General features: G+C 45.3%; 112 protein-coding genes and 1 pseudogene (2 of these 113 running past the window's edge). 39 read left to right on the forward strand and 74 right to left on the reverse strand.

Translation table 11 applies throughout. From position 1 onward, the window contains the following. Positions 1–1,830: the 3' portion of a DNA mismatch repair protein MutS gene (gene mutS, locus FJQ87_RS15085; RefSeq protein WP_140933312.1), read on the forward strand. 753 nt of this gene lie to the left of the window's left edge; only the last 1,830 of its 2,583 coding nucleotides appear in the window; its start codon lies beyond the left edge, outside the window; it ends in the stop codon at positions 1,828–1,830. 243 nt (positions 1,831–2,073) lie between these two features. On the opposite strand, the gene rpoS is transcribed toward mutS, so the two are convergent. The 13 genes from rpoS to rlmD all read right to left on the reverse strand — a co-directional run bounded on the left by rpoS (position 2,074) and on the right by rlmD (position 16,095). Continuing rightward, positions 2,074–3,051: an RNA polymerase sigma factor RpoS gene (gene rpoS, locus FJQ87_RS15090; protein WP_140933313.1), complete on the reverse strand. Its 978-nt coding sequence runs from the start codon at positions 3,049–3,051 to the stop codon at positions 2,074–2,076. A gap of 83 nt (positions 3,052–3,134) precedes the next feature. Beyond that, entirely contained in the window at positions 3,135–4,061 is a 927-nt protein-coding gene (locus FJQ87_RS15095) for a peptidoglycan DD-metalloendopeptidase family protein (RefSeq protein WP_206194403.1), read from the reverse strand. Between the two features lie 101 nt (positions 4,062–4,162). Next, positions 4,163–4,798, reverse strand: a complete 636-nt coding sequence (locus FJQ87_RS15100; protein WP_140933315.1) for a protein-L-isoaspartate(D-aspartate) O-methyltransferase — start codon at positions 4,796–4,798, stop codon at positions 4,163–4,165. Next, entirely contained in the window at positions 4,795–5,541 is a 747-nt protein-coding gene (gene surE / locus FJQ87_RS15105) for a 5'/3'-nucleotidase SurE (protein WP_140933316.1), read from the reverse strand. The genes FJQ87_RS15100 and surE overlap by 4 nt, the downstream gene beginning before the upstream one ends. Then, a complete protein-coding gene (locus FJQ87_RS15110) occupies positions 5,525–6,616 on the reverse strand; it encodes a tRNA pseudouridine(13) synthase TruD (RefSeq protein WP_140934149.1) in 1,092 nt (363 codons plus the stop codon). Before FJQ87_RS15110 ends, surE begins: the two co-directional genes overlap by 17 nt. A 21-nt stretch (positions 6,617–6,637) precedes the next feature. Next, on the reverse strand, positions 6,638–7,129 hold the full coding sequence (gene ispF, locus FJQ87_RS15115; protein WP_140934150.1) for a 2-C-methyl-D-erythritol 2,4-cyclodiphosphate synthase: 492 nt from the start codon (positions 7,127–7,129) through the stop codon (positions 6,638–6,640). A gap of 16 nt (positions 7,130–7,145) precedes the next feature. Further along, a complete protein-coding gene (ispD, locus tag FJQ87_RS15120; protein ID WP_140933317.1) occupies positions 7,146–7,868 on the reverse strand; it encodes a 2-C-methyl-D-erythritol 4-phosphate cytidylyltransferase in 723 nt (240 codons plus the stop codon). A 27-nt stretch (positions 7,869–7,895) separates the two neighbouring features. Next, entirely contained in the window at positions 7,896–8,180 is a 285-nt protein-coding gene (gene ftsB, locus FJQ87_RS15125) for a cell division protein FtsB (RefSeq protein WP_140933318.1), read from the reverse strand. Between the two features lie 96 nt (positions 8,181–8,276). Then, positions 8,277–9,572: a phosphopyruvate hydratase gene (gene eno, locus FJQ87_RS15130; RefSeq protein WP_140933319.1), complete on the reverse strand. Its 1,296-nt coding sequence runs from the start codon at positions 9,570–9,572 to the stop codon at positions 8,277–8,279. Between the two features lie 211 nt (positions 9,573–9,783). Further along, positions 9,784–11,424: a CTP synthase gene (locus tag FJQ87_RS15135; RefSeq protein ID WP_140933320.1), complete on the reverse strand. Its 1,641-nt coding sequence runs from the start codon at positions 11,422–11,424 to the stop codon at positions 9,784–9,786. Between the two features lie 116 nt (positions 11,425–11,540). Next, positions 11,541–12,353: a nucleoside triphosphate pyrophosphohydrolase gene (gene mazG, locus FJQ87_RS15140; RefSeq protein ID WP_140933321.1), complete on the reverse strand. Its 813-nt coding sequence runs from the start codon at positions 12,351–12,353 to the stop codon at positions 11,541–11,543. A 37-nt stretch (positions 12,354–12,390) separates the two neighbouring features. Next, positions 12,391–14,598 carry a GTP diphosphokinase gene (relA, locus tag FJQ87_RS15145; RefSeq protein ID WP_140933322.1) on the reverse strand — a complete coding sequence of 736 codons (2,208 nt, stop codon included), beginning with the start codon at positions 14,596–14,598 and terminating at the stop codon, positions 12,391–12,393. 162 nt (positions 14,599–14,760) lie between these two features. Then, positions 14,761–16,095: a 23S rRNA (uracil(1939)-C(5))-methyltransferase RlmD gene (gene rlmD / locus FJQ87_RS15150; RefSeq protein ID WP_140933323.1), complete on the reverse strand. Its 1,335-nt coding sequence runs from the start codon at positions 16,093–16,095 to the stop codon at positions 14,761–14,763. Positions 16,096–16,191: 96 nt separating this feature from the next. Here rlmD and barA point away from each other — a divergent pair, with 96 nt between their 5' ends. Both barA and FJQ87_RS15160 read left to right on the forward strand, forming a co-directional pair. Next, the gene (barA, locus tag FJQ87_RS15155) at positions 16,192–19,158 is read left to right on the forward strand and encodes a two-component sensor histidine kinase BarA (RefSeq protein ID WP_140933324.1); all 2,967 of its coding nucleotides are present in this window, start codon (positions 16,192–16,194) and stop codon (positions 19,156–19,158) included. Next, entirely contained in the window at positions 19,148–19,768 is a 621-nt protein-coding gene (locus tag FJQ87_RS15160) for a YjaG family protein (protein ID WP_140933325.1), read from the forward strand. The genes barA and FJQ87_RS15160 overlap by 11 nt, the downstream gene beginning before the upstream one ends. Before the next feature lie 302 nt (positions 19,769–20,070). Here the strand turns inward: FJQ87_RS15160 and FJQ87_RS15165 are convergent, their stop codons facing one another. Further along, on the reverse strand, positions 20,071–20,973 hold the full coding sequence (locus FJQ87_RS15165) for a LysR family transcriptional regulator (RefSeq protein ID WP_140933326.1): 903 nt from the start codon (positions 20,971–20,973) through the stop codon (positions 20,071–20,073). Positions 20,974–21,184: 211 nt separating this feature from the next. Between FJQ87_RS15165 and recN the strand changes: the two genes are divergently transcribed. After that, positions 21,185–22,843, forward strand: a complete 1,659-nt coding sequence (recN, locus tag FJQ87_RS15170; protein ID WP_140933327.1) for a DNA repair protein RecN — start codon at positions 21,185–21,187, stop codon at positions 22,841–22,843. Between the two features lie 9 nt (positions 22,844–22,852). On the opposite strand, the gene FJQ87_RS15175 is transcribed toward recN, so the two are convergent. Together FJQ87_RS15175 and ltaE are read right to left on the reverse strand one after the other, a co-directional pair. Beyond that, positions 22,853–24,613 (reverse strand): SulP family inorganic anion transporter, encoded by a 1,761-nt coding sequence (locus FJQ87_RS15175; RefSeq protein WP_140933328.1) that lies wholly within the window; start codon positions 24,611–24,613, stop codon positions 22,853–22,855. A 387-nt stretch (positions 24,614–25,000) separates the two neighbouring features. After that, a complete protein-coding gene (gene ltaE, locus FJQ87_RS15180; RefSeq protein WP_140933329.1) occupies positions 25,001–26,026 on the reverse strand; it encodes a low-specificity L-threonine aldolase in 1,026 nt (341 codons plus the stop codon). 211 nt (positions 26,027–26,237) lie between these two features. Between ltaE and FJQ87_RS15185 the strand changes: the two genes are divergently transcribed. Next, positions 26,238–26,879 carry a trimeric intracellular cation channel family protein gene (locus FJQ87_RS15185; RefSeq protein ID WP_140933330.1) on the forward strand — a complete coding sequence of 214 codons (642 nt, stop codon included), beginning with the start codon at positions 26,238–26,240 and terminating at the stop codon, positions 26,877–26,879. 63 nt (positions 26,880–26,942) lie between these two features. Here FJQ87_RS15185 and FJQ87_RS15190 read toward each other — a convergent pair whose 3' ends face one another. Together FJQ87_RS15190 and FJQ87_RS15195 are read right to left on the reverse strand one after the other, a co-directional pair. Then, positions 26,943–27,767: a mechanosensitive ion channel domain-containing protein gene (locus FJQ87_RS15190; RefSeq protein WP_140933331.1), complete on the reverse strand. Its 825-nt coding sequence runs from the start codon at positions 27,765–27,767 to the stop codon at positions 26,943–26,945. Between the two features lie 396 nt (positions 27,768–28,163). Continuing rightward, the gene (locus tag FJQ87_RS15195) at positions 28,164–28,745 is read right to left on the reverse strand and encodes a DUF4136 domain-containing protein (protein WP_140933332.1); all 582 of its coding nucleotides are present in this window, start codon (positions 28,743–28,745) and stop codon (positions 28,164–28,166) included. Between the two features lie 291 nt (positions 28,746–29,036). On the opposite strand from FJQ87_RS15195, the gene yciH reads away from it, so the two are divergent. Genes yciH through ruvX form a run of 3 tightly spaced genes read left to right on the forward strand, consistent with a single transcriptional unit; the run spans position 29,037 to position 30,433 of the window. After that, positions 29,037–29,366, forward strand: coding sequence for a stress response translation initiation inhibitor YciH (gene yciH / locus FJQ87_RS15200; RefSeq protein ID WP_140934151.1), 330 nt, complete (start codon positions 29,037–29,039; stop codon positions 29,364–29,366). A gap of 30 nt (positions 29,367–29,396) precedes the next feature. Continuing rightward, positions 29,397–29,960: a YqgE/AlgH family protein gene (locus tag FJQ87_RS15205; protein WP_140933333.1), complete on the forward strand. Its 564-nt coding sequence runs from the start codon at positions 29,397–29,399 to the stop codon at positions 29,958–29,960. 56 nt (positions 29,961–30,016) lie between these two features. After that, positions 30,017–30,433 (forward strand): Holliday junction resolvase RuvX, encoded by a 417-nt coding sequence (ruvX, locus tag FJQ87_RS15210; protein ID WP_140933334.1) that lies wholly within the window; start codon positions 30,017–30,019, stop codon positions 30,431–30,433. A 93-nt stretch (positions 30,434–30,526) separates the two neighbouring features. Here ruvX and hemH read toward each other — a convergent pair whose 3' ends face one another. From hemH to FJQ87_RS15230, 4 genes are all read right to left on the reverse strand, one after another. Then, positions 30,527–31,540, reverse strand: coding sequence for a ferrochelatase (hemH, locus tag FJQ87_RS15215; protein WP_168195206.1), 1,014 nt, complete (start codon positions 31,538–31,540; stop codon positions 30,527–30,529). 36 nt (positions 31,541–31,576) lie between these two features. Next, positions 31,577–32,128, reverse strand: a complete 552-nt coding sequence (locus FJQ87_RS15220) for a glutathione peroxidase (RefSeq protein ID WP_140933335.1) — start codon at positions 32,126–32,128, stop codon at positions 31,577–31,579. Positions 32,129–32,268: 140 nt separating this feature from the next. Further along, positions 32,269–33,387 carry a PilT/PilU family type 4a pilus ATPase gene (locus FJQ87_RS15225; protein ID WP_140933336.1) on the reverse strand — a complete coding sequence of 373 codons (1,119 nt, stop codon included), beginning with the start codon at positions 33,385–33,387 and terminating at the stop codon, positions 32,269–32,271. A 12-nt stretch (positions 33,388–33,399) separates the two neighbouring features. Beyond that, positions 33,400–34,437 carry a type IV pilus twitching motility protein PilT gene (locus FJQ87_RS15230; protein WP_140933337.1) on the reverse strand — a complete coding sequence of 346 codons (1,038 nt, stop codon included), beginning with the start codon at positions 34,435–34,437 and terminating at the stop codon, positions 33,400–33,402. Between the two features lie 35 nt (positions 34,438–34,472). Between FJQ87_RS15230 and FJQ87_RS15235 the strand changes: the two genes are divergently transcribed. The 7 genes from FJQ87_RS15235 (at position 34,473) to hemW (ending at position 39,368) form a co-directional block, all read left to right on the forward strand. Continuing rightward, positions 34,473–35,177 (forward strand): YggS family pyridoxal phosphate-dependent enzyme, encoded by a 705-nt coding sequence (locus FJQ87_RS15235; protein WP_140933338.1) that lies wholly within the window; start codon positions 34,473–34,475, stop codon positions 35,175–35,177. A gap of 108 nt (positions 35,178–35,285) precedes the next feature. After that, positions 35,286–36,104, forward strand: coding sequence for a pyrroline-5-carboxylate reductase (proC, locus tag FJQ87_RS15240; RefSeq protein WP_140933339.1), 819 nt, complete (start codon positions 35,286–35,288; stop codon positions 36,102–36,104). 46 nt (positions 36,105–36,150) lie between these two features. Beyond that, positions 36,151–36,699, forward strand: a complete 549-nt coding sequence (locus FJQ87_RS15245; RefSeq protein WP_140933340.1) for a YggT family protein — start codon at positions 36,151–36,153, stop codon at positions 36,697–36,699. 4 nt (positions 36,700–36,703) lie between these two features. Continuing rightward, entirely contained in the window at positions 36,704–37,003 is a 300-nt protein-coding gene (gene yggU / locus FJQ87_RS15250) for a DUF167 family protein YggU (protein ID WP_140933341.1), read from the forward strand. Positions 37,004–37,100: 97 nt separating this feature from the next. Beyond that, on the forward strand, positions 37,101–37,541 hold the full coding sequence (locus FJQ87_RS15255; protein ID WP_140933342.1) for a DUF4426 domain-containing protein: 441 nt from the start codon (positions 37,101–37,103) through the stop codon (positions 37,539–37,541). A gap of 88 nt (positions 37,542–37,629) precedes the next feature. Next, positions 37,630–38,229, forward strand: a complete 600-nt coding sequence (gene rdgB, locus FJQ87_RS15260; RefSeq protein WP_140933343.1) for an RdgB/HAM1 family non-canonical purine NTP pyrophosphatase — start codon at positions 37,630–37,632, stop codon at positions 38,227–38,229. Continuing rightward, positions 38,229–39,368, forward strand: a complete 1,140-nt coding sequence (hemW, locus tag FJQ87_RS15265; protein ID WP_140933344.1) for a radical SAM family heme chaperone HemW — start codon at positions 38,229–38,231, stop codon at positions 39,366–39,368. Before rdgB ends, hemW begins: the two co-directional genes overlap by 1 nt. Positions 39,369–39,827: 459 nt before the next feature. Here the strand turns inward: hemW and FJQ87_RS15270 are convergent, their stop codons facing one another. From FJQ87_RS15270 to trmB, 5 genes are all read right to left on the reverse strand, one after another. Beyond that, positions 39,828–40,769: a LysR family transcriptional regulator gene (locus FJQ87_RS15270; RefSeq protein WP_140933345.1), complete on the reverse strand. Its 942-nt coding sequence runs from the start codon at positions 40,767–40,769 to the stop codon at positions 39,828–39,830. Between the two features lie 241 nt (positions 40,770–41,010). Beyond that, on the reverse strand, positions 41,011–41,802 hold the full coding sequence (locus FJQ87_RS15275) for a DUF2884 family protein (protein WP_168195207.1): 792 nt from the start codon (positions 41,800–41,802) through the stop codon (positions 41,011–41,013). Positions 41,803–41,883: 81 nt separating this feature from the next. Then, positions 41,884–42,798, reverse strand: coding sequence for a glutaminase B (gene glsB, locus FJQ87_RS15280; RefSeq protein ID WP_140933347.1), 915 nt, complete (start codon positions 42,796–42,798; stop codon positions 41,884–41,886). Beyond that, positions 42,798–43,124, reverse strand: coding sequence for a 50S ribosome-binding protein YggL (locus FJQ87_RS15285; protein WP_140933348.1), 327 nt, complete (start codon positions 43,122–43,124; stop codon positions 42,798–42,800). The genes glsB and FJQ87_RS15285 overlap by 1 nt, the downstream gene beginning before the upstream one ends. Positions 43,125–43,225: 101 nt before the next feature. Next, positions 43,226–43,942, reverse strand: coding sequence for a tRNA (guanosine(46)-N7)-methyltransferase TrmB (trmB, locus tag FJQ87_RS15290; protein WP_140933349.1), 717 nt, complete (start codon positions 43,940–43,942; stop codon positions 43,226–43,228). A gap of 262 nt (positions 43,943–44,204) precedes the next feature. Between trmB and mutY the strand changes: the two genes are divergently transcribed. Further along, positions 44,205–45,269, forward strand: coding sequence for an A/G-specific adenine glycosylase (gene mutY, locus FJQ87_RS15295; protein ID WP_140933350.1), 1,065 nt, complete (start codon positions 44,205–44,207; stop codon positions 45,267–45,269). A 3-nt stretch (positions 45,270–45,272) separates the two neighbouring features. Further along, entirely contained in the window at positions 45,273–45,545 is a 273-nt protein-coding gene (locus FJQ87_RS15300; protein WP_140933351.1) for an oxidative damage protection protein, read from the forward strand. Positions 45,546–45,633: 88 nt separating this feature from the next. Here the strand turns inward: FJQ87_RS15300 and FJQ87_RS15305 are convergent, their stop codons facing one another. Continuing rightward, positions 45,634–46,461 (reverse strand): LysR family transcriptional regulator, encoded by an 828-nt coding sequence (locus FJQ87_RS15305; protein WP_140933352.1) that lies wholly within the window; start codon positions 46,459–46,461, stop codon positions 45,634–45,636. Positions 46,462–46,598: 137 nt separating this feature from the next. On the opposite strand from FJQ87_RS15305, the gene FJQ87_RS15310 reads away from it, so the two are divergent. The 5 genes from FJQ87_RS15310 to FJQ87_RS15330 all read left to right on the forward strand — a co-directional run bounded on the left by FJQ87_RS15310 (position 46,599) and on the right by FJQ87_RS15330 (position 53,198). Beyond that, positions 46,599–47,321, forward strand: coding sequence for an SDR family oxidoreductase (locus FJQ87_RS15310; protein WP_140933353.1), 723 nt, complete (start codon positions 46,599–46,601; stop codon positions 47,319–47,321). Between the two features lie 205 nt (positions 47,322–47,526). After that, positions 47,527–48,189 carry a TrkA family potassium uptake protein gene (locus FJQ87_RS15315; protein WP_140933354.1) on the forward strand — a complete coding sequence of 221 codons (663 nt, stop codon included), beginning with the start codon at positions 47,527–47,529 and terminating at the stop codon, positions 48,187–48,189. After that, positions 48,186–49,553, forward strand: a complete 1,368-nt coding sequence (locus FJQ87_RS15320; RefSeq protein ID WP_140933355.1) for a TrkH family potassium uptake protein — start codon at positions 48,186–48,188, stop codon at positions 49,551–49,553. The genes FJQ87_RS15315 and FJQ87_RS15320 overlap by 4 nt, the downstream gene beginning before the upstream one ends. 204 nt (positions 49,554–49,757) lie before the next feature. Beyond that, positions 49,758–50,375, forward strand: a complete 618-nt coding sequence (locus tag FJQ87_RS15325) for a MarC family protein (RefSeq protein ID WP_140933356.1) — start codon at positions 49,758–49,760, stop codon at positions 50,373–50,375. A 456-nt stretch (positions 50,376–50,831) separates the two neighbouring features. Beyond that, positions 50,832–53,198, forward strand: coding sequence for a phosphoketolase family protein (locus tag FJQ87_RS15330; RefSeq protein ID WP_140933357.1), 2,367 nt, complete (start codon positions 50,832–50,834; stop codon positions 53,196–53,198). Positions 53,199–53,321: 123 nt separating this feature from the next. On the opposite strand, the gene FJQ87_RS15335 is transcribed toward FJQ87_RS15330, so the two are convergent. Beyond that, complete coding sequence (locus FJQ87_RS15335; RefSeq protein ID WP_140934153.1) at positions 53,322–54,092, reverse strand: MBL fold metallo-hydrolase; 771 nt, start codon at positions 54,090–54,092, stop codon at positions 53,322–53,324. Positions 54,093–54,204: 112 nt separating this feature from the next. After that, a complete protein-coding gene (locus FJQ87_RS15340; protein WP_140933358.1) occupies positions 54,205–54,618 on the reverse strand; it encodes a globin in 414 nt (137 codons plus the stop codon). A gap of 193 nt (positions 54,619–54,811) precedes the next feature. On the opposite strand from FJQ87_RS15340, the gene FJQ87_RS15345 reads away from it, so the two are divergent. Continuing rightward, complete coding sequence (locus FJQ87_RS15345; RefSeq protein WP_140933359.1) at positions 54,812–55,822, forward strand: nucleoside hydrolase; 1,011 nt, start codon at positions 54,812–54,814, stop codon at positions 55,820–55,822. Between the two features lie 115 nt (positions 55,823–55,937). Here the strand turns inward: FJQ87_RS15345 and FJQ87_RS15350 are convergent, their stop codons facing one another. From FJQ87_RS15350 to FJQ87_RS15390, 9 genes are all read right to left on the reverse strand, one after another. Continuing rightward, a complete protein-coding gene (locus FJQ87_RS15350; protein ID WP_168195208.1) occupies positions 55,938–56,579 on the reverse strand; it encodes a LysE family translocator in 642 nt (213 codons plus the stop codon). Positions 56,580–56,657: 78 nt separating this feature from the next. Next, a complete protein-coding gene (locus FJQ87_RS15355) occupies positions 56,658–57,227 on the reverse strand; it encodes a mechanosensitive ion channel domain-containing protein (RefSeq protein ID WP_140934154.1) in 570 nt (189 codons plus the stop codon). Positions 57,228–57,378: 151 nt separating this feature from the next. Beyond that, entirely contained in the window at positions 57,379–60,597 is a 3,219-nt protein-coding gene (carB, locus tag FJQ87_RS15360) for a carbamoyl-phosphate synthase large subunit (RefSeq protein ID WP_140933361.1), read from the reverse strand. Between the two features lie 24 nt (positions 60,598–60,621). After that, the gene (gene carA / locus FJQ87_RS15365; protein WP_140933362.1) at positions 60,622–61,770 is read right to left on the reverse strand and encodes a glutamine-hydrolyzing carbamoyl-phosphate synthase small subunit; all 1,149 of its coding nucleotides are present in this window, start codon (positions 61,768–61,770) and stop codon (positions 60,622–60,624) included. A gap of 178 nt (positions 61,771–61,948) precedes the next feature. Further along, positions 61,949–62,764: a 4-hydroxy-tetrahydrodipicolinate reductase gene (gene dapB, locus FJQ87_RS15370; RefSeq protein ID WP_140933363.1), complete on the reverse strand. Its 816-nt coding sequence runs from the start codon at positions 62,762–62,764 to the stop codon at positions 61,949–61,951. Positions 62,765–62,813: 49 nt separating this feature from the next. After that, positions 62,814–63,431, reverse strand: a complete 618-nt coding sequence (locus FJQ87_RS15375; protein WP_140933364.1) for an FKBP-type peptidyl-prolyl cis-trans isomerase — start codon at positions 63,429–63,431, stop codon at positions 62,814–62,816. 91 nt (positions 63,432–63,522) lie between these two features. Further along, the gene (locus FJQ87_RS15380) at positions 63,523–64,332 is read right to left on the reverse strand and encodes a M48 family metallopeptidase (protein ID WP_240778747.1); all 810 of its coding nucleotides are present in this window, start codon (positions 64,330–64,332) and stop codon (positions 63,523–63,525) included. A gap of 206 nt (positions 64,333–64,538) precedes the next feature. Beyond that, complete coding sequence (locus FJQ87_RS15385) at positions 64,539–65,111, reverse strand: hypothetical protein (RefSeq protein ID WP_140933366.1); 573 nt, start codon at positions 65,109–65,111, stop codon at positions 64,539–64,541. Next, positions 65,108–66,457, reverse strand: a complete 1,350-nt coding sequence (locus tag FJQ87_RS15390; RefSeq protein WP_140933367.1) for a DEAD/DEAH box helicase — start codon at positions 66,455–66,457, stop codon at positions 65,108–65,110. The genes FJQ87_RS15385 and FJQ87_RS15390 overlap by 4 nt, the downstream gene beginning before the upstream one ends. Positions 66,458–66,764: 307 nt before the next feature. Here FJQ87_RS15390 and FJQ87_RS15395 point away from each other — a divergent pair, with 307 nt between their 5' ends. Then, positions 66,765–67,856 carry a permease gene (locus FJQ87_RS15395; protein WP_140933368.1) on the forward strand — a complete coding sequence of 364 codons (1,092 nt, stop codon included), beginning with the start codon at positions 66,765–66,767 and terminating at the stop codon, positions 67,854–67,856. An 85-nt stretch (positions 67,857–67,941) separates the two neighbouring features. Further along, positions 67,942–68,172, forward strand: a pseudogene (locus FJQ87_RS15400) (transposase family protein); the annotation flags it as partial. Between the two features lie 213 nt (positions 68,173–68,385). Here the strand turns inward: FJQ87_RS15400 and FJQ87_RS15405 are convergent. From FJQ87_RS15405 to dnaK, 3 genes are all read right to left on the reverse strand, one after another. After that, positions 68,386–68,742 carry a hypothetical protein gene (locus FJQ87_RS15405; protein ID WP_240778749.1) on the reverse strand — a complete coding sequence of 119 codons (357 nt, stop codon included), beginning with the start codon at positions 68,740–68,742 and terminating at the stop codon, positions 68,386–68,388. 168 nt (positions 68,743–68,910) lie between these two features. Continuing rightward, positions 68,911–70,047 carry a molecular chaperone DnaJ gene (dnaJ, locus tag FJQ87_RS15410; protein WP_140933369.1) on the reverse strand — a complete coding sequence of 379 codons (1,137 nt, stop codon included), beginning with the start codon at positions 70,045–70,047 and terminating at the stop codon, positions 68,911–68,913. Between the two features lie 101 nt (positions 70,048–70,148). Next, the gene (gene dnaK / locus FJQ87_RS15415) at positions 70,149–72,062 is read right to left on the reverse strand and encodes a molecular chaperone DnaK (RefSeq protein ID WP_140933370.1); all 1,914 of its coding nucleotides are present in this window, start codon (positions 72,060–72,062) and stop codon (positions 70,149–70,151) included. 242 nt (positions 72,063–72,304) lie between these two features. Here dnaK and FJQ87_RS15420 point away from each other — a divergent pair, with 242 nt between their 5' ends. Next, on the forward strand, positions 72,305–73,225 hold the full coding sequence (locus tag FJQ87_RS15420) for a DMT family transporter (RefSeq protein ID WP_140933371.1): 921 nt from the start codon (positions 72,305–72,307) through the stop codon (positions 73,223–73,225). Positions 73,226–73,310: 85 nt separating this feature from the next. Further along, entirely contained in the window at positions 73,311–73,790 is a 480-nt protein-coding gene (ybaK, locus tag FJQ87_RS15425; protein ID WP_140933372.1) for a Cys-tRNA(Pro) deacylase, read from the forward strand. Between the two features lie 139 nt (positions 73,791–73,929). Here the strand turns inward: ybaK and FJQ87_RS15430 are convergent, their stop codons facing one another. The 3 genes from FJQ87_RS15430 to FJQ87_RS15440 all read right to left on the reverse strand — a co-directional run bounded on the left by FJQ87_RS15430 (position 73,930) and on the right by FJQ87_RS15440 (position 77,775). After that, entirely contained in the window at positions 73,930–75,204 is a 1,275-nt protein-coding gene (locus FJQ87_RS15430) for a glutamate-5-semialdehyde dehydrogenase (protein ID WP_140933373.1), read from the reverse strand. After that, on the reverse strand, positions 75,201–76,319 hold the full coding sequence (gene proB, locus FJQ87_RS15435; RefSeq protein ID WP_140933374.1) for a glutamate 5-kinase: 1,119 nt from the start codon (positions 76,317–76,319) through the stop codon (positions 75,201–75,203). Before proB ends, FJQ87_RS15430 begins: the two co-directional genes overlap by 4 nt. Positions 76,320–76,485: 166 nt before the next feature. Continuing rightward, positions 76,486–77,775, reverse strand: a complete 1,290-nt coding sequence (locus FJQ87_RS15440; protein ID WP_140933375.1) for an NCS2 family permease — start codon at positions 77,773–77,775, stop codon at positions 76,486–76,488. Positions 77,776–78,827: 1,052 nt separating this feature from the next. On the opposite strand from FJQ87_RS15440, the gene FJQ87_RS15445 reads away from it, so the two are divergent. Both FJQ87_RS15445 and FJQ87_RS15450 read left to right on the forward strand, forming a co-directional pair. Then, on the forward strand, positions 78,828–80,279 hold the full coding sequence (locus tag FJQ87_RS15445) for an aminoacyl-histidine dipeptidase (protein WP_140933376.1): 1,452 nt from the start codon (positions 78,828–78,830) through the stop codon (positions 80,277–80,279). A gap of 193 nt (positions 80,280–80,472) precedes the next feature. After that, positions 80,473–80,991 carry an ACT domain-containing protein gene (locus FJQ87_RS15450; RefSeq protein WP_140933377.1) on the forward strand — a complete coding sequence of 173 codons (519 nt, stop codon included), beginning with the start codon at positions 80,473–80,475 and terminating at the stop codon, positions 80,989–80,991. Between the two features lie 87 nt (positions 80,992–81,078). Here the strand turns inward: FJQ87_RS15450 and dinB are convergent, their stop codons facing one another. The 15 genes from dinB to FJQ87_RS15525 all read right to left on the reverse strand — a co-directional run bounded on the left by dinB (position 81,079) and on the right by FJQ87_RS15525 (position 93,776). Further along, the gene (gene dinB / locus FJQ87_RS15455; protein WP_140933378.1) at positions 81,079–82,152 is read right to left on the reverse strand and encodes a DNA polymerase IV; all 1,074 of its coding nucleotides are present in this window, start codon (positions 82,150–82,152) and stop codon (positions 81,079–81,081) included. A gap of 54 nt (positions 82,153–82,206) precedes the next feature. Next, positions 82,207–82,686 carry a bacterioferritin gene (gene bfr / locus FJQ87_RS15460; protein ID WP_140933379.1) on the reverse strand — a complete coding sequence of 160 codons (480 nt, stop codon included), beginning with the start codon at positions 82,684–82,686 and terminating at the stop codon, positions 82,207–82,209. Then, positions 82,686–83,159, reverse strand: coding sequence for a bacterioferritin (gene bfr, locus FJQ87_RS15465; RefSeq protein WP_140933380.1), 474 nt, complete (start codon positions 83,157–83,159; stop codon positions 82,686–82,688). The genes bfr (FJQ87_RS15460) and bfr (FJQ87_RS15465) overlap by 1 nt, the downstream gene beginning before the upstream one ends. Positions 83,160–83,234: 75 nt before the next feature. Further along, positions 83,235–84,185 (reverse strand): GGDEF domain-containing protein, encoded by a 951-nt coding sequence (locus FJQ87_RS15470; protein ID WP_140933381.1) that lies wholly within the window; start codon positions 84,183–84,185, stop codon positions 83,235–83,237. A 74-nt stretch (positions 84,186–84,259) separates the two neighbouring features. Continuing rightward, positions 84,260–84,493, reverse strand: a complete 234-nt coding sequence (gene nqrM, locus FJQ87_RS15475) for a (Na+)-NQR maturation NqrM (RefSeq protein ID WP_140933382.1) — start codon at positions 84,491–84,493, stop codon at positions 84,260–84,262. 26 nt (positions 84,494–84,519) lie between these two features. Beyond that, positions 84,520–85,539 (reverse strand): FAD:protein FMN transferase, encoded by a 1,020-nt coding sequence (locus FJQ87_RS15480; RefSeq protein WP_140933383.1) that lies wholly within the window; start codon positions 85,537–85,539, stop codon positions 84,520–84,522. A gap of 22 nt (positions 85,540–85,561) precedes the next feature. Further along, positions 85,562–86,818, reverse strand: a complete 1,257-nt coding sequence (gene nqrF / locus FJQ87_RS15485) for an NADH:ubiquinone reductase (Na(+)-transporting) subunit F (protein ID WP_140933384.1) — start codon at positions 86,816–86,818, stop codon at positions 85,562–85,564. 43 nt (positions 86,819–86,861) lie between these two features. Beyond that, on the reverse strand, positions 86,862–87,470 hold the full coding sequence (nqrE, locus tag FJQ87_RS15490) for an NADH:ubiquinone reductase (Na(+)-transporting) subunit E (protein ID WP_140933385.1): 609 nt from the start codon (positions 87,468–87,470) through the stop codon (positions 86,862–86,864). A gap of 4 nt (positions 87,471–87,474) precedes the next feature. After that, positions 87,475–88,107 (reverse strand): NADH:ubiquinone reductase (Na(+)-transporting) subunit D, encoded by a 633-nt coding sequence (locus tag FJQ87_RS15495; RefSeq protein ID WP_140933386.1) that lies wholly within the window; start codon positions 88,105–88,107, stop codon positions 87,475–87,477. After that, entirely contained in the window at positions 88,107–88,904 is a 798-nt protein-coding gene (locus FJQ87_RS15500) for a Na(+)-translocating NADH-quinone reductase subunit C (protein WP_140933387.1), read from the reverse strand. The genes FJQ87_RS15495 and FJQ87_RS15500 overlap by 1 nt, the downstream gene beginning before the upstream one ends. After that, positions 88,897–90,096, reverse strand: a complete 1,200-nt coding sequence (locus FJQ87_RS15505; RefSeq protein ID WP_140933388.1) for an NADH:ubiquinone reductase (Na(+)-transporting) subunit B — start codon at positions 90,094–90,096, stop codon at positions 88,897–88,899. The genes FJQ87_RS15500 and FJQ87_RS15505 overlap by 8 nt, the downstream gene beginning before the upstream one ends. Continuing rightward, complete coding sequence (locus tag FJQ87_RS15510) at positions 90,093–91,430, reverse strand: Na(+)-translocating NADH-quinone reductase subunit A (protein ID WP_140933389.1); 1,338 nt, start codon at positions 91,428–91,430, stop codon at positions 90,093–90,095. Before FJQ87_RS15510 ends, FJQ87_RS15505 begins: the two co-directional genes overlap by 4 nt. Positions 91,431–91,971: 541 nt before the next feature. Further along, positions 91,972–92,481 (reverse strand): S-ribosylhomocysteine lyase, encoded by a 510-nt coding sequence (gene luxS / locus FJQ87_RS15515; RefSeq protein WP_140933390.1) that lies wholly within the window; start codon positions 92,479–92,481, stop codon positions 91,972–91,974. 325 nt (positions 92,482–92,806) lie between these two features. Then, a complete protein-coding gene (locus FJQ87_RS15520) occupies positions 92,807–93,112 on the reverse strand; it encodes a BolA/IbaG family iron-sulfur metabolism protein (protein ID WP_140933391.1) in 306 nt (101 codons plus the stop codon). Positions 93,113–93,194: 82 nt separating this feature from the next. After that, positions 93,195–93,776: an alpha-ketoglutarate-dependent dioxygenase AlkB gene (locus FJQ87_RS15525; RefSeq protein ID WP_140933392.1), complete on the reverse strand. Its 582-nt coding sequence runs from the start codon at positions 93,774–93,776 to the stop codon at positions 93,195–93,197. A gap of 173 nt (positions 93,777–93,949) precedes the next feature. On the opposite strand from FJQ87_RS15525, the gene FJQ87_RS15530 reads away from it, so the two are divergent. Further along, complete coding sequence (locus FJQ87_RS15530; protein ID WP_240778933.1) at positions 93,950–95,071, forward strand: methyltransferase; 1,122 nt, start codon at positions 93,950–93,952, stop codon at positions 95,069–95,071. 84 nt (positions 95,072–95,155) lie between these two features. On the opposite strand, the gene FJQ87_RS15535 is transcribed toward FJQ87_RS15530, so the two are convergent. Both FJQ87_RS15535 and FJQ87_RS15540 read right to left on the reverse strand, forming a co-directional pair. Continuing rightward, a complete protein-coding gene (locus FJQ87_RS15535) occupies positions 95,156–96,667 on the reverse strand; it encodes an EAL domain-containing protein (RefSeq protein WP_168195209.1) in 1,512 nt (503 codons plus the stop codon). After that, on the reverse strand, positions 96,654–97,394 hold the full coding sequence (locus FJQ87_RS15540) for a hypothetical protein (RefSeq protein WP_140933394.1): 741 nt from the start codon (positions 97,392–97,394) through the stop codon (positions 96,654–96,656). Before FJQ87_RS15540 ends, FJQ87_RS15535 begins: the two co-directional genes overlap by 14 nt. Before the next feature lie 551 nt (positions 97,395–97,945). Between FJQ87_RS15540 and FJQ87_RS15545 the strand changes: the two genes are divergently transcribed. Continuing rightward, complete coding sequence (locus FJQ87_RS15545) at positions 97,946–99,190, forward strand: DEAD/DEAH box helicase (RefSeq protein WP_140933395.1); 1,245 nt, start codon at positions 97,946–97,948, stop codon at positions 99,188–99,190. Positions 99,191–99,573: 383 nt separating this feature from the next. Then, a complete protein-coding gene (locus FJQ87_RS15550; protein ID WP_140933396.1) occupies positions 99,574–99,828 on the forward strand; it encodes a hypothetical protein in 255 nt (84 codons plus the stop codon). A gap of 28 nt (positions 99,829–99,856) precedes the next feature. On the opposite strand, the gene FJQ87_RS15555 is transcribed toward FJQ87_RS15550, so the two are convergent. Further along, positions 99,857–100,726: a sterol desaturase family protein gene (locus tag FJQ87_RS15555; RefSeq protein WP_140933397.1), complete on the reverse strand. Its 870-nt coding sequence runs from the start codon at positions 100,724–100,726 to the stop codon at positions 99,857–99,859. Between the two features lie 70 nt (positions 100,727–100,796). Next, complete coding sequence (locus tag FJQ87_RS15560; RefSeq protein ID WP_140934156.1) at positions 100,797–101,837, reverse strand: DUF2804 domain-containing protein; 1,041 nt, start codon at positions 101,835–101,837, stop codon at positions 100,797–100,799. A 318-nt stretch (positions 101,838–102,155) separates the two neighbouring features. On the opposite strand from FJQ87_RS15560, the gene FJQ87_RS15565 reads away from it, so the two are divergent. From FJQ87_RS15565 to FJQ87_RS15580, 4 genes are all read left to right on the forward strand, one after another. Beyond that, on the forward strand, positions 102,156–102,710 hold the full coding sequence (locus FJQ87_RS15565) for a YajG family lipoprotein (protein WP_168195210.1): 555 nt from the start codon (positions 102,156–102,158) through the stop codon (positions 102,708–102,710). Continuing rightward, positions 102,707–103,297: a peptidylprolyl isomerase gene (locus FJQ87_RS15570; protein ID WP_140933399.1), complete on the forward strand. Its 591-nt coding sequence runs from the start codon at positions 102,707–102,709 to the stop codon at positions 103,295–103,297. Before FJQ87_RS15565 ends, FJQ87_RS15570 begins: the two co-directional genes overlap by 4 nt. Before the next feature lie 167 nt (positions 103,298–103,464). Further along, a complete protein-coding gene (locus tag FJQ87_RS15575; protein WP_140933400.1) occupies positions 103,465–103,785 on the forward strand; it encodes a hypothetical protein in 321 nt (106 codons plus the stop codon). A gap of 178 nt (positions 103,786–103,963) precedes the next feature. After that, positions 103,964–105,367, forward strand: a complete 1,404-nt coding sequence (locus FJQ87_RS15580; protein ID WP_140933401.1) for an MFS transporter — start codon at positions 103,964–103,966, stop codon at positions 105,365–105,367. Positions 105,368–105,466: 99 nt separating this feature from the next. Here FJQ87_RS15580 and FJQ87_RS15585 read toward each other — a convergent pair whose 3' ends face one another. After that, positions 105,467–105,952, reverse strand: coding sequence for a YajQ family cyclic di-GMP-binding protein (locus FJQ87_RS15585; protein ID WP_140933402.1), 486 nt, complete (start codon positions 105,950–105,952; stop codon positions 105,467–105,469). A 162-nt stretch (positions 105,953–106,114) separates the two neighbouring features. Here FJQ87_RS15585 and FJQ87_RS15590 point away from each other — a divergent pair, with 162 nt between their 5' ends. Together FJQ87_RS15590 and FJQ87_RS15595 are read left to right on the forward strand one after the other, a co-directional pair. Continuing rightward, a complete protein-coding gene (locus tag FJQ87_RS15590) occupies positions 106,115–106,477 on the forward strand; it encodes a VanZ family protein (protein ID WP_140933403.1) in 363 nt (120 codons plus the stop codon). Beyond that, positions 106,477–107,460: a 2-dehydropantoate 2-reductase gene (locus tag FJQ87_RS15595; protein WP_140933404.1), complete on the forward strand. Its 984-nt coding sequence runs from the start codon at positions 106,477–106,479 to the stop codon at positions 107,458–107,460. The genes FJQ87_RS15590 and FJQ87_RS15595 overlap by 1 nt, the downstream gene beginning before the upstream one ends. A 10-nt stretch (positions 107,461–107,470) precedes the next feature. On the opposite strand, the gene FJQ87_RS15600 is transcribed toward FJQ87_RS15595, so the two are convergent. The 9 genes from FJQ87_RS15600 to hemA form a co-directional block, all read right to left on the reverse strand. Next, complete coding sequence (locus tag FJQ87_RS15600; protein ID WP_140933405.1) at positions 107,471–107,710, reverse strand: GNAT family N-acetyltransferase; 240 nt, start codon at positions 107,708–107,710, stop codon at positions 107,471–107,473. Positions 107,711–107,794: 84 nt separating this feature from the next. Continuing rightward, positions 107,795–108,052: a DUF2164 domain-containing protein gene (locus FJQ87_RS15605; RefSeq protein ID WP_168195211.1), complete on the reverse strand. Its 258-nt coding sequence runs from the start codon at positions 108,050–108,052 to the stop codon at positions 107,795–107,797. 65 nt (positions 108,053–108,117) lie between these two features. Continuing rightward, the gene (gene kdsA, locus FJQ87_RS15610; protein WP_140933407.1) at positions 108,118–108,966 is read right to left on the reverse strand and encodes a 3-deoxy-8-phosphooctulonate synthase; all 849 of its coding nucleotides are present in this window, start codon (positions 108,964–108,966) and stop codon (positions 108,118–108,120) included. Between the two features lie 190 nt (positions 108,967–109,156). Continuing rightward, positions 109,157–110,413: a DUF819 family protein gene (locus FJQ87_RS15615; RefSeq protein WP_140933408.1), complete on the reverse strand. Its 1,257-nt coding sequence runs from the start codon at positions 110,411–110,413 to the stop codon at positions 109,157–109,159. Positions 110,414–110,468: 55 nt separating this feature from the next. Beyond that, positions 110,469–111,281 carry a tetratricopeptide repeat protein gene (locus FJQ87_RS15620; protein WP_140933409.1) on the reverse strand — a complete coding sequence of 271 codons (813 nt, stop codon included), beginning with the start codon at positions 111,279–111,281 and terminating at the stop codon, positions 110,469–110,471. Between the two features lie 11 nt (positions 111,282–111,292). Then, positions 111,293–111,685, reverse strand: a complete 393-nt coding sequence (locus tag FJQ87_RS15625; RefSeq protein ID WP_140933410.1) for a SirB2 family protein — start codon at positions 111,683–111,685, stop codon at positions 111,293–111,295. Positions 111,686–111,775: 90 nt separating this feature from the next. Continuing rightward, positions 111,776–112,630: a peptide chain release factor N(5)-glutamine methyltransferase gene (prmC, locus tag FJQ87_RS15630; RefSeq protein WP_140934157.1), complete on the reverse strand. Its 855-nt coding sequence runs from the start codon at positions 112,628–112,630 to the stop codon at positions 111,776–111,778. Position 112,631: 1 nt separating this feature from the next. Continuing rightward, entirely contained in the window at positions 112,632–113,723 is a 1,092-nt protein-coding gene (gene prfA, locus FJQ87_RS15635; RefSeq protein WP_140933411.1) for a peptide chain release factor 1, read from the reverse strand. A gap of 15 nt (positions 113,724–113,738) precedes the next feature. Beyond that, positions 113,739–114,989: a glutamyl-tRNA reductase gene (gene hemA, locus FJQ87_RS15640; protein WP_140933412.1), complete on the reverse strand. Its 1,251-nt coding sequence runs from the start codon at positions 114,987–114,989 to the stop codon at positions 113,739–113,741. A 260-nt stretch (positions 114,990–115,249) separates the two neighbouring features. Here hemA and lolB point away from each other — a divergent pair, with 260 nt between their 5' ends. Then, on the forward strand, positions 115,250–115,343 hold the beginning of the coding sequence (gene lolB / locus FJQ87_RS15645) for a lipoprotein insertase outer membrane protein LolB (RefSeq protein ID WP_168195212.1). It continues 536 nt past the right edge of the window; only the first 94 of its 630 coding nucleotides appear in the window; it begins with the start codon at positions 115,250–115,252; its stop codon lies beyond the right edge, outside the window.

Consider the following 115,343-nt stretch of genomic DNA (forward strand, 5'->3'; position numbering starts at 1 on the left):
GCCCTGCCCCATATTAATGCTATTACTAAGATGAATCCTAACGACAGCATTATTCTTGATGCTGCCACCCGTCGTAATCTTGAACTGACCATTAGCCTTGCCGGTCACAGAGAGCATACGCTGGCATGGATTTTAGATAATACCGCTACTCCTATGGGCAGTCGGATGTTACAGCGCTGGATCCATCAACCGCTTACCCATCAAGACAATATTCGCTCACGCCATCAAGCTGTTGGTGAGCTGCTAGATACCGGCTTAAGCCATGACCTGCGCAGCCCATTACAAGTCCTTGGTGATATTGAACGTATTTTGGCTCGAGTAGCACTGCGCACTGCTCGCCCGCGCGATCTTGCTCGTCTCAGACAAGCTTTAGCTATTTTGCCAGAATTGCAGCAATTACTGAGTTGCGCTAAGGCTCCGCACTTACAGCGTTTACGTTCACTATTAGGGGAATTCCCTGCTGAGCTTGAATTACTGTCGCGCGCAATTGTTGATAATCCACCTGTACTTATTCGCGATGGCGGCGTTATTCGTGACGGTTATCATGCAGAGCTTGATGAATGGCGTCAATTAAGCACTGGGGCTACCGATTATTTAGAGCAACTTGAAATTCGCGAGAAAGCCAATACCGGTATTTCGACCTTAAAAGTCGGCTACAACCGCGTTCATGGTTATTATATTGAGGTGAGCCGCTTACAATCTGGGCAAGTGCCATTAAGCTACCAGCGCCGTCAAACCCTTAAGAATACCGAGCGCTATATCACCCCAGAGCTTAAAGAATATGAAGAGAAAGTGCTTTCAAGCCAAGGCCGCGCCTTAACCCTTGAAAAGCAATTATGGGAAGCCTTATTTGACCAATTGCTACCGCAATTACACTTATTGCAAGATTCGGCGTTAGCATCAGCACAATTAGACGTGTTGGCAAACTTTGCCGAGCGCGCTGAAACCCTGAACTATTGCTGCCCAGTATTAAGCGATGAGTTAGGCATACATATTGAGGCAGGTCGACACCCTGTAGTTGAGCGCGTCAGTAAAGATCCTTTCATTGCCAACCCAGTGCAATTAAACGAGCAGCGGCGCATGCTGATTGTCACAGGCCCCAATATGGGCGGTAAGTCCACTTACATGCGCCAAACAGCCCTCATTACCTTGATGGCTCACATAGGTAGCTTTGTACCAGCGCAAAGTGCCACTATTGGCCCAATTGATCGCATTTTTACCCGCATCGGCGCGCAGGACGACCTAGCCTCAGGCCGCTCAACCTTTATGGTGGAGATGACAGAAACTGCCAATATTTTACATAATGCCACTAAAAATTCTTTGGTATTAATGGATGAAATTGGCCGCGGAACCTCAACTTACGACGGCCTATCCCTCGCCTGGTCAGCAGCTGATTATTTGGCGAAAAAGCTTGGTTCAATGACGTTATTTGCCACTCACTACTTTGAATTAACTGCGCTGCCAGAGCAACTTGCGCAGGTGAAAAATGTGCATTTAGATGCCATAGAACATGGCGACACCATAGCTTTTATGCACGCAGTACAAGAAGGCGCGGCCAGCAAAAGTTATGGCTTACAAGTCGCTGCCTTAGCTGGTGTGCCGCAAAGCGTTATTCGCGCTGCAAGCCTTAAATTAAAAGAGTTGGAGCAGCAGGATCATCATAAGGAGCCTAACTCATTAAGCCCTGCAACTAATTTAAGCCTAGAGCAGTTACAAAAAATCAATGATATCGAGCAAATTGAAAACTATTTAGCCGCACTTGATCCTGATAGTTTATCGCCGCGCCAAGCGCTAGCAAAACTCTACGAGCTTAAAGCGCTAATGGCTTAATGCTTTGGCATTGACGATACTATCGACATAATCGCTGTGTTATTAATCGTCACGAATAAAAAAACCAGTCAACATTATGACTGGTTTTTTATTAGCTACAGGCTAGGTTTTACACACTACTTTTACTTCGCAATAGTTTTTAATTTTCGTAGAACAGATAACTTAGTCTAAAAACAATTTCTTGCATGTCAGGTTGTTATTCAAGCATTTTTATAAGAGTTAATTCCAATTTCCTATCCGTGTTTAAAAGCTTTCTCTAAAGATGGTCTCAACCGACAATCCTTGACTACTCAACAGTTCTTTTAAACGCTTTAAGGCTTCAACTTGAATTTGACGGACCCGCTCACGGGTTAAACCAATTTCAGCACCCACATCTTCAAGAGTGGAAGGTTCATAGCCAAGTAAACCAAAGCGGCGCGCAAGTACTTCTCTTTGCTTACTATTAAGTTCATTCAGCCAATCGACCACAGAATGACGCATATCTTCATCTTGCACTTGGTAATCTGGGCCGACGCGATCATCATCGGCTAACACATCAAGCAGAGCTTTTTCGTTATCACCGCCTAAGGGCGTATCGACTGAAGTAATTTTTTCATTGAGCTTGAGCATGCGACTAACATCACCACTATCAAGATTAAGCTTAGCGGCAATATCTTCAGCGGTCGGTTCATGGTCAAGTTTATGAGCTAATTCACGCGCTGTACGTAAGTAGACGTTTAATTCTTTAACCACATGAATAGGTAAGCGAATTGCACGCGTTTGATTCATGATGGCACGCTCAATCGTCTGCCTAATCCACCAAGTGGCATAGGTTGAGAATCTAAAACCGCGTTCTGGATCAAATTTTTCAACAGCGCGAATTAAGCCTAAGTTACCTTCTTCGATTAAATCGAGTAACGCTAAACCACGATTATTATAACGACGGGCGATTTTAACCACTAAGCGTAGATTGCTTTCAATCATACGATTACGCGATTTTTGACAACCTTTAAGAGATTTGCGTGAAAAGTACACTTCTTCTTCCGCAGTTAATAACGGCGAGAAACCTATTTCACTAAGATAGAGTTGTGTTGCATCTAGATTTTTTTGCAGGTCTTCCTGCACTTGATTATCAATTTCTTCCGTATGTTCTCTAGATGTAGCCTCAAATGCTTCTTCGGCCATCTCTAGAGTCACATCTACAAGCTCGTCTGCGCTAACAGTATTATTAATACGGCTCATATTATAGCTCCCTAACCTGACATGTAATTACATAACTACTGCACTTGTTTTTCCTCCGCTGCCAAATTGGCGTCTAAACTAAATTAGTGTTTAGGTAAAAATTTCAGTGGGTCTACTGAGGCACCATGGTAACGAATTTCAAAATGTAACATTACCGAATTAGTGTCTGTACTGCCCATTTTTGCGACCGCTTGCCCAGCCTGCACCGGCTGTTTTTCTTTCACTAGGATACTGTCTGCGTGAGCATAAGCACTCAAGTAGTCATCGCTATGTTTGATAATCACTAAGTTGCCATAGCCTCTCAATGCATTACCCGCATAAACCACTCTTCCAGCTGCTGCTGCGCCAATCACATCGCCTCTATTTCCAGCGATTTTAATCCCTTTATTTCCCTGCTCGGTAGCAGAAAACCGACCAATTAAGCGACCTTTCACAGGCCAATTCCAACGACTCACTGCTGACGGCACAGTCAGATCGGGTCTGTTGACATCTCGGTTAACACTTTGTTGAGCAGTTGTAACAGAATAAGTGGGCGAGGCACTTGACGCAAGCACTTTCTTTGTGGTTGGAGCAGAATTATTAACTGAAGCTGAATTGGCAGCAAGCTTATGATTTTTATCATTACTCAGGTTATTTTGCGCAGCTTTGCTATCAGTCTTTTGACTGACGACTGATTTATTAACCGTTGAATTAGTCGCAAGTTTATTGTTTGAAGTGCTTGATTTTTTGACACTTGTTCTTAATCTAAGCTGCTGACCAGGATAAATTATATAAGGGCTATGTAATTTATTTAATTTTGCTAGGTCAGCAAAATCAGTCCCGGCTCCCCAAGCAATAGAATACAAGGTATCGCCTTTTTTAACTGTGTAGTTCTTACCAGCAATTGAACCCTTTTGATGCAATCGATTTTTATCATGTGACAAGCTAACCACAGGTGCAGGCTTGTGTGACTGTAAGCTACAGCCAGAAATCAATATGCTCAATAGTAAGCCAATGCCATAAGCCCTCACATTTAACAAAACAATATTATCCTTTTAATCGTTATCGCTATGATTGTCATAGCGCGTAGTGCAAGTCGTTGTTCTAGTTATAACCGTGGCACTAGAAGCACTTATGCCAACGAACCTGCAACTAAGGGCACAAACTTAACAGCTTCGATACGTTGCTGCACAAAACCTTCAGCAGTGCGCCGAATTAACAATAAATGTTGCTCATCCTTGCCTATTGGCAGCAATAAACGGCCATTGAGTGCAAGTTGCGCCAATAATGCCTCAGGAATAACTGCCGCTGCCGCGGTAACCATAATGGCATCAAAGGGACCACGATTAGCCCAACCTTGCCAACCGTCACCATATTTAAAAGCAACATTATGTAGATTTAAGCGTTTAAGCCTTTGTCTTGCTTGGATTTGTAAGCTTTTTATCCGCTCAACAGTAAAGAGCTTCGGCACTAAAGAGGCTAAGATCGCGGCTTGATAACCTGAACCTGTACCAATTTCTAACACGGTTTGCGGATTTTCATGCAGCAAAATCTCAGTCATTCGCGCCACAGTATAAGGCTGAGATATGGTTTGCCCCTGACCAATCGGCAAGGCGGTATTATCAAAGGCGCGACTCACCAGGGCGGGGTCGACAAACCAATCTCTTGGCGTGCTCGCAACGGCTTTTAACACCTGAGGATTTTGGATCCCTGCCTGCTTGAGTTTTGTGGCTAAATGCTGAGCCGCCGCAAGCGACACTGGCTTCATAATGCTTGCACCCAATCGTTAAGTGATGACAGTTGCTGATACGCAGTTAAATCCACTGTGAGTGGTGTAATAGATACATAGCCTTGATTAATCGCATCAAAATCAGTGCCTTCACCAGCATCTTGCACTGCACCAGGTGGGCCTAGCCAAAAAATTGGCCGCCCAGCGGGATCTGTGGTTGCCACTATCCCCTCTGCTTTATGGCGAGCGCCTAATCTGGTGACTTTAATGCCTTTAATTTGATCTAATGGCAAATCCGGCACATTAACATTCAGAATTTGATTACCACGCAATGGCTGAGACAGCAGCCCTTGCACTATGCGGTGGGCGTACCACGCCGCACTATCATAATGAACAAGATCGCGGCCAACTAGGGAAATGGCTATGGCTGGGTAGCCTAAAAATCGCCCTTCCATTGCGGCGGCTATGGTACCTGAATATAAAGTATCATCGCCCATATTGGCGCCAGCATTAATACCAGAAACCACAATATCAGGTTCACTTAGGCATAATTCACGAATAGCTAAATGGACACAATCAGTTGGGGTACCATTCACTTGGATGTAGCCGTTATCTAACCTATGGATCCGTAAAGGATTGGTCAAGGTTAATGAATTACTCGCGGCCGAGCAATTACGATCAGGTGCTACTGTGAGCACCTGACCTAATAACGACAAGGCATTGGTTAATGCGGCAATGCCTGGCGCTTGCACGCCATCATCATTACTAACTAGGATCTGCATCCTGCTGCGCTTCCTGTTTTAACTTGTCTTTTTCAGCCATCAAGGCTTGAAACTGCATTTCTTGTACGTCTTGATATTCACATAATTCCCGCAGTACCGCAGTGGCAAAACAGCCAGCAGGTAACATGAACTCAAGTTGTACTGTGTCATTGTCTAACGCTTTAGCTTTTAAGCCTTCTGGGCGCAGTAATAAAGTACGGCGCTCTTGATCTAAGCCAGCTTGCTCTAAACCATTACAGTGAGCGGCATAATCAACTAAGGCGGCTTGCTCTAACGCTAAAGCATCAGCTTGTGATGGTAAAGCGCCGCGTCCCCATAAAGGTGCTGATAACTGAATATCTTTCTCTGCTAAACGCTCAGTTAAGGTGTCATCCCACAGCTCAACGGTGAAGAAACTGCGACTACCACTTAACATCACGCAATCACCGGTTAATGGCTGAGTACCGTGCTGCGCTAAACGGCTTGATACCACCTGATTAAACAAATCAGAACGGCTGGCCGATAAATACATGCTGCGCTTGTTTCTATCTTTAACTTTACGGCCACCAAACATGGCTAAGGCGCCGCGTAAATTACTGCCGTTATGACCAAAGCGCTGTTCACCAAAATAGTTAGGTACGCCAGTTTCAGCCAATACAGCCACTCGTTCAAGTAAGGCATCAACATCACTTACTTGACGCAGTACCAGTTGAAAACGGTTGCCGCTTAAGGCGCCAATACGCAATTTTTTGCCGTGACGGCTGCTGGCTAAAATGGTGATTTCATCAGAATTTAACTGCGCCCACTCAGGCGTGTCTTTTCCCGGAATACGCACACCAAACCACTGTTCAGTAATCGCATTTTTATCTTTTTGACCGGCATAGGTCACTTCTTTCGGGTGAACCTTAGCAAATTCAGCCAATAACTTAGCAACCATCACTGTGGTTAAGCCATTCTTACGAATGTGCAATAAATGATGCTCACCTTCACCGCTTGGCAGGAAAGGTAAAATTTCTTGCACCTGGAAATCAGCGTTTTCAGTGCGAATATCAACAGTAATGGCAGGCTTGCCATGTAAATAAGTTAAGCTGTTTATGCTCATTGGGATTCCTGGCACTTAGGCCATGTTCGAAATAGAATTCACTAGCACCACAGCCTCAACTGCAATACCTTCTTTACGACCGGTAAAACCTAACTTTTCAGTGGTCGTAGCTTTGACATTGATATTCTCAATATCCGTCAGCAAATCCTTTGCTAATACGTGACGCATGGCTTCAATATGGGGTGCCATCTTAGGCGCCTGCGCAATAACTGTGACATCAAGATTACCGAGCTCAAACCCTTTGGCTAATACTAGCTGGTAGCAATGTCTTAAGAGTACGCGACTATCGGCGCCTGCAAATTGCGCGTCGGTATCAGGAAAATGCTTACCGATATCACCTAAGGCTAAGGCACCTAACAAGGCATCACTAATGGCATGCAAGACCACATCGCCATCAGAATGGGCAATTAAGCCACTGTCATAGGGCACAGTCACGCCGCACAAGATTAATGGCCGCTCGGCGCCAAATTTATGGACATCAAAGCCATGACCAATACGAATTTTCATCATTACTCCTTAAGGATTAGCGCCCTTGGCTATTAAGCAACAAGCCTGCTAATGCTAAATCATCTGGGTGCGTGACCTTGATATTATCGCTATGACCTGACACTAAACCTGGGGCTATGCCCGCCCACTCCATGGCTGAAGCTTCATCTGTAACCGCCACCTTGGCCGCTAACGCAGCCGCTAAATTACTGGCTAATTCATCAGCCTTAAATAACTGCGGAGTTAAGGCATGCCACAGGGCTTCACGACACTCAGTGGTATTAATAGTGCCATCGCTATTAGCGCGTTTCATAGTATCGCGCACGGGCGCGGCTAAAATCGCGCCTTGCGGGAACGTAATGCGACTATCTAACAGATTATCGATATCCACGCGCCGCACGCAAGGTCTGGCCGCATCATGCACTAATGCCCAAATATTATTGTCTTGCGGGTAATGCTGCGTTATCCATTGCAACGCAGCTAAAACTGAGTCAGCGCGCTCGCCGCCGCCAATAACAGTCACAACTTTAGGGTCACGACTTTGGCTTAAGTCTTGAAAGTGATCATCTTGAGGATGCAGTGCCACGACTATTTTTTCTATGGCAGGATGAGCTAACAAGGCATCTAAGGTATGAGCCAATATGGTTTGCTGACCCAAAGCTAAATACTGTTTAGCCATAGCAGCTCCCATACGACTTCCAATCCCGGCCGCAGGTACTACCGCAACAACCCCACCCAGCCTAGACTCGATTTGACTCATGGATTATCTCCAAATAGCGCTTGATAATTATTTAGCCGCCGTTGAGCCGACAATACGGTAGAAGGTTTCGCCATCTTTAACCATACCAAGCTCATTGCGAGCTCGCTCTTCAATCGCACCAGTACCACGGCGTAAATCATTGATTTCTTCGCGCAAGATGTCGTTACGCTCAACCAGCTTGGCATTGCTGTTTTGTTGAGTCTTAATTTGTTGTTCTAATTGAAAATACTGCGGCACGTTATTATCACCGAACCATAATCGGTATTGTAAAATGGCTAGCAGTACCACTAATAGCAACACAAAACGTTTCATCTTGGCTCAAGATTTTAAGGTATAAGTGGCGCTGATTTTACAACAAAAAGGCCGCATAGTTGCGGCCTTTTTTATATTAACGAAAAAATTTAACGATTATGCTTTGCCTTTGATCTCGGCGCGGCCTAAATAAGGAGCTTTCTCGCCCAGTTGCTCTTCAATGCGCAGTAACTGGTTGTACTTAGCTACACGATCAGAGCGGCACAGTGAACCAGTCTTGATTTGGCCAGCAGCAGTACCTACGGCTAAATCAGCAATAGTGGCATCTTCAGTTTCACCGCTGCGATGAGAAATAACTACTGTGTAACCTGCTTCTTTCGCCATACGGATAGCAGCTAAGGTTTCAGTCAGTGAACCAATCTGGTTAAACTTAATCAGAATTGAGTTAGCAATGTTGTTCTTAATGCCGCGATCTAAAATCTTAGTGTTGGTAACAAATAAATCATCACCCACTAATTGGATCTTATCGCCCATGATCTTGGTCTGGTACGCCCAGCCATCCCAATCAGACTCATCTAAGCCATCTTCAATTGAAGCGATTGGGTATTGCTCAGTTAAGCTTTTCAGGAATTCCGAGAACTCATTGGCGCTGAAAATTTTACCTTCACCGGCTAAGTTATACTCGCCTTCTTTGTAAAATTCAGACGCAGCGCAATCCAGTGCTAAAGTCACGTCAGTACCCAATTGGTAACCGGCCGCTTCTACAGCTTCTTTAATAATGGCTAATGCATCAGCGTTAGAGGCTAAGTTAGGTGCAAAACCACCTTCGTCACCTACAGAAGTGCTCATGCCTTTGGCAGACAATACTTTCTTGAGGTTATGAAAAATTTCAGCGCCCATGCGTAAGGCTTCGCGGAAATTCTTAGCGCCAACTGGCTGCACCATGAACTCTTGAATATCAACGTTGTTATCAGCGTGTTCGCCACCGTTTAAGATGTTCATCATAGGCACAGGCATGCTGTACTGGCCTGGAGTACCATTCAGTTCAGCGATGTGGGCGTATAATGGAATGCCTTTGCTCATAGCCGCCGCTTTAGCAGCCGCTAACGATACGGCCAAAATAGCATTGGCACCTAACTTGTCTTTATTCTCAGTACCATCTAAATCGATCATTATCTGATCTAAGTTGGCTTGAGCCGTCGCATCTTGACCAACTAAGACAGCGCGAATAGGACCATTGATGTTAGCAACTGCTTGCAATACACCTTTGCCTAAATAACGGGCTTTATCACCATCGCGTAATTCTAACGCTTCACGGCTACCAGTAGAGGCGCCAGACGGTGCTGCAGCCATACCTATAAAGCCACCTTCAAGATGAACTTCTGCTTCAACTGTAGGGTTACCACGTGAGTCCATGATTTCACGACCCAACACATTGATAATCTTCGCCATATAATCCTCAACATAAATTAAAAATAAAAAGTAAAAGTAAAAACATAAATCCATAAAGCGCTCATGGATTTATATTTTCGCTACCTAGTGTAATCAATATTAGGGCGATGTTCTGCTTTTCAAGTCATATAAACAGATAATTAGCATCGAATGCCGAAAAATACAGCAAAAAAAACCGGCCATTTAATAGGCCGGTTTGTTATGAGTTAACTTAGTCGTTTTGGCGCTTCTGATAAGCGGCTGACGCGGCTACGAAACCTTCAAATAATGGATGACCATCACGCGGTGTCGAAGTAAATTCTGGATGGAATTGACCCGCCACAAACCAAGGATGATTTGGCAGCTCAATCATTTCAACCAGTTTACGGTCAGAAGACAAACCACTAAATACTAAGCCGGCTTTTTCAAGCTCAGCGACATACTTGTTGTTAACTTCATAGCGATGTCTATGACGCTCGATACAGGTATCACTGCCATAAGCTTCAGCGGCTTTAGTGCCAGGTAACAAGTGACATAACTGTGCACCTAAACGCATGGTGCCACCTAAATCAGAAGCTTCATGGCGCTGCTCAATATTACCGTCTTCATCAATCCATTCTGTGATTAAGCCAACCACAGGGAATGGAGAGTTACGGTTAAATTCGCTTGAATGCGCTTTTTCCATACCAGCAACGTTACGGGCAAATTCAATCAAGGCAACTTGCATACCTAAACAGATACCAAAATATGGCAGGTTATTCTCACGGGCATATTTCGCCGCCATGATTTTACCTTCAATGCCACGCTCGCCGAAACCGCCTGGTACTAAGATACCGTCTAAACCAGCCAGCATCTCATCTGCGCCTTTGGCTTCAACAGTTTGTGAATCTATGTACTTAATGTTTACTGTCACGCGGTTCTTAAGACCCGCATGCTTTAATGCTTCATTGACAGACTTATAAGCGTCTGGCAATTCAATATATTTACCTACCATACCAATAGTTACTTCGGCATTTGGATTGGCTTCTTGATAAATAACGTTTTCCCACTCAGACAAATCCGCTTCTGGGCAATCTAAATGGAAGCGACGCACCACAATTTCATCTAAGCCTTGCGAGCGTAGCAGGGCTGGAATTTTGTAAATGCTATCAACATCGCGCAGAGAAATAACCGCTTTCTCTTCAACGTTACAGAACAGCGAAATCTTAGCACGCTCAGTAGCAGGCACAGCGCGATCGCCGCGACATACTAAAATATCCGGAGCAATACCGATTGAACGCAGTTCTTTTACTGAGTGTTGAGTCGGCTTAGTTTTCACTTCTTGCGCTGGGCCAATAAATGGCACCAGAGTCAAATGCATAAATAAGCTACGCTCACGACCCAGCTCAACCGCTAACTGACGGATTGATTCTAAGAATGGCAGTGACTCGATATCACCAACCGTGCCGCCAATCTCAACGATAGCAACATCATGCCCTTCACCACCGGCTAATACTTTTTCTTTAATGGCATTAGTGATGTGAGGAATAATCTGAATGGTGGCACCCAGGTAATCACCACGACGCTCTTTACGAAGTACTTCTTCATAAATACGACCAGTAGTGAAGTTGTTGCGACGGTTCATCTTAGTACGGATGAAACGCTCATAGTGACCCAAGTCCAGATCTGTTTCTGCACCATCTTCAGTCACGAATACTTCGCCGTGCTGAGTTGGGCTCATAGTACCTGGATCGACGTTGATGTAAGGATCCAGCTTCATTATGGTTACGTTTAGGCCCCGTGCCTCTAATATCGCTGCCAAAGAAGCGGCTGCAATGCCTTTACCTAATGATGAAACTACACCACCTGTAACGAAGATATACCTTGTAGTCATGCTGAACCTGAGAAATAAGAATAGGAAAAAGGCGCTTGAAAGGGAGCACCAGGACGGGGCAGTAGTCTATCAAAGTTTGGCTAAAACGCCAAACTTCTAGCGTAAAAAAATCGCTTTTATTGCGAGCTTTGTGATGCCAAATATCTTTTCGCCTGCTGCCAGTAATTTTCAAGCTCTTCTAAGCTATGGTGCTCAATTTTGCGTTCTGATTGCTGCACTTGTTGCTCAACTAAACGAAATCTTTGCTCAAATTTGGCATTAGCGCCTTGCAGCGCTTGCTCAGGATCAACCTTTAAGTGGCGCGCTAAATTAACCACAGCAAACAATAAGTCTCCCACTTCATCCATGACTTTGGCTTGCTCAATTTTTTCGGCATGCACTTCGGCCAGCACTTCAGCAATTTCTTCATGAATTTTATCCACCACAGGTTCAAGATCTGGCCAATCAAAACCGACTTGAGCCACACGCTGCTGAATTTTTAAAGCGCGTTTCAATTGCGGGAGCGCTTTAGGAATATCATCCAGCTGTGACAACAATTGTTGTTGCTGACGTTCAGCGATTTTAATTTGTTCCCAATCGTGTTTGGCCGCCGCTGCGCTGGTTGCACCTATGGCATCGGCGAACACATGGGGGTGGCGGCGAATCAACTTGCGGCAAATTCGCTCAGTCACAGTATCAAAATCAAATAAGCCCTGCTCTTTACCTAATTGACAATAAAACACCACTTGATAGAGCAAATCACCTAATTCATCAGGTAATTGGGTTAACTCCATCCGCTCTATGGTGTCAGCCACTTCATAGGCTTCGTCTAGGGTAAAAGGCAGTAAACTTTGATAGGTTTGCGCCAAATCCCAAGCACAACCTGTGCTTGGGTTTCTTAACTTAGCCATAATGGCGAGGAGTTGCTGCATATCATGGCTAGTTGGCATGGGGACTTCCTTAACGACTAATATTGCTTACTACTAATTAACAGCGACGAGCTTCAATCACGCCCGCCACTTGGCCGAGCTTGGCTAACACTTTAGAAAGCGCCTCAAGGTTATACATTTCCATTTGCATTTCTATGGTGGCTGTCTGGTTTTTAGTGTCTGAATTGGAATTCATGGCCAAGACATTGGATTTTTCACTGGCGAGCACTGAGGTTAAATCTCGCAGCAAACCAGTTCTATCATGGGCAACCACTCGAATTCTGGCTTGATAACCGCCCGAATAATTTTCGCCCCACACCACTTCGACAGTGCGCTGTGGGTGCTGGCGCATCAGCTCTTTGACTTGTTCACAATCTTCACGGTGAACCGATATGCCGCGCCCTTTAGTAATAAAACCTAAAATGTCATCGCCCGGTACTGGCTGGCAGCACTGAGCAATATGGCTCAGTAAGTTACCAACGCCATTAACTTCAACCTGATCGCGATTACTGCGCACAGGTTTGTTTTGATTTTTCTTCAGCAGTTCATTAAGCGCATCAGTATCGGTTTTCTCATCCAAGCGCTTACGGCTTTGAATATGATTAACCACTTGGTTGAGGCGAATATCACCGCCGCCTATGGCAGCCAACAGATCATCCATAGTACTCATATTAAAGCGCTCAAAGGCGCAATTACCGTCTTTGAGGCTGAGACCTATGCGCGATAATTCATGCTCAAGCATTTCGCGCCCTGCCGCGAGATTTTTATCTCTATCTTGCTGCTTAAACCAGTGCTGAATTTTAGAGCGCGCGCGCGACGTTCTAATATAGCCAAGGTTAGGGTTAAGCCAATCGCGCTTAGGATTGGGATGCTTTGAGGTAATAATTTCAATGCGCTCACCAGTTTCGACCTGATGAGTAAAGGGCACTATGCGGCCATCTACCTTAGCGCCAATACACTTATGCCCCACATGAGAGTGGATGTAATAGGCAAAATCTAACACGGTTGAGCCTTGTGGCAGGTCGACAACTTCACCGCTGGGCGTAAAGACGTACACTCTGTCTTCAAACACTTGGCTGCGAATTTCATCCACTAGATTGCCGCTTTCGGCCACATCTTCTTGCCACTGCAAAATTTTACGCAGCCAGTTAATCTTCTCTTCATAGCCGCTTTGCTTGCCGCTGGCGCCACCTTCTTTATATTTCCAATGGGCAGCCACCCCAAGCTCAGCATCTTCATGCATTTGTTGGGTACGAATTTGAATTTCAACGGTTTTGCCTTCAGGCCCCACCACCACCGTATGAATCGACTGATAACCATTTGGCTTAGGGTTTGCCACATAGTCATCAAACTCACGGGGAATGTGGTGCCATAAGGTATGGACAACGCCTAAGGCGCCGTAGCAATCTTGCAGGCGCTCTGTCACTATGCGCACGGCTCTGACGTCAAACAATTCATCAAATTTCAAATCTTTGCCGCGCATTTTGCGCCAAATACTATAGATGTGTTTTGGCCGGCCATAGACTTTGGCGCGAATATCATCGTTATCGAGGCGTAGCTGCAAAGTTTCAACGAAATTGTCGATAAAGACTTCTCTATCAAGACGTTTCCCATCGAGCTGTTTGGCAATTTCTTTGTAGGTTTCAGGATGCAGGTAGCGAAATGAAATGTCTTCCAGTTCCCATTTAAGCTGACCAATTCCAAGGCGATTAGCTAGCGGCGCGTAAATATCGGCAATTTCACGGGCCAGCAATACACGCGTTTCTTCATCTTCATTTTTAACTGCCCGCAGCAAACAAATGCGCTCAGCTAATTTAATCACCACAGCGCGCACATCTTCGACCATGGCCAATAACATCCGGCGGATATTATCAATTTGGCTTTCATTGGTGCGATTATCGCGCCCACCTTGCAAGCTACCTATGGCATCCATAGTGATAACGCTCGCCACCAAATTAGCCAATGAATTGCCGAACTGCTCGCGAATCGCATCAAGGCTTAACATCTGCGCTTGATTGACTTCAAACAAAATGGCGGCTTGTAAGGTTTCTATGTCCATATTGAGCGGCGCGAGAATTTCAACTAATTCGCGCGCCCGCTGCCACAGCGGTTTTACTTTTTCAGCATTCGGCACTGGTAACTTGTCTATGGATTGAATAAGCGTCAGTAACGTCTGCGCATCATCACTATCAGTCACGTAGCGACTTACCCACTCATCCAATTGAAAGTCAGGATCATAAAAGTGTGCTTCACGTACAGAGACCATAGTGTATTCCTTAATCCATAAAACGGCGCGCGAACCTGCGCCCACAGCATTTAGGCCACTATATTGAAGAATGTGGCCAAGTTGTCAAACCCTGAAGCAATAGTCAGCGACTTTTTATCGCAAACCGCCTCAAAACCAACAAAAAACCAACAACAGCGCTGATTATTTGGACTGTTTCAGTTCAAATAATGCCATAGCTTCTATGTGATGAGTTTGCGGGAACATATCTAGCATCCCAAACTTGACTAACGCATAACCACTATCCAGTAACAACTGGCTATCACGGGCTAAGCTTGCGGGATCGCACGACACATACACGACTTTTTGCGGCTGCATGAGCTTAAGCCACTGCAAACTCTCATAAGCTCCAGCGCGAGCTGGGTCGAGTAACAATTTATCTATCTTGCCTAACCAAGGCTCATGGGACAGATCTGCGCTCAAATCACCATGGAAGAAGGATAAATTGGTTAACCCCGCCGCTTTGGCATTGGCGCTCGCTTGCGCCACCATAGCGGGCACACCTTCGACGCCAATCACTTCAGCGCCCGTTTTCGCAAGAGCAAGACTGAAATTACCGACACCACAGAATAAATCTAAAATACGCTCTTGCGCTTTAGGCTCTAACCATTGCAGCGCTTGCGCTACCATAGCTTGGTTAACCTTGGCATTCACTTGAATGAAATTACCCGGCATAAAAGCAAGTTCAGTGCCATCACCCAAGCAGTAATGCGGCTGACTCGCCTGCCCTTGTAAATCAAGGCTCTGGCCTTCATTGTCTTGCAGCAATATTTGCACATTTCGCTCAGTGGCAAATTGCGCTAACGCAAGCTTGTCTTTATCGCTCACGGCTTTAGTGACCCTAAGCACCACGAATTGACCTTGCTCGACATCAATAAGTTCCACATGCCCTAAGCCAGATTTGAGTTTTGAGCGATTTAGCAGCTTAGCTAAAGGCGTAATCAATACACTTAACGGCAACGCCAACACTTGGCAGTCACTAATGGCGACCACTTGATTGCTGGCTTTGGCACGAAACCCTAAAGTTAAATGGCCTGATTGCTTATCAAAGCTAGTGGCTAAACGAGCGCGGCGGCGATAATGCCACGCTTGTGATTCAATGGCATCGACCGCGCTGACGTTAGGCGCAAGGCGCTGCAAGCGATTGGCTAAGGCATCGTTTTTAAATTGGCGCTGACTTTCAATGCCCACATGTTGCAAATCACAGCCACCACACTGCTGATAAAACGGACATTCAGGCTCGACTCGTAATGGTGATGGGCTACCAATGCTAATGAGTTTGGCCTTGGCATAGGATTTTTTCTGCTCGACCAATTGCGCTGTGATAGTTTCACCCGCAAGTGCTCCAGGAATAAACACTATCTTACCTTGGTGCGATGCCATGCCCGCACCTAAGTGATCCATATCGGTAACATTAAGCACCAATTTAGGAGATAATCGCTTTTGTTGATTTGCTTTTGGTTTAAAAAATTGCGCCATTTTGCTCTCAAAATCATAAAATTACTGGTGAGTAGGGCGACTATCTGGCAGTCTATTTGGACTGTGTCGTCTACTCTTTAAAATATCTAATTACCCATGAACAACAGCAACAATATGACCAAATACAGCTTACGCTCCTGGGTATTGGTGCTCGCATTAGCCCCGACCGTCTTGGTGGGCATTTTATTGGGAAGCTACTTTACCATAAATCGCTTCTACGAGCTTGAATCTAGCCTTATCGCTCAAAGTCGTAATGTGATTGAGCCACTCGCTATTGCCAGCGAACTCGGATTACTGTCCAGTAATCGTGAAAGTAGTAAACGTTTATTGGCCGCCACCCAGCTAAGCCAAGCGGGACTAATTAAATCCATTGCGATTTTTGATCAGCAAAATAATTTATTTATTACCTCCAATTACACCAAAGATTTTGAAGTGCTGCGCACCAGTCAGCCATTAGAGCAATTGCTCGCGACTCAAAGTGAAAGTCTGGGCGATACCCTTATCTTGCGCACGCCCATTTTTACCTCGGACATCGCCTTTAAAGAAGCCAGCCAATACCACCATCTCAAGCCATTTCCTTTAAAAAATAACTATTTACGTGGTCAGCACCATTTAGGCTATGTGGCCATGGTGGTGAATAAAGAGCAAGCCTTACTAGAGCAACACAGAGCCGCCGTAGCAGCCTTCATCATAGTGCTGCTTGGGGTGCAATTTAATTTATTGTTTACCTTTAGATTGGTCAAAAACGTGACTCAGCCCATTACTGAAATGGTACGGGTGGTAGCTAAAATCCGTGAAGGTAAACTTGATACCCGCTTGCAAGGCAACCTCATTGGCGAGCTTGATTTATTGAAACGCGGTATTAATGCCATGGCCAGTTCTTTGCAGGAATATCACAATGAAATGCAGCAGAATATTGACCAAGCGACCTCTGATTTACGCGAAACCTTAGAGCAGATTGAAATCCAGAACGTTGAGCTCGATTTAGCCAAAAAGCGCGCGCTCGAAGCCAGCCGGATTAAGTCTGAATTCTTAACTAACATGTCCCATGAATTACGCACGCCCCTTAATGGTGTGATAGGTTTTTCGCGGCAACTCATGAAAACGCCGCTACAAAGTGGCCAGCAAGATTATGTGCGTACCATAGAGCGCAGCGCCCTGACATTACTTAATATCATCAACGATATTCTTGATTTATCTAAACTTGAAGCTGGCAAAATGGTACTGGAAAACATGCCATTTGGCTTTAGGGACATGCTCAACGATACCCTTAATTTGTTGGCTGGCAACGCTCGAGAAAAAGGTTTAGAGCTAGTGGTCGATGTCGCGGCCGATGTTCCAGATAACATTACCGGTGATGGCATACGTGTCGGTCAAATCATCACCAATCTAGTGGGCAATGCCATCAAGTTTACTGATAATGGCCATGTGATTTTAAAAGTGCGTCAAATCAGTCAAAACCAAGACAAACTGAGTTTACGCTGCGAAGTTATCGATACTGGTATAGGCATTAACAAGAGCCAGCAAGAAATCCTGTTTCAGGCCTTCGCTCAGGCGGACTCATCCATTTCACGCCGCTTTGGTGGCACCGGCCTTGGATTAATCATTACTAAGCGCCTAATTAAGCAAATGGGCGGACAAATTGGCTTTAGCTCAGAGCCCAGTCAAGGCTCAAGCTTCTGGTTTGTCTTGCCATTAATGCGCAGCGATATTTCCTATAACGACCATCAACCATTAACTCAATTAGTTGATAAGTTAGTATTACTTTATGAACCACGAGAACTCACTGCCGATGTCATCATAGGCCATTGCCAACACTGGCAAGTAGCCGTTAAACGTGTCATGAGCCTGTATGAACTCACAGAGCAGATTAACACTGCCCGCGCAGGCGATGCGCTGCTGCTCAGTTGCCGTGATATTAGTTACGATGAGTTATCAAAGCTTATTGATCATGCTAATCAACAAGGTTTACAAGTTTTACTTATCAATGATGCCAAAGACCCTAATTTAATTAATGATGATATCGCTCACCGCGTGCATGCCGTTTTAGTGGTACCCATTCATGAGAATTTATTAGCGCGCTTACTCACGGCCCCAATTAGCCCGAGTTTAGAGCAAAAAGCGAACCTGTTACCGCAAAATGACGTAGCCAAAGCTGTTAATGCAGCGCCATTGACTCACATGTCAGCCAAGGCCGCGCCACTCACAACTGAGCCTGATTCCGCCAAAGAGTTGCGCCCAATTAAAGTGTTAGCGGTTGATGATAATCTTGCCAACCTTAAGCTCATTCGCAGTTTGCTCGATGAGTTGGTCAGCGATGTCACCACCACTCATAGAGGTGATAGTGCCATTACCCTTGCTCGAAAAAATAAATATGACCTGATATTTATGGATATTCAAATGCCAGATATTGATGGCATTAAAGCGACACAAGAAATTCGTGACCATTCGCTAAATCAACACACGCCTATTATTGCAGTTACCGCCCACGCCATTGCCGAAGAAAGGCAGCGCATTATTGGCTGCGGTATGGACGCTTACTTATCAAAACCTCTGGATGAACAGGCGCTCAAGCACACCATTAATGAATGGGCGCCAAACATAAGTGAACCTGATGTGAGTGACATTGGCATGAATAAGGTTGGTGCTAATGAAGAGAGTGAATTAACTGCCAATAACTTGAGCACGCCTAATCCTAAGGTGCTCGATTGGCACTTGTGCCTAAGCCAAGCCAATCATAAGCCAGCATTAGCGCAAGAAATGCTGAGCATGATGCTTGATAGCTTGCCGGCCACGGCCGCGCAAATAAATCACGCGCTCGAGAGTGACGATCACCCAATACTTTTATCTGTGATTCATAAATTGCATGGTGCCTGTTGCTATTGCGGCGTCACCCACACCAAAGCTTTGTGCTATCAAATAGAGTCAGGGCTTAAGCACAATACGCCAATATATGAATTGGAACCTGAAATACTTGAGTTACTTGACGAGCTAACTAAGGTAGAATCTGCCATAAAATATCTATTATCTCAGTTATCGGCGGATTCACTAGATGACCAATAAAGTGGGCTTCTTCAAACGCTTAAAAGCTCTTAATACAGCACAAAAGCAGTTATTTGCGTTGGCACTTTGCCAACGCATGTATCCAAATTATCAATTATTTTCTGAAGTGACTGAGTTTGGCGATGCCAAAGTATTAGACACCACACTCAATTTATTGTGGCAAGGTCAGTACGACAAGAAATTAAAACTCAACATAGAGATGTATATCGATCGTCTGGAAAACATAGTTCCTGATGCCAGTGACTTTGATATGTATGGTGTTTATCCAGCGCAAGATGCGGTATCAGCGGTAATTTCTTTGCTTAGCGGTATTCAATCGCAAGATGAAGAAGATATGGTCAATATTTCAAAATTATCTTCAAGCACTGTGGCTAACTATATCGAAGCCTGCATTGCTGACACTGTCAGTGACAGCATTAAAGAATCAGAACTTGATGACTTAATTTTCAATCATGAAGTGATGGTTGAAGAGCGTGAGCTGCAATCAAACTTGCTCGATATCATAGAAAAAGAGCCTTACGCAAAAGCTGAATTTATTAAATCGCTGCGTAAAGAGTTAGTCGAATCTGGCGTGTCTAACATCGGCATTTCAGCTGAACCAGACGCATAACGCTAACGTTCAAAGCACAAAGCATCAGCTATGTGACCTATTCCCAAGCAGGCATTGCACTTGGGAATAGGATATCAATTTAACACCACAGACTATCAGCTAGTTAACTAAGTGCTGACAACACAGTAGCCCCCTAGACTTCTCTTCACACCAAAGCTATCACGAAGCCATCTGAAGCCATCACTAGCAAGTTCGATACCGCGCTAAATTAAGTCGTCATCACTAAAACACCAATAATGACCAATAAAACCAATACTAAATAGGCACGAAAACAAATGGTTTTTATACTATTTGGCTTACGCTTAACTTGCCATATCAAACAGTTCCGGCGCGCGCGCCTGCATAAAGGCGAGAAACAATTTCACTTTTAATGGCTGCTGACTACGCTGATGATAGAGCATGGCAATACGCCGTTGCTCCCCTGCCCACTTAGGCAAGACTTTAACTAAAGCGCCACTGGCAAACTCATCTTTAGCAAATAACTCTGGGCCGTATAACACGCCGCCACCTGCAGCCGCCGCTTTAATGGCGCCATGTAAGTCCATCAAGGTTAAGCGCGCCGGGCCATCATAATAAAAGCGCTCGCCACTGCCATGACTTAATGACCAATTAAATAGCGGCCACACCTTAATTAATCTGTGCTGGCGCAGCTGCGCAGGATGCTCGATTAACTCATTGTGTTCTAGGTAGCGCGGCGATGCCATTAAACAATAATCGAGCACCCCAAGAGTCGTCGCAACCCAAGAGGAATCGGGCTGCGCGCCGCCAACAATGGCAATATCAACCGCCTTATCAATCAAATCCACTTCTTGATTTGACTGAGCTATGTGCAAGCGAATATCAGGGTAAAGGTCACAAAAATCATTTAAGGCATTAAGCAGCACCATAGAGATAATCGAAATCGGCGCTGCTATGCGCAAGGTGCCCTCAGGTTTATCTATGCCGCCGTCACTTAATTCATCAAACTGATTTATCACAGCTTGATAGCGCTGAAATACTGCCAAGCCCTCCTCGGTTAACCTAAATTTTCGGGTGCTGCGCATTAATAGCTGCTGATCTAAAATGGCCTCAAGCTTGGCCAATTGGCGACTCACAGTGGCTATCGGCATAGACAATTCTTTCGCCACTTGCGAGAAACTGCCAGCATTCACTAGGTGAACAAATAAATACACTAGATGTAAATCAGCACCACCGAGTTCGCGCATGACATTTAACCTTAGAGGAAAGTGGTAAAATTCTACCAGCCTACCTGAGATAAATATATGATGCTGTTAGCATTAGTCTTTTACATGCAGCCTAATTAATCACGCTTGCCATGCTAATTAAATGTAAATTATTCGGGATGGTATTTACTGTATATAAAATCAGTATATACTGTGTATCAATACAGTGTTTAGTCAGTGACAGGAATTCACTATGCTCAGCCAAATTAGCATTCACAATTTTGCCATTGTCCGTTTTTTGGAATTAGACTTCAGCGCCGGTATGACCAGTATCACTGGTGAAACAGGAGCAGGTAAGTCCATCGCTATTGATGCGCTAGGTTTATGCTTAGGTAATCGCGCCGACGCCTCAAGCGTTCGACCTGGGTGCGACAAAGCCGAGGTGAGTGCACGCTTTAGTTTAAGCGACGTTCCTGCGGCGCAGCGCTGGCTGGAAGACAACGATCTCGAACTCGACACTGAATGTATTTTACGCCGCATTATTACCACTGAAGGCCGCAGTCGTGCCTACATCAATGGCAATCCTGTTCCTTTAGCCCAGCTTAAGGCGCTTGGACAATTGCTGGTGGGTATTCATGGTCAACATGCCCATCACGCCATGCTTAAGTCCGATCAGCAACTAGCCTTGCTTGATAGCTACGCGAACCACAAGTTCTTACAAGAAGCTGTCATCAATGCTTATCAGCAAGTGCGTCAAAGTGAGGCTGAGCTAAAGCGCTTAACCTTAAGTAGCAACGAACGACTGGCGCGCCGCCAATTACTGCAATACCAAGTGCAAGAGCTGGATGAATTTAACCTGCAAGCCGGTGAATTTCAGGAAATTGAATCTGAGCATAAGCGCTTAGCTAATGGCTCGGCGTTAATTGATAATTGTCAGCATAGTTTGCAACTCATCCAAGACAGTGACGATGCCACTATTGAGCAATTGCTTAATAAGGTGATTAATTTAACCGATGAGATCAGTGAGTTTGACCCTGTGCTTGCTAATGTCTGCACTATGTTGAACGAAGCGCTAATTACCATTCAAGAAAGCGCTAATGAGCTCAATCATTTTCAATCAAAGCTTGAGCTCGACCCTGAACATTTCGCCGAATTAGAAGCACGATTAACCTTGTGTATGCAATTGGCGAGAAAGCATTTAGTCATGCCTGAGTTATTGTTTGAGCGCCACCAAGAGTTAGTGACTGAACTTGCGACTATTGATTCTGACGATCAAGCCTTAACTGAGTTAGAACAAGTATTGGCCGCTAAACGCAGCCATTATCTTGAGCAAGCAAAAAAACTAAATCAAAGCCGCACTCGCCACGCCAAAGAACTAGAAAAGCTGGTGTGCCAATCGATTCAACAATTGAATATGCCAAAAGCCAAGTTTGTGATTGAAGTTAACTTCAACGAGCAAACCATATCAACCTTAGGCTGTGACAATGTTGAGTTTCAAGTGACGACTAACCCAGGCCAACCTTTGCAAGCACTGGCAAAAGTGGCGTCTGGCGGCGAATTATCGCGGATTGGTCTAGGTATTCAGGTAATTACCGCGCGCAAAGTAGCCACTCCGACCTTGATATTTGATGAAGTGGATGTCGGGATTTCAGGCTCAACCGCTGCTGTGGTGGGTAGAATGCTGCGCCAATTAGGGCAATCGACTCAAGTATTGTGCGTCACTCACTTGCCACAAGTTGCCGGTAATGGTCATCAACATATGTTTGTTGATAAAACCAATAAAGGCGGCCAAACAGAAACTACGATGAAACCGCTCAATCAAGAGCAACGAATTTCTGAACTGGCGCGCCTACTGGGCGGTGATACCATCACAGCAAACACCTTAGCTAATGCTAAGGAATTACTGCAATAATCCCTACACTTACAACATACTGTGCACCAGCACAGTATGTTGGTCTTGCGCTTTACTGATTTGCGGCGCTTCGCCTTCTGCCAAGGCCTCTTTGTAAGCTTGATTCATACGAATCGCTAAGTAGAGATCTGAGCGCACTAAGATAGAGCCATCGCCGGTTGGAATGCCAGAAGTATCAAACCAAGACAAAAGTTGACGTTTACGCCCAGCTAATACTAAGCGGCAACCTTTATTTTTTAGCTCAAGATGCAACTGCTGCAGCATGGCCATGACGCTTAAATCTAAATGACTAAAGCAAGCGACAGCATCAACTATTACGCACTCCACTTGCTCATCTTGCTCTTTAATTCTTAATAATATCCGGCGTTTAAAATACACAGAATTAAAATAGGTCAAAGGCGAATTAAAGCGAAAAATAAGCACTGATGGAATTTTCTTAGCTTTATCGGACGTATCTATGCTGCGTAATACCCCCTTACTATCTAGCCCTAATACCTGATCGGTCGGGCGCATCACCACCATAATAAATTGAAATAATCCGAGTAATACCGCAAGGGTAATCCCAGGAATTACCCCAATAATCAGTACTGAACTTAACGTTACGACAGATAAGATAAAGGCAGTTTTATCCCTTTGTTTTAACAACCAAATGGCTTTGAGGTCGATAAGCGAAATTGAGGCAATAACTAACACCACAGACAAGGCACCAAGCGGGATAAATTGCAAAGGTGCGGTAAGAAACAAGGCAACTATGGCAATTATGATGGCTGCAATAACTGACACTAATTGGGTGCGGCCGCCATTGGCATCATTAACCGCAGTGCGGGAATCCGCGCCACTAATAGCAAAACCTTGGGATAAGGCCGAGGCAATATTGGCCACCCCAAGCGCCTTAAATTCTTGGTCGGCGTCCACTTCATAATTATTTTTGGCAGCAAAGCTTCTTGCTGTCAGCATCATACTCACGAAACTCACTAAGGCTAAGTTTAAGGCGGGTAACACTAACTCCCTTAGCATGCCGAGCTCAAAGCTTGGGGTCTGCATTTGTGGGATGCCGCCAGTTAATGGCCCGACGACTGCTACCCCGACCTTATCTAAGTTAAACAGCCATACCACAAGTGCTGCTACTGACATAGCAAACATGGCCGCAGGCCAGTCTGGGCGTAAGCGTTTGACCAAAATAAAACTTAAAAAACACAGCATACTAATACTGATGGTGGCCCAGTGAATTTGATGCAAGATATTAGGAATAGAGGCTAAGCGCTCGAGTAAATAAATATGCTTAAATTTAATGCCAAATATTTTAGAGAATTGGCCAACGATAATAGTTAAGGCCACGCCATTAAGCAGCCCAAGTAAAATTGGGCGCGATAAAAAGTCAGCAAATAATCCTAAACGCACTTTACTGGCAATCAAGCACCATATCCCTGTCATTAGTGACATGGTCATGGCCAACTGCCAGTATTTAACTGGGTCACCAGAAGCTAATGGGGCAATAACTGCGGCAATCACGGCGCATGTGGCTGCATCTGGGCCTATGATGAGCTGCCTTGATGATCCCATCAGGGCATAAACCAGCATAGGTAAAATACAGGAATACAAACCCGCCATAGGGTTAACACCGGTAAGCTGCGCATAAGCGACGGCCACAGGTAAAGCCACGGCCGCCACAGAAATTCCAGCGCGCAGATCATCTTTGAACCATTGCCTTTGATACTCACGTATCAAGGACAAACCTGGAAACCACGCCAAAATTCCTTTTGAAAACATTTCCACTCCACGGCTGAAATTTACAAATAAGCATACGCCAAATAAAAAACTTAACCTGAAACTGGCTTAACTTTTGTTAGCTATTGATAAAATCTAAGGAAGTTTAAATATGGTGAATTAGTCGCAATCAATCAAGAGGTTAATTGATATTTAATCTTTACATTGGCGATTTCGTGTAACAGGCGTAAAGCGAACTTTCATCACTAAACGCTAAGTTAATAACAAGCTCGCCATAACGACATTGAACAGGAAAAACATAAGATCAGTGCCGCTAAAAAAGCAGCGGCACATTACAGCTGATTGGCCCTGTTGCAGCCATAATCTTTACGCTGCATAGGGCCAATAGAATTGAACTTATCGGCTGCAATAACCTTTAGGCATAGAATGCTAGCAGCTTAAAAAGGATTTAATGCCACTGACTAACTTATCAACCCCAAGGCGACTGATATCTTTATGTAAAACAAAGCGCAGCGAATTGCCGCCAGAAATAATCACGCCTTGCTCACGTAAATGAGTCACTAACATCTGACTATTGAGCGCGCCATTAATGCCAGCAAACACCATATTGGTTTCCACTTTGGCCATATCGATAGTGAGCTCGTCAATAGATAGCAACTGCTCAGCTAAATACTTGGCGTTGTCGTGATCTTGAGCTAGACGGCTGACTTGAGTGGTAAGTGCAAGCTCACCTGCTGCCGCTAATATGCCAGCTTGGCGCATGCCGCCTCCTAGCACTTTACGCCAGCGCCGCGCTTTAGCGATTAGGGCTTCATCCCCCAGCAACAAGGAGCCGACAGGTGCCGCTAAGCCTTTGGATAAACACACAGAAACAGAATCAAAATACTGAGCAATGTCTGCCATATCACAATTATTGGCAACCGCAGCATTGGCAAGGCGCGCACCATCAAGATGAATTTTAAGGCGGTTATTGAAAGCTAATTGCTGCGCATCGGCCAAATACTGTTGCGGCAGTACTTGGCCACCTATGGTATTTTCTAAGCTGATTAAGCGAGTACGCGCAAAATGATGATCATCAGGTTTAATCGCGTTAATGATAGATTGCAAATCTAGGGTGCCATCGCTTAAGTTTTCTAATGGTTGCGGCTGAATACTACCGAGCACCGCAGCGCCGCCCCCTTCGTATTTATAGTTATGGGAATGCTGGCCACAAATATACTCATCGCCACGCTCACAATGCCCCATTAACGCCAATAAGTTAGCTTGGGTACCGCTTGAGGTAAATAACGCCGCATCAAAGCCCAACATCTCGGCGGCTAAGGCTTCTAGGCGATTAACGCTCGGGTCATCACCATAAACATCATCACCCACTGGAGCGTTAGCCATGGCAGCACGCATAGCTGCTGTCGGCTGAGTGACAGTGTCACTTCTAAAATCAAAAACCTCAGTTGTCATTGTTTGTCCTTATTTATAAAAATTATTATGAGACCCAAGTCAAATTAACGCCGAACAATTAACGAACTTGCATAATTATCAAGCATTGCAGCCACTCACCCACCAAATACATTCATTAGATAATCTAATCCAAAACTTTAGTTATTGTCATTTGGAAATCCACTCAAAATCAGGCAAAATTGCCGCCTTTTCCTAATAACGACAATCCCCAATGCACGAAGCACAAATTATTTCAGCACTCTGGCTGATTGGTATCTTAGCCGAAGCCATGACAGGGGCGCTGGCAGCGGGTCGCAAACAGATGGATCTCGTGGGCGTAGTCATCATAGGATGCGCAACAGCCATTGGTGGCGGCACCTTACGCGATATGCTACTTGGCAACTACCCGCTAGTATGGGTTGATAATGTCCATTATCTACTAGCTATCGCCTGCGCCTCATTACTGACGGTTATGATAGCGCCAATTATGCGCTACCTCTCCAGTTTCTTTTTAGCACTGGATGCGCTGGGACTTGCCGTATTTTCCATTGTCGGCGCTCAAAAAACCTTAATGTTAGGTTATAGCCCGTTGGTTGCTATTGTCATGGGGCTAGTCACAGGTGTATTTGGCGGTGTTATTCGCGATATTTTATGTAATCAAATGCCGCTGATTTTCAGAAAAGAATTATATGCCGTGATATCGCTACTTACCGCAGGGCTTTATGTCGGGCTTAAATTAGTGGCAGTACCCGAATGGATAAACTTAATTATCTGTATTAGTACTGGCTTTAGTGTGCGTATGCTGGCACTTAAATATCATTGGTCAATTCCAACCTTTGATTATCAAGCGGGTAATGATCAACATAATCATTAATTGCAGAGATAAATGACATAGGGTAGTAGCAACGGCTACTACCCTATCAAGCAAACGTATTAGTTAGCTAGATGGCAACTGCTTAACGTGAACATCCATTTGCGGAAACGGAATACCAATACCCGCTTCATCCAGCTTAAGCTTAATGGTTTCCATTATCGCAAAATGTGCAGGCCAATAATCACTGGTTTTTACCCAAGGACGCACCACAAAATTCACCGATGAATTAGCCAGCGCAGTTAAGCCCACGGTATAACCAGGATCAGCTAACACATAATCTGATTGTTCTAAAATCTCGCAGAGCAACTTCTTAGTCGCCGCGATATCAGCATCATAAGAAACGCCAATCACTAAATCGATACGGCGCTTATCCATCGCCGAGTAATTAGTGATAGTGCCATTCATCATGGCTGAGTTTGGCGCTATCACGACTTTATTATCTGGCGTCAGTAAACGAGTAGAGAAAATAGTAATTTCATCAACTGTGCCAGCAACACCTGCGGCTTCCACATAATCACCCACGCGGCAAGGACGGAATATTACCATCAAGACACCAGCGGCAAAATTAGCTAACGAGCCTTGTAAAGCTAAGCCTATGGCTAAACCCGCCGCACCTATCACAGCCACTAACGACGCAGTTTGTACGCCAATTTGGCCAAGCGCTGCAATCACGGTAAATGCTAGTACCACTGACCAAGCGATATTAGATACAAAGGATGATACCGTTCTATCAACTTTACGCCGCTCTAAGGTTTTGAAGGTAATTTTTTTAGCTACATTAGCCACATACTTACCAACGATAAAAATAACAATCGCCAGTAGTATCTTAACCCCGTAAGTCACCACCAAACCTGGTAGTTCTTGGGCTAGTTGACTCCAATCATCCATAGTAAATGCCTCTTTATTGGTTATAAATTGTAAACATGGTAAAGCGGGTTAAATACGCTAGTACTAATGACTAATTCTAAGAATTCGTTATTAGAAATAGCCACTAACAATAGTTACTCGTAACAATAGCTATTGGTATTAGCTGATTAAAACCTGGGTGGACTCATTGCAAATAATGACACCTACCACTCAATCGGATTTCAACGCAAAACTTACAACCATAAGACTACAATTGACACGCAAGCAATACAAGGTTGTAACCATATTGAAAAGCGTACATTCGAAATGGAAATAGTGAGAAATAGCACGAACGCTCAATAATCAATCACTAGCTGACAACGCTAATGGCCAGCAACAAAAACAGCGGCCTTAGCCGCTGTTTGATGATGCTAAAATTTACGAACCCACTTTAGGCGGGAAATTAGCGAGAATTTGAGCAACCGCTTCATTAATAAATTGAGTCCGCTGTTCTGGGGTATCTTTATCACGAATAATATTTGATAACGAACCGCGCCAAATTAACTTGCCAGACGCTTGATCAATAATATCGACAATCAAAGTACCCACGTCATATTCACGCACCTGAGTTTGAGTCGATGCGGTACCTGGCCCCCAAGGATTACCCCAACCCCAGTTTGGACCATAGTAAGAATAATAAGGGTTATAACCATAATAATTAGTAAAGGTATCAACATCGACCTTAGTATCTACCTTAGTGAGGTAGTTCACTAATAACTGAGCATTGGCTTGCGGGGTGCTAGTTAGCCCTTTTGCCGCCAGTTCATTGTTAATTGCGGTACGCACACGCTCATCCATTAAACCATCAAGATGATATTGCGAATCATCACCTGGCGATGTCACCCAAGCGTAGGTTTTAAACTGCGAAAAATTTACATCAGGATTATAGTCCCAACTGGTTTTAACACTGCTACAAGCACTGAGTGCCAGTACCATTACAGCCAAAAATAGCTTTTTCATATTCCTACCTCGAAGAAATAAACACTGTCACACTTATGATTAAGGAGCCTAAGCTCACAAGCTTAAAGCTCTAAATTTATGCGCAAAATCAGCCGATACTTTAATCAACACAGGTTAGGTTGTTACAGCATTGAGATCCAGTAGCTAAATGAAATAATTAAATTAATTATTATTGAACTGACGGATATACAACATATAGCTAACCTAAAAATTTGCCTAAAACCAACACTCCCGTTTATGGCTGGATTTTGGTAAAATCTCATGATTGAAGATGATTTAGGCTGTCACTATATGCGTATCGATCCAAATGTAACCTTAGTCTATAGCACGGATAAGGGCCGAATTGAGCCTGAAGCTGAGGTAGTCGCGCCGCCAACTGGCGATGGAATTATCAGAATTCATCGTGATACTAAAGGCAGAAAAGGCAAAGGGGTGAGCATAATTAAAGGCCTCAGCTTAGATGCCAAAGCATTAGATGCTTTAGCAAAAACGCTCAAAAAACAATGCGGCTGCGGCGGCACAGTCAAAGATTTCTGTATTGAGATCCAAACCGATAATCGCGAGCTGCTAAAAACCTTGCTAGAGAAACAACACTATACTGTCAAACTCGCAGGCGGCTAAGCCACCTAACCTCCTGATAAAGGAAATAGCATGCTAAGTCTTCAAAACCAATTATTAATCGCTATGCCTTCGCTCAAGAACAGCATTTTTGAGCGCAGCCTTATCTATATTTGCGAGCATGATAAGTCAGGTGCCATGGGGCTTATCATTAATCGCCCAGCAGGTCTTGATGTCGGCACCTTAGTTGAACAAATGGAACTCAGTGACGAAATCCCAGATTTTGCCGATTCGCCGCAAAACCAAGTGCTGATTGGTGGACCCGTCACTCCAGATAAAGGCTTTGTATTACATAGCCCGCAGCTTTATTGGACCACTAGTCAGAAGTTGACTGACGATTTAATGCTCACTACCTCTAAAGATATTTTGTCATCATTAGGTAGTGATAAGGCCCCAGAAAAATTTTTAGTGGCACTAGGTTATGCCGGCTGGGCAAAAGATCAATTAGAGCATGAGCTTGCGGAAAACTCCTGGCTTAGCGTCCCTGCCACCCCAGAATTGCTATTTAGCGCTGAATTGGAAAATCGCTGGGAGCTTGCCATGCAGTCGTTAGGCTTTAACGTCTGGCAAATGTCGAGTCAAATCGGTCACGCTTAATTATTTAATGCCAGCGAAGCAGCAAATGCTTAGCTGGTTACATCAAGAAGTAACTCATGACACAAACAGTTTTAGGCTTTGATTTTGGCACTAAGAGTATTGGCGTTGCCATTGGCCAACAAATTACAGGCACCGCAAGACCGCTATTATCCTTAAAAGCCACAGATGGCATTCCAAATTGGGAAGATATAGGCAAGCTCATTGCCGAGTGGCAACCCGATCTGGTGGTAGTCGGTCTGCCGCTCAATATGGATGGCACCGAGCAAGAAATGACGCAGCGGGCGCGAAAATTTGCTAATCGCCTCAATAGCCGCTTTGGTGTCAAGATTCATACTCAAGATGAACGCCTCACTACTGCCGATGCTAAAGCGAGATTATTTGAACTTGGCGGTTACAAGGCGCTGACCAAAGATCAAATCGATGCAGTCTCTGCCGTGCTGATTATTGAGAGCTATTTTGACAGTTGCTATTAATTTAAGCACAATCCTTTAGCTCGAAACACAATAAGCCAAGCAATGCTTGGCTTATGTGTTAGGTTTGAGTGAAACTGCAATGACTACTGTCGATTAAAAGTAAGGTTTCACTAAGTTTGCCATCATTTCAATGTGTAAATCATCATCATTCAGGCAAGGGATATAACGGAAACTCTCGCCGCCAGCATGCTCAAATATCTCACGGTTTTCACCAGCAATTTCTTCTAAAGTTTCCAAACAATCGGCACTAAACGCTGGGCAAGCCACAGCAATATCAGTAATACCTTGAGCTGGCAACGCCGCCATAGTGGCATCGGTATAAGGTTGTAACCAAGTTGCCTTGCCAAATCTTGATTGGAAAGTCGTTAAAATATCATTGGGGTCCATGGCTAAAGTTTCAGCGACCAAGCGACTGGTTTTGATGCAGAAACAGTAATAAGGATCGCCAAGTTCCAGATTACGTTTAGGCATGCCATGGTAAGACAAGACTAATTTTTGTGGCTTACCATGGGCATCAAAATCGCGTTTAAGTGACGCGCACAGTGCTTTGATAAAATCCGGATTGTCATGATAAGTATGAATAAAATGCAACGAGGGTAAATATCGCCATTGCATCATCTCCTTCGCAATAGCATCAAACACTGATGCAGTCGTTGGCGCTGCGTATTGTGGATAAAGCGGCAACACAATTATTTTATCAATGCCGCTATCACGCATCTTTTGCATCACGCTGCTAATTGAGGGATTACCATAGCGCATGGCAAGATGAACGCTGACATCCTCGCCTTCACTCTTAAGCAGACTTGCAAGTTTGGCGGTTTGGCGCAGGCTAATATCCATCAATGGCGAGCCCGCCTCAGTCCAGACTAACTGATAATTAGCCGCGGATTTTGCCGGGCGGGTGCGCAAAATAATCCCGTGTAAAATCGCTTGCCACACCAATTTTGGAATTTCAATGACTCTTGGGTCGGATAAAAACTCAGCTAAATATTCACGTACTGCTTTTGGGGTTGGTGCATCTGGCGTGCCCAAGTTCACTAACAGCACGCCGGTTTTATTTTTTGTTTGGTGCCCAAGTTCCTTGGACATGCCAGAATATTTAGCCAAAACAACCTCTTCTGAATTTTGTATTTATAGGCGGTATTAAAGCACAGAATTAATAGCTTGAGTAAGTTCTGGGCTATCAGGATTTACGCGAGAATTGAACTGGATAACAGTTTGACCATCTGCGCTCACTAAATATTTATAAAAGTTCCATTTTGGCGAGGCCGATTTATCGGCTAAGTAGCTAAACACTGAATTAGCATCACTGCCACGAACACTTGATGGCGCCACCATAGTAAAACTTACGCCATAGTTGATGTAGCAAACCTTGGCGGTTTCTTCTTCTTTATCTTCTTCTTGAAAAAAGTCATCCGATGGGAAACCTATCACCACTAAGCCTTTATCTTTATAGGCTTGGTGCACAGCTTCTAACTGCTTAAATTGTGGAGTAAAGCCGCAATTACTGGCGGTATTAACTATCAAGACTGGTTTACCTTTAGTGAGTTCACATAGATTAATCTCTTGCTCAGAATGCAGCTTTTTAACGGTGACATTTAAATAATCAGCGCACTCACTCGCTAACACGCTAGGGCTAAACAACAGTACTGTGGCACTCACCAGTAAGCTGCGACGACATGGCAAAATTGGCATGGTAGTTCCTTTAAATCACTGAGTTATTGTTCATTATTGTATTGAGCGATTTAGCTCAACTCAAAGGGCGATAGAACTAATTTACACATAAAAAAACTGCTGAACCAGCAGCAGTTTTTAGGTGGATAAACGCCGTAGCTTTAACCTAAATCTAAGGTCACTTTATCCATCAAACTCACTGTGGCACCTTCAGAATCTTTACCTTTAAGCTTTAACATCAAACGTAAATCATTAGGCGAATCGGCATGATGCAAGGCATCGGCATAACTAATATCACCGCTTTGATAAAGGTGAAATAACGCCTGGTCGAAAGTTTGCATGCCTTGTTCATTGGACTTAGCCATGGTTTCTTTGAGCAAATGTAATTCATTTTTTTGAATTAACGACGAGATTCGCGGCGTATTAATTAAGATTTCAATGGCCGCCATTCGGCCATGGCCATCCATTTTTGGCACCAGTTGCTGCGCCACAATACCACGTAAATTTAATGACAAATCAAAAAGTAACTGTTGATGCTTACTTTCAGGCACCAAATGCATAATGCGATCTAACGCTTGGTTGGCATTGTTAGCATGCAAGGTTGCCATACATAAGTGACCCGTTTCAGCGAACGCTAAGGCGAACTCCATGGTTTCTTGGGTGCGAATTTCACCAATTAAGATCACATCGGGCGCTTGGCGCAGTGAACTTTTAAGGGCCGATTCAAACGAGTCGGTATCTATGCCCACCTCGCGCTGGGTAACTATGCTAAGCCTGTGGTCATGCACAAATTCCACCGGGTCTTCAATCGTTAAGATATGACCGCGGGCATTGCCGTTACGATAGCCTACCAGTGCCGCTAGCGACGTTGACTTACCTGTGCCTGTGCCGCCCACCATAATGATTAAGCCGCGCTTACTCATCACGAGATCTTTAAGGATTGGTGGCAACTTTAAATCATCAACATCGGGAATTTTGGTCTCGATGCGGCGCATAACGCATCCAGCGGATTCTCTCTGCCAAAAAGCGCTCACACGAAAACGCCCAAGATCTTTAACCCCAAAAGCAAAGTTACACTCGCGAGAAGTGTGAAACTCTTGTTTTTGCACGTCAGACATTAAGGATTCAACAAACAGTAACGATTGCGCCGGCGTGAGCCTTTGCTCACCGAGCGGCTGCAATTCACCATCGATTTTAGCGCTTGGGGGAAAACCCGCCGTCACAAACAAGTCCGAAGCCTTGCGCTCAACCATGATTTTAAGAAATGGAAGCACATCCATGGGTGAAGCTCCTTAGAAACTCGCCTGTTTATTCGAACTCTTACTCATAGCATCTTCACGAGTAATTAAGCCGCGATTCACCAAATTCTGTAAACACTGCTCAAGCGTTTGCATGCCATGGGACATACCGGTTTGAATGGCTGAATACATTTGCGCCACTTTATCCTCACGGATTAAGTTACGAATGGCAGGAGTGCCCATCATGATTTCATGAGCTGCCACGCGGCCGCCACCGACTTTCTTAATCAAGGTTTGCGAGATAACGGCTTGTAAGGATTCAGACAACATAGTGCGCACCATGTCTTTCTCGCCGGCAGGAAACACGTCAACCACACGGTCAATGGTTTTAGCGGCTGAGGTCGTATGCAAGGTACCAAACACTAAATGACCGGTTTCTGCGGCCGTCATAGCTAAGCGGATGGTTTCAAGATCGCGCATCTCACCCACTAAAATAACATCCGGGTCTTCACGCAGGGCTGAGCGCAGCGCCGCATTAAAGCTATGAGTATGACGATGCACTTCGCGCTGGTTAATCAAGCATTGCTTGTTGGGGTGCACGAATTCAATGGGGTCTTCAATTGTTAAAATATGATCATGTCGATTTTCGTTAATATAATCGACCATAGCGGCGAGCGTGGTACTCTTACCTGAACCAGTAGGTCCGGTGACTAACACTAAGCCACGGGGAAAGCTTGAAATCTTTTTAAAAATCTCAGGGGCGCCTAACTGCTCGAGCGATAAAATGGTGCTCGGAATAGTACGGAAAACAGCGGCGGCTCCACGAGATTGATTGAAGGCATTGACCCTGAAACGGGCAAGATTCGGAACTTCAAATGAAAAGTCGATTTCTAAATGCTCTTCATAGTCTTTGCGCTGCTTGTCATTCATAATGTCGTAAACCAATGAATGCACACCTTGATGATCGAGCGCTGGCACGTTGAGCTTTCTTACATCGCCATCAACACGGATCATTGGCGGAACGCCAGAAGACAAATGCAAATCTGAGGCGTTATGCTTTACACTAAACGCCAATAATTCGGTTATTTCCATAATTCGGGATATCCCTTCAAACAAGTTAGTACATCATGACAACAATAGCAGACAGACTGGCAATCGCCCAGCAAAGGATAATTGAAGCCGCGCAGCTTTGCGGCCGTAATAGTTGTGAAATCAGTCTATTGGCTGTAAGTAAGACTAAGCCTATCGCAGATATCATAGCGGCATATGACGTTGGTCAACGTCAATTTGGCGAAAATTATGTGCAAGAAGGTGTCGATAAAGTTCAAGCCTTAAAAAGTACTTGTCCCGATATAAAATGGCATTTTATTGGCCCACTGCAATCTAACAAAAGCCGTTTAGTCGCCACCCATTTTGATTGGATGCATACCTTAAGCCGTGAAAAAATTGCCCAGCGCTTAAACGATCAACGTCCTCAAGATATGGCGCCGCTTAATGTCTGTATTCAAGTCAATATTAGTGCCGAGGATACTAAATCTGGAGTGGATATTGCTGAACTGTCTCAATTAGCCACCGCCATAGCCAATATGCCAGCGCTGCGTTTGCGCGGCTTAATGGCCATAGGCACAGCAACTGCGGATAGTGAGTTACAACGACAAGAATTTACTCAGCTTAAACAAGCCTTTGATACGCTTAAACAGAGTTTTGCTGAACTTGATACCCTGTCAATGGGAATGAGCGGTGATTTAGATAACGCCATTGCTTGTGGTAGCACTATGGTACGTATCGGCAGCGCCATTTTTGGTGAGCGCGATTATGGCGCTAACCATTAGTCTTGCGAGCTAAACGCACAAAATTGCTCTTGTTTTTGCATCAAACAGCCCAAATACTATAGCTAATGCGCGAGCCATACACTTTGGCAACTTATGTAAGGAAATTGAATGTCGGCTAGCAAAATTTGTTTTATCGGCGCGGGAAATATGACTCGCAGCATCATTAGCGGCCTGATAGCCCATGGTTATTGCCCGCAGGTCATCACGGCCACCAATCCAAGTACGCCAAAACTTGACGCATTAACTCAGGATTTTGGCGTACTCACAAGTACCGATAATCTTCAAAGTGCTGCCGATTGTAATGTGATAGTGCTATGCGTCAAACCGCAAATCATGCAGCAAGTATGCACTGAATTAGCGGCCATTGACCTATCAAGCAAGCTAGTCATTACTATTGCCGCAGGCGTATTAAGTGACAGATACCCAAGCTATTGCAAGCAGCCTTTAGCCTTAATTCGCGCTATGCCTAATACCCCAAGTCAAATTGGTTTAGGCATGACAGGCCTTTATGCCAGCGCCGGAGTCACTGCCGCGCAGCGCGACTTATGCGAACAAATGCTTAGCAGCATAGGTAAAGTATTATGGGTCGATAGCGAAGATAAGCTTAACCTCGTCATCGCCTTAGCTGGCAGTTCACCGGCTTACTTTTTCTTATTTATTGAAGCTATGGTGGATGCCGCGGTTAAACTCGGTATGAATGCCGATGAAGCGAGATTGCTCGCCCAGCAAGCCGCGCTTGGCAGCGCAGCAATGCTTGAAAACAACCCAGATATATCGCTGCAGCAATTGCGTCAAAATGTGACCTCAAAAGGTGGCACCACCCATGAAGCCATAGTCACCTTTGAGCAAGGTGGATTACGCACTTTGGTGGATGAGGCGATGAATAATGCCATCAAGCGGGCTGATGCCATGGCGGCCACCTTTTAATAATAACTACAGACTAGATCCCATTGATACAAGGTAAAATACAGTAATGAATGCAATGACTTTTTTGATAAGTACCCTGTTTGATCTCTATCTAATGGTGGTGATTTTACGTATTTGGCTGCAATTTGCTAAAGCAGACTTCTATAACCCATTTAGCCAGTTTGTAGTAAAAGCAACTCACCCGATTGTTTCGCCTATGCGCCGAGTATTACCTTCCATTGGCGCGTTAGATACCGCTTCCTTAGTGCTAGCCATTGCTGTGGTTATGGTCAAAGTTGTGCTTTTAAGCCTGATTGCGGGCGGCGCAATTAATGTACTAACCATCTTTATCTACGCTTTAGTGTCTGTGGTTAAACAAGCAGGCGTTTTATTATTCTGGATGCTGTTACTGCGCGCCATTTTAAGCTGGTTCCAACAAGGCTATAACCCAATTATTCAAGTGTTTAGCCAATTAACCGATCCGATTTTAAGCCCAATTCGCCGCGTTATCCCACCGATTGGCGGCTTAGACTTATCTGTGATGGTGCTGATTATTGGCCTTAACTTCCTTAATATCTTGTTAGCCCAATACATACCATTTTGGGCTGTGGTGTAAGTCAGTGTCAGCAGCAATTCATTGGCAGCAGCAGGACTTATTGATTCGGGTATATATTCAGCCGAAAGCCAGTAGAGATGCTTGGGTGGGGATGCATGGTGATGAAATTAAAATCGCCATCACAGCCCCACCGATTGATGGTAAAGCCAATGCGCATCTGACTAAGTATTTAGCTAAGTTATTTAAAGTCGCCAAAGGCGAAGTGGATATTATTAAAGGGCAATTAGGCCGCCATAAACAAGTGCTTATACATCATCCTAAAAATATTCCCGCGCAAGTGGCAGAACTTTTACCAACAAGTTAACACTTATCGAAAATTTGTAGCCTCATACCCGTGAGGCTCTTATAATTAATACCATCTCAATTCGGTGACTATGCTCACCCGCCACTAGGTTGTCATCATGTCGCATCTAGTCTCACGTTTTGCCGCGCTGCTGTTACTACTTGGATTAACCATTACCCCAGCCCACGCCACTGAGCAAAAGGTTGGAGATTTTCAAATTCATTATTCGGCGTTTAGCAGTACGTTTTTAACCCCAGCCATCGCCAAGGCCAATAATATTCAGCGCAGTCGCTATATCGGGGTGCTCAATATTTCGGTGCTAGATACCAGCAAAGCGGGCTCTCCCGCCGTACCGGTTGAAATTACAGGCATTGCTAATAACTTACTTGATGCCCGCATGACGCTTAAATTTCAAGAAATTAAAGAAGGCGATGCCATCTATTATCTAGCCGAAGTGCCTTATCGCGATAATCAAGAAATCAACTTTCAGATAGCGATTAAGTACGGCAAACAACTCAATACTGTCGTTAAATTCAAGCAACAATTCTATACCGACTAAGCTCAACACCTTGAGCTGTGCAGTCACCTTGCTTGGGCTCACTGGGATGCGTATCATGTCGCCCCATTAGCCCAGCCAAGGAACTCTCATGAAACACATAGTATTAGCCAGTGGCAACAAAGGTAAATTAGCCGAATTCGAGCAAATGCTCGCCCCATTTGGCGTCAATATGTTGCCGCAAAGCCAATTTGAAGTAACTGAAGTCGCTGAAACTGGCACCACCTTTGTGGAAAATGCCATTATTAAGGCCCGTCACGCGGCGCAAATCACAGGTCATGCTGCCATTGCCGATGACTCTGGTCTTGAGGTTGATGTGCTTGATGGCGCGCCTGGCATTTATTCAGCGCGCTTTGCTGGTGAAAACGCCACGGATGCAGACAATGTCACTAAGCTATTAGCAACCTTAGAAAACCACAGCCAGCCTAGCGCTTGTTTTCAGTGTGTTTTAGTCTATATGCGTCACCATAAAGACCCAACCCCGATTATTTGCCAAGCTAGCTGGGAAGGCGTGATTAGTAATCAGCGCTTAGGTGATAACGGCCATGGTTATGACCCAGTATTTATTCCAGCAGAAACTGCAGGCCAAAGCGCGGCGCAAATCAGTAGTGACGATAAAAATCGCTTAAGCCATCGCGGTAAAGCATTACAAATGCTGATTGCGGCCATGCAAGAGAAAGGTGTCCTTTAATGCTAGCCTTGCCACCCCTGAGCCTTTATATCCATATTCCTTGGTGCGTGCAAAAATGCCCCTATTGCGATTTTAACTCCCATGGTCAACATGGTGAGTTACCGCAACAAGAATATGTCGATGCCTTGCTTAACGATCTGGACGCCGACTTAGCTTATGCCCAAGGACGCGCACTTAGCAGCATCTTTATTGGTGGTGGCACGCCATCGTTATTTAGTGCCGAGCAAATTGCTAGGTTACTGACAGGTGTTGAAGCGCGCATTGCGTTTGCGCCTGATATTGAAATCACTATGGAAGCCAATCCCGGCACCTTAGAGCATGACGATCTCAAAGCCTATCGCGCCGCCGGTATTACTCGCTTATCCATGGGTGTTCAAAGCTTTGATAGCCAAAAGCTTAAAGCTCTTGGTCGAATTCATGGTAAAGATGAAGCGATTAATGCGGCCATTTCAGCGCGCGGCGCAGGCTTTAATAGCTTTAATCTTGACTTGATGCATGGCTTGCCCGAGCAAAGCTTGCAGCAAGCCATGGATGATATTACTCAAGCAGGCGCATTAATGCCGCCGCACTTATCTTGGTATCAATTAACCATTGAACCTAGCACCTTGTTTTACTCTAAACCGCCAACTTTGCCCGATGATGAAGCCTTATGGCAAATCTATGAGCAAGGCAATAAGTTATTAACTGAATTAGGTTATGTGCAGTATGAAATCTCGGCCTATGCCAAGCCTGGTTATCAATGTCAACATAACCTAAATTATTGGCAATTTGGTGACTACCTAGGTATAGGTTGCGGCAGTCATGGCAAAATTACTGTGCCCAGTGATAATCGCATTTTTAGAACGGTCAAGATTAAGCATCCCAAAGGATACTTAGCTGCTCTTGATGTTCGCTATGAAGTCACAGATGTGCTTGAAGAAGATAGACCGCTTGAGTATTTAATGAATCGCTTGCGACTATTAAGCCCTATGCCTAAGCGTGAATTTGAAGAGCGCACCGGCCTTAGCAGCGACTTACTGATACCTGGCATGACTAAAGGCGCGCAGCGCGGCTTAATCACAGATTTAGGTGATGCGTGGCAACTGACCGAGCGCGGCCAGATGTTTGTTAACGACTTACTCTCCCAATTTTGTGATTAAGGCTCAGTGATCAAGAGTTCGGTGTTTACTTAATCTTTAATCAAGAGTCCCGTAACTAACAGTATTGATTAACCCCTTAGTGAATAAAAAGGCTAACTTGGCATTGCAGAGTTAGCCTTTTTTGCGCAACCACTTCATCTATCTCTATCAGCCTTTCGTTGCCCGTTTATTCGTAAAATGACAAACATCTTAACCAGCTAATTCCAAGCAATATCATGCCGCAGACTGAAGTTAAGTAAAATGAAGGCAAAAAAAATCCCCGTGATCCACGGGGATAAACTGAAAATGGTTAGGTTGGGTGATGACTATCCTGCAAAGGAATTCAGTTTCAAATATAGGCAACAATCCTATAGAAGAAGTGTACGGAAAATCATCATCCTTGGCTAAGGCTATCCGGTTCTTAATTGTAACAAAGCTTTTGCCCAAGATTAACCGCCGTTAATCTTGGGTCACTAAACCCTATTTACGCTCGCCATATAAAGCCGCGTATGGCACGTCCCAATAAGGCGGAGTACCAATTTGCTCTTTAATGAATTCAATAAAAGCGCTGACCTTAGGGGCTAAATGCTTACGTCTTGGATAAACCGCCTGCAAAGGTAAATGATGAGTCAATTGCCAATCTCTTAGCATAGGCACTAAGGTACCCTTCTCAATTTCGCCTTCAAGTAAGTAACTGGCTAAATACACTATACCTAAGCCGCTAACGGCCGCAGATTTAAGTGCCGGAGCGTTATCAACCCGGAAGTTACCCGTCACCCCAATTTCGCAGTAATCATCACCTTTACGGAATTGCCAAGTGCTGTGTTCATGCCACTCACCTTGATAAACCAAGCAGTTATGCTCAACCAGTTGTTCAGGGCGCTCCAGCATGCCGTGGCGGGCGATATAACCGGGAGACGCCACCAGCATAAATTGTGACTTCATTAATGGCCGCGCCACCATGCCTAAGGGCAATTGCTCTGACATAGTTAACAGTAAGTCCAAGCCTTCACTGACTACATCAACCTTATGATCTAAAAGAGTAATTTGTAATTCTAATTCAGGATGGCGGCTCATAAATTCAGGCAAGGCCGGAATAATATGCATAGCACCAAATGATTGCGAGATGCCGACTTTTAGCAATCCGCGGGTAGCATCATTAAGATTATGAACACTGGCAATAGCCTGATCGGCATCACGCAATAACTCTTCACCTTGTTCATACAGTAAATGACCAGCTTCAGTTAAGCTTAAGCTGCGCGTTGTACGTTGAATAAGTTGCACACCTAGCTTATGTTCCAGATCAGCAACTTGGGTACTTACTTTAGATTTAGAAATACCTAGACGGCGGGCTGCAGCACTAAAACTTCCGGCTCGAGCTACGTGGGTAAAGATAGCTATGGGTTCTAACAGTTCTAGCATGAAAGTCGCCTTAAACGGGAAACAAAATATCGTTAAGTTAAAACTATCTGCAATTCACCTTAAAAAATGCCATCTTGGTAAGATGCAAACAGCCGCTAAATTTGGTCGTATCGTACTGAATTTAGAGTTCAGTTTTTTTGTTTTCGATATTATAACAAATATTAATCTGGCACACAGGCAAAAAAATCCCAGCTAATGCTGGGAAATGCCTGACAAACGATTTAATGGTAACAATTGCCGTTTATTTCAGCGGAACGGGCACTTGAGCTAATTCAGGTACTTGTTGCCAAAGCTGTTGCTGCAATTGTTTAAGCTCTGGCAATTGGGCGCACATAGCATTGGCTTGCTGCTTTAATTGCTGCGCATTGGTTTTCACCCGAGTTTCAATTTGCTGCGCTTCTTTTTGCATCTTAGCGCCAAAAGCTAGCATTTTTTGATCGAAACTATCGCCTTCCATCATCATTATCTGCCCGCCCATAGATAACATCACAGTTCCCATGGCATTTTGTATTAGCTGCTGCACTTCATTGGTGAGCGCTTGCTCTAAGGTTTCATTGCCTTGAGCGCGATCGCCACCTAAGTGATAGCTATCGCCATTTTTTACGGCGATGGTTTTTACCTTGTCAGCTAATGATTGCGACAGCTTATCTATTTGTGGCTGACTTTGCGGGCCTAACAAGGGAGTTAATGATTCATTTAAGGCACCTGACACTAGCACTACGGCATCATTGGCAAGAGTCACGACTTGCGGCACTTGCTTACGCATGGCCTGCGCATAACTGTTTAAGCTTGCTTGCTGCTGGGCAGTTAAACGTATCTGTTCGTTATTAATAAACAGCCGCTGATTATCAATGCGATAGCTCTCTTTACCTTGCTGGGTAAATGTCAGCTTAGTAGGCGTCATATCGATATCATAATTCATATCAATATTGCAGGGACTCGTCGCTTGAGCCTGAGTAGAAATAGATAGCAGCAATACACTCGCCGCCAATCCTTTGGACAAATGGGACAACACAGACGGTAGAGTCATCATGATTCCTTGATAAAAAGACAGGGCATAGAAATTGAGCCAAAACATTAAGCACAAGCACCACAATAGCATGGCTAAGTGGCGCTAAAAAATAGAGCGCCCTAATTCTTGGCTTAGCGCTTCCAGTAGTGCGGTGCCCACCAGCGAATTACCATTGTCATCAAGTGCCGGTGACCACACGCATACGGATAAATCCCCAGGGATCACCGCAATTATGCCGCCGCCAACGCCGCTTTTACCCGGCATACCTACGCGATAGGCAAATTCACCCGCGCCATCATATAAACCTGAGGTCGCTAATAAAGCATTTAACTGACGGGTTTGCACTGAAGAGACTAACTTGCGCCCCGATAAGGTTACGCCGCGATTAGCTAAATAAAACATTGAACGGGATAAATCGGCGCAGCTCATACGCAAAGCGCAATAATGAAAATAACTGCGCAGCACAGTATCAACATCTTGATGAAAATTACCAAAGGACTTCATCAAAAATGCAATGGCAGCATTGCGGGCACTGTGCTCATATTCAGAGCGTGCAACTTCTTTGTCATAAGCAATTTGTAGGTTACCGCTTAAATCACGCACCAGTTCCAGCATGCGCTGTTTCGGTGCACTTAAGCGCCCTTGCAATAAATCGGCAATGACCAAAGCGCCAGCATTGATAAAGGGATTTCGCGGTATGCCGCGCTCAAGCTCGACTTGCACTAAAGAGTTAAACGAGTGGCCTGAGGGTTCTTTACCGACGCGCGACCAAATTTCATCGTCATCGTACAAGCCCATAGCTAAGGTTAAGCTGAATACTTTGGAAATGCTTTGAGCGGAGAAAGGTTCTAAATAGTCGCCGGCACCAATAGTGGTGCCGTCCGCCATAGTTACCGCGATCCCGATTTTATTGGGATCAACCTGAGCTAACGCCGGAATATAGTTGGCGACTTTACCTTGATTAAGCAAAGGTCTTACTTGCTCAATCAAGGCTTCTAACTGTGCCTTATCAGGCATTAGCCCCACCAAATATCGTAAAGTTCAGTCACTTCAACATTGGTAACAGCTTGGTTTTTCCAAAACTCAGTTACGGCTGCGCGATCTTCATCGCTACACTTGCCCACGTTTTGGGTTGCAATTACGCCTTCCCAACCACGGTGGCCGCCGCCATGGAAACCTAAGTTTCTTGGCTCAATCACTTGTTCAATGAACTTGTCTAACGTCGCATCGATAGCATCTTCACTGACATCGTCATTAAAAGTCCAATGAACATCAAAACCCAGTTCTTGGAATTCATCAATTCTGAGTTTTTTACGTAAACGACGACTTCTATTTGTGGCCATGGTCACTCTCCTAAGGATGAATAAAATAAAACCGAAAAATCTGCAGCATTCATGTATGCCCCTTAGCCAGCTAAGAGGCAAGCATAGTTAACTGAGATTAATTAAACTGTGCGCTCAAACATCAAATCCCACACGCCATGACCTAAGCGATGGCCGCGAGCCTCAAACTTAGTTAATGGACGGTGATCTGGACGCTCAACATAATCATTGCTGTTTGACTGGTTAGCATAACCTTCAGCCGCTGACATCACTTCCAGCATATGCTCGGCGTAGTTTTCCCAATCGGTAGCCATATGGAACACACCGCCAATTTTTAATTTACGACGTAATAACTGCACAAATTCAGGCTGCACGATACGGCGCTTGTGGTGACGGGCTTTGTGCCAAGGATCTGGGAAGAACAATTGCACACGGCTCAAAGAGCCATCAGCAATAGAGTTCTCTAACACTTCTACCGCATCATGGTGGAAAACACGTAAGTTAGTCACGCCTTCTTTAGCGGCGTCCCCTAAACATGCGCCAACGCCCGGCTTATGAACTTCAATACCGATATAGTTTAATTCTGGTGCCGCTTTAGCCATTTGCACTAAAGACGCGCCCATACCAAAACCAATTTCTAACACAACATCGGCTTCGCGGCCAAATGCAGCAGCTAGATCTAAAGAAGTTGGGGTGTAATCTAAGCCCATAGTCGGCCACTGAGTTTCCAGTGCCTGCTCTTGACCCTTAGTTAAACGGCCTTCTCTTAATACAAAGCTTCTGATTTTACGCAGATACTTACCGTTATCGCTAAACTCTGCTGTGGTTACTTCGCTCATTATTGCCCCGAATGCGTGCCTAGTTGTGAAAATCAAAAGAAAGGCATTATCCAAAGTTAGCTTGCCAGCGCAAGCACTATCATGTGTTGGCAGCAAAGATTAACGCTTTAGCCACAAGGAATGACCTTTTAGTAACCTGTCGCCACCAGATAATACCTAGTTTGCTGATATGGCTTTTAAGGCAATAAGACCCGAGTTTAACTTGTTCGCCCGTTACGCTGTGGTTACACTGCCGCCAATACAGACCCTATTATAGCTTTCTATGACCATTAGCTTTAGCGAACGTATCGTGAACTGGTATCAGCTCCACGGTCGCAAACACTTGCCTTGGCAGCAACAAAAAACGCCTTATCGGGTATGGATTTCAGAGATCATGTTGCAGCAAACCCAAGTAGCCACTGTGATCCCATACTATCAAGCATTTATGCAAAGCTACCCAGATATCATCGATTTAGCTAACGCCCCAGAAGATGAAGTTCTGCATCACTGGACCGGCCTTGGCTATTACGCCCGCGCCCGCAATTTACATAAAACAGCCAAAATTGTGCGCGATGACTATGCGGGTATTTTTCCGACCGATATCAATCAAGTGATAGCCCTGCCAGGTATTGGCCGCTCCACAGCAGGCGCCATTTTATCCTTAGCGTTAGGTCAGCCCCACCCGATTTTGGATGGAAACGTTAAACGTGTGCTCGCGCGCCATCAAGCCATTGACGGTTGGCCTGGGCAAAGCAAAGTCGAGCAAGCCTTGTGGCAACTGACAGAAGAGCTTACCCCTAGCCAAGATGTCAGCGCTTACAATCAAGCCATGATGGATATGGGCGCCAATATTTGTAGCCGCAGTAAACCTTTATGCGCCCAATGCCCCATAGCCATTGACTGCCAAGCTCAGCTCAGTGGTCGCCAAACCGATTATCCAGGAAAAAAACCTAAAAAAGTGCAACCGGTTAAAACCACTTGGATGCTGATCATGACCCAAGGCATGGAAGCTCACTTAGTTAAGCGCCCACCCACAGGCATTTGGGGCGGGCTCTGGTGTTTTCCGGAATTTAGCTCAGAGGCACAACTACAAGAGTATTTAGTGGATAACGACTTAGCCGATGCCAAGCAGCAACCGCTGGATAATTTCAGGCATACCTTTAGCCACTATCACTTAGATATTAATGCCCTGTGGGTAGATATTTCGCCAAAGGCCACGATTGCGCGCCAAGTAATGGAAGTCAATCAGTGTCTTTGGTATAACATACAACAACCGGATAAAGTGGGAATGGCCGCCGCAACTGAGCGCTTACTTGCCGCTTTATCTGCCCATTTAGTCAAGGAGTAACCTATGGCCCGCACTGTACAGTGTGCTTATTTGAATAAATCCGCTGATGGCTTGGATTTTCAACTCTATCCAGGTGAGCTGGGTAAACGTATTTTTGACAGCATTAGCAAAGAAGCTTGGGCTTTATGGCAGCAAAAACAAACCATGTTGATCAATGAAAAGAAACTAAACATGATGAATCTGGATGATAGAAAATTTTTAGAACAACAAATGACTAATTTTCTATTTGAAGGTAAAGACGTTGAAATTGAAGGCTATGTACCGCCAAGCGAGTAACTAGCTTTGATTTACAATAAGGCGCCAAGGCGCCTTATTGGTTTACTGCCTAAAGACATCTATCAATAGTTACCCCTTGAAAAGCCACCTACTTTGCTAGATATCGCAATAAAGCAATTAGCGCGGGCGATAAGGTTTGATGCGCGGGATAACATAAACCTATGCGGCGAAACATCCGCGGGCCATCAAACTTCACTTGCACTAAACGCTGCTCATCTTCAATTAAACCATCCGGTAAAAAGCTAATTCCAAAACCTGCCAACACTAGCGACATCACTAATGATTTAGATTCAGCCTTAGCCACTAAATTGAGCGACATATTATTGCAGGCCAACAGACCTATGGTTTGCTGATGGGCTTCACACGGTGGGCATTCGATAAAATCCCAACCGTTAAGCTCAGCAGGGGTCACGCTAGCTTTAGCTAATTGATGGCCTTTCGGCACGCACAACACATAGTCTTCTTCCCACAAGGGCAGGCACACTTCATCTTGATGTTTAAGTACATCTAAGGTTAAGCGGCAATCGGCGGGGCTTAAGTAGTCCACCAGCTGTAAATCCAATAACGGAATCGCATCTTTTAAGCGCGTTAAAAAGGCAGCCAGCCGACTTTGACTGAGATCTGGCATCACAGCTAAGGTCAGCTTCTGCCGGGCCGCTTTGGCTTGAAATAACTGAGGCAATTGCTTAGCTTCTTCCACCAACTTAACCGCTAATGGATACAGATAATGGGCGCTATCAAGGGCTTGCACGCCTTTTTTACTGCGCGAAAATAAATCACCGCCAAGCTGTTGCTCTAACTGTTTTAAGCTGGACGAAATGGAGGGCTGACTGACGCAGCAACGATTAGCCGCCGCAGTAATATTAAGCTCTTCATACACGGCAATAAAAAAACGCAATAATCGTAAATCCACCATACTTATCATCCAGCCCTTAGGTCATAACTAAAACCTATTATAACCCTAAGAAAATTGTATTTTAGTGAACTTGAGTCCATCTCTATACTCAAGTCATCAGCCATAGCCCACTGGGCATAGTCATTAAGGTATTCAATATGAACAAGCAATTAGTCGTGATCACCGGCGCATCTTCTGGAATTGGCGCCGCCATGGCGCAAGCGTTTAGCGCTGCCGGTCATCCGTTATTGTTATTAGCTCGCCGCATTGAGCCGATGCAAGCCCTTAAACTGCCCCATAGCCTCTGCGTTAGCGTCGATGTTACTGATGTCGAAGCGATTAAAACCGCTATTCAAAGCGCTGAGCATAAGTACGGCAAAGTAGGCTGCTTAATTAACAATGCTGGCGTTATGTTGCTGGGCTTAGCGCACGAGCAAAATCCAAGTGAATGGCAACAAATGATGAATATCAATGTCATGGGCGTACTTAATGGCATGCATGCTGTGCTTGCGGATATGAAGGCGGCGCAAACTGGCACCATTATCAATATCAGTTCAATTGCTGGGCGTAAAACCTTCCCTAACCATGCCGCCTACTGTGCCAGCAAGTTTGCAGTGCATGCATTAACTGAAAATATCCGCGAAGAAGTGGCCATGGATAATGTGCGAGTAATCACCATTTCCCCTGGCGCGGTAGAAACTGAGTTATTAAGCCATACCACTAATGATGACATTAAAGCTGGCTATGAGAGCTGGAAAACCGATATGGGCGGCGTCATCCTGCCAGAAACCATAGCGGCCGCGGCATTATTTGCGTGGCAACAACCGCAAAATGTATGTGTGCGTGAAATAGTGCTAGCTGCTACTAAGCAGCAACCGTAATTTGAGTATTGCGGTAACTTATCCTCCCCCCCCTCTAACGCCAACTTATGTTGGCGTTAGTTTTTTCAAGTGACTCCCCTCGCCATATGGGTATTCACAGCCAAATTAATGTTTTTTGACGTTATTAATGAATAGGCTTTAACTAACTAAATTATCAATAGGCTGCTAATTTTATCTTTTATCTCTAAACATTTATGGGGATGTTATGGCTGCAAATAATAAGCAATTTGCCATCATAGGCTTAGGGCGTTTTGGTATGGCCTTATGCTCAGAATTAGTTGAACAAGGCGCGCAAGTATTAGCCATAGATATCAAGGAAGAATTAGTCGAAAAAGTGGCCGACATGGTCAATCAAGCTGTGATTGCCGATTGCACCACAGAAGATGCCATTCGTGAGCTGCGCCTGACCGATTACGACTTAGTGGTTGTGGCGATTGGCGATCAGGTCAATAACTCCATCTTAGCCACCTTGTTATTAAAAGAGCTTGGCGTAGCCAAAGTCTGGGTTAAAGCCAATGATAAATTCCACGCTCGCATTATCGAGAAAATTGGCGCCGATAAAATTATCTTACCTGAGCGCGAAATTGGTATTCGGGTTGCGCGCAGTATGCTTGACGATAGAGTATTTGATTTTCTTGATATTGGTGATGATATGGCGCTCACTGAGTGGGTGATAGGTGCCAGCAATGAAGGCGAGCAGTTAGGCGATTTAGAATTATTTCATCAAGAAACCATAAAAATACTGGCAGTAAAACAAGGCGCTACCATTAATTCATGCCCAAACCCTGAAACCATATTACAACAAGGGGACATAGTCATTTTAGTGGGCAACAAATACGAATTGACCGCCAAGTTGAGAAGCATATGAAGTTCGGCGAATTTAATGCGCAAACCTTTAGTCCCCGCTGGTCTGAGCCCTATATTATCGTATCGAGTTTTTTGGCGGTGTTATTTCCAGCAGCCTTATTACTCATGTTGCCGCCTTTTTCTGTCAGCGGCTTAAGCTTTGTTGATGCCTTGTTTACGGCGACCTCAGCCATAAGCGTGACTGGCCTTGGGGTGGTGGATACTGGCACCCATTTCACCTTAGCCGGCAAAATTCTGCTGATGATCTTGATGCAAATTGGCGGCCTTGGACAAATGACCTTATCTTGCGTGCTGTTTTACTTATTTGGATTACGCCTAAGCCTGAGGCAACAATCCTTAGCCAAGGAAGCCTTAGGCCAAGACAAGCACATTAATATTCGCCAACTGGTCATCAACATTGTGATTTTCTCCATGGTGGCGCAAATCATAGGCACTTTGTTATTGTGCCTGCGCTGGGTGCCGCAATTTGGTTGGTTTGATGGTCTATTTACCGCCATGTTTCATGCGGTATCGGCCTTTAATAACGCGGGGTTCTCACTCTTTAGTAATAATTTAATAGGGTATCACAGCGATAGTTTAGTGAGCTTATCCCTTGCTGCCTTGTTCATTTCTGGGGGACTAGGGTTTACTGTCGTCGCTGACATACACGAGACTTGGCGACGCAAAGATAAACGCCGCTTCCCAAGCTTTAATAAGCTCAAACTGCACAGCAAAATAATGCTAGTGGGCACGGCAAGCCTGCTGATATTAGGCACTATTTTTATCTTTTTGCTGGAGCGCAATAACCCTAGCACTTTAGGCAATATGCCACTTAGTGACCAACTACTAAGCTCGTTTTTTCAATCCGCCACCAGCAGAACCGCCGGCTTTAATACCATTAACATTGCCGCCATGACTGAGGCAGGCTTATTAATCATGATGATATTAATGCTGATTGGTGCAGGCCCAACCTCGACTGGCGGCGGCTTAAAAGTCACGACTTTTGCGGTAGTCTTACTAGCAACCAAGGCTTTCTTACAGCAACAAAACTTTGCGAGCGCTTTTAAACGCACCTTGCCTTGGCCGTTAGTGACTAAAGCCTTAGCTATCATGGTGATAAGCGCATTGATATTGACCATGGCTATGTTTTTATTGATGCTCACCGAAAATGCGCCCTTTTACCAAATCATGTTTGAAACCATTTCGGCCTTTGCAACCGTAGGTTTAACCTCAGGCTTAACCGCTGAACTGACTACGCCGGGTAAATTTATCATGGTAGTTGTGATGATCATTGGCAGGATAGGCCCTTTAACCTTGGCTTATATGCTGTCTAAACCTAAACCTTCTTGCTTAAAGTACCCCGAAGACTCTATGTTGACCGGCTAACTTGCTAACCAGTTAACAAGATACCTAAATATAGCGCCTAAGCTCGCAGCCCCTTGGCGCTTTAATTTTCACTTGCCCTAATCACGCAAAAAGCAGCTCTCGACAAGATGAACGCGCGCAAAGATTAACCGCAATTAATCCAAATTTCATCACTTAACGGCCGATTCCAGTATAATTGCCGCAATAACAGGTTAAGGAGAGGCTATGGCTGAGTATATTGCGATATTTGTGTTCTTTTTTGCTGTGATAGACCCTATCGGCACAGTACCGGTATTTATTGCAAAAACTTCTTATTATTCAGATGAAAAGAGAAAAAGAATTGCATTCAAAGCCTGCGGTATAGCCGCGCTAATCTTGCTATTTTTTGTAATAGCCGGTGAATTTATTCTTAAATCGATAAATATCCCACTTTCAGCCTTTCAAATTGCCGGCGGTATAGTGCTGTTTATTTTTGCCCTATCGATGATTTTTGGTGAAAGTAAACCGAGCGAAGAACTGCACATGAGTAGCCCGCTCGAAATTGCGATTTTCCCTTTAGCCGTGCCATCAATTGCAAGCCCAGGTGCCATGTTAGCGGCGGTATTAATGACAGAAAATGCCAGTCATTCGTGGCTAGAGCAAGTCATCACCTCAGTCATCATGCTGTCGGTCTTATTGATAGTGTTAGGGCTATTATTGATTGCGGGCAAAATCCAACGCTTTATTGGCACGGGCGGCGCCAGCGTCATTAGTCGTGTAATGGGAATGATTTTGGCATCGGTCGCGGTATCTAGCGTACTTGGCGGCATTACTCGTTATTTTAATCTTGCGCCGCCCCACTAACTTTGGCGAAGCTTAAGTAAACCTATCCAAGCACTTTTTAGCGCAAGAGCTGAAAATTAATTTCACATATGACGCTGATAGTAATTAATTCTTACTATCAGCTCAGCCTATACACCCTGCCAATCAAGCCATATTTAATCGCTCTACCAACCAAGATACTTAGATTGCATGTAACTATTTTTGGCGCTTTATTACCCCCATAATTAACGCTATATCTTCAGGTCAACCACCTGCCATATGCTTTAAAGCGGGTTGTAACCGTCACTCAAGCTTTTGCATTTTCGTCAAAAATCACTGCAATTCCCTTGCCAATTTCATAAAAAAAAGCGCCTAAATAATTAATTTTTATACAAACAGCAAAGTTGGACGCATGCCTCATTTTTGTAATTGAGTTACCAATATAGTGATTTGCAAGAGAGTTTTTATTTATTAATTTAACCTCCAGTGAGGCTAGCTATGACTCAAGCGCACGACATTATCGCCCTGAAAAAATTTGTTCGGGCCACCAACTTTCTCGCCACGTCCCAAATTTATTTGAAGCAAAACGTGCTTCATAAACGTCCCTTAACTCATGAAGATATTAAGCCTAGATTACTTGGTCATTGGGGCACTTGCCCTGGCATTAACTTTGTTTACGCTAATATCAACCGCCTAATTGTTAAGCATCAACGCCCGTTTATTTATCTTGTCGGCCCAGGTCATGGCTTCCCTGCAGTTCAAGCGAACCTATTCATGGAAGGTTCATTAAGTCATTTTTATCCAGAGACTATTCCTTACAACGAAACCGGTATTGAAGATATTTGCCGTAAGTTCTCAGCCGCTTATGGCTATCCATCCCATGCTAATCCAGAAGCACCAGGGCAAATCCTTGAAGGCGGTGAATTGGGTTATTCATTATCTGTTGGCTGGGGCGCTGTGCTGGATAACCCAGATTTGATTGCAACAGTACTGATTGGTGATGGTGAGTCTGAAACTGGCCCGCTTGCTGCTTCTTGGTATGCTAACCGCTTGGTTGACCCGGCCACCAATGGCGCTGTGTTACCGATTGTGCATATCAATGGCTATAAAATCTCAGGCCCAACCCGTATGGGGCGCATGAGCCATGAAGAATTACACCACGAATTCACTGGCCTTGGTTACTACCCAATTATTGTCGATGATACCTTAACGTTAGATGTCTATGAGCAGATGACCTCCGCCATGGATATCAGCTATCAAATGATTTGTGAAATCCAGCATAAAGCCCGTAATGGTGAAGATGTTTGTAAGCCAAGATGGCCGGTGATCTTAATGCGCACCGCCAAAGGCTGGACTGGCGTGCATGAAGATAACGGCACTAAGCTAGTTGGCAACTGCGAATCTCATCAAGTGATAGTCAACAAGTGCGCCACCAATAAGCAGCACTTAGATGCGCTCAATACTTGGCTTGCGAGTTATAAATTCCACGACCTTTACCAAATGAATGACAGCGGCGAGCTGATTTTCGATGAAGACATTCGTGGATTACTACCACCTAAGCATTTAAGTTGCGGTCGTCAGCACTTAGCTTATGGCGGTGAAGTGGTACGCAGCCTCACTAAGCCTGATCTTAACCAGCTTGGTTATGGCGCCGAAACCCCAAGAGGCCACAGAGGTTTCTCTATGCTGAAAATGGGTGAATGGATGCGCGACTGCTTTAAGCTCAATCGCGATCAAAAGAATTTAAGAATCTTTAGCCCAGATGAAACTTACTCTAACCAATTGCAAGCCGTGTTTGAAGAAACCGACCGCGCTTGGCAATGGCCGATTGAATCTTGGGATCAAGACATGGCACGCGATGGGCGCGTGATGGAATTACTGTCTGAAAACTTACTGTTTGGCATGTTACACGGCTATACAGTCACAGGTCGTCACGGCATGTTCCCTACTTATGAGTCATTCTCGCAAGTGATTTCATCCATGGCAGATCAATACTGTAAATATGTGTATGCCAGCCAAGGCGTGCATTTCCGCAAGCCATTACCCGCATGCAACGTAGTATTGTCATCCTTGCTTGAACGCCAAGATCACAATGGTTACTCGCACCAGAACCCATCATTCCTTGGCGCCATGCTAGAAAAGCATCCCCATATTATTTCGGCCTATCTGCCTGCCGACGGTAATAGCACCTTGGTATATACCGAAAAAGCTTATGATGATCGCGACAAGCTCAACATCTTAGTGGCAGGCAAAAAAGAATTGCCACAATGGTTAAGCCTGGCAGAAGCCAGACGCCAAGCGCGCAATGGCATCATGGTATGGGACTTTGCCTCTGATGATAATCCCGATGTAGTACTGGCAGGTTGCGGCGATTATGTCACCCAAGAATGTATGGCATCGCTGGTATTAATTCGTGAATTACTGCCACGAGTACGCATCCGCTTTGTGTCAGTGTCTGAGCTCAACAGTTCAGGACTGGGTAGCCAAGAATTCCAGCAGCAACCTTGGTTGATGGATGACATCTTTACTAAAGATAAAGGCGTGGTGTTTAACTATCACGGTTACCCTAACACCATCAAAAAACTGGTGTTTGATTACAAGGGCAGCCACAGATTCCGCATTAAAGGCTATGAAGAAGAAGGCTCAACCACCACTCCATTTGATATGGGCGTGCGTAACGGTACTTCCCGCTACCACTTAGTGATTGATATGGCTTACAAGTTATTCCAGCAAGGAGTCATAGATGAGACTCAGCATGTGGCTATCACCACAGATATGCTGCAACGCTTGGTAGACCATAAGAATTACATTAAGGCCAATGGTGTTGATCCTGAATATTTAGAAAACTGGATTTGGACGCGCTAAAAACTGAATGTTGACGCGCTGACAGTTAACTCAAATCAGTAACCATTAACACCATAAAACGCCTTCATCATGAAGGCGTTTTTTATGGCAAAAATTGAGTTATTAGTGAAAATCCCGCAAAAGTTAAGCTTTAGCCGCTGCCAATAAACTTCCTAGCACCTTGGTGGTTTTGGCTTTGACCGAGCGCCAATGGGTGACCGGAATTACGGGGGCATTAGTGATTATGTCATCAAAATCTGCGGCGCTAACTTGCACTTGACCGCCATGAGCAAGCAGTAAAAACTTAGGAGCTAACTGCTTAATTTTCATTAGCGAATGGCGATATCTATTAGGATAAAACAATGGATAAGGCGCAATACATTGCCCCTTCACTTTCACCAGTAAGTCAGCCACATACACCCAATTTTCACTCAAGCTATAAAGCGCTAAGTCTCTGTCGGTATGGCCTTGGCACAGCAACACTTGCCAATCGTCAAACCCTGGCAATAGGTTGCCATCATCAAGCTTAACATCGAGTGTTAATCTGCGGCTGTACCATAAGTTGCGTTTAGGCTTGCCCATGCGCTTTGCCACCCACTTAGCAAGCCAGATATCAGTTAAGTGCATCATAATGCCATCAAAACCTGAGTACCAATCACCAGCAATATTAGCGCCCGCAAGCTTAGCACCGGTTTTTCGTCGCAATAATGCCGCCCCGCCCGCATGATCTGGGTGCATATGGGTAACAAGTATTAAGCGCAAATCGCTTAACGGCCTATTTAACTCAGTTTCAATAAATTGGCATACGGTGGCGACATCGGCGCGGCTACAACCATCAAGCAGCAGTATCTTGTCGCTATAAGCCACCAGATAAATAGTCTGAATATAACCTTGGATAAAATGCAGGGTAAACATAGTCATACTCACAAGGGATAGAGCATGACTATGTCGAATGACAGTCGATGACTCAACAATTAGTTAACAGTGGCTACGCCGTGAAACGCTAAGCTCGGCTCACATTTTTAGATCACGGCTTAACTCTATGGCTGATGCATTTCATAAATTCTATACTCGGGGATAAAATAATCCGCCATGCATCGGCATCATCATCGGTATAGCGACTATCAACTTGCGGCAGCGTTTCCACAAAGGCATCGAGCCATAATGGGAATTGACTGTCTTTAATCCCCATGGTTTGATGACGAATGGCTAATTTCGTTAAATCGTCATCACTCACCCGCACCGATGAAAAATACACCATATAGGCCAATGAGTGCTTAAATACGTGCCTTTGAGTGTTCATATCTAAGGCTTCGATGCGGGACTTAATATCTGGGCATTTACTGGTGAGTTTGTAATAAAAAATTTCTATAAATTCATCATAGTAGCGTTTAGTTATCCGCTCGTAACTGGCATTAAAAATCGCATTGTAATCTTTCATCCGTGAACCTTTTCATTACGCTAATACCACTTCCTGGCGGCTTGGCGAGCAAGTTAACCAAGCCCTGTATTCATCTTAGACTAAAAAACTGGCCTAAAGCTAAAATACTCAACTAACTTGTTGGCAGTGAAATAGCGCACGGACGTATAGAAAACATCGGGTTATCATAGTTAAAAAACTAAGAGAGTTCCCTATGTTTCATAAGTCAAACGTATTACCACAACCCCATAAAATCATTCTCGATACCGACCCCGGTATTGACGATGCTATGGCTATTTTATTTGCAGAGGCGCATCCCAACCTTGATCTCAAGGCGCTCACTATCGTTTATGGCAACGCTACCCTTGACGATGGCATTCAAAATGCGCTCTTTATTAAAAACAAATTTAACTGTCAATTTGAGGTAGTTGCAGGGGCGAGTGTGCCACTTAAGCGCCCTGCAGTGGGCGCTACGGTTGCAGTCCATGGCCCCCATGGTTTAGGGGATGTAGTTGCGCCGCCGCAAACTGTGGCGATTGATGAGCGCCCAGCGTATCAGTACATAATAGATACCATTCACGCCCATCCTGGTGAAATCACTTTGGTGGCTGTAGGGCCATTAACTAACTTAGCGCTAGCCTTGCAAATGGATGCCAGTATTTGCTCGTTAGTAAAACAAGTGGTGATCATGGGCGGCGCCTTTGGTGAACATGGCCACAGAGGCAATGTGACCCCCTACGCTGAAGCCAATATTCATGATGACCCCCATGCTGCAGATATAGTGTTAAGTGCGCCTTGGCCGGTAGTTGTGATTGGTCTTGATGTCACCCAGCAAAGCTTTTTTAGCAGCGACTATTTAGATGCATTACGTGATGATGCACTCCTCACACAGAGCGCTGACGCCTGTCAGTTTATCCATGATGTTAGCCGTTACTACTTACGCTTTTATGCCGATAAACTTGGGCTCGCGGGCTGTCATGTGCATGACCCATCGGCCATAGCTTATGTGCTACAACCTGAGCTCTTTAGCTTGCGCCAAGGCCCAATTTGCGTGGTCACCGAAGGGCCAGCTATCGGCATGACACTGCAAAAGTTTGATGGCAAACGCTATCCTATGGATGACTGGGAAAGTGCGGCAAATCAACAAGTGGGCGTAGAAGTTGATGCCAGCGCCTTACTTGAGCTCTATCGCACTACGCTGCTGGCTTACATGCCAAAATGCTAAGAGCTTATCGCTAAGCACTTAGCACTTAGCACTAGACATTTAGTCAGTACGCCACAAAAAAAGGCCAGCATAACTCGTATGCTGGCCTTTTTATTAGTTAGACATAGATGGGCAATTAAGCGCTTGGAATTTGTGAAGCTAATAACCACAAAGCTAACACAATAAAAACTAAGCCCATGGCTTTATTTTGGTATTGCCTAAATTTAGGTTTCGCCAACAATTTCTGTCCATGATCGCCAATCAAGGCCACCAGCAATAAGTTAAAACTTAAGCCAGCCACATTGAGCACTAAGCCTAGCGCCAGTAATTGCTGGGCAGAAGACGCGCTAATATCCATAGACACAAATTGCGGCAAAAACAGCACAAAGAACATTAATGCCTTCGGGTTCAGCAAATTGCTAAACACGGCGCGGCGATACAAACGCTTAGCCATGCCTTGGCTACCACTAAGTTCGGTGGTGGCATCATCTGGCGCTGCGCGCCAACAATCCCAGCCCATCTTAAGTAAATAGGCGCCGCCAAGAAGCTTTAATAACTCCAAGGCCATAGGCTGCATAGCGATTATGCTTGATACACCCACGGCGGCGAGTAAAGTCAGCACTAAGCCTGCGGTAGCATTACCAAGACTTGCGTAAACGCCTACGCGCTTACCATAAGTGATGCTGGCAGACGTTATCAGCAGCATGTCAGGGCCTGGGATCAGTAAAAGGGCAAGAACCGCAGTTAAATATAAGGGAAGTAAAGCTAAATCAATCATCACTCACACAAGGTGAAAAAAATTCAAGTGGCGATTGTAGAGATTTTTACCATCAAATAAAGAGATTCTTGCCAGAAATTACGCTTTTATCTCAGTGACAGGATCAATTGGCGCTGGTGTTTCTTCTTTTTTAACTTCGATAACTTCTGGCGCTGGCACAGGTTTTGGCGCGAGTTTTAACACCGGCTTTTGCAAAATTAATGAGTTAGGATAAGTCACGACATCGCCATTGTCACGGCGGATAAGTACATGAAATAAGGCAATTTCTTTGATGGTGCCGCTAATATCTTCATCCTTATCCACAACTTTAATGCGCTCGCCAATGCGATAAGGAAAAACGAAGAAAATCAGTACGCCCGAGGCGATATTACTTAAAATCGACCACTGGGCAATAAACGCTACCCCTAAGATGGCAAACATAGAAGAGACAAACACGGTAATGTCTTGATAGCCAAAGCCCAAAGTCACAGCCAGTAAAGACACTGTCGTAAACATCAATAAGCCAATAAAAAAGCGGGTCACCAGCGCCGCACGCGCAGGACTAACTTGCTTTTGCTTAGCTAAGCCTTTAATCCAAATGCGCACCCGCGACTGTAAAAAGTAAAATGCGCTGAGATAAAGTAGCACCAGTAATATCTTTAACATTATCAATTGATATCCATAGAAATTAATCGCACAAATATAAAGGCATTAGCCAGTTATTCCAAGTGACATCTATCTATGTTGCATTGCAACTAACCTGCCGCCCATAAAAAAAGGGCCGCAGTGCGACCCTTTTAGTGCAGCTTAAGCTTAATGCTTATTTGATGCGCTGATGTAACTCTTGCACTGAAGTGACTTTAGAGCGGTCATCGGCGGCGTAAGCCATACAAGTGGCAAAGGCAGCATTCATAGTGGTGGTGTATTGCACCTTATAGCGCAGGGCGCCACCACGTAATTGACGAGAATCGGCAATGGCTTGGCGACCTTCAGTGGTATTGACTATGTAGGTGTATTCACCATTCTTGATGCGGTCAAGAATGTGTGGACGACCTTCATGCACCTTGTTCACTAAGCGTGGATTAATGCCCGCTTCCCCAAGCACAACTGCGGTGCCGTGAGTTGCATCGATTTGATAACCAAGCTCAATTAACTTAGAGGCTAAGTCTACTACTCGCTTCTTATCGCTATTGCGCACCGATAATAAGGCGCGGCCAGTTTTAGGAATATCTTTCACCGAACCTAACTGCGCTTTGGCATATGCTTCTGCGAAAGTATCACCTACGCCCATCACTTCACCGGTTGAGCGCATTTCAGGGCCTAACAGTGGGTCAACGCCTGGGAACTTGTTAAAGGGCAGAACCACTTCTTTGACTGAGAAATACGGTGGAATAACTTCTTTAGTGAAGTTCTGCTCTTTTAATGATTTTCCAGCCATCACCCGTGCAGCAATCTTAGCTAATGGAACACCCGTGGCTTTAGAGACAAATGGCACAGTACGGGCAGCGCGCGGGTTAACTTCAATCATATAGATTTCGTTATTTTTAACCGCAAACTGCACGTTCATTAAACCCACTACCCCAAGCTCAAAGGCAAGGTTTCTCACCTGAGCGCGCATTTGGTTTTGAATGTCTTGGCTTAAGGTATATGGCGGCAGCGAACAACCTGAGTCACCTGAGTGCACACCGGCTTGCTCAATGTGTTCCATGATGGCGCCAACCACAACATCTGTGCCATCACATACCGCATCGATATCAACTTCAATGGCATCATCTAAGAAGCGGTCTAACAAGACTGGCGATGAGTTAGAAACCTTTACGGCTTCATTAAAGTAGCGGCGTAAGTCTTGCTCGTCATACACGATTTCCATCGCGCGGCCACCCAGCACGTACGATGGACGCACGACTAGCGGGTAACCAATACGCTCAGCACTGATCACCGCGCCTTCTACTGTAGTCACAGTATCATTTTCAGGCTGCTTCATGCCTAAGCGCTGAATGGCCTTTTGAAAACGCTCTCTATCTTCAGCTCTATCAATAGCATCTGGGCTAGTACCAATCACAGGTACGCCAGCGGCCTCTAACGCGCGCGCTAGTTTTAACGGTGTTTGACCGCCGTATTGCACGATAACGCCTTTAGGCTGTTCAACGCGCACGATTTCCAGTACGTCTTCTAAAGTGACTGGCTCAAAGTAGAGGCGATCTGAAGTGTCGTAATCGGTTGATACGGTTTCTGGGTTACAGTTCACCATAATGGTTTCATAACCGTCTTCGCGCAGGGCTAAGGCCGCGTGCACGCAGCAATAATCAAACTCAATACCTTGGCCAATACGGTTTGGACCGCCGCCTAACACCATGATCTTGTCACGGTTTGATGGCGCCGCTTCACACTCTTCTTCATAAGTAGAGTACATGTAAGCGGTATCGGTTGAAAACTCTGCCGCGCAGGTATCAACGCGCTTGTACACAGGGTAAATATCAAAGCGATGACGGGTTTTACGCATTTCGCCTTCGCTAATGCCTAACAGTTCAGATAAACGCGCATCCGAGAAACCTTTGCGCTTAAACTGACGTAAATTAGTGGCATTTAAGCCCGCCATGCCAAGGTGTTTAACCTCATTTTCAAGCTGAATAATTTGCTCTAACTGAGCTAAGAACCAAGGGTCGATATTGGTTTGAGCAAACACTTCTTGCATGCTCATGCCAGCGCGGAACGCATCGCCTATGTACCAAATGCGATCGCATCCTGGCTCTTTTAATTCATGGCGGATGCGGCTCATGGCGTCGCTATCATTTAAATCTGTGATAGGGTCTAAACCGTTACGGCCCACTTCTAAGCCGCGCAGCGCTTTTTGCAAAGACTCTTGGAAAGTACGGCCAATGGCCATGACTTCGCCCACTGACTTCATCTGTGTGGTTAATCTGTCATTAGCGCCAGCGAACTTTTCAAAGTTAAAGCGCGGCACTTTAGTCACAACATAATCAATCGCTGGCTCAAATGATGCTGGCGTCTTACCACCCGTAATATCGTTAGTCAGCTCATCTAAGGTAAAGCCTACCGCCAGCTTTGCCGCGATTTTAGCAATCGGGAAACCTGTGGCTTTGGACGCTAATGCTGATGAACGCGACACCCTAGGGTTCATTTCAATCAGCACCATACGGCCATCTTTTGGGTTAATACCAAACTGGACGTTTGAACCACCGGTTTCTACACCAATTTCACGCAATACTGCCATCGAGGCATTACGCATTAATTGATATTCTTTATCGGTTAAGGTTTGCGCTGGCGCTACGGTAATTGAGTCACCAGTGTGTACGCCCATAGGGTCGAAGTTTTCGATGGCACAAACTATGATGCAGTTATCTTTGCTATCACGCACCACTTCCATCTCATACTCTTTCCAACCAATCAGAGATTCATCGATAAGCAGTTCTTTGGTTGGCGATAAATCTAAACCGTTCGAACAGATATCCTCAAACTCTTCCTTGTTGTAAGCGATACCGCCGCCGGTGCCACCCATAGTGAATGATGGGCGAATGATACAAGGGAAGCCCACCATATCGAGAACCTTATAGGCTTCTTCCATATTGTGCGCTATGCCGGCGCGCGGGCATTCTAAACCGATAGACTTCATGGCCAAGTCAAAACGGCGTCTGTCTTCGGCTTTATCGATAGCATCGGCAGTAGCGCCAATCATTTCGACATTGAACTCTTCCAGCACACCGCGGCGCTCAAGCTCAAGGGCGCAGTTCAGTGCGGTTTGGCCACCCATTGTCGGCAAAACCGCATCAGGGCGCTCTTTGGCTATGATGTTACGCACCACTTCCCAATGGATAGGCTCGATATAAGTGGCATCAGCCATGTCAGGGTCGGTCATGATAGTGGCTGGGTTAGAGTTCACTAAGATAACTCGATAACCTTCTTCACGCAGCGCCTTACAGGCCTGCGCACCTGAGTAATCGAACTCACAGGCTTGACCGATAACAATTGGGCCTGCGCCCAAGATGAGAATACTTTTTATATCTGTACGTTTTGGCATGGCTAAATTCGGCTCCCTAATGAATTACTTGGCGTGATGACGAAATTCTTCAATCAACTCAATAAAGTGATCGAACAAAGGCGCACAATCATGCGGACCCGGACTCGCTTCAGGGTGTCCCTGGAAGCTAAAGGCTGGCTTATCAGTTAAGTGAATGCCTTGCAGCGAACCATCAAACAAGGATTTATGGGTCACCTTAATGTTGGCTGGCAAGGTGGCTTCATCCGCCGCAAAACCATGGTTTTGACTGGTGATCATCACAGTGCCTTTAACTAAATCCGCGACCGGATGGTTAGCGCCATGGTGGCCAAACTTCATTTTTTCGGTAGTCGCGCCGCTCGCTAGCGCCAACAACTGATGACCTAAACAGATACCAAACACAGGAATGTTTGTGGTTAAAATCTGCTTAATTGCACTAATGGCGTAATCGCACGGGGCTGGGTCGCCTGGACCGTTAGATAAGAACACGCCGTCTGGCTTCATCGCTAATACAACGTCAGCGGGCGTTTGCGCTGGCACGACTGTGACATCACATCCGCGGTCAACCAACATACGTAAGATATTTTGCTTAACACCGTAATCGTAAGCGACCACTTTGTAGCGCAGTTCACTTTCTGGGGTGTCTGATGGTAAGCCCGAGGCTAAGCGCCAGCTGCCTTTACGCCATGAGTAAGTGTCTTTAGTCGTCACTTCTTTAGCTAAATCTAGACCTTTTAGCCCAGGGAAGGCTTTGGCCGCCGCCAAGGCTTTAGCAATATCGTCTTCGCCCACTAAGAGGCAACCGGCTTGCGCGCCTTTTTCACGTAAAATACGGGTTAATTTGCGCGTATCTATATCAGCAATCCCAACCACATTGTTGGTTTTAAGATAGTCTGAAAGGGATTGTTGATTACGGAAGTTACTAGCGAGGAGGGGAAGATCTCTGATGATTAGACCACATGCATGAACAGCATTGGATTCGCAATCTTCATCATTAGTACCGGTATTGCCGATATGGGGATAAGTCAGGGTAACTATTTGGCGCGAATAAGAGGGGTCAGTGAGAATTTCTTGATAACCCGTCATTGAAGTATTAAAAACGACTTCACCAACTGCTATCCCATCCGCACCAATGGCTATGCCAGAAAATACGGTTCCATCTTCGAGTACAAGTAAGGCAGACTTTGTCAACATGACCTCCGAGAGACAATCCACTGAAATTATTGATTTTATGTGTTTGGATCTACCAATTTCCGCGTAAATACGAAATTTTGACAAATTCCGAGGATTATACGGCATCGCACCGCCACCGTCTAGGCCTTCAGCGCAGCGTTTATAAAAAAACCGCCAATTTGGCGGTTTAGTATCAAATCTAGCGGCTAAGCCCTAAAACTTGCTGCATATCATATTGGCCTGGGCCTTGATTGTTGAGCCAAATTGCGGCCCGCATTGCCCCATTGGCAAAGGTCATGCGGCTTGATGCCTTATGAGTTATTTCTAAACGCTCGCCAATATCGGCAAACATAGCGGTATGTTCACCCACCAGATCGCCGGCGCGAATCGTGGCAAAACCTATAGTATTGTGATCACGCTCACCAGTAATGCCTTCGCGGCCATAGACGGCGCAGCTTTCTAGATCGCGCCCTAAAGTATCAGCTATCACCTCCCCCATTTTTAAGGCGGTGCCGCTTGGGGCATCTTTCTTAAATCTGTGGTGGCCTTCGATAATTTCGATATCGCAGTAATCGCCCATGACTTCTGAGGCGAGTTCCAGCAACTTAAACATCAAATTAACGCCAACTGACATGTTAGGCGCCAGCACTACTGGGGTTTGTTCAGCAAAAGCTGATATTTCTTCCTTTTGCGCACTATTAAAGCCTGTAGTACCAATAACTATGGCTTTGCCATGTTTCACGCACCAATCAAGATGGCCAAGTGTCGCCTCAGGAGAAGTAAAATCAATTAACACATCAAAACTGTCCACCACAGCATCTAAACTGGCCGCAATGGTGACATCCAGTTTACCAACGCCCGCCAATTCACCAGCATCAACGCCAATGAGGGATGAGCCTGGGCGCTCAATGGCAGCACCTAAAGTAATCTGTGGATGATTAGCCGCCGCTTCAATTAAGGTGCGGCCCATACGACCGGCAGCCCCGACTATGGCGATATTGATAGATTCATTCATGTTATTTCTCCTAAAAAAACGCCGGCAGCGCCGGCGTATTCACTGCGGATTAAATAATATCCAACAGTTCCACTTCAAATACTAAAGCAGAGTAAGGCGGGATAGCCGCGCCAGCGCCACGCTCGCCATAAGCCAGGTTTTGTGGCACGAACAGCTTCCACTTAGAACCAGCAGGCATTAATTGCAGGGCTTCAGTCCAACCAGCGATTACGCCAGATACTGGGAATTCAGCAGGTTGACCACGAGTCACTGAGCTATCAAACACGTCACCATTGGTGAAAGTACCATGGTAGTGAGTGCGAACTGTGCTGTCTAAGCTTGGCTTTTCGCCAGTGCCTTCAGTGATGATTTCGTATTGCAGACCAGAATCAGTCACAAATACGCCTTCACGCTTAGCGTTTTCAGCTAAGAAAGCTTCGCCTGCAGCAGATGCAGCTTCAGCAGCTTGCTCTTGAGCCAGCTGTAAACGACGGCTAATTTCGGTAAAGGCAACTTGCAAGTCTTCCATAGCAACTTGGCTATCTTTATCTTCAAATGCGTCAGCAAGACCGGCTTGAACTGCAGCGATATCGATACCTTCGAATGGATTGGCGGCTAACTGCTCGCCCATTTGACGACCTACGCCGTAACTAGCTTGTTGTTCTACAGTGGTAAATTGTTGAGACATAACCAAACTCTCTGTCTGTGAGTGAAAAAATCGGCCGATGATAACACATGCCTAGCAAGAATTCTTGCCAGTAATATTCAGATCATTTATCTCATCGGCATTGAAGTGGATTTTTAGCTAATGCTTGCTGATATTCGCCCTGCCATCTTGGCTGCAGCGCTTGTAAATCAGTAATGCGGCTATCTGCTGATGGATGCGTTGATAGCAACTCAAGGGGCTGCGAAGCGCTCATTTTATCCATCTTTTGCCATAAGGTTACGGCCGCTTGCGGGTTAAAGCCGGCTTGTGCCATGAGTACCATGCCAAGGGTATCGGCTTCTGTTTCTTGGGCGCGGCTAAAGGGCAAAGTTAAACCAAGCTCTGTGCCCATATCTAACGCCGCCATGACTAAGTCACGGTTTTCAACCTCAGCCACATCTAACACTAAATTGGCGACATTAAGCCCGAGCCCCTTCATTTCGCCGCGAGAGACTTGCTCATTGCCGTGGCGCGATAACACGTGGGCAATTTCATGGGCGAGCACAGCCGCTAGCTCATCTTGGGTGTTCGCAAGCTTGAGCATGCCATCATAAATACCGATATAACCGCCTGGTAGTGCAAACGCATTAGCTTCATGCGACTTAAATACTTGTACCTGCCACTGCCTATTGGTATCAAGCGGCGTGACTAAGCGCGTGACTATGCAATTAACATAAGCATTCACGCTGGCATTACGGTTTTGCGGTAACTGGGCGCGCATTTGCTCAAATCTTTGCTGGCCTTGCGCCGCCATATCTTGCTCAGAAAATAGCAGCACTTGTTTACGGCCAGTGGGCGACTGGGTATATGCATCGCACCCTGTGAGCGCCAACAAGGTCAATAAACTTATCATTAAAGGGCGATATGCCCGAAAGACTGCCATTTATTCCTCCATCAACCATGCTAAACAATGCGAAAAGCCAAGGCAGCTTAACAAGACGCCTTGATAAGGTACCTTAATGAGTGCGCGACGATAAACCTAGCGTGTACTAGCCTGTACTAGCGTGCCAGTAAGGCTTATCTAGAGATATGGGGATGACAGCCTCTTAACCCAAGTGTTGCAATCAAAAACTTGTTAAGCCTTAAGCTCTATGCCAGTAAGCTATCTATGAGTTCCGCAAGCCGAGCTAATTTAACATTAGTGAGCTGGCGATAATCAAAATACGGGCACACAAGCAAGCGCTGCGCCCTATCAATGGCAAATTCATGATCAAGCCAATCAAGCTCAGCCGTTATCAGCCCGCGGGCAATTAACTGCTTAGCATAAGTGCGCCCCATGATGATATGCACTGAGTTAGAACTTAACTCTGGCTCAGTGAGCGAAGCGCCCAGCGGCAATGAGGTAACATCCAAAGGCACGCTAAAAAGTAGTGCGGTATCACTGCCAGCTTGCAGCAAAGCTTGATCGCGATAATCTTGCCAGCAGTGATAGTTATGCCGCTCACGGCTAACATCATATTTGATAGCAAACATCAGCTTGGCATAGACACTAAACACCTTGCGCCAGCCATTACCGCACGCACCCGCTATGGCAGCAATTTCACCAGTCACTAAAGGCTGGACACAATTAAGCTGCTCTAGCCCCATAAACTGCGGGCGGTTTTCAATATAAACCTTTAATAAGGCCTTGGGTTCGCCAAGACCTTGCGGGTTTAGGCTCATTTTTTACCTTTAGTGGATTTAAATTGACTCATACCGGTTTTAGCCATAGTGCGACGATTGGCCTGCTTATCGCGCGGCGCCCGCTTACTAGTCCCAGTTGCTACTGTATCTGTGACTGCAAAGCCTTCTAAGGCCAATAAAGGTAACGCCCGCTGGGTTAAGGCTCTAATCGCATCTAGCGCTGAAGCATCGGCATGACACACTAATGAAATAGCCTGCCCAGTTAGACCCGCGCGCCCAGTGCGACCACATCGATGAACATAAACTGGCGCATGCTGCGGTAAATCCAGATTAATCACCACAGGTAACCCTTCCAGATGAATACCGCGCGCTAATAAATCTGTGGCCACCAGCACAGCTATCTTACCGGCTTTAAATGCCGCTAAGGTTTGGTTGCGCACTTCTTGGGTTTGTTTACCATGGAGCGCCGCCGCATTAATGCCAGCCTTATTCAGCTTTTTAGCAAAGGCTTCGACATCATCGCGGGCGCTAATAAATACCAAGGCTTGTGGCCATTGATGCTTAACTAATAACGCCTCAAGCGCCTTAGCTTTGCTGCCTTTATTGACTAAATATAAGGTTTCTGCAATCTCAGCTACCACAGCATTAGTAGTGTGCGCTGTGATGCGCTGCGCTTGCTTCTTTAACAGCTGCGACAATAGTGACTCTAAACCACTTGGCAAAGTGGCTGAAAACAATAAGGTTTGACGTTCAAGCGGAATAAATTCCAGCAATTGCTGTATGTCTGGCCAAAACCCCATTTCTAATAATCTATCGGCTTCATCCAGCACTAAATGGCTTAACTGCTGCAGCTGCAAACCATCACAGCTTAATTCGCCCTGCTTTAATAACTCAAGTAAACGCCCAGGAGTGGCCACTATTAACTGCGGCTTGGCTGCGAGCGCTGCCAATTGCTTTTCAATATCAACCCCGCCGCACAAGGTCGCAATCTCAATTTCTAGCGCTTGGGCTATGAGCAATAAGGCTTCCGTCACCTGAGCTGCTAGCTCGCGCGTTGGCACCACGATTAAGGCTCGAACGGCTGATTCATCAAGCGCGGTATCAGCGTCTGAGCGCTTATTCTTTATTTGAAAGTTGGCTTGATAAATGGCTTGTAGCACTGGCAAACCAAAGGCCAAGGTTTTACCGCTACCAGTTTGCGCCAACGCCAACACATCTTGTTGAGTTAAAATGGCAGGAATGGCTAATTGCTGCACCTTAGTTGGCTGCGTCATCGTCGCAGGAAGTGCTGCTATGATGGCAGCATCGACTCCAAGCTGTGAAAAGGTAAATGAATTAAGGGAACAAAGCTCAGCAGTCGTCATAGCAACACCGGATAAAAACATGGGTGCGGAAGTTTACTCAGAGTCACCCTCGAATACCAATTTAGTTTGGCTTATTCCTTTGGCCTCATAAGCCATCAATGGTTACTGCCGAGTTCAACACCCTCTAGTTCGCCAATCAATCCTAACGGGCGCAGCATAACAATTGTCCCCGTGCGCCAAGAACTTACGCCTATTCCCATACGGATTAATGCATTGAACGCAATTTCGCCACCTTTTATTTCGATAAATGCAGAAACATCTATTGCGAATAGGATGAATGAAAACTATTATTCTGGAAAATTAGAAATGAATTAATCAAGAGGTACCAATGAGTCCGGAAATTATTGCCATGGCAAAAGAAACGGCGAGCATGTTTGCCTTGTTGGTCGTTGAGTTAACCTTGTTATTTCTTGCCATCAGCTATCTGGTTGGCGTTATTCAAGAATATATCAGCCCTGCCAAAGTCCAAGCCATATTAAGCTCGCGCAATGGCAAAGGCTATGTGATCGCCGCCTTACTTGGGTCTATTACCCCGTTTTGCTCTTGCTCCACCATCCCATTCTTAAAGGGCCTACTGCGAGCCCGCGCGGGTTTTGGCCCTATGATGGTGTTTTTATTGGCAAGCCCCTTACTTAACCCGATTATTATCGGCTTATTTGTGGTCACCTTTGGCGTTAAAGTGGCATTATTTTACTTTGCCATAGCCATGGGGGTGTCTGTCATTGCAGACTATGCACTTGAAAAATTAGGCTTTGAGCGCTACGTGCGAAAAGAAGCTTACTCGCAGTCAGACGCAGCTTCATGCTGTGACACTCAAGCTGTGATAAGTCCTTGCTGCGAAGTAAAAGCGACGCCTAAGACAAATGAAGCTATTACCGCTGCCAATACAGCTGCAAGCAACTCATGTTGTACGCCCAAACCTGCAGCAATAGTACCTGCAAACAGCTCATGCTGCGAAAACGCGCCAGCCGTTGTCGCGACTGCAGGTTGCACGAGTCAAACGCCGAAAATCGCTGAGTTAAGCCGCTGGATGCGGGTGTGGAATACAAGCTGGAAGGATTTTAAACAAGTACTGCCTTACCTGTTTGTGGGTATTTTATTAGGCTCAATGATCTACGGTTTTATTCCGACTGACTTAATAGTGCAATACGCCGGTGAAGCCAAATGGTATGCCATTCCAGTGGCCGCCATCATAGGTATTCCACTGTACCTGCGCGCCGAAGCCGTTATTCCGTTAAGCGCCGCGTTAGTGCAAAAAGGCATGGCAATGGGCTCTGTCATGGCGTTAATTATTGGGAGTGCTGGTGCGAGTTTGACTGAAGTTATTCTGCTAAAAGCTATCTTTAAAAATCAGATGATTATTACTTTCTTGGCGGTAATTTTAAGCATGGCGATGGCTGCCGGTTACCTCTATAGCTAGGGCGGGATCATACTTTGTTAACAGTAGGGAACTTCTTCGTATCTGCATGATCTGATTGGGCATGTTATTCTACTGAGCCTAATTCATGTCCTTATTTGAACACTTGAAACTCATCGAAGACCCTCGCTCCCACATCAACCTAAACCATGATTTAGTTGATATTATTTTTCTCGTTTTAGCCGCTATCGCTTCAGGTTGTGATGGCTGGCAAGCTGTCGAAGAATTCGCCCAAGAGAACCTATCTTGGCTGCGAAAGCATCGAGATTTTGATAACGGGATCCCTACTCGGCATTCCATTGCTCGGATCATTAAAGTCTTTACCTGTGAGGCTTATGCCCCCTTTCTTTTTAATAAGATAGCAATTTACCCTAACCATAAAATGACAACATAGCCCATTAGGTATGCGGCTCTTAGTTTTTCTTGGCTTTTAACAGCTCGATTTGCCTATCTATGGATGCCACTTGAGTTTCAGCGGCTTGGGTCACGGCTAATTGTTCTTGGGCTAAACTCTGCTCCCAAGTGGCTCCGGCTAAGTTGTTACTAGCGTATTGGCGACTTTCACGTAAAGCCGTAAACGCTTATCACGCATAGCAATCACTTGCTTTCTGTCATTCTCTAACTTGATTATTTCTCGGCTTGTTTGCTGCTTGGCAATATAACGAGTAATTTCTGATTGCTTATCAGCGGCGGTATCTGTATGCGCAATAGGATGTGAAATACTGTCACTCGATTTAATAATATTGCCAATACCGCTAAAATCCACTGGCGAGCTATTTTCATTGCAAGGGGCATCTTGATATTTACCATCGGCGCATTTATACACTTCAGTGGAGGCAAACGCAGTAGAAGAGAGCATGACTAGCAGTAATAGTTTGTTCCCATTCATAACACACCTCAACCAGTGCCATTAATATCAGCATGTGAGTCAAGGTAGCTCAGCCTAGATAACAAAGCAATGACACCACAGCCCCCTATGCCTAAACGCCGCCAATAAAAAACCCCGCTAGGCTGACCTGCGGGGTTGTAGTTAACGCATTTGAATCTGAGATAGATTTTAGCTATTCAAGTCCTGAAAGAACTTCTTCACGCCATCAAAAAAGCCTTCGGCTTTCGGGCTGTGCTTGCGTGATTCACCGTTTAATGAGGCTTCAAACTCGCGTAACAGCTCTTTTTGTTTATCGCTCAGGCTCACTGGCGTTTCAACCACTACCTTACACAATAAATCACCAATAGCATGGCTACGCACTGATTTAACCCCTTTACCGCGCAAACGGAACATACGGCCGGTTTGCGTTTCAGTTGGGATCTTAAGGCTTACTTTACCATCTAACGTTGGCACTTGAACTTCACCGCCCAAGGCTGCCTTGCTGAAGGAAATAGGCACTTCACAGTACAAGTTATTACCATCGCGCACGAAAATTGGATGCTCGCGCACTGATACTTGAACGTATAAATCGCCAGATGCCGCGCCAAATTCGCCCGCTTCACCTTCGCCAGCTAAACGAATGCGATCGCCAGTATCAACCCCAGCAGGGATTTTAACGGATAAGGTCTTAGTTTTTTCAACTCGGCCTTCACCATGACACTTAGAGCAAGGATCTTTAATGATCTTGCCACGGCCATGACAGGTTGGACACGCTTGATTAACGGCGAAGAAGCCTTGACGCATTTGCACTTGGCCAGCACCGTGACATGTGCCACAAGTGGTTGGGCTAGTGCCTTTTTTAGCACCTGTGCCGTCACAGACATCACAACCCGCTAAGGTTGGTATACGCAGTTCGCGGGTTAAACCACGGACCGCTTCTTCTAAAGATAATTCGAGGTTGTAACGAAGGTCGGAACCGCGAGCCGCTTGACGCTGACCACCGCCACGACGACCACCGCCAAAAATATCACCGAACACATCACCGAAAATATCACCGAAATCGCCGCCGCCATTAAAGCCACCACCACCGCCGCGGTTAGGATCGACACCAGCATGACCAAACTGGTCATAAGCTGCTTTCTTGTCAGCGTCGGTTAAGATCTCGTAGGCTTCTTTAACTTCTTTAAAGTTGGCCTCGGCGTCTTTGTCATCTGGATTGCGATCCGGGTGATACTTCATCGCCAGGCGCTTATAGGCCTTCTTGATTTCGCGTTCGCTGGCATCTCTGCCGACGCTTAATACTTCGTAATAATCACGCTTTGACATATTCTTTGCTTTCTCTGCGCTTAACTTAGCTTTGCGGGCGTTAGAGTGACCTCATAACGCCCGCAGGGAAACAATAAGCAGGCACTTATGTGCCTAAGTTATTATTTCTTATCGTCTTTCACTTCTTCAAACTCAGCATCAACTACATCGTCGCTTGCTGCTTTGCTGTTGTCAGCTTGAGCTTCGCCTTGTGAAGATTGTGCTTTAGCTTGAGCAATTTCCATCAACTTGGCAGAAGCTTCCATCAGCGCTTGAGAGTCTTTATCAATCGCTTCTTTGTCACTACCTTTGATGCTGATTTCCAGTGCCGCAATGGCAGCGTCAATCTTAGCTTTGTCATCGGCGCCCAGTGCATCACCCGCTTCAGTCACTTGCTTCTTGGTGGCATGAACCAGACCGTCAGCTTGGTTACGAGCTTGAACCAGCTCTTCAAACTTCTTGTCTTCATCAGCGTGAGCTTCAGCGTCACGTACCATTTGTGCAACTTCTTCATCAGACAGACCAGAAGAGGCTTTGATGGTGATGTCTTGTGACTTACCAGTTTTCTTGTCTTTAGCAGACACGTGCAGAATACCGTCAGAGTCGATATCGAAAGTCACTTCAATTTGTGGCGTGCCACGTTGAGCAGGCTCAATACCTTCTAAGTTGAACTGACCCAGTGACTTGTTAGCTTGGGCTTGCTTACGCTCACCTTGAAGTACGTGAATAGTCACGGCACTTTGGTTGTCATCGGCAGTAGAGAAAGTCTGCTGCGCCTTAGTAGGAATAGTGGTGTTCTTCTCAATCAGCTTGGTCATCACGCTGCCCATGGTTTCAATACCCAGAGACAGTGGAGTCACGTCCAGCAGCAGTACGTCAGTAACGTCACCAGCCAGTACGCCCGCTTGAATTGCAGCGCCAACAGCTACCGCTTCGTCAGGGTTCACGTCTTTACGTGGCTCTTTACCGAAGAAGTTAGTTACGGCTTCTTGTACTTTTGGCATACGGGTTTGACCGCCAACCAAAATCACTTCATTGATGTCAGAGATAGATAAGTCAGCATCGGCCAGAGCAACTTTCAGCGGCTCTAAAGTGCGCTGAATTAAGTCTTCAACCAGTGACTCTAACTTAGCACGAGTGATCTTAACCACTAAGTGCTTAGGACCAGTAGCATCAGCTGTGATGTATGGCAGGTTAACTTCAGTGTGGTTGGCGCTAGATAATTCAATCTTAGCTTTTTCAGCCGCTTCTTTCAGACGTTGCATGGCTAATGGGTCGTTACGCAGATCCATGCCTTGCTCTTTCTTGAACTCGTCAGCCAGATACTTGATTAAACGATTGTCGAAGTCTTCACCACCTAAGTGGGTGTCACCGTTGGTAGCCAGAACTTCAAATGTCTGGTCGCCATCGTTGTTATCAATTTCGATGATAGAGATATCGAAAGTACCGCCACCTAAGTCGTATACAGCAACAACGTTGTCGCCTTGCTTCTTATCGATACCGTAGGCTAATGCCGCAGCAGTAGGCTCGTTGATAATACGCTTAACTTCCAAACCTGCGATACGGCCAGCATCTTTAGTCGCTTGACGCTGTGAATCGTTGAAATAAGCAGGAACAGTAATAACCGCTTCAGTCACTGGCTCGCCCAGGAAATCTTCAGCAGTTTTCTTCATTTTCTTCAGGATTTCAGCAGAAACCTGTGGTGGAGCCATTTTCTTACCGCGGCTTTCTACCCAAGCATCGCCATTATCAGCTGCAATGATTTTGTAAGGCATGATGCTTACGTCACGCTGAACTTCGTCATCAGAAAAACGACGACCAATCAGACGCTTGATGGCGAAAAAAGTATTAGCTGGGTTGGTCACGGCTTGACGCTTAGCTGGAGAACCCACTAATGTTTCTTCATCGGTGAAAGCGATGATAGAAGAGGTAGTGCGTTCGCCTTCAGCATTCTCAATCACGCGAGCTTTGCCACCTTCAAGAACGGCTACACAAGAGTTAGTTGTACCTAAGTCGATACCAATAATTTTACCCATGGGGGATCTCCAAAAACTCAAACTATTATTTGTGACGATTAAATCTGAAGGAGAAAACAGCCGCTCACTTCAAGGTTCAACCTCTGTTAACTGATATATTGGGATAGCATTTTAAAAAACAAGGGCAGGTTTAAAAATTTTTATCTAATTTAACGAAGAATGGGTGCCAATGGGTATAATGCAGCCACATTTAGCCTTGAGCTAGCGCGAATGCGGCTCAATTGTTTGTGAAAGGACTCCGTGTGAAGCCCCATCATCTTGCTTATTGTTTTGGTCTCGCCGCCATCTTACTGTGGTCAACGGTCGCCACCGCTTTTAAAATCGCCCTGGGATTTTTTACCCCACTGCAATTAGTATTTGTAGCCACTGTCACCTCCATTGTGACCTTAGGCGCACTGGTGTTAGTGCAAGGCAAGCGCCATCTCATTGCTCGGCAATTTATGCGCAGCCCGTGGCTTTACCTGCAAACCGGCTTACTCAATCCCTTTTTATATTATTTAGTGTTATTTAAAGCCTATGACTTACTGCCCGCGCAGCAAGCCTTAGCGCTCAATTATACTTGGGCGATTTTACTGCCACTGCTAGCCGTACCGTTACTTGGACAAACGCTACGTAAGAGCGATTTAATTGCAGCCGTGACCGCTTATATTGGCGTAGTAATTATTGCTACCGGCGGCGAGTTGGCAGGATTAGAGTTTGAGCAACCTGTCGGCGTACTACTAGCGCTCGCCAGCACAGTATTGTGGTGCTTGTATTGGATAGTAAATACCAAAGATAAGGGGGATGCCGTCGTTAGCTTGTTATTAAGCTTTTGTATTAGTCTGCCTTTTATTAGCTTAGCGTTAGCGCTGACGCAGCCACTGCCAAGCTTCTCACTTGAAGCATTAGCGGCGGGTATTTATGTGGGCTTATTTGAAATGGGCATCACCTTTGTGTTGTGGCTCTTAGCGTTAAAGAATGCCAAGAGCGCGTCACAACTCAGCACCTTAGTATTTTTAACGCCGCTCTTATCTATGGCATTAATCGCGCTCATTCTTAAAGAGCAAATAGTGACTGCCACTTTTGTCGGCATGGGATTTATCTTAAGCGCCCTCGCCTTACAGCAACTACTGCCTAAGCTGTTGCTTAAAATAAGCAGTAAGCAGGCACAAGTTAAACGCTGACCAAAAGTTTTAAGCCACTGTGAATCATTTTAAAGCCGCGAGCTAACACGCTCGCGCGCCTGTCACAACTTAACAAGGTGGAATTATGACACCCGCAACTGTCGCCGCAAAAATAGCTAAACTCGCGTTTAATTTACATGAGTATCATCACGATAAAGATGTCCACGACTTTGGTAATGAAGTTACTGAAAAATTAGGGCTAGACCCGCATCAAGTCTTTAAAACTTTAATGGTGGCGGAATCGGCCACCGGCGCCCCCGTCGCTGTCGCCTTAGTACCTGTGAGCCAGCAATTAAACTTAAAAGCCTTGGCCAAAACCTTAGGGCTTAAGAAGCTTAATATGGCATCTATTAACGAAGCGCAAAAAAGTTCGGGTTATTTAGTGGGCGGCATTAGCGCCTTAGGCCAAAAAAAGCAGCTGAAAACTGTGATTGATGCATCGGCGGCAAGCTTTGATCTCATTTATATCAGTGCTGGCAAGCGTGGCCTACAAATGTCACTCAATGCCAATGAGCTAGCTAAAGCGCTGCGAGCCCAGTTTGCGGCCATCGCCACCGCCGAATGATTACTGATTACTGATTACTGATTACTGATTACTGATTACTGATTACTGATTAAAACGCTAATAACAAAAAGGTCGCCGCGGCGACCTTTTTTGATGCTATTGGTAACAGCTAAACTTATCAGCCATTGGCTGCTTAAGCTTAAGTCCGCGCCGTGTAATCACCTAAAGCGACCCACTTAAAGGTGGTTAAGGCTTCAAGTCCCATCGGGCCTCTGGCATGCAACTTCTGGGTAGATACCGCGACTTCCGCACCTAAACCAAATTGTGCGCCATCGGTGAAACGAGTGCTGGCGTTAACATACACAGCCGCAGAATCCACTTGATTCACAAATTGCTCGGCGGTTGCAATATTATCGGTGAGAATCGCTTCTGAATGGCCACTGGAATAACGGCGAATATGGGCCACAGCCTCATCTAAATCAGCCACCACTTTAATGCCCAAGGTCAAAGATAACCATTCTGTGGCAAAGCTGTCATCCGTCGCCGCTTGCATATCTAAACTGGCAGTTTTAGTGATGGCTAGGGTCTGCTCGCAGCCATAAAAGCGTACGCCTTGCTGCTGCAATTGCTGGCATAAGCTTGGTAGCACTTCATTTGCAACCGCTTGATGCACTAGCAAGGTATCTAAGGCATTACATACGGTTGGGCGCTGCACTTTAGCATTAATCACCACAGGGGCGATTTTGCTTAAGTTGGCATCTTTATCCACCAGCATGTGGCAAATACCTATGCCGCCTAAGATCACCGGAATGGTGGCTTGCTCAGCACATAAGCGCTGCAATTTATGCCCGCCGCGCGGCACTATCATATCCACATATTTATCTAACTTAAGTAGACCGCTTACTAATTCTCTATCTGGAGAATCAATCAACTGCACCGCATTGGCGCTGAGCCCTTGCGACACTAATGCTGAGCGAATAGCAGCGGCTAAGGCTAAGTTAGATAAACGCGTTTCTTTACCGCCGCGCAGAATCACGGCGTTCCCTGTCTTTAAACCAAGGCTTGCAATATCCACAGTCACATTAGGGCGGGCCTCATAGATAACCCCTATCACCCCAAGTGGCACGCGGCGACGGCTTAAACGCATACCATTATCTAAGCGCTTGCTGTCGATATCACTGCCCACTGGATCGGCTAATGAAATCACATTACTAATGTCGCTAATTACACCATCAAGGCGCGCGTCATCGAGCAGTAATCTGTCAATCATGGCATCATCAAGGCCTTGGGCGCGGGCGGCTGCCACATCTTTCGCATTTTCAGCCAGAATAGTGGCTTTAGCGGCGCTTAATGACACAGCTATGGCTTGCAACAATTGATTCTTTTGAGGGCTACTTAGACCTGCGAGTTCAAAACTTGCCAGTTTGGCCTGCTGACCTAACTGCTCTAAATAGGCTTGTTTGTCGATTGTCATAACACCACCATATCGTTTCTATGAACTACGGCATCACCATAGTCGTAACCCAGTAAAGACTCGATTTTATCTGAATGATGACCGGCGATACAGGTCATTGCATGGGCATCATAACGGCTTAAACCGCGAGCGACTTCGCGCCCCGCTTGGTTGACCAGCAGCACAGTATCACCGCGCACAAAATCGCCGTCAACTTGAGTAATGCCTTTAGACAGTAAGCTGCGACCTTTAGCGACCACGGCATTCACCGCACCGTCATCAAGCATGAGTTGACCATTGGCCTTATGGCCGGCCAAAATCCACTGTTTACGGCTTTCAAGCGGGTGTTCAATAGCGCTAAAGTGAGTACCCACGGCTTGCTTACATACCAGCTTTTTAATGACATCAACTTGATGGCCTGGCGCAATCACAACTTCAATACCGGCGCGGCGCGCAATATCCGCCGCTTCCAATTTAGTGGCCATGCCACCAGTGCCAAGACCTGAGACTGAGCCGCCCGCTAATTGTCGCAAGCTATCGTCTATGGTGTTCACTTGGCAAATTAACTTAGCATCAGGATTAGTTCTTGGGTCAGCGTCAAACAAACCTTGCTGATCGGTCAGCAAAATCAGTAAATCAGCATCACACAACAAGGCCGCGCGCGCTGATAAATTGTCATTGTCGCCGACTTTGATTTCATTGGTTGCAACCGCATCATTCTCGTTAATGATAGGAATAATGCCGTTAGCTAATAAGGCGTTAAGGGTGTCGCGGGCATTAAGATAACGCTCACGATCATGTAAGTCGGCTTGGGTCAGCAGTAATTGACCCACGTTAAATCCATAAATACTGAATAATTGCGACCAAGCTAAGATGAGCTGGCTTTGACCAACGGCCGCCAATAACTGTTTACTGGCCATGGTATCGGGCAAAGGGGGATGCTTGAGATGCTCGCGCCCTGCGGCTATGGCGCCAGAAGTGCACAATACAACTTCAACGCCGGCTTTCATAAGATGAGACATTTGACGAGCAAGCTCTGCCATCTGCGCTTTATCAAGACTGCGGCTACCAGAGGTTAATACACTGGTGCCCAATTTTACCACCACGCGGCGGTATGCAATTTCACTGGTATTCATGAGATTTAAGCTTAACAGCCAAAAGCTTTCTTATACCCAATCCCCGCGGAAATTGGTAGCTATCAGCCGATTATCAAGTGAAAATATCTAAGATTGCGGATTAATTCATCTTAATCCGCAATTTCAAACCGTAACTAAGGCATTTTTTAGTGAATAACTGCGGGCATTAGCCCCAGATAAATTTCGCTAAAAACATTAACGCCAGCGCGCTAACACCAATATTTAAGTCGCGCACTCGCCCGCTTAACAGCTTGACTGCGCCATAAGTAATGAAACCTAAGGCAATACCAGTGGCGATTGAGTAAGTTAATGGCATTAAGATACAAACAACTACCACAGGCGCCGCTTCGGTTAAGTCATCCCATTCAACATTCACCAGGCCTGACATCATTAAAATGGCCACATAAAACAGTGTGCCGGCAGTAGCATAAGCTGGCACCATACCAGCCAGTGGCGATATAAATAACGACAGTAAAAACAAGATGCCAACCACGACTGCGGTTAAACCTGTGCGCCCACCAGCACTGACGCCAGCAGTACTTTCAATATAACTCGTGGTGGTTGAGGTGCCTAAGGCCGCGCCTGCGATGGTTGCCGTGCTGTCAGCTAATAAGGCGCGATTTAAGCGTGGTAAGCGCCCTTTGTCATCCATAAAGCCGCCGCGCTGGGCAACCGCTACTAAGGTACCGGAGGTGTCAAACAAGTCAACAAACAAGAAAGCAAACACGATTGAAATCATAGAGATTTCAAGAACGCCGGCGATATCCATTTGCATGAACGTTGGTGCCACCGATGGCGGCAAAGACACTAGGCCTTGATACTCAATGCCACCGAATAATACCCCCAAGGCAGTCACAGCTAAAATGCTGATGATGACCGCAGCTTTAACGCCGCGCTGCACTAAGGCAATGATTAAGAAGAAACCTAACGCCGCCATCACAGCACTGAATGACGTAATATCACCCATAGTCACTAAGGTGGCTGGATTGCTTACCACTATGCCAGCATTTTGTAAGGCGATTAACGCCAAAAACAAGCCAATACCCGCAGCAATGCCGATGCGCAGTGACATTGGAATGGAGTTAATAATCCATTCGCGAATACGCATTAATGACAGTGCCATAAAACATATGCCTGACATGAAAACGGCGCCGAGCGCCGTTTCCCAGCTATAACCCATTTCACCTACTACTGTGTAAGTAAAAAAAGCATTCAAACCCATGCCTGGGGCTAAGGCTATTGGATAATTGGCAATTAAGCCCATGACGATACAACCAATCGCCGCCGCCACGCAGGTGGCCACAAACACGGCGCCTTGATCCATGCCCGCGCCAGCTAAGATCATAGGGTTGACGAAAATAATATACGCCATGGTTAAAAAGGTAGTAACGCCTGCGATCACTTCTTGTTTAAGGGTGGTGTTATTGGCTGACAGCTTAAATAATTTTTCTAACATGGAACAAGGTTCCTTGATGGTATCAAAAGGTGGGAGAGTGCCAAAAATGTGAATAGGCACTTACATCTAAGGGCGCCAATTATAAGGGGCAACCCTAGGTCAAACCAGCCAAGTTACACGGCTTTGGAGAAACACTTTGTTCGGGGAGCAAAACAGCCACAGCTTATTAGCAATTTTGAAGCAAGTTAAAAAAATCCCAAAAAAAAAGCCTACTCAAACGAGTAGGCAAAAAACAGTTCAAGTATTCCTGGAAGGGAATGAATATGAAATAGAACAACATCTATTTACATATAGGTAATGCGATGGTCACTCGCCATTACTTGAATCTGGAACACATCCAAATGGACGTGACAAAGGTTAATGGTCAAACATTACTTAGTTTCACAGCAAGCTGTGAGGGCAAGTGGCCCGATTAAACCATGGCGTAAATACCGCCACGCAGAACCGCAGGGTTAAACCAAGTGTTCTGCCAATAAATATTGTGCATAGGTTGATAAATCATGGTGCTGCTCTCCTAACAAAGTTGTAAAAAAAATACTCTAGATGAAGCTTGGCTCGGTTCCCTGGAACTAGAGGTTCTCATATCCTTGGAGACAACTTGTCACTCGGTTCCTTGGAGAATTATCCATCCTGGATGACTAGAGGGGGTTGAGTGCCTAACAGGTCTCTGCTCAACCAACGAAAGCAATTATACGCTTTGGTAATTTTATTACAATATGCAGGGCTAAAAATTGTTCTTTTTAATTATATTGTAATTTTATTACCAGAATTAGGAGTTGGAACAGATAAGCACCACCAGTCAAAAGCCAACTTAAGCAACTGTTTAATATAAAAAAATGCAAAATGCATTCCGTGTAATTTAAAAACAACACCATTCACTGTATTCCATTAAGGAGCCCTGCAAGCTACAAATACCGGCAAGATGAACAAGTATTACCTTGAGTGTTATCGGCCATTACCTGTGATATTCGGCTTGTGATACACTCCATGACTTATCTCGATTGCTGAGCCTATAGCAATCCACTTTTATTCGTCTTTCAGGGAGTGTGCCTGTGACCGCTATCAGTCAGTTATCCCCTCAGCCTTTATGGCAGTGGTTTGAACAAATTTGCGCGATTCCTCACCCATCTAAATATGAGCATGCGCTAAGCCAACACATTCAAGCTTGGGCAAAAGCTAAAGGTCTAGCCCTTAAAGAAGATGCTGTCGGTAACCTCATCATTAAAAAGCCTGCCACCCCTGGCATGGAGAACCGTAAAATCGTTGTTCTGCAAGCGCATATCGATATGGTGCCGCAGAAAAATGACGACACAACTCATGATTTCACTACCGATGCAATTCAAGCTTATGTCGATGGTGACTGGGTAAAAGCCAAAGGCACCACCCTAGGCGCTGACAACGGCATAGGCATGGCTTCTGCATTAGCGATTTTAGGGGCAGATGATATTGCCCACGGCCCATTAGAAGTGCTGCTGACGATAGATGAAGAAGCTGGTATGACTGGCGCCTTTGGTTTGGAAGCGGGTTTACTAGATGCCGACATTCTGATCAACACAGATTCAGAGCAAGAAGGCGAAATCTACATGGGTTGCGCTGGCGGCGTGGATGCTAGCATTACTCTGCCACTTGAATGGCAAGCACCAACGGCGACTCAGGCGTTTGAATTAAAACTGACGGGCTTAAAAGGTGGTCACTCTGGGGTCAATATTCATTTAGGCCGCGGTAATGCCAACAAGTTGTTAGCACGCTTTTTAATGGGGCACGGCCAAGCGCTGCAATTAGCTAACTTTAGTGGCGGCACCCTGCGTAACGCCATTCCCCGTGAAGCTAAATGTCAGTTAGTGATTAACCAAGCGGATTTGGCTGAATTTAGCCAAGCCATGGATAGCTTCCAAGAGATTATTCGTGATGAGTTAGCCATTGCTGATCCTGCCGTTTGCTTAACCCTGTCGCCAATCGCCATGCCTAGCCAAGTATTAACCTTGGCCACACAGCAGCAATTTATTCGTTTAATGCACGCTTGCCCTAACGGTGTTGAGCGCATGAGCGATGAAATTGTTGGCGTGACCGAAACCTCATTAAACCTTGGGGTAGTGAGCCTTGATCAGCAGCAAGCTACTTTATTGTGCTTAATTCGCTCATTGATCGACTCTGGTCGCAGTGAAGTTGAAGGTCGTTTACAAGCATTAGCCGAGTTAGCGGGTGCTAAGTTAGCCTTAAATGGCGCCTACCCTGGCTGGAAACCTGATAATAGCTCACCTGTAATGGCCATAGTGCGCGATACCTATCAGGCGATTTATCATAAAGAGCCAACCATTATGGTGATCCACGCAGGTCTTGAGTGCGGCTTATTTAAGAAGCCTTATCCAGACATGGATATGGTATCTATTGGCCCTACCATTCGTTTCCCACACAGCCCAGATGAAATGGTCAATATCACTACTGTCGGTCAATATTGGCAATTATTGCTAGCCGTATTAGAAGCTATTCCAGCCAAAGATTAATGCGATAAGCGTTATGTTATTCCAAAAGGCCCAAATGATAATTTGGGCCTTTTTGTTGGAAGTAAACGATCAGTCGCTCTTAGGATTATTAGTCGTAGAGCATGCGCTAGCACACAATTTCACCCAGAATATCTAGATATGATGAGTTAACGATTTAACCATACCTATGCTTTCATCTATGACGAGGTAAATTATGCAACAAACATTAATCACTAATGTGCAAGGCAAAATAGCTGCCAATACCTTGACCGAACTTGCCAAAATCAGCCGCCAAGCAGGAGCACACTGGCTAACCTGCAAGCTTATCCAACTCGATGGCCAATTTAGCGCTCTGATTAAACTAGAAATAGACACTGAAAAGTTGTTAACGCTGCAACAGGCATTATCCCAAGCCATGCCGCAATTAAGCTTTCAATACCATGAGATAGCGGCAGTACCAACACCGCATACCATCACTAAATTCTTAACCTTAGATTGCTTAGATAGACAAGGGCTCACCCACGACATTCAGCATTTATTGATGGATATTGATGCGCAAATTGATGAGTTTGAGCATAGCCGCATGATGGTCAGCTCAATCGGCGAAACTGTATACCGCGCCAATATTCGCGTGCGTTTAGTAGAAGATATGTCTGATGATGAGCTAACCCGCGCCATTGAAAATATCTCTCACGGCATGCGAGTTACCGTTGAACCACTGCTGCATAGCTAACAGTGTCAATTCACTGATAAAGGTATGGCGATGGCGCAAGCCATCAATGACAGCGTGAACTTAACACTCGTTAGCAATGCAACGCCATTAAAAAGATAAGCCAAGATCTAACTGCAATGACGCATCGACTTGGCTTATGGCTTGCTCACCTAAACCCACGGCAATCCCGACTAAGCGAATACCGCGTCCATGGCTGCGCACTAGCGCTTGCTCTAACAATTGATAAAACAGCTTAACCGACAATTGATCTTGCCTGTGCTCAATCGTGGTTTGCTTAAAATCGCTAAATTTAAGTTTGACCACTTGCTTAGCTATCACCCGGCCATCGGCGCTCGCCTGAATGCGTCTATCTAATTCCGGAATTAACTTAGCTAACACTTGCTGGCATTGAGCTAAGGTCGAAATATCTTGTCCTAGGGTCGTTTCGACCCCAACCGATTTTCTTATTCTATCAGGGCTCACGTCGCGCTCATCAATGCCGTGGGCACGTTGATACAAGCTTTGGCCAAACTTACCAAATTGCTGCACAAGTTTGTGTTTGTCATAGGCTTGAATATCAGCGCAAGTCACTAACCCCAATTGCTCCAATTTTTGCGCTGTGACTTTACCAACCCCAGGGATTTTAGTGAGCACCAATGGCTTTATAAAAGAATCCACTTGTTCTGGGCGAATGACGTATTGGCCATTAGGTTTGTTTAAATCTGAGGCCACTTTAGCGAGAAACTTAAGCGGCGCAATGCCGGCGGATGCCGTAAGCCCTGTTTGCTCAAAAATATCTTGGCGAATGGCCGCGGCGATTAATGTTGCGCTGCCATGACAGTAATGGCTATCGCTCACATCTAAATAAGCTTCATCAAGGGATAAGGGTTCGACTTTATCTGTGTATTTTAAAAAAATAGCGCGGATTTGCTCTGATACTTGCTTATACACGGCCATTCGACCTGGCACTAAAATTAACGCTGGGCACAAACGCAGCGCATAAGCCGATGCCATGGCCGAACGGACCCCAAATGCTCGGGCTTGATAATTACAGGTACTGATCACGCCGCGCCTATCTTTATTCCCGCCAACGGCTATGGGCTTACCTTGTAATTCTGGATTGTCCCGCATCTCAACGGCGGCATAAAAACAATCCATATCTATGTGTATAATTTTGCGCATGGCTCATCTAACATCACTCAATTACCACCACGATACTGTATAAGTAACCAGTATTCAAGTCGCGCTGCGGATTTGCGATTGTAAGTAGTTTTCTAAACCAACCTTAGCAATCAAACCTAACTGCTGTTCTAGCCAATGCATGTGATCGGCTTCAGTTTCTTCCAAAAGCCAGACTAACAACTCCCGAGTCGGGTAATCCTGCAATTGCTCACACAACTGTATTCCTGCTCGTAACTCAGTGGCAACCTGACATTCGTAGGCTAAATCATTGGCTAACATTTGCTGACAATCGGCGCCAATCGCTAAACCGTTGCGAGCAGCGACATTAGGCTTGCCCTCTAGAAACAAAATTCGCTCAATTAATTTAGAGGCGTGTTGACGCTCATCCAGTGACTCATGCTCGATGCGTTGATGCAGAGCATCTAAGCCCCAGTCTTGATACATGCAAGCATGGACAAAATACTGATCCATGGCTGACAACTCATTAGCGAGTAAGCGATTAAGCAGATCCAGTATTGCTTGTTGGCCTTTCATTAATCATCTCCCATTTGCGATTGCAAATAATTAGCCAAACCCAGTTGTTGCTGCAAACTAGTTTGAGTTTCAAGCCAATCGAGGTGCTGCTCTTCATCTTCCAAAATCTTAGCTAATAGGGTGCGGGTCACATAATCTTGTAACTGCTCACATAAAGCGATAGCCGCCCGTAAAGACACTAGCTGCGACTCGACAATAGCCTCATCGCTCTTTAGCATTTCTTGCGGATGCTCACCGATATTGATTTTATCTAGCCGTTGTAAGTTAGGCAGCCCTTCAAGAAACAAGATGCGCTCAATCAATAAATCAGCATGCTTCATATCCTGAATGGATTTATGGTATTCACTGTCATTAAGGCATTTAAAGCCCCAATTTTTGAACATTCTGGCGTGTAAAAAATATTGGTTAATGGCTGTCAATTCAGCCGTAAGTTGGGCATTTAATGCCTGAAGTATCTGAGTTTGTCCTTTCACACTTTCTCCGGCAGCAATTGGTCGACACGCTTAAGCATATACAGCGACCTTGCAAACCACAAATAGGCAAACTAATCAAAACAACTCAATATCATCAGGGTAAATGGTGGCAACAATTTTGCTATCTCGAATGAGATCGCCAAAAAAGCAATAGTTATCACGGCCATATTCTTTAACGTAATACAAGGCTTTATCAGCATCAGCGACTAATTGATTAGGATTGGTCGCTTCAGTTATTTGCGAAATACCAATAGATATTGAAAATGTCGGCAATTTATCGTTACGCAAACCATGGACATTAGCTTTAAAGCGCCGAAACAGGGCATCGGCATCTTGCTTAGTGCGCGGTGATAACAAGACCACAAACTCATCGCCACCAAAGCGAAATAACACATCAGTCCCAGCAAAGGTAGTCATCATCACGTTAGACAATTGCAGTAGGATTTCATCGCCATAAAGGTGGCCCAAAGAATCATTAATCATTTTAAAATGATCGATATCGAAAATCGCTAACCAAGGAAAGACAGGTTGTAACTCACAAGGCTCTAAGGTTTTAGCCTGCTCAATCATTTTTTCGATGTTGGATATATAGGCTTTTTTATTCAGCAATGAGGTTAAAGAGTCCGACTCACTCTCATGCACTAATCCTAAGAAGTTTTCATAAATGCGGGCAAAACCATTGAGTAAGTATTGCTGGGTTAAGCCTAACGATGATGACACCACGTACAACACATGACTGACATTTTGATTGGAAAAAATAGGTATAGCGACCGCAACACCTAAGGCATCATCCACTAACAATTGCTGCTCTTGCTGACAACTTTTCACCAGAGCATGCCATTGCCATTTAGGCGTTTCGCCTTTATATGCCAATATTCTATCGGTGCGCACGTCAATGATGGCCGCCCATTCAGCGTTTAAGGTTTGGGCGACAGTATTGACTAACGATGTTGCCAGCGGAATTATTTGACGTTGTTGAGTCAACTCTATGACAGAATTGAGGATAAATTGCGGCTGGCCTTCCATTGTGTCTCCATGACTTTATTTCCATTAAAGAAAAGTATAGTCAAAAAAAAACCGCGTAGTCGCGGTTTTTAACATCATATGATGCGATTAACATCATACTTGGCGGCCCGTTCGGCCTCGGCTTCAGCTTTGGCCATTTTAGCTTTGCGTTTATCGCAAGGCTCGTCACAGTCACAAGCCTTTTCGATACCTAGTACACCTAGTCCACCGCAACTGCCAGCCACTGCCTTACGCTTAACAATGTAACCTACCGACATCAATAAGAAAAAGAGTAGTAACACAACAAATGCAGCAATAAAAGTACTCATGAGACACTCCAACTAGAGTCAACAGCTTATTGAGCTTGCAGGTAAGCCTTAAAGGCCGGACTGTAGTGCACAACAAAACCTTGGTTATTTTTTTCAATCAACATGATAGCTAAATTCAATTTCTGAGCCAATGCTAATGATGATTCAGTACCTAACACCATCATAGCCGTCGCAAAACCATCTGCTATCATGCAATTTTCATACAATACAGTGACAGATGCGAGGTTATGTTTAATAGGATAACCGGTGCGCGGATCAATAAGATGAGAAAAACGCTCACCATCAAACTCATAATAATTGCGATAATCCCCTGAGGTCGCCATCGCCATATTACCAAGTTCAATCACTTGCTGTACTTCACGGCCATTATCACTGGGCTGCTCAATGGCAACACGCCATGAACTACCGTCAGTCTTATGGCCAAAAGCAGCGATTTCGCCGCCAATTTCAACTAAATAACCCGTGACTTGATAGCTAGCCAAAATCGAAGCCACTTTATCAACACCAAAGCCTTTGGCAATGGAAGATAAATCAACGTATAGCCCAGGCGTAGATTTTGCTAACGTCACACCATCAATGGTTATCTTATCGATACCGGTGTGAGTCATAGCCTCATCGATTTGTGCTTGGCTTGGCTCTGTGGTGGGACGCTTATCTGGCCCAAAACCCCACATATTAACCAAAGGCCCTAAGGTAATATCAAGCGCACCCGCGGTCTTTTGCTGTAAATCAATGCCAGCGTCAATCACCTTGATGGTATCCATTGAAACGGCAATAGGTGTATTGATATCCGCTTGATTAAAGCGCGACAATTCTGAGTTCGGACGATAGGTCGACATCTGATCGTTGACTAATTCAAGCGCTGTATCGATTTGTTGCTGTAATTGTTCGCTACTCGGTAACTTATCATTAGCAACCACGCTTATATGATAAGTCGTCCCCATGGTATGGCCAGAAAGCTTGACCATATCAGGTGTTGGTGAGCAACCACTCATGAAAAAAGCCAGCCCAACAAGGGCTGGCCAATAGCTTAAGGTCTTAAACATTGGACCTAATATCTCTCTTTAATTAACCACCGAAGTCATCGAGGAGAATGTTTTCATCCTCAACACCTAAGTCTTTTAGCATACCAATTACAGCTGCGTTCATCATAGGTGGACCACACATGTAGAACTCACAGTCTTCTGGAGCATCATGGCTTTTCAGGTAGTTTTCGTACAAGACGTTATGGATAAAGCCAGTGTAACCGTCCCAGTTATCCTCAGGCTGAGGATCAGACAGAGCAACATGCCACTGGAAGTTATCGTTTGCGGCCGCTAATCCATCGAAATCTTCTACATAGAACATTTCACGCTTAGAGCGCGCACCGTACCAGAAGCTCATCTTACGCTTAGACTTAAGACGCATTAACTGATCAAAAATGTGTGAACGCATCGGAGCCATGCCCGCACCGCCACCAATAAAGACCATTTCAGCATCGGTATCTTTTGCGAAAAACTCACCAAATGGACCTGAAATAGTGACCTTGTCACCGGCTTTCAAGCTCCAAATATACGATGACATTTTACCACAAGGTAACGTCAAGTTACGTGGGGGTGGTGTTGCAATCCGCACGTTCAGCATGATAATGCCAAATTCTTCAGGATAGTTTGCCATTGAGTAAGCGCGGATCACCGGCTCATCCACTATCGATTCTAGCTTGAAGAAACCGAAATGTTCCCAATCACCACGATACTGTGCTGGTACATCAAAATCAGCATACTTAACATGGTGAACTGGCGCTTCAATCTGAATATAACCACCCGCGCGGAAAGGCACGGTTTCGCCATCAGGAATTTGCAGCTTCAGTTCTTTAATGAAGGTTGCCTTGTTATCGTTAGAAATGACTTCACAATCCCATTTCTTGATACCAAAGATTTCTTCTTCAAGCTCAATTTCCATGTCAGTTTTAATATTTACCTGACAGGCCAAACGGCAACCATGCTTAGCTTCACCTTTACTGATGTGATCAAGTTCAGTCGGCAGAATATCACCGCCGCCCGACTTAATATGCACGCGGCACTGGCCACACGAGCCACCACCACCACAAGCACTAGAGACGAAGATACCATTCGATGCCAAGGCACCTAACAGCTTATTACCGGCCGTTGTAGTAATCGCTTTTCCAGGATCACCATTGATACCAATGGTGATATCACCGCTAGATACTAGTTTTGACTTGGCGAGTAAAATCACCAAAACCAGTATCAGAACAATCGCGGTGAACATACCCACACCCAAGTAAACCTCAAGCGGAGTCGACTTAAATATACCGAGAATATCCATTTACTTATCCTTTAAGGTCGTAGACTTAGTCCAACGCAATCGCTTAGAGCGACACGCCAGAGAACGACATAAAACCTAACGCCATTAAACCTGCGGTCACAAATGTGATGCCTAGGCCACGTAAACCTTTAGGTACGTCAGCATATTTCAGCTTTTCACGAATACCTGCCAATAACACGATAGCTAGCGCCCAACCTATGCCAGAACCCACACCGAAAACAAAACTCTCGCCTAAGGTGTAGTCACGCTCAACCATGAAAGATACGGCACCAAAAATAGCGCAGTTTACGGTGATCAAAGGTAAGAAAATACCTAAGGCGTTATACAAAGGTGGGAAATACTTATCTAAAGCCATTTCCAAAATTTGTACTAACGCAGCAATGACGCCAATAAAGGTAATGAACTTAAGGAAGCTCAAATCGGCTTGCGGTAAACCAGCCCAAGCTAACGCGCCAGGAGCCAGAATACCTTGGTAAATGATTTGGTTAACTGGCACCGAAATCGCAAGTACCACAATCACAGCCACACCTAAGCCCATAGATGTAGAAACTTTCTTTGATACTGCCAAGAAAGTACACATCCCCAAGAAGAAAGCTAATGCCATGTTCTCGATAAAAATAGAGCGGATGAGCAGACTGATGTAATGTTCCATCTTATTATCCTTTTGCTTCTACTTGCTCTGGCTTATAGGTACGGATGATCCAAATCAGGATACCAATTAAGAAGAAAGCACTTGGAGGTAACAGCAACATACCGTTAGGTACATACCAACCGCCTTCAGACACTTTCTTCAGAATTTCCACACCAAACAGCGAACCATTACCAAATAATTCACGAACAAAACCGACAGATAATAAAATTGCGGCGTAACCTAAACCATTACCAATACCGTCCATGAAGCTCATCATAGGCGGGGTTTTCATGGCGTAAGCTTCAGCGCGGCCCATTACGATACAGTTAGTAATAATCAAACCCACGAATACCGATAACTGCTTAGCCACGTCATAGGCATAGGCCTGTAAGACTTGGTCAACGACTATCACTAACGACGCGATAATAGTCATTTGCACGATAATCCGCACACTGCTCGGAATTTGGTTACGAATTAATGAGATAAATAAGTTAGAGAAAGCAGTAACCGCAGTTAATGCCAAGCTCATGACCAAGGCAGTTTCCATTTTACTGGTCACAGCCAAGGCACTACATACCCCAAGAATTTGCAATGCAATTGGGTTGTTATTAATGATGGGTCCGGTAAGGACCTGCTTCAGTTCTTTTGCATCAGCCATTAGCTCAGACCTCCATCACGGGCCTTGTCAATAAACTTGCCAAAACCTTCGTTGCCTAACCAAAATTGCAGTGAGTATTGCACACCATTACTGGTTAAGGTGGCGCCAGATAACGCATCGACACCATAAACTGTTTCAGCAACGGCAGGGTTTTTAGTGACTTTAATCGCTAACTCACCTTGCTCATCAAACAGCTTTTTACCTTTCCATTTGGCAATCCACTTAGGATTTTGTACTTCACCGCCAAGACCTGGTGTTTCACCTGAGCCTGAGAAGTCGTAATACACTAAGTTTTGAATGGTGTTCATATCTGGATCAAGAGCTAAGAAGGCATACATGGTTGACCATAAGCCATAGCCTTTAATCGGCAGAATGACTGAGGTTAACTTGCCTTGCTCATCGTGAATCAGATACACCAGGGCATCATTAGCTACGCGCTTGACTGAGGCAATATCATGCTCAGGCACAAAAGAGGTTTTTGGGTCTCTCGCCGCTTTTGCCATGTCATAAGTGTTACCATCAACGCCAGCAACAAAATCACCGGTTTTAAGGTTAACTACTCGCGCTTCAACAAACTGGCCATACGTGGCCAGAACTTGCTGACGAGTCATATCGGCATTCTTGCTGTCGAGTAAATTGGCGGCTTCCAGAATATATTTCTGGCGGTCGAACAATTTATTTTCAGTTTGAATTGGCTTAAGCAATACGGCTGCGGTTGATACGAAAAGCGAACATATCAAACACAAACCGACGACAACTATTAGCGTTCTTGTGAACGAATCCTTTTGACTAGCCACGTGCAATCCTCCGCTTGATATTTGCCTGAACCACAAAGTGGTCAAATAGAGGGGCAAATAAGTTGGCAAATAAAATCGCTAACATCATACCTTCTGGGAATGCCGGGTTTATCACGCGAACAAACACCACCATAGCGCCAATCAAGAAACCATAGGCCCATTTAGCCTGATTGGTAAATGACGCAGAGACAGGGTCGGTTGCCATAAACATCATACCGAAAGCAAAACCACCTAACACTAAGTGCCAATACCAAGGCATAGCAAACATAGGGTTAGTGTTACTGCCAACAACATTCAGTAAGGTTGCAATCACTACCATGCCTAAGAACACACCTAAGATAATGCGCCATGAGGCAATGCGGGCATAAACAAGAATGGCGCCACCAAGCAGAATAGCTAAGGTTGATACCTCACCGATAGAGCCTGGAATAAAGCCAAAGAAGGCATCCCACCACGCTGGTGTAAAGCCATATTCAAGCGTGCCACTGGCGGCTTGACTCAGAGCAGTCGCGCCCGAGAAACCATCAGCCACCACCCAAGAGGTATCGCCAGACATATTCAGTGGATAAGCAAAGAATAAGAAAGCTCGTCCCGCCAGCGCTGGGTTTAAGAAGTTACGGCCGGTGCCACCAAAGAATTCTTTAGCAACTACCACACCGAAAGTGATACCAAGCGCCACCATCCATAACGGAATAGTTGCTGGTAAGGTCAGAGAGAACAGCACTGAAGTAACGAAGAAGCCTTCGTTAATTTCATGGCCGCGCACTGACGCAAATAACACTTCCCAAAAACCACCGACTATGAAAGTCACGGCATAAATTGGCAGGAAGAAACACGCGCCATACCACATTAAAGTGGCGACACCAGCATCGGGAGTTAACTGCGCTCCAAACAAGCTAAACAAGCTAACTTGCCAAATATCCGGCGTACCAAAACCTGCAATTAATGCGTCTTGGGCTTGCAGACCAACGTTGTACATACCCACAAACATGGCTGGGAATGTACAGGCCCACACTAAGATCATCATGCGCTTGAGATCTAGGTTATCGCGAACATGGGTTGCCCCTTTATTCACTTTACCTGGGGTATAGAAAATAGTCGCCGCAGCTTCGTAGAGGGCATACCATTTTTCGTATTTTCCGCCTTTTTCAAATTGCGGCTCAATACGTTCGATAAAATCTTTCAAACTCATAAGCCTTCCCTCTCTATGATATCCAGACAATCACGCAGATAGACACCATAGTCATACTTACCCGGACATACGAAGGTACATAACGCTAAATCTTCTTCATCCAGTTCTAATGCACCCAATGCCATCGCGCCTTCGTTATCACCCGATAACAAGTCGCGCAGCAACATGCTAGGTAAAATGTCTAACGGCATAACTCTTTCATACATACCAATCGGCACCATGGCGCGATCTGAACCGCCGGTACTTGTAGTCATATTAAAAAGCTTAGATTTATTGAGATGGCCTAAGAATGTACGAGTGAAAGAGAACTTATCGCTACCAGGCATAGCCCAGCCTAAAAATTCTTTTTCTGTGCCTTCTTCCAGCACGCTGACCTGCAAATGGAAACGACCTAGGTAATCAACCGGTCCTTTCGCGGTGCGACCATTAAGGACAGAACCTGAAATAACGCGACCGTTTTGACCTTGGGTTTCACCAGCAACGAGTTCACTGACACATGCGCCCATTTGAGTACGCAGCAAACGCGGCGTTTTCACCTTAGGACCTGCCAAGGCAATCACTCGGTCGGTATATAACTCACCTGTAGTGAATAATAAGCCAATGGCAATAACGTCTTGATAATTCACATGCCATACCGTGCGCTTAGCTGATGCTGGCAACAGGTTATGAATGTGAGTACCCACTAAGCCTGCTGGATGCACGCCAGCAAATTCATGTACTTTTGCGTTAGCTGCTGGCATTTGCGCGCCGGCCGCTTTACATAAATACACGTCGCCTTGAGTTAACCGTGACAATACCGTCAAACCATTAGCAAAGTCTTGCTCATGCTCTTTAATCACCAACTGAGGGTCAGCGGCTAAAGGTTGAGTATCAATGGCGGTCACAAAAATCCCAGCAGGCACGGAATCCACCGCGGGAGCCTTGCTGAAAGGACGCGTTCGAATAGCGGTCCATAAACCTGATTCAATCAAGTTTGAACGCACTAACTCACCGTCTAATGCGGCAAGTTCATTGGCTGGGTATTGGTTGAATTTAACACCTGCAGAATTATCTTGAGCAATAACAACAGATTGAAAAACCCGTCTTGCACCACGATTAATTGCTACAACTGTGCCACTGGCTAAAGCAGTATATTTAACGCCGGGATTTTTCTTATCCTCAAAAATCACCTGCCCTTTTTGAACCTTATCACCTTCCTTGATTTTCATGGTAGGTTTCAGTCCAACATACTCTTCACCCAAAGTAGCTATGTGTGTAATGGCTGGGCCATTATGGATAACTTGCTCTGGTCTACCGGCAATCGGCAGATCCAATCCTTTGTTAATTGTAATCATATCCGCAAGCACTACATTTGAAGGAAAGACAATGCGCCACATTTCTGTCTCTTAAACCAAGAGTTGCTCGGTTAAGGATTGAGTTAGCGCAGATTATTTACAGAAATGCGAGCCTAATCACGCTGCACGCGCGCATTTTAACGCAACTGATGCATTCCTGCTACGAAAATCATTGCCATTTTTAATCTTCAAGTCCTTGAATTAAGTAAAACTTGATTTTGGAAATAGCGTTTGTGAACGTTAAACCCAGCTAAGCACAGCAATTAACGAATATAAGCTAAAAATGTATTAACTTTTAATCACTTACAACTTACAAACCCAAAACAACAACAAGCAACCTTTTGGTGATTTAACTAATGCATTTCATTCACAAATGTCAGTATACGGTAGGAATTCGACTTGAGTAGACTTTAATATCAATTAGATGGAGATTTTTTTAACACCAGATTTGAAGTGGGTCACATTGACCTTAAAAAAAACAAGGGCAAGCTAATAGTAATTAGCTCACCCTTTGTCACTAAATCAGCACCAAAACCATTTGCTACAAACCCTTTAACAACTCGTCACTTAGGCCTAACTCTTGATTACGATTCACACTTATGCCTGCAGCTATCACGGTTTTAGCAATCTCTTGCGCTTCATCAAGGGAGTGCATCTCGTATGTGCCACATTGATATTGATTAAGCTCAGGGATTTGCGCTTCGGATTGCACCTTGAGTACATCGGCCATTGCCGCTAGCCAAGCTTCTGCCACCGTTAACTCAGAAGGTGTGCCAATCAGGCTCATGTAAAAACCTGTGCGGCAACCCATGGGCGAGATATCGATAATTTCAACACCATCACCATTTAAATGATCACGCATAAAGCCAGCAAACAAATGCTCTAAGGTATGGATACCGCGCTCACTGAGCAAGGTTTTGTTAGGGATACAAAATCTAAGGTCAAATACAGTAATGGCATCACCTGAAGGGGTTTTCATATTTTTAGCCACTCGCACCGCAGGCGCGCTCATGCGTGTATGATCAACGGTAAAACTATCAAGTAACGGCATACCTAGCTCCAGTGACAATCAAGGGGTTTTTATAATAAGGGCTTGTTACTAAAGCTTAAGCAATAGTAAGGGCTCATCTATTGGCTCAGTCTACTTGAGCCAATAGTATGCCGCACCTTCAGATATTTCATGATAGCGGCATCCGCCACCAGATAACAACTTGTTTTCAACCGCACCTAGTTAGTAACACTTGGAACTACTTATTACCTGTTGACCTACTTGGCGATAGATAAAAACCTGTTAGCTTCCAAATTAATAGCTAAGTACATTTTTTTACCAATAAAAAAGCCCCTTCAGGGGCTTTTCGTTAGCTAAATAAGTTAGCTTAACCTTTACAGTTAGGTGACATAGGCGCGCTGCCCTGCTCTGCCCACTCTGTTGGTGTATAAGTATGCATGGCTAAGGCGTGGACGCCGTTAGCTAATTCATCCGCCAGTAAAGAGTTAACGCTACGATGACGACTCAGTAATCTCTGCCCTTCAAACTCACCGCTCACTATCACTAATTTAAAGTGAGTCTCAGAATTGGGTGGCACATGATGACGATTACTTTCGTTAAGCACCTCTAAATATTGAGGCGCGAAAGCTTGCTCTATCTTAGTTTGGATCTTACTTGCAACTGTGGCACTCATATCCATATCTCTAAAAAAAATTGGCAAGCGCAATGTAAACCCTCATGAGATAAAGATCAAATTGCATTAAATAGCACCTGCGCTAGCTCTCATGAAAATAGGGCGTCACTTGCCTGAAGGTGAAATTCCAGCGGCTGGTTTGCACTCTGGCGCGCTTTGGCAGGCTATGTTGCCATTCTTGCTGCATAGGATAATGCATGATTAAGAGGTCGCCATCATGCAGGCGGATGGTGAGCTTTTCACCATTACTATGCCGCAGTAAAAAATCCCTAGTTGCCCCTAAACTGATGGAATAAATATCGCTGTTATCAACAATTTCAGCTTCATTATCACTATGCCAGCCCATGGACTCCGCTCCATGGCGATAGTGATTCACTAGTACGCCGTTCACTGGAGTACCAAAATCTGTAATTAAGCGTTGGCGCAATTGCGCTAACAAGCTTGGCCAAGGCTTAGCAGTCATCATTAACGATGAATATTTATAATCACAACCTAAGTCAGCAAACCATGCTTGCTGGCGCGGTATAGCGATACTTTTGCCAAAGTGTCGTATCTGTGGCTGAGTAAAAGGGTAAGTGCGCGATTCATCTTGTAATTGCTGACTGAACTCTTGGCTAATATAGCGGGGAAAGAGGCTGATGGGACATATAGCTGATTTAGTCATGGTCTCCTCGCTTAGCAGATAAATAGTGGGCGCTTACAGGGTTATCTGCGATAATCACCGTCTTGCTTAATTTTAGATTTATAAAGGTATGCTCTGTGTCATCCGTCGATAATGAGAGTCGCATTCAGTCTGCTAATACTAGCACTGAGACAAGCAGTCTAACCCAGTGGCAATTGGGTGAAGACACACTCACCTTGCATCGTTACCCACAAGATCAAGTGTCGAATCTTCAAGCGTGGGACGCAGGTGACGAGCATTTAATTAATATCTTTATGACAGAGATGGCGAGCTCGCCCATAGCTCATTGCAGCCTCATCAATGATCAGTTTGGTGCCTTATGTTGTGGCCTAAGTCGCCGCTTCCCAGAACTTGCCATTAGTATTCAGTCGGATGCTAAAACCAGTCAATTGGGCATAGCGCAAAATTTACTGGCCAATTGCCTCAATCCAAAGATTACTTATCTTAATGCTCGCGCAGCCCTTAACCAAGCTGACACTCAAGTATTAATGAAGCTTCCTAAAAACCTTAATTTTTTCCGGGAGCAACTGCAGCAACTCAGTCAAAGTTTAGTGCCTGGCGCTAAGGTATTGATTGCCGCTAAAGCTAAGGTCATCAATGCTAGTCTGTTAGCTTTGATTAAAGAGCATTTTGGCGAAGCCAGTGCCAGTTTAACCTTTAAAAAGACGCGAGTGATCACCGCAATTTTTGATGGCAGAGTGCGCCGCGCAGCCACAGCCAAAACTTGGGCAGTGCCAGAATATCAGTTAACCCTCACTAACCTATCTAATGTATTTGCATCCAGTAAGTTAGATATTGGCGCGCGCATTATGCTCGATAATATGCCAAGTGGTGATTTTGGCTCTGTGATTGATTTAGGTTGTGGTAATGGCGTCTTGGGGCTGCGCGCCGCTCAACTTTATCCTAAAGCGCACATTTATTTTGTGGATGATTCTGAAATGGCAGTGGCAAGCGCCGCGGATAACTGGCAAATGAATCAGTTTGAATCCGAGCGTGGTCACTTCCATTGGGATGATTGTTTGACCCATATGGCTCAAGAGGATGTTGTTGACTTAGTGCTGTGTAACCCGCCGTTTCATCAAGGCGAGGCCATTACCGATCATATTGCGTGGCAGATGTTTGTGGATGCCCGTAAGCAGTTAGCTAAGGGCGGGTTATTGCAGGTGGTGGGCAATCGCCATCTTAATTATCACGTTAAATTAAAACGGCTGTTTGGTAATTGCCAAACGGCTGCCAGTAATGGCAAATTTGTGATCCTGCGAGCAGTTAAGTCATAATCATCAAGATACTCGCTTTTAGGCCATAGATTTCATGGTCTAAAAGCTTAATGCTTATTAGCTAATGCATTAAGGGCAAAGCGTTTAACGAGTTAAGATAAAGCGTCGCAATTCATCGGCATCCATAGACCGAGCGTAATACCAGCCTTGATGCAGATAAATACCCAACTCTTGTAAAATCTCGGCCTGCTCTTGAGTTTCCACCCCTTCGGCAATCACATCGGCCTGCATTTCTTTGGCAATATCCACATAGGTAGTCACAAGTGACAGCTTACTTTCAGCCAACCCCAGTAAACTCACAAAAGCCCTATCGATTTTAATCGCATTAAAGGGCAATTGTTGTAGGTATAAATGACTGCCATAGCCAGTACCAACATCATCAAGTTTTACGCCGCAGCCATAATGTTGGCACGCCGCCACGAACTCTTGCGCTTGAGGCCAATCTGAAATGGGTAAACGCTCAGTCAACTCAAAATTAATGCTGGCTAATGGATAACCTTGCTGCTGCCATTTATCCAGCATGCTAAGCACTGAGCCAGACTCAATATCTTGCGCACTAATATTAATGCTGCACCAGCGCAATTTGCCTGACACTAATAAGGATTTTAATTCCCGCAGCGCACTCTCTATGACCCATAAAGTCACAGCGACCATAGCCGGGCTATGCTCAAGCTTATCGATAAAATCAACCGTTGGTACTTGGTGGCCTTTATGCTGCCACCGCAAAAATGTCTCAGCGCCAGCCACTTCTGATGTGCGGGTATTAAACACCGGCTGAAACTCAAGCTTGAACTCTTCATTATTCAATGCTTTAGTGAATTTATGTTGCCAGTATCTAGTGGTTAGTGCACCGCGCGCCTGAAAGATCAGCCAAGCGACAAAAGATGACATAGCCAACATCAGCACGAAATAAAACAGCCACAGGTGATTCTTAATCTGCTGGCTTGAACTCAAGGTAAATGCTAATGGCGTTTCGTCACTATCAACATGCACCATTTGGCCACGCTCGTGTGTTGCCCCCACAGTAAACCAAGTGTGCTCACCGACCTTAATGACAGCACCGGATAGAAACCAGCTATTTTTAAGCAAGGTTTTAAATCTTGAGCCTAGTAATAATCGTCTAAATACTTGTACATCGTTATCATCAATTCCCACAAATACCTTAACGTTACCATCAGGATATTTAATGGTATACAGGCCAAGACCTGCCACATTGGTGGACATTTTCACTATGTTTTCAGGGGTAGGCATAGCCCCTAATGCCGAGCAAAATAACGCTTGGTTTTTGATATACACCATAGGGACATAGTACTCATCCCTGTCATACATTTGCTGGCGCAACAATTCAATCAGTTCGCTATTGCACTGTTCTTCTTCGACTAAGGCTAATTGCTCTTTAAGCGCCGTCATTTGCCCATGGGCATCATGCATATGCTGGTCGTAAAACAGATTCAATTGCTCAGTCTTATACATTAATAACTGAGTTAACGTGTACTTACTCGCCCACAAAGAGGCCGTCAGCAGCATGATAAGAAAGGTGCCGACAACAAGAGACAGTATGCTGTTATATTGAACCGTAGATCTATGCAACATCATGGTGTAGATGTTCCGCATAAAAATAAGAAAAGGGCAAATTCAAGCCAAAGTTATAGTCATCAGCAGATTGCACATCTGCGAGAATTAAACCAAAGCCACGTTCACGCAGCATAAAGAGTTTATCGACCACCACTTGCTCGGGCAGACGCGTACATTCTTGACGTAACCTAGTCGTGTTAAACAGCAAACACTCAAAAAGATGCAAATTGGCTGAGGAAAGAGTATCAATCGAGGGATTCATTAAACATAAACGCACGCCCAGATCTTTTAATAAATACTTGGCCTCTGAGGTAAATTCAGCTAATGCCGTATTGCTATTATGCAGCAGTAAAGTCAGCGTCATTTGCTGCTTATCTAAGAAGTGAAATAGCTTAACTAAGGTATTAACTATGGTGATATCCAGTAAATGAATGCGCTCTATGGTCAAGAAAAACCGCGAACCTTCAAGGTTCAAGTCTTGCCCTTGCTCCAATTTAGCCAATAGCTGGCGCAACATTTTCTTAAAATCATGAATATGGGTGAGGCTGGGATAACCTTGAGCTTGGCTATATTTGTGCTGATACCAAGTTGAATAAATCTCTGCGCCAAATAACTTACCACTTCTATCTATCATATAGCGCGATTGATAATGGCAATCTTCACATACAGACTTATCCAAATTGCTGCAGGCTGAGGCTTGCGACTCAGTAACAATTTTATGGCAAGTATGTGAAAAGATGCAGTTCATTAATTTATCCAAATTTTATGCGGTGGCGGAATTTACATAAAAACAGAACCGAACTCAACCTTAGCCCCTTCTATTGGCAGCATTATTACATATCACGAACAACGAACAGATAAGCCACCCGCAAGCGCGCAACAATTAACAAACAACCGGTGCCGCGGCAGAACAATAGTAACTAGCGCACAAACAAGCGCCGACCTAAGTGTCAAAAAGCCTTATAAGCAGTCGTTTTTCAAACAGTTAGCTTAAGTTAAGATTAAATCAGACAAACCCAAACAAAATGGCGAGAATTCTGACAACCATGGGTTAACGTTTGCACCAACCAAAAAAAACGCTAAGTTAGCATTCCTCTTGATTAGCAAAGCGCTCATCCGCTCTCCTAGGTAACAACTAGGCCTTCAGCAACAATCACAACCGCTATATAACAATCACAAAAATAGCCCTGAAATATCAACATAAAACCACTTCGCCCCCTGATGATTGTCAGTCAAATAGTAAAATCAAACACGACATCTGCTACAATATTCGCCCCGTAAGAATGAGAACTATGCACTATGTCTTTTAGCGACTTGCCGCTGGCGCCAATCCTGCAACACAACCTCCACACCTTAGGTTTTACAACTCCCACTAAAATTCAAGCCCTAGCTATTCCATTGGTGGTTGCGGGGCAAGATCTGCTAGCAAGCGCACAAACTGGCACAGGTAAAACGGCGGCCTTTGGCTTGCCAATATTACAGCAAGTGTTAGGTCAAGATCTCAGCGTCATTCCAGGCAATAGCCCATGCGTTATCAAGGTCTTAGTCTTAGTGCCAACCCGCGAACTCGCGCAACAAGTGTTCAGCCAACTCGATGCCCTTGCCGCTAATACTAAGGTGCGCATTAATGTTGCTTATGGCGGTATCAGTATTGGCCCGCAAATCCACAGCTTGGCACTAGGCGTTGATGTGTTAGTGGCAACGCCGGGGCGCTTAATCGACTTACTCAAAAAACGTCGGCTTAATCTTAAGCAATTGTCTATGCTGGTTTTTGATGAAGCCGATCGCATGTTAGACATGGGGTTTATGGATGAGATCCGCGAAATCCTTAAGCATCTGTCGAAAACTCGTCAAACTTTATTATTTTCAGCCACTCTCAATGACCATATTTTCAAATTAAGTAAGCGCCTGCAGCACCAAGCACAGATCATAGAAGTGGATGAACGCAATACCACTGGGGTGAACATTGTTGAGCAGGTATACCAAGTCGATCCTGAGCGCAAATTGGCATTATTAAGTCATTTGCTCAGCAAGAACTCATGGCCACGGGTGCTGATTTTTAGTCGCCAACGTCAAGATGCGGCGCAATTAAGCCAAGTTTTAATAGAGCAAGGGATAAATGCCGCCGATTTGCATGGGGATTTAACGCAGCATCAACGCGAGCAAACCTTAAACGCTTTTAAAAATAGTGAGATTAATGTCATCGTCGCCACCGACATTGCCGCCCGCGGTTTAGATATTGATGATTTACCTGTGGTCATTAATATGGAGCTACCTTTTAAAACCGAAGATTACGTTCATCGTGTTGGTCGCACTGGCCGCGCCGGTTTAAGCGGTTTAGCCATTAGTTTGCTCGACCCACAAGATGAAAAGTTACTGCATAATCTCGAAACATTTTTAGGTCGCCGCTTACCTGAGCAGTGGTACCCGGGCTTTGAGCCTGATTTAACTAAAGAGTATGAGCGCCCAAAGAGCTTATCTAAAGCGGCGCAAAAACAAGCCGCTCGTAAAAAGGCGCTCGCACAATCAAGTAAACGCCGCTAGTTTTGCGTAAATAGCCATAAATTAAGCTGCTGGCTTTAATTCACATTTGAATGAGATAGCAGCCCATCATTTCAATCTAATCAGTAAAGTGAATGGTGGGTTCTCATATTTACCATCATTACAACCTGATTTCGGCCAGTCACTCAATTATCACGTCATCTTCAGTTAGCCCTTATTCCTTCCTTATAAATAGCTACATCGCCCGCCTAAACAACCAATGACCTTTCATTAGCCACTAATTCGCCGCAAAATTACGCAACAAACACACCCCAAGCAAGTTTACGTTGCCACCAACAAATACAACATGTGACAATCAAAACACTTACACAAGATAACGATCACCAACCATTTGTATCTTGGCAATACCGACTTAAGGATGAAGAATGAGATTTCAATCAATGCTGGCGCTGAGTCTTTTGTTCAGCGGCGCTAGCTTGGCAACTGACACTAAAGTGATGGAATTAGCCTTAGTATCAGATACAGAGTTAATGGACATATCCCAAGTCTGTCACGACTTAGCTATCGAGCTTGAAGTGCCACTCCTTAATCACGATGCTTATATGCTGCATTGCATTAACTCGCGCCTCAATGAATTAAATTACAGTCCATTAGCGGATTTACCGCATTATCCGGAATGAACTGAGCCTGCCAACGCAGATATCTTGCTTACCATTTTGATTCTTGCGACGCTGATGGCGGTGCCACTATGGCGGCTAACCGTTGGCGCCAACTGCGCCCCTTAGCCGTAACATCACGCCACATGTGTTGCCATTCCACAAAAGTCACGGTAATAGGATTAGTACTATTTACTGGCTTAGTGATGCCATACACCACGGCCTCCACTTCAGGCTCAAAAGTGCCAAATAACTTGTCCCAAATGATCAGCACCCCAGCATAATTTTTATCTATGTACTGCGGATTACGGCCATGGTGCACCCTGTGGTGGCTTGGCGAATTAAACACGAGATCCAACCAGCCAAAGTTCTTAATCCATTGGGTATGAATAATAAACTGCAACCCTAAATTCAACAGCACACTCAGCACCACCCATTTAGGCGGAAAACCAATAATGACTAACGGCACCCAAAAGAGCCACATGCCGGCAAAGGGATACATTAAACTTTGGCGAAACGCGGTACTAAAGTTCATGCTCTCAGAGCTATGATGGGTTGAATGCGCCGCCCACCACCAACGCACCCTATGGCTCGCGCGATGAAACCAGTAATAACAAAAATCTTGTGCCACCATTAGCACGATAAAGCTCATCAGCCCCATAGAAATATCCAGTAGGCGCCAATCAAATAGCCACAGATAAACTTGTATCACCATAAGCCCAACCGTGATGTCAGTTAATTGATGCAAAGCCCCCAGAGCAAAGTTACAACTGACTTCTTGCCATTGATAACTCGCCGATGGCGGCAATCTGCCGCTTTGCCTTGATACACGCCACTCGAGCACCATACACAACATAAATACCGGCGCTAATATCATAAGTAGCCAATCTGGGTGGGCAACCAACCATTCCATAGTGAGCATCCTGTTATTATTGGTTGTTAAATCTTAGGGTTAACACATCAATCAACTCTGGCACTAATTCAAATGCAGGCTACCAGCGGGCATAATGATCTTCAGTTAACCCCAACAAGTTATCTATGATGTGGAGTCGCCCTTGGTTATCAATAACATAACCATTAAACACCCCAATGTTTTGTCTAAAGTTACTTTTTAATAGCCACAAGTTACGCCGCTCGCGGCGCTGATTCAGCCCTTGAAAACTAAGATTGACTCGACCATCGACACTCTTAATTTGCCACACTTGGTTAAGATTTTTTCGGCTAAATTCAAACTGCACAGGGCCGAGTAAATGGCGCTCACCATTACACCAAAATACATTTTCATTCAGACCCGTTTCATTCACTCCCGCCGCCAAATTTAGGCCAATGGCGCCATCTGCGGTAATGGAGTTAATCGACGCCCAGCGCCAACTGGTATCGCGGCGCATAAAGCCCGCGGAAAAATCATAACCTGCCGAGCTGCCGAGCAAGCTGACGGCGGCGCCATCTATTGTTAATGTACCTTTGACCTTAAGGGCATTATGTTTTTGGGTATAGGTCCAGCCGCTATAGCCGGTGGGATTACACAAGGCGAGCGGCAAACTGAGAGGCGGCGCAATTAAATCAAGCTCAGCGTTAATCGCCATCGATTGCAGTGACAAATGCCATTGGCCGTCTGTGATGGTAAAGCGCATACTGGCATGCCTATCAGCAATGGTGCCTATGCCTTGCTTGGGGGATGGCATGGTTTGATAACCCAGCCCTAAAGGTTTAAGCCAATCAATTTGCGTGAGCCGATTAGTCTTGATGTGATAAATATAAGCAAAGCCACTGCCAAGATAGCCAATATCAGCTAAGGCAACACCTATGACATAGTCGCGAGTCTTGATACCAACAAATTGAAATTGCTTATAATGAAAGTGTTTAGCTAGGCGTGAAGCGGGTTTATCCATGCAGGTTTGATAGTCAAAATCGTCTAAATTCAATTCAGCAACTATGCCATCAAAATAACCATACTGCGGCTCACCGCTTGGGGCAATTAACTGTGCTGGTGCCTTAATAGTCGTGATTTCAGGATAACTCTTAGTATCCATAGGTTCTGTCGCTAGGCTGCCTGCTGCGCTCGTTTGGGCATCAGCATTCGCTAAGTTAACAAGCTGTACCATCTTGGAATTCTCATCCGCCATCAATAGGGTTTTTACTCTACCCCTAAGCGTTCACTGAAAAAAGCCTTAAGTTATCAATTTGTAAAAATAATCACACAAGCTCGATTGCTTGGGATGCTACTAAGCTTGGCATTGGCTTTATTTTGAATAGGCAAGTAACTATGGCGCAAGTTTCATCCTTATGAATTTCTGGTATGCTCAGCTCAAATTCACAACTTATTATTTATTATGAAATTTAACCCTCTTTTGTTGATAAGCCTTCTGTTCCTCAGCGCTTGTTCAAGCACGCCTAGTATCATAGCGCTCTCGCCGCAGTTAGACCCCATAGCTAAGCAGCTACATCAAGTGGTGCCGATTGCGATTTCAAGCTCTGATGCTCGCAGCGATAATGCGGTTGTGAAAATCAATCAAGCCAATGGCAAAGTCACATTGGTGAGCCCAGCGGAATCTCCAAGTTTGCAGCTCGAAAACATGGTGCGCACCGGCCTTAGCCAAGCAGGATATAGAATTGATCCCGCCAGCAGCACCCACATGAACATAGCACTAAGCACCTTGCTAACCGATGTCAATCAATCGACATTTGATTATGAAACTAAGAGCAATATCATCATCAATGTCACTGCCACCAGCGGCAATAAAACTCTGACTAAACAATATACTATCCGCGGTTCGCGCTCAGATATATTAACCGCTGATTATGCTAGCCTTGAACTTGAGCTCAATAAGTTACTGGCTGAAATCACCCGTAGCATTATTGTCGATCCTGAACTCAACCGCTTTTTAACTGGAGCTAACCAATGAAAGCATGGATGATTGCCGCCTTATTATTAAGCTGTAATGCCTATGCGCAGGACTCAAGTGCGCCGTTGCAGCTAGAGACTTCGTTCCCACAAGTAAAATTAGAAACGACTATGGGCACAATAGTAGTTGAGCTTGATGCCAATAAGGCGCCAATTACCGTTAATAATTTTCTAACATATGTCAGCAAAGGCCATTATGACAACACCATATTTCATCGCGTGATTGATGGTTTTGTGGTGCAAGGCGGCGGGGTTACGCCTGATTTTAAAGAAAAACCAACACTCACCGCCATAGCCAATGAATCGGGAAATGGCTTATCCAATCAGCCTGGCACCATAGCTATGGCAAGATCTATGGATCCCCATTCGGCCACCAGCCAGTTCTTTTTTAACGTCGCCGATAATAGCCGCTTAGATCCATCACCTAAGCGCTGGGGCTACGCCGTATTTGGTGAAGTCGTGAGTGGTATGGAGGTAATTGATGCCATTGCCAAGGTTGAGACAGGCCAACAAAGAACGCTTAATTGGCAAGATGTGCCGTTACAACCTGTGCTATTAAAAAAAGCGACCTTATTGTCAGATAAATAATAGATTCGACAATGACCTCAAGCGCTTACCTAGTCGATATCAGATAAATTACAAGGTCAAAAACGCTTAAAAAGTACACTTTTAATGCTTGAGCAATGCCAGATATTCCTTAATACTGGACGGGCAATTAACCTTGCAACATGTTTACAATAAATGGAGGCGACGCGATGACCCGAGAAGAGTTCATCGACAATAAGGCGCCCCAGCTGGCGTTTTATACTAATGCTTTTTTGATGGATCAAATTGCATTTGATGAAATCCAGCTTTATCTGTGGGACACCCTGGAGGAATGGCAACAATGGGACTATCAGGGCGAAGCTCAGTCAGATATAGAGCAAGCGTTCTGGCATCTGTTACATAACTTTGATAAATGGCCCGACTGGGTGTTGAGAGGGAATCGATTTTTGCGCCAGCAAATACAGCAGTATTCTGACTATCTCAGCATCGGCGGCGATAAACCGTCATCGTGTGTAGGTGTTTGTCCTTAACAAGATTGCTATTAACTTGGGTGTAAGCCTTGAAGATGTAAATGATTAGCCCAGCTTGCTGGGCTATTTTTTTAGGCAAATACACCTGCCGAAAACCAAAGCGCTTATTCATGGTTTTACTTGCCCAAGCTGGCAGCGCACCGTAAGCTAGGTTTTCCAATGGTCACTAATTGCTGATATGTCATTGCTTTCTCGCCTTTGCGCGCCTTTTTCTGTGTATTGTCACCGCCGCGTCCTGATCTTATTGCTGCTTGGATTTTCAGCAGGCCTGCCTTTAATGCTTGTGTTTTCAACCTTATCGTTTTGGTTAAGGGAAGCTGGCATTGATAGAGCCGCCATAGGTTACTTCAGCTGGATTGCGCTAACCTATGCGTTCAAATGGTTATGGTCTCCTTTGGTCGATAGAATATCGATTCCAGTGCTGACACGCTTAATCGGCCGGCGGCGCAGTTGGATGCTGCTTTCGCAAATCATTCTCATAATCGCGATCATGGGAATGGCAAGCAGCGACCCATTAAAAGATCTCAACCACTTAGTCGCCTTTGCCTTAATGGTGGCTTTTGCTTCTGCCACCCAAGATATTGTCATCGATGCTTTTCGAATTGATTCCGCGCCGCCTAGCATGCAGGCAGCGCTTGCCGCGGCGTATCAAGTAGGTTATCGCAGCGCTATGATAGTAGCCACCGCAGGCGCACTAACCATAGCCGCGTGGAGCAGTAATTACAGTGACGCTTACAGCTTATCTGGCTGGCAATACGCCTACTGGGTCATGGCCATGGTAATGGGCGTTGGCGTATTGGCCACGCTACTGGCGCGCGAGCCTAAAGTTAATACCGAGCAAAGCGATGCCATACAGCAACAAATGTATTTACGCTTATGCGAGCATCACCCTAAACGCCTAGCACGCTTATACGCTTGGTTTTATAGCGCTTGCGCCCTGCCCTTTATCGACTTTTTTCAGCGTTATGGCCGCAATGCCTTACTCATTTTGGCGCTGATTGCCTGTTATCGTATTTCCGATATTGTTATGGGGATTATGGCCAATGCGTTTTACGTAGATATGGGCTTTAAAAAAGAAGAAATTGCGGCGATAAGCAAAGTCTTTGGTTTGATCATGACCTTAGTGGGCGCGGCTTTTGGTGGCATGTTAGTCAATCGCTTTGGCACCATGAAAATCCTATTTTTAGGCGCGCTACTGGTTGCTAGCACTAACTTGCTGTTTGCGTGGCAAGCCCTCATTGGCTACAACGTGCCGTTTCTAACCTTTGCCATTTCCGTTGATAACTTTAGCGCGGGAATTGCAACGGCGGCCTTTATTGCCTATTTATCCAGTCTCACTAGCAGTGGCTTCAGCGCCACTCAATATGCGCTGTTATCATCCATCATGCTGTTATTCCCTAAGTTTATCGCGGGGTTTTCAGGGGTGTATGTCGATAACTTTGGCTATGTGAACTTCTTTATCGGCTGCAGCTTAATTGGCTTTCCGGTGTTAATTTTAATTAGCCTAGTTAATAAGCGCGTGCCGAGCGCAGAGTTAACCGATGAGCAAGCTGCCAGTCAAAATGATAATCAAGGCCTGTAATTAACTCTTAAGCTTTAGGCAAAAAAATGACGGCCAATGGGCCGTCATTAAGTGCAGTGAACCAAGGTTAGCCTTGGTTACTGGCAGAAACGCTAATCATTAATCACGGAAGTTGTTGAACTGGAACGGTTGCCCCAGCTCAGAATTACGCGCTAACGCCATTACCGCTTGTAAGTCATCACGCTTTTTAGCGGTAATACGCACTGATTCGCCTTGAATCGCGGCCACGACTTTAAGCTTACTGTTCTTAATTTCTTTCACCAACTTTTTGGCGGTTTCAGTATCTATGCCTTGCTTGAATTTCACTTTCAGGGTGAAAAACTTGCCAGAGTGAATGGCTTTGTCTTCCACTTCCATGGCCGCAGGGTCAACATTACGCTTGCTTAACGAGCCGCGCAGTACATCAACCATCTGATTACATTGGAAATCAGACTCAGAGCGTAAGCTCACCTGATTATCTTTATATTCTACTTCGCACTCAACGCCACGAAAATCGAAACGAGAATCCAGTTCACGCTTACAGTTAGCAACCGCATTACGCAGTTCGACTTCATCAACTTCAGAAACAATATCAAAAGAAGGCATAATTCATTTTCCTACCATCAAAAACTCAAGAAGATAATTTTAACTGCCATCCGCCTCAAGGTGAAGGTAAAACCTAAGATCTTGGATAATTTCAACACCAGAGGTGACAGAATCGAGCTATTTGCATATGATGTGCGTTCAATTAGTTAACGATGTTATGCCGTGATAGTTAAACGTATTATTTTCAAATTCGCGTTATTACTTGCCGTATTAGTGATTAGCTATCTGGTGTTTTCTCGCCCTAACTATTCGCCATCAGTGCCTCATCTCGATAAAATCGGTCACTTAAGCGGTTTCTTTTGTTTGTCTTTATTAACCTATTTGGCTTTCAAACCTAAGTGGCCAATTCTGTTGATGATAATGGCAGGCTATGCCTTATTGATTGAAATAGTGCAATCCTATTTACCCTATCGCAGCGCCGAATTTGGTGACTGGATAGCCGATATGTCAGGCGTTGTCTTATTTTACTTATCGCTCTGGCTCTATCAGTTATTTAGCCCCGCACCAAAAAGTATTGAATCCTAATGTCCTTAGCCCCAGCTCATATCGCCATTGTCGGCCCTGGGGCTATTGGTCAATTAATTTATCATCAACTCAATCAGTACCAACTTAATCGGCATCAACTCAATCTCCATCAACATAAGTGCTTACTGCTGTGGCCCAAAGCCCAAAGCGCGATTCCAACGCAATTAACCTTTATTGACCGCCAAGGCGTGTCTCATCACAGCCATCATCAAGGCTTGAGCCTTGCAAATGCTACTAAGGCAGAGCTTGCGACCATTCAGTTAGTCATAGTCACAGTTAAGGCTCATCAAGTGCTTAGCGCCATAGTGCCGCTACTGCCAAAATTAGCGCCTAATTGCCAAATACTGTTATTACACAATGGCCTTGGCCCCCATTTAGCGCTAAAAGCGCATTTAAGCGCGCAGCCTCAACCCCTTGGCTTATTGCTTGGTACCACATCGCAAGGCGCCATGCGTATAAATGATTATACCATTGCGCACACAGGCACTGGGGTAACCCAGTGGGGACAAGCCAGCGCGCCCGCTATTAACGCAGGCTTACCTATCAGCGCAAGTTTGCAGCAAGGATTTAGCTCTGCTATCCCAGAGTGTCAGTGGCAAACCGATATCATCAATGCCTTATGGCAAAAACTTGCTGTCAATGCTGCCATTAACCCATTAACTGCCCTTCATAACTGCCGCAATGGTGAGCTAAGTGATGCGCGCTTTACTGGCATGATTACCGCTGTGGTGACTGAATTAGTGCAAGTAGCGGCAGCTGATGGGGTCGCGCTAAATTATGCTGAGTTACTCGCTCGGGTATATTCTGTGATTGCCTTAACCGCCAACAATTACTCATCCATGCAGCAAGATATGGCGCTCGGGCGACAAACCGAAATAGCCGCCATTAATGGCTATATAGTGGCTAGAGCCCAAGCCCATCAACTGGAAGCGCCACAAAATCAGCAATTACTTGCAGCCATTTTGCAGCGCCAAGCGCATTAACGCGCAGCTATTACTTTAAAAACTTCTGCACGTACCAGCAGCTAGCTTCAATCTCATAACCTTCTTGCTTAGCCCAAGTAAGCCCGGTGCGCACTAGCTTCTCGGCTATGCCTTGACCGCGCAGCGCTTCTGGTACAAAGGTGCGACTAAAATTAACGCTCTTGCCTTGCAGCTGATAATCCAGAACCGCTTCAATGCCTTGCTGATCCCACACAAACTGCTGTTTATCAATCAAATGCTCAACTGTCATGTTCAACCTCTGTGACTCATCCTGTTAAAAGACATATATACACTGGCATGCAACACCCGCAGAGCCTAAAAGTGCAAATCAGCCTTAGCCCAGCTTCATTTGCTGCGCATCCACGGCTTCTTCAATATCATCTAGGCAGCTTAATAGGGTTGAATGCATTAACACACGCGCATCTTGCAAGCCTTGATTGTACCAATGAGCGCTTACCTTTTCGGTAATAAAATCCAGTAAGAACTCGGCCTCAAACTGACCAATATCTTGATTAAGCTCATCTTCTATATAGGTTTGCAAGCTTGCTATTAACGCTTGCTTAACTTTACTCTCTAATGGTGTGATAGCCATAATTTCTCGCATATTCGAAACAAAAACGCCCGGAAATCCGGGCGTTTAATGAATAAAAGCTGTTATTACTTGCTGGTATCAATCGGGGCAAATGATTTCACTAAATCATCAACCGCCTTCATTTGCGTCAAATAGGCTTCTAACTGATGTAAAGGCAAGGCGCATGGGCCATCACACTTAGCATTGTCTGGATCTGGGTGCGCTTCAATGAATAATCCCGCTAAGCCTAAGGCCATACCACTACGGGCCAACTCAGTGGCCTGGGCGCGGCGACCGCCGGCAGAATCTTCACGTCCACCTGGGCGCTGCAGAGCGTGGGTGGCATCAAAAATTACTGGGTAGCCAGTGTTCTTCATGTCATCCATACCTAACATATCGACGACTAAATTGTTATAACCAAAGCTGCTACCGCGCTCACACAGCATGATTTCATCATTGCCGGCTTCATTAAACTTCTTAATGATGTGACGCATTTCGTGGGGCGCTAAAAACTGCGGTTTTTTCACATTGATGACAGCGCCAGTTTGAGCCATAGCCACTACTAAATCGGTTTGACGAGCTAAGAAGGCTGGCAACTGGATAACATCCACCACTTCAGCAACCGGTGCACACTGATACACTTCATGCACGTCGGTGATGATTGGCAGATTAAAGGTGCGTTTAATTTCTTCAAAAATCTTTAAGCCTTCTTCCATGCCAGGGCCACGGTAAGAATTGATTGATGAACGGTTAGCCTTATCAAATGAGGCCTTAAATACATAAGGAATACCGAGTTTGCTGGTCACTTCGGCATAATGTTCAGCAATTTTCATCGCTAAATCTCGTGACTCAAGCACGTTCATGCCACCAAACAGCACGAATGGTTTATCGTTGGCCACTTCAATGGCACCGAGTTGGATGGTTTTCTGGATCATCACAAGGTCTCTCTTATTCGCCGACACCGCCTTGGTATCGAGCCTCTTAGGTAAGGCTGGATTATAACCTCAATTACGCCTAAGCGGCAGTGACTAAGCCCGCGTTAGTGTATTCACATAACTCTAAGTAGTAATAAGCCCATCAAGTATGGGCTTATTTAATATCACATAAAGCGCAGCGGCATGAGCACTATTGCACGAATAATTGCATTATCTGGCCACTGAACCAAGCCATATAGGTTCCGAGGGCATAGCCAAGCACGGCCAGTAATACCCCAACCGGAGCTAAAGCCGGATGGAACGCCGCCGCCACTACAGGCGCAGACGCCGCGCCGCCAATATTGGCCTGACTGCCCACTGCCACATAAAAGAGTGGCGCTTTAATGAGTTTGGCCACCACTAACATTAAGCCGCCATGCACTAACATCCAGATAACCCCAATCATAAAGTAAATCGGCGTATCTAAAATCCGGGTCACGTCCATATGTAAGCCTATGGTTGCCACCAAGATATACAGATAAGCAGAGGCCACTTTAGAAGCGCCTGCCGCCTCTAAGTGGCGCGCCGGCGTGAACGACATAGCTAAGCCAATGGTAGTCACTATCACTACTACCCAGAAAAACTTAGAGGTTAAACTGTATTGCTCGGTCCAAGGGTAGTGCTCAGTAAAAAATGGCCCCAACAAATCCGCCGCAAAATGCGAGAACCCAGTCACCCCAAAGCCTACCGCCACTATCAGCATTAAATCTGTAAGGTTTGGAATGCGGGAATTCTCAGCCTGATATTTCTCGACGTTGCGCTGCAAGGCCTCAATGGCGCGGGTGTCAGCGCCAGTACGCGCATCAATTTGCTTAGCGCGCGAGGCTAAATAGAGCAACACCGCCATCCAGATATTGGCGACTATCACATCCACTGTCACCATCACTGAGAAGATTTCACCGCCCACATCATAGACTTCCTTCATGGCGGCTTGATTGGCACTGCCACCAATCCAACTGCCTGCCAGAGTCGTCATGCCGCGCCATACCGACTCAGGGCCCATATTCGCTGTGAGACTAGGATCAAAATATGACATCACCAGCAAGGCAATCGGCCCGCCTATGACTATCCCTAAGGTGCCGGTTAGAAACATTATGATAGCTTTGGGGCCAAGACCAATAATTGCTTTTAAATCAACACTTAAAATAAGCAGCACTAAACAGGCAGGCAATAAGTAACGCGAGGCCACAAAGTAGAGCGATGAACTATCGCCATCAACAATGCCAAAGGTATTGAGCAATGACGGTAAGAAATAACATAAGAGTAACGCGGGGATAAACGAATAGAATTTGCGCCAAAATGGGTGGGGGCTGGCATTGGTATAAAACACCGCGCCTAAAATCACCGCTAATATGCCAAGGGTTACGGCATCATTGGTGATCAAGGCGCTTTGCGTCGCGACTTGCATGGTTAACTCTCCCTAGTTTTTATAATAATTATTACTGGGAGCTAAACTTAACCAATCAGTGATAGACCTCGGGTTTATCCACTAAATCTTTAAGTTGCAGCTTAACCAGTTCAATCACAGGATCATGCGGACTATGTTCAATAAAGTGCGTCAGATCCGCCGCGGCTAAACTGATACATCCCAGTTGCTGAGCAATAAAAGCTCGTTCGCGGTTTAAATGCGCGTCGTCAGGATGCCACTGCAACAATAAATTGCAACATTCCAATGCCGCTTCAAACTTCCCCTGCAAAATACAGCCTGCTTTCAATTCATGCAACATCCGCGTTAACAATCGCTTAACTGTTACCGCTTTAAGATAACTAGGTTTCAGCGGCGCTGCATTGCCAAGTTCACCGCGCACTATGGCGTGCATAAAGTGTTTATCCACAAATTGACCGGTTAACGGGTCGATATAGTGAATTTGCTGATTATGGCGCCATTGCACTAGGCTGTGGCCTGGCAGCAATACCACTTCTAACGGCAAATCTAACTGCTTAGCGAGCAAGAGTAATAAGCAAGATAAGGTCGTGCTATTGCCCTGACGACTAAGCAAACAGGTGGCCAAGTCAGCCGCTTGCACGCCGTAATAATCTTCGCGCACGCTAAAGCCTAAATCTTGATAGAACCACTTAAGTAAGGCGGCAAATCGTTGTTCTTGATCCACTAAGTAATGGCTTAGTACCGAGCCTGCCAGTTCAAACCACGCCTGCTGCGCACTATCGCCTTGGGTTAGGCCTAAGTGGATAGACAACTCCAATGGCGTTTCGGGTAAAGAGATTGAACTCAAGGCATCTTCTGCCTCGAGTAAAGAGTCATTAACTACAGACATATTGCTCACTGTTACACTAATACTGTGGTTTTTAATACCGCTAACTTAGCAGCAAACATCAACCAACCAATCGCCCCTAAGAAGGCAAAGATTTTAAACACCCGATTGCGGTTGGACTTAATTGCCATATAAGCCAGTAAGATATAAGCCGCGACTGCCATTAACTTTTCAGTTAACCATGGGGCTTCAAGAGGATATTGTTTGATCATAAAACACAAGATGACCCCAGACAGGAGCAAGAAGGTATCAATCACATGGGGGGCAATTTTGAAAAATTTCTTATCAAGCTGCTTTGAGTCTGCCATATGCAAACCAAAACGAACCACAAAAAATAATACGCTGAGTGCAATCAATAAAAGATGTAAGTGCTTGGTTGCTGGATATAAATCGTAGAAGGCTTGCATAGAGTCCCTGTGGCAAAAAATTCAAGGGCGTTAGTGTACCGTAAAGCCAGCACTAGGCCAAACCGTATCCCCAACGCCATTGCTACAAGATCAATCGCAATTAACCCACTGAGCTAAGGTGCAGCGCTCATTGTCGCCGTAGTCCTTAATAGTGCGCACCGCTTGATAACCTAAATCTTTAAGCTGCTGGCGCAAGATTGCGCCTTGCTCAAAGCCGTGTTCCATCAACAGGTAACCGTCATTAAGCAGATATTGCCGACTTAAGTCAGCGATATGAAACAAGTCACGATAACCGTTATCCGGCGCGGTTAGGGCGCTTAATGGCTCAAAACGCACATCGCCTTGATTAAGATGATGATCTTCCTCATCTATATAAGGCGGGTTAGAAACGATTAGATCAAAGTGCTGGCCGCTAATGGCACTAAACCAATCACTCTGACAAATGACCACTTGGTTTAAGCCAAGCATTTGCTGGTTTTCGCGCGCTAACGCCACTGCCGCTGCCACTTTATCGACCGCACTCACCTGCCACTGCGGCTGCTCATGGGCCAAGCTTAAGGCAATAGCACCTGTGCCTGTGCCTAAATCAAGCACCTTAGCATTGGCTGGCAAAGCTAACGCCAGAGCGGTTTCCACTAACACTTCGGTATCCGGGCGCGGGATCAAAGTCGTCGCATTGACTTTAAATGGCAGCGAGAAAAATTCACGCTCACCAATTAAATGAGCAATGGGATGGCCTTGCAGGCGCAATTCAAGCAGCTGCTGGAACTTAAGCGCTTCACTACTCGTTAGGCTTTTATCGCCCCAAGTAAACAAATAGGTACGGTTTTTAGCCAGCACAAATTGCAGTAAAATTTCGCTATCTAACGCCGCACTGTCGCTACTATCGCTTAAAAGCAAACAAGCCCTCCGAAGGGCTTGTTGAATGGTTTCAATCGCTTGCATTCTAGTTCTGGTCATCCGCCAACGCAGCTAACAAGTCAGCTTGATGCTCTTGCATCAAAGGTTCAATCAAGGTGTCTAACGCCCCTTCCATCACTTCATTTAAGCGATATAAGGTTAAGTTGATACGATGATCACTCACTCGCCCTTGTGGGAAGTTATAAGTACGAATCCGCTCTGAGCGATCGCCACTGGCTACCAGTGAACGACGAGTTGATTCTTCAGCACTACGGCGCTTCTCATCTTCTGCCGCTTGCAGACGCGCTGCCAGTACACTCATGGCCTGAGCACGGTTTTTATGCTGCGAGCGCTGATCTTGACACTCAACAATAGTACCGGTTGGGATATGCGTAATACGAATCGCCGAATCGGTTTTGTTAACGTGCTGACCACCCGCGCCTGATGCACGGAAAGTATCAACTTTTAAATCAGCAGAGTTAATTTGAATCGCTTCTGCTTCTGGAACTTCAGGCATAACGACCACAGTACAGGCTGAGGTATGAACTCGACCTTGAGATTCAGTTTCAGGTACGCGCTGCACACGATGGCCGCCTGATTCAAACTTAAGTTTGCCGTAAACTGACTCGCCACTGAATTTGGCAATCACTTCTTTAAAGCCACCATGTTCCCCTTCATTGAGGTTCATGATTTCTACTTGCCAGCGATTGGCTTCTGCGTAACGGCTATACATACGGAATAAGTCACCGGCGAAAATCGCCGCTTCATCACCACCGGCGCCAGCACGAATTTCCACGAAGGCGCTACGATCATCATTAGGATCTTTTGGCAGCAACAGAATTTGTAATTCATCTTCCAAGCTGATTAAGGTCGCTTTCGCGTCTTTAATCTCGTCTTCGGCCATTTCTTTAATTTCAGGATCGTCTTCAGCCAACATTTCTTTAGCTGTGTCTAAGTCGGCCTGAGCTTGCTGATACGCCTTAAAGCCGGTCACGACATCTTCTAATTGGGCATACTCGCGGGATAAACCACGAAATCTGTCTTGATCGCTAATAACGCTTGCATCACTAAGCAGCGCCAGCACTTCTTCGTGGCGCTCGAGCAAGCCTTCAAGCTTGCGAATGACGGAATCTTTCATTGAATAATTTAAACCTTACTCTTTATCCAGCCCAAGCGCGGAACGAAGTTGCGCCAGAGTATTAACATCCCCAGCACGACTGGCCGAGGTTAAGGCCTGAGTCGGTGCATGGATTAAACGGTTAGTGAGCTTATTGGCCAGTTCCAACAGCACTTGTTCGCTGTTAGCCCCCTGTGCCAGTTTATTGATGGCACGCTCTAATAATTCATCTTTAACCGCTAAACTCTGCTGCCGATATTGGCGAATACTGTCCACTGAACTCAGTGAACGGATCCAATCCATAAACAGATGCGCCTGTTCTTCGGCTATCACTTCCGCTTGCTCTGCGGCCTCTTTACGCGAGGCCATATTCTGTTCGATGATGCTTTGCAGGTCGTCAACCGTATAGAGGAAGGCATCGTCAAGATCGGCCACTTCTGCCTCTATATCACGGGGAACGGCAATGTCCACCAGCAGCATTGGCTGATGACGTCGCTGCTTCAGCGCTTTTTCTACCATGCCTTTACCTAAGATAGGTAGAGGACTTGCGGTAGAGGATATCACGATATCGGCTTTAGGTAGATAGTCTGGGATCTGTGTCAAGGTAATTGCCGTGGCATTAAACTCTTCACACATGGCTTGAGCGCGCTCAATCGTGCGATTTGCCACCACCATTGAACTAACACCATTATCTTTTAAGTGACGCGCCACTAGCTCTATGGTTTCACCCGCACCAATCAGCAGCACTTTAGTGTGCGCTAATGATGAGAAGATATGCTTTGCCATACTCACGGCCGCAAAAGCGACCGACACTGCATTGGCACCAATATCAGTTTCTGTTCTGACCTTTTTCGCCACTGAAAAGGTGGTTTGAAATAATCTATCTAAGGTCAAAGCCACTGTGCCGGCTTCTTTAGCCTTGGCAAATGATTGTTTAACTTGACCTAAAATTTGCGGCTCGCCCAAAATCAGCGAATCCAGCCCAGAGGCGACTCGCATTAAATGGCGCGCAACTTGTTGACCCTTTAACTGATAAACGCATGGCATCAAGTCGTCATGACTTAGGCCATGGTATTGCTCTAACCAATGGATGACATCAGCGGACTCGGCCGCATTGCAATACAATTCAGTTCGATTACAGGTGGAGATAATTACGGCTTCACCGGATTGACTGCGACTTGCGAGACTCTTCATGGCGTCATGAATGATCTCTGGACCAAATGCCACCTTCTCACGTAAATCTACCGTGGCCGTTTTATGGTTAATCCCTATTGCTACTAGGCTCATCTGACTATTTTCAGGCTCTTAGGCGTCATTATCATTAGGCTATTCTACTGAATCGAGGCAATTAAAAACAGAATATGCGTAACAAAACCGAATAAAGGTCTAACTTCTTAATCAAAAATCCAATTAGCACCCAGAAGTGATCGACAATCATTAACCTTTGTATCAAGGGGGTTTTAACAAAAATCCCCTATCGGTATTGGTATTCTGTGACTGGCGTCAGTATCATAAGAACATATCTTGGCTAATGGCGGACAAAGATTTTGAAATTGCTCACAAAAATGCAGCTGTTGCTGCTGTTTTTACTGATTAGCTTAAGTGGCTGTAGCCTGTCGCCACCGCCAAGTTTGCAGCCTG

It is taken from the genome of Shewanella sp. SNU WT4 (assembly GCF_006494715.1).
Lineage (GTDB): Bacteria > Pseudomonadota > Gammaproteobacteria > Enterobacterales > Shewanellaceae > Shewanella.

Coding starts and splice junctions, on each gene's coding strand:
- rpoS (WP_140933313.1), bottom strand. CDS start 3,051: ATGAGCCGTATTAATAATACTGTTAGCGCAGACGAGCTTGTAGATGTG.
- FJQ87_RS15100 (WP_140933315.1), bottom strand. CDS start 4,798: ATGAAGCCAGTGTCGCTTGCGGCGGCTCAGCATTTAGCCACAAAACTC.
- surE (WP_140933316.1), bottom strand. CDS start 5,541: ATGCAGATCCTAGTTAGTAATGATGATGGCGTGCAAGCGCCAGGCATT.
- ispF (WP_140934150.1), bottom strand. CDS start 7,129: ATGAAAATTCGTATTGGTCATGGCTTTGATGTCCATAAATTTGGCGCC.
- ispD (WP_140933317.1), bottom strand. CDS start 7,868: ATGAGTCAAATCGAGTCTAGGCTGGGTGGGGTTGTTGCGGTAGTACCT.
- ftsB (WP_140933318.1), bottom strand. CDS start 8,180: ATGAAACGTTTTGTGTTGCTATTAGTGGTACTGCTAGCCATTTTACAA.
- eno (WP_140933319.1), bottom strand. CDS start 9,572: ATGGCGAAGATTATCAATGTGTTGGGTCGTGAAATCATGGACTCACGT.
- FJQ87_RS15135 (WP_140933320.1), bottom strand. CDS start 11,424: ATGACTACAAGGTATATCTTCGTTACAGGTGGTGTAGTTTCATCATTA.
- mazG (WP_140933321.1), bottom strand. CDS start 12,353: ATGCCAACTAGCCATGATATGCAGCAACTCCTCGCCATTATGGCTAAG.
- relA (WP_140933322.1), bottom strand. CDS start 14,598: ATGGTCTCTGTACGTGAAGCACACTTTTATGATCCTGACTTTCAATTG.
- rlmD (WP_140933323.1), bottom strand. CDS start 16,095: ATGGCGCAATTTTTTAAACCAAAAGCAAATCAACAAAAGCGATTATCT.
- barA (WP_140933324.1), top strand. CDS start 16,192: ATGAACAACAGCAACAATATGACCAAATACAGCTTACGCTCCTGGGTA.
- FJQ87_RS15160 (WP_140933325.1), top strand. CDS start 19,148: ATGACCAATAAAGTGGGCTTCTTCAAACGCTTAAAAGCTCTTAATACA.
- FJQ87_RS15165 (WP_140933326.1), bottom strand. CDS start 20,973: ATGCGCGAACTCGGTGGTGCTGATTTACATCTAGTGTATTTATTTGTT.
- recN (WP_140933327.1), top strand. CDS start 21,185: ATGCTCAGCCAAATTAGCATTCACAATTTTGCCATTGTCCGTTTTTTG.
- FJQ87_RS15175 (WP_140933328.1), bottom strand. CDS start 24,613: ATGTTTTCAAAAGGAATTTTGGCGTGGTTTCCAGGTTTGTCCTTGATA.
- ltaE (WP_140933329.1), bottom strand. CDS start 26,026: ATGACAACTGAGGTTTTTGATTTTAGAAGTGACACTGTCACTCAGCCG.
- FJQ87_RS15185 (WP_140933330.1), top strand. CDS start 26,238: ATGCACGAAGCACAAATTATTTCAGCACTCTGGCTGATTGGTATCTTA.
- FJQ87_RS15190 (WP_140933331.1), bottom strand. CDS start 27,767: ATGGATGATTGGAGTCAACTAGCCCAAGAACTACCAGGTTTGGTGGTG.
- FJQ87_RS15195 (WP_140933332.1), bottom strand. CDS start 28,745: ATGAAAAAGCTATTTTTGGCTGTAATGGTACTGGCACTCAGTGCTTGT.
- yciH (WP_140934151.1), top strand. CDS start 29,037: ATGCGTATCGATCCAAATGTAACCTTAGTCTATAGCACGGATAAGGGC.
- FJQ87_RS15205 (WP_140933333.1), top strand. CDS start 29,397: ATGCTAAGTCTTCAAAACCAATTATTAATCGCTATGCCTTCGCTCAAG.
- ruvX (WP_140933334.1), top strand. CDS start 30,017: ATGACACAAACAGTTTTAGGCTTTGATTTTGGCACTAAGAGTATTGGC.
- FJQ87_RS15220 (WP_140933335.1), bottom strand. CDS start 32,128: ATGCCAATTTTGCCATGTCGTCGCAGCTTACTGGTGAGTGCCACAGTA.
- FJQ87_RS15225 (WP_140933336.1), bottom strand. CDS start 33,387: ATGGATGTGCTTCCATTTCTTAAAATCATGGTTGAGCGCAAGGCTTCG.
- FJQ87_RS15230 (WP_140933337.1), bottom strand. CDS start 34,437: ATGGAAATAACCGAATTATTGGCGTTTAGTGTAAAGCATAACGCCTCA.
- FJQ87_RS15235 (WP_140933338.1), top strand. CDS start 34,473: ATGACAACAATAGCAGACAGACTGGCAATCGCCCAGCAAAGGATAATT.
- proC (WP_140933339.1), top strand. CDS start 35,286: ATGTCGGCTAGCAAAATTTGTTTTATCGGCGCGGGAAATATGACTCGC.
- FJQ87_RS15245 (WP_140933340.1), top strand. CDS start 36,151: ATGAATGCAATGACTTTTTTGATAAGTACCCTGTTTGATCTCTATCTA.
- FJQ87_RS15255 (WP_140933342.1), top strand. CDS start 37,101: ATGTCGCATCTAGTCTCACGTTTTGCCGCGCTGCTGTTACTACTTGGA.
- rdgB (WP_140933343.1), top strand. CDS start 37,630: ATGAAACACATAGTATTAGCCAGTGGCAACAAAGGTAAATTAGCCGAA.
- hemW (WP_140933344.1), top strand. CDS start 38,229: ATGCTAGCCTTGCCACCCCTGAGCCTTTATATCCATATTCCTTGGTGC.
- FJQ87_RS15270 (WP_140933345.1), bottom strand. CDS start 40,769: ATGCTAGAACTGTTAGAACCCATAGCTATCTTTACCCACGTAGCTCGA.
- FJQ87_RS15275 (WP_168195207.1), bottom strand. CDS start 41,802: ATGATGACTCTACCGTCTGTGTTGTCCCATTTGTCCAAAGGATTGGCG.
- glsB (WP_140933347.1), bottom strand. CDS start 42,798: ATGCCTGATAAGGCACAGTTAGAAGCCTTGATTGAGCAAGTAAGACCT.
- FJQ87_RS15285 (WP_140933348.1), bottom strand. CDS start 43,124: ATGGCCACAAATAGAAGTCGTCGTTTACGTAAAAAACTCAGAATTGAT.
- trmB (WP_140933349.1), bottom strand. CDS start 43,942: ATGAGCGAAGTAACCACAGCAGAGTTTAGCGATAACGGTAAGTATCTG.
- mutY (WP_140933350.1), top strand. CDS start 44,205: ATGACCATTAGCTTTAGCGAACGTATCGTGAACTGGTATCAGCTCCAC.
- FJQ87_RS15300 (WP_140933351.1), top strand. CDS start 45,273: ATGGCCCGCACTGTACAGTGTGCTTATTTGAATAAATCCGCTGATGGC.
- FJQ87_RS15305 (WP_140933352.1), bottom strand. CDS start 46,461: ATGGTGGATTTACGATTATTGCGTTTTTTTATTGCCGTGTATGAAGAG.
- FJQ87_RS15310 (WP_140933353.1), top strand. CDS start 46,599: ATGAACAAGCAATTAGTCGTGATCACCGGCGCATCTTCTGGAATTGGC.
- FJQ87_RS15315 (WP_140933354.1), top strand. CDS start 47,527: ATGGCTGCAAATAATAAGCAATTTGCCATCATAGGCTTAGGGCGTTTT.
- FJQ87_RS15320 (WP_140933355.1), top strand. CDS start 48,186: ATGAAGTTCGGCGAATTTAATGCGCAAACCTTTAGTCCCCGCTGGTCT.
- FJQ87_RS15325 (WP_140933356.1), top strand. CDS start 49,758: ATGGCTGAGTATATTGCGATATTTGTGTTCTTTTTTGCTGTGATAGAC.
- FJQ87_RS15330 (WP_140933357.1), top strand. CDS start 50,832: ATGACTCAAGCGCACGACATTATCGCCCTGAAAAAATTTGTTCGGGCC.
- FJQ87_RS15335 (WP_140934153.1), bottom strand. CDS start 54,092: ATGTTTACCCTGCATTTTATCCAAGGTTATATTCAGACTATTTATCTG.
- FJQ87_RS15340 (WP_140933358.1), bottom strand. CDS start 54,618: ATGAAAGATTACAATGCGATTTTTAATGCCAGTTACGAGCGGATAACT.
- FJQ87_RS15345 (WP_140933359.1), top strand. CDS start 54,812: ATGTTTCATAAGTCAAACGTATTACCACAACCCCATAAAATCATTCTC.
- FJQ87_RS15350 (WP_168195208.1), bottom strand. CDS start 56,579: ATGATTGATTTAGCTTTACTTCCCTTATATTTAACTGCGGTTCTTGCC.
- carB (WP_140933361.1), bottom strand. CDS start 60,597: ATGCCAAAACGTACAGATATAAAAAGTATTCTCATCTTGGGCGCAGGC.
- carA (WP_140933362.1), bottom strand. CDS start 61,770: ATGTTGACAAAGTCTGCCTTACTTGTACTCGAAGATGGAACCGTATTT.
- dapB (WP_140933363.1), bottom strand. CDS start 62,764: ATGAATGAATCTATCAATATCGCCATAGTCGGGGCTGCCGGTCGTATG.
- FJQ87_RS15375 (WP_140933364.1), bottom strand. CDS start 63,431: ATGTCTCAACAATTTACCACTGTAGAACAACAAGCTAGTTACGGCGTA.
- FJQ87_RS15380 (WP_240778747.1), bottom strand. CDS start 64,332: ATGGCAGTCTTTCGGGCATATCGCCCTTTAATGATAAGTTTATTGACC.
- FJQ87_RS15385 (WP_140933366.1), bottom strand. CDS start 65,111: ATGAGCCTAAACCCGCAAGGTCTTGGCGAACCCAAGGCCTTATTAAAG.
- FJQ87_RS15390 (WP_140933367.1), bottom strand. CDS start 66,457: ATGTTTTTATCCGGTGTTGCTATGACGACTGCTGAGCTTTGTTCCCTT.
- FJQ87_RS15395 (WP_140933368.1), top strand. CDS start 66,765: ATGAGTCCGGAAATTATTGCCATGGCAAAAGAAACGGCGAGCATGTTT.
- FJQ87_RS15405 (WP_240778749.1), bottom strand. CDS start 68,742: ATGAATGGGAACAAACTATTACTGCTAGTCATGCTCTCTTCTACTGCG.
- dnaJ (WP_140933369.1), bottom strand. CDS start 70,047: ATGTCAAAGCGTGATTATTACGAAGTATTAAGCGTCGGCAGAGATGCC.
- dnaK (WP_140933370.1), bottom strand. CDS start 72,062: ATGGGTAAAATTATTGGTATCGACTTAGGTACAACTAACTCTTGTGTA.
- ybaK (WP_140933372.1), top strand. CDS start 73,311: ATGACACCCGCAACTGTCGCCGCAAAAATAGCTAAACTCGCGTTTAAT.
- FJQ87_RS15430 (WP_140933373.1), bottom strand. CDS start 75,204: ATGACAATCGACAAACAAGCCTATTTAGAGCAGTTAGGTCAGCAGGCC.
- proB (WP_140933374.1), bottom strand. CDS start 76,319: ATGAATACCAGTGAAATTGCATACCGCCGCGTGGTGGTAAAATTGGGC.
- FJQ87_RS15440 (WP_140933375.1), bottom strand. CDS start 77,775: ATGTTAGAAAAATTATTTAAGCTGTCAGCCAATAACACCACCCTTAAA.
- FJQ87_RS15450 (WP_140933377.1), top strand. CDS start 80,473: ATGCAACAAACATTAATCACTAATGTGCAAGGCAAAATAGCTGCCAAT.
- dinB (WP_140933378.1), bottom strand. CDS start 82,152: ATGCGCAAAATTATACACATAGATATGGATTGTTTTTATGCCGCCGTT.
- bfr (WP_140933379.1), bottom strand. CDS start 82,686: ATGAAAGGCCAACAAGCAATACTGGATCTGCTTAATCGCTTACTCGCT.
- FJQ87_RS15470 (WP_140933381.1), bottom strand. CDS start 84,185: ATGGAAGGCCAGCCGCAATTTATCCTCAATTCTGTCATAGAGTTGACT.
- nqrM (WP_140933382.1), bottom strand. CDS start 84,493: ATGAGTACTTTTATTGCTGCATTTGTTGTGTTACTACTCTTTTTCTTA.
- FJQ87_RS15480 (WP_140933383.1), bottom strand. CDS start 85,539: ATGTTTAAGACCTTAAGCTATTGGCCAGCCCTTGTTGGGCTGGCTTTT.
- nqrF (WP_140933384.1), bottom strand. CDS start 86,818: ATGGATATTCTCGGTATATTTAAGTCGACTCCGCTTGAGGTTTACTTG.
- nqrE (WP_140933385.1), bottom strand. CDS start 87,470: ATGGAACATTACATCAGTCTGCTCATCCGCTCTATTTTTATCGAGAAC.
- FJQ87_RS15495 (WP_140933386.1), bottom strand. CDS start 88,107: ATGGCTGATGCAAAAGAACTGAAGCAGGTCCTTACCGGACCCATCATT.
- FJQ87_RS15505 (WP_140933388.1), bottom strand. CDS start 90,096: ATGAGTTTGAAAGATTTTATCGAACGTATTGAGCCGCAATTTGAAAAA.
- FJQ87_RS15510 (WP_140933389.1), bottom strand. CDS start 91,430: ATGATTACAATTAACAAAGGATTGGATCTGCCGATTGCCGGTAGACCA.
- luxS (WP_140933390.1), bottom strand. CDS start 92,481: ATGCCGTTACTTGATAGTTTTACCGTTGATCATACACGCATGAGCGCG.
- FJQ87_RS15520 (WP_140933391.1), bottom strand. CDS start 93,112: ATGAGTGCCACAGTTGCAAGTAAGATCCAAACTAAGATAGAGCAAGCT.
- FJQ87_RS15525 (WP_140933392.1), bottom strand. CDS start 93,776: ATGACTAAATCAGCTATATGTCCCATCAGCCTCTTTCCCCGCTATATT.
- FJQ87_RS15535 (WP_168195209.1), bottom strand. CDS start 96,667: ATGATGTTGCATAGATCTACGGTTCAATATAACAGCATACTGTCTCTT.
- FJQ87_RS15540 (WP_140933394.1), bottom strand. CDS start 97,394: ATGAACTGCATCTTTTCACATACTTGCCATAAAATTGTTACTGAGTCG.
- FJQ87_RS15545 (WP_140933395.1), top strand. CDS start 97,946: ATGTCTTTTAGCGACTTGCCGCTGGCGCCAATCCTGCAACACAACCTC.
- FJQ87_RS15550 (WP_140933396.1), top strand. CDS start 99,574: ATGAGATTTCAATCAATGCTGGCGCTGAGTCTTTTGTTCAGCGGCGCT.
- FJQ87_RS15555 (WP_140933397.1), bottom strand. CDS start 100,726: ATGCTCACTATGGAATGGTTGGTTGCCCACCCAGATTGGCTACTTATG.
- FJQ87_RS15560 (WP_140934156.1), bottom strand. CDS start 101,837: ATGGATACTAAGAGTTATCCTGAAATCACGACTATTAAGGCACCAGCA.
- FJQ87_RS15570 (WP_140933399.1), top strand. CDS start 102,707: ATGAAAGCATGGATGATTGCCGCCTTATTATTAAGCTGTAATGCCTAT.
- FJQ87_RS15575 (WP_140933400.1), top strand. CDS start 103,465: ATGACCCGAGAAGAGTTCATCGACAATAAGGCGCCCCAGCTGGCGTTT.
- FJQ87_RS15580 (WP_140933401.1), top strand. CDS start 103,964: ATGTCATTGCTTTCTCGCCTTTGCGCGCCTTTTTCTGTGTATTGTCAC.
- FJQ87_RS15585 (WP_140933402.1), bottom strand. CDS start 105,952: ATGCCTTCTTTTGATATTGTTTCTGAAGTTGATGAAGTCGAACTGCGT.
- FJQ87_RS15595 (WP_140933404.1), top strand. CDS start 106,477: ATGTCCTTAGCCCCAGCTCATATCGCCATTGTCGGCCCTGGGGCTATT.
- FJQ87_RS15600 (WP_140933405.1), bottom strand. CDS start 107,710: ATGACAGTTGAGCATTTGATTGATAAACAGCAGTTTGTGTGGGATCAG.
- FJQ87_RS15605 (WP_168195211.1), bottom strand. CDS start 108,052: ATGGCTATCACACCATTAGAGAGTAAAGTTAAGCAAGCGTTAATAGCA.
- kdsA (WP_140933407.1), bottom strand. CDS start 108,966: ATGATCCAGAAAACCATCCAACTCGGTGCCATTGAAGTGGCCAACGAT.
- FJQ87_RS15615 (WP_140933408.1), bottom strand. CDS start 110,413: ATGCAAGTCGCGACGCAAAGCGCCTTGATCACCAATGATGCCGTAACC.
- FJQ87_RS15620 (WP_140933409.1), bottom strand. CDS start 111,281: ATGTCTGTAGTTAATGACTCTTTACTCGAGGCAGAAGATGCCTTGAGT.
- FJQ87_RS15625 (WP_140933410.1), bottom strand. CDS start 111,685: ATGCAAGCCTTCTACGATTTATATCCAGCAACCAAGCACTTACATCTT.
- prmC (WP_140934157.1), bottom strand. CDS start 112,630: ATGCAAGCGATTGAAACCATTCAACAAGCCCTTCGGAGGGCTTGTTTG.
- prfA (WP_140933411.1), bottom strand. CDS start 113,723: ATGAAAGATTCCGTCATTCGCAAGCTTGAAGGCTTGCTCGAGCGCCAC.
- hemA (WP_140933412.1), bottom strand. CDS start 114,989: ATGAGCCTAGTAGCAATAGGGATTAACCATAAAACGGCCACGGTAGAT.